77 protein-coding genes, 2 tRNA genes, 1 other RNA gene and 1 pseudogene are annotated in these 81178 nt (G+C 75.5%); 25 read left to right on the forward strand and 56 right to left on the reverse strand.

Features of this window, described 5'->3' with window-relative positions:
• The 4 genes from ACPCUX_RS13840 to ACPCUX_RS13855 form a co-directional block, all read right to left on the reverse strand.
• The coding region (locus tag ACPCUX_RS13840; RefSeq protein WP_423388993.1) for an SCO3242 family prenyltransferase at positions 1-597 on the reverse strand (597 nt) is incomplete at its 3' end.
• Entirely contained in the window at positions 594-1841 is a 1248-nt protein-coding gene (locus ACPCUX_RS13845; RefSeq protein ID WP_137280712.1) for an inositol-3-phosphate synthase, read from the reverse strand. The genes ACPCUX_RS13840 and ACPCUX_RS13845, both read right to left, overlap by 4 nt.
• A 279-nt stretch (positions 1842-2120) precedes the next feature.
• On the reverse strand, positions 2121-3593 hold the full coding sequence (locus ACPCUX_RS13850; RefSeq protein WP_423388994.1) for a hypothetical protein: 1473 nt from the start codon (positions 3591-3593) through the stop codon (positions 2121-2123).
• Positions 3594-3663: 70 nt separating this feature from the next.
• Positions 3664-4227, reverse strand: coding sequence for an RNA polymerase sigma factor (locus ACPCUX_RS13855; RefSeq protein WP_423388995.1), 564 nt, complete (start codon positions 4225-4227; stop codon positions 3664-3666).
• A 138-nt stretch (positions 4228-4365) separates the two neighbouring features.
• Between ACPCUX_RS13855 and ACPCUX_RS13860 the strand changes: the two genes are divergently transcribed.
• A complete protein-coding gene (locus ACPCUX_RS13860; RefSeq protein WP_137280714.1) occupies positions 4366-6192 on the forward strand; it encodes a DUF4012 domain-containing protein in 1827 nt (608 codons plus the stop codon).
• A gap of 207 nt (positions 6193-6399) precedes the next feature.
• The gene (locus tag ACPCUX_RS13865; protein WP_423388996.1) at positions 6400-7080 is read left to right on the forward strand and encodes a peptidase; all 681 of its coding nucleotides are present in this window, start codon (positions 6400-6402) and stop codon (positions 7078-7080) included.
• Between the two features lie 88 nt (positions 7081-7168).
• Here ACPCUX_RS13865 and ACPCUX_RS13870 read toward each other — a convergent pair whose 3' ends face one another.
• From ACPCUX_RS13870 to ACPCUX_RS13880, 3 genes are all read right to left on the reverse strand, one after another.
• The gene (locus tag ACPCUX_RS13870) at positions 7169-7780 is read right to left on the reverse strand and encodes a hypothetical protein (protein ID WP_423388997.1); all 612 of its coding nucleotides are present in this window, start codon (positions 7778-7780) and stop codon (positions 7169-7171) included.
• A gap of 256 nt (positions 7781-8036) precedes the next feature.
• A complete protein-coding gene (locus ACPCUX_RS13875; RefSeq protein ID WP_423388998.1) occupies positions 8037-9956 on the reverse strand; it encodes a glycosyl hydrolase family 18 protein in 1920 nt (639 codons plus the stop codon).
• Between the two features lie 213 nt (positions 9957-10169).
• Positions 10170-13220, reverse strand: a complete 3051-nt coding sequence (locus ACPCUX_RS13880) for a LuxR C-terminal-related transcriptional regulator (protein WP_171468361.1) — start codon at positions 13218-13220, stop codon at positions 10170-10172.
• Positions 13221-13724: 504 nt separating this feature from the next.
• Between ACPCUX_RS13880 and ACPCUX_RS13885 the strand changes: the two genes are divergently transcribed.
• Complete coding sequence (locus ACPCUX_RS13885; protein WP_423388999.1) at positions 13725-13955, forward strand: hypothetical protein; 231 nt, start codon at positions 13725-13727, stop codon at positions 13953-13955.
• The gene (locus ACPCUX_RS13890) at positions 13955-14980 is read left to right on the forward strand and encodes a CorA family divalent cation transporter (protein ID WP_423389000.1); all 1026 of its coding nucleotides are present in this window, start codon (positions 13955-13957) and stop codon (positions 14978-14980) included. The genes ACPCUX_RS13885 and ACPCUX_RS13890 overlap by 1 nt, the downstream gene beginning before the upstream one ends.
• 52 nt (positions 14981-15032) lie before the next feature.
• On the opposite strand, the gene ACPCUX_RS13895 is transcribed toward ACPCUX_RS13890, so the two are convergent.
• From ACPCUX_RS13895 to ACPCUX_RS13935, 9 genes are all read right to left on the reverse strand, one after another.
• Positions 15033-16673, reverse strand: coding sequence for a glycosyl hydrolase family 18 protein (locus ACPCUX_RS13895; protein WP_423389001.1), 1641 nt, complete (start codon positions 16671-16673; stop codon positions 15033-15035).
• Positions 16674-16895: 222 nt separating this feature from the next.
• Entirely contained in the window at positions 16896-17336 is a 441-nt protein-coding gene (gene dtd, locus ACPCUX_RS13900) for a D-aminoacyl-tRNA deacylase (protein ID WP_076404536.1), read from the reverse strand.
• A complete protein-coding gene (locus ACPCUX_RS13905; protein WP_423389002.1) occupies positions 17333-18415 on the reverse strand; it encodes an asparaginase in 1083 nt (360 codons plus the stop codon). The genes dtd and ACPCUX_RS13905 overlap by 4 nt, the downstream gene beginning before the upstream one ends.
• A gap of 8 nt (positions 18416-18423) precedes the next feature.
• Positions 18424-18762 (reverse strand): DUF2516 family protein, encoded by a 339-nt coding sequence (locus ACPCUX_RS13910; RefSeq protein WP_308200541.1) that lies wholly within the window; start codon positions 18760-18762, stop codon positions 18424-18426.
• 10 nt (positions 18763-18772) lie between these two features.
• Positions 18773-19210, reverse strand: a complete 438-nt coding sequence (locus tag ACPCUX_RS13915) for a type II toxin-antitoxin system VapC family toxin (RefSeq protein WP_043660314.1) — start codon at positions 19208-19210, stop codon at positions 18773-18775.
• Between the two features lie 10 nt (positions 19211-19220).
• Positions 19221-19553, reverse strand: coding sequence for a type II toxin-antitoxin system prevent-host-death family antitoxin (locus ACPCUX_RS13920; protein ID WP_396050433.1), 333 nt, complete (start codon positions 19551-19553; stop codon positions 19221-19223).
• Between the two features lie 64 nt (positions 19554-19617).
• Positions 19618-20760 (reverse strand): FUSC family protein, encoded by a 1143-nt coding sequence (locus ACPCUX_RS13925; protein WP_043654729.1) that lies wholly within the window; start codon positions 20758-20760, stop codon positions 19618-19620.
• On the reverse strand, positions 20757-21899 hold the full coding sequence (locus tag ACPCUX_RS13930; RefSeq protein ID WP_043654726.1) for a YgfZ/GcvT domain-containing protein: 1143 nt from the start codon (positions 21897-21899) through the stop codon (positions 20757-20759). The genes ACPCUX_RS13925 and ACPCUX_RS13930 overlap by 4 nt, the downstream gene beginning before the upstream one ends.
• Positions 21900-21963: 64 nt before the next feature.
• A complete protein-coding gene (locus ACPCUX_RS13935) occupies positions 21964-22560 on the reverse strand; it encodes an FABP family protein (RefSeq protein ID WP_043654723.1) in 597 nt (198 codons plus the stop codon).
• A 254-nt stretch (positions 22561-22814) separates the two neighbouring features.
• On the opposite strand from ACPCUX_RS13935, the gene ACPCUX_RS13940 reads away from it, so the two are divergent.
• A complete protein-coding gene (locus tag ACPCUX_RS13940; RefSeq protein WP_076404670.1) occupies positions 22815-23210 on the forward strand; it encodes a DsrE family protein in 396 nt (131 codons plus the stop codon).
• 51 nt (positions 23211-23261) lie between these two features.
• Here ACPCUX_RS13940 and ACPCUX_RS13945 read toward each other — a convergent pair whose 3' ends face one another.
• Genes ACPCUX_RS13945 through ACPCUX_RS13955 form a run of 3 tightly spaced genes read right to left on the reverse strand, consistent with a single transcriptional unit; the run spans position 23262 to position 24997 of the window.
• Entirely contained in the window at positions 23262-23741 is a 480-nt protein-coding gene (locus tag ACPCUX_RS13945; RefSeq protein ID WP_423389003.1) for a DUF4395 domain-containing protein, read from the reverse strand.
• A gap of 36 nt (positions 23742-23777) precedes the next feature.
• Positions 23778-24266: a thioredoxin family protein gene (locus ACPCUX_RS13950; RefSeq protein ID WP_076404530.1), complete on the reverse strand. Its 489-nt coding sequence runs from the start codon at positions 24264-24266 to the stop codon at positions 23778-23780.
• Positions 24263-24997 (reverse strand): hypothetical protein, encoded by a 735-nt coding sequence (locus ACPCUX_RS13955; protein ID WP_396050427.1) that lies wholly within the window; start codon positions 24995-24997, stop codon positions 24263-24265. The genes ACPCUX_RS13950 and ACPCUX_RS13955 overlap by 4 nt, the downstream gene beginning before the upstream one ends.
• 358 nt (positions 24998-25355) lie before the next feature.
• Here ACPCUX_RS13955 and ACPCUX_RS13960 point away from each other — a divergent pair, with 358 nt between their 5' ends.
• Together ACPCUX_RS13960 and ACPCUX_RS13965 are read left to right on the forward strand one after the other, a co-directional pair.
• On the forward strand, positions 25356-26138 hold the full coding sequence (locus tag ACPCUX_RS13960) for a winged helix-turn-helix transcriptional regulator (RefSeq protein ID WP_051028149.1): 783 nt from the start codon (positions 25356-25358) through the stop codon (positions 26136-26138).
• Positions 26135-27079 carry an alpha/beta fold hydrolase gene (locus ACPCUX_RS13965; RefSeq protein ID WP_043654714.1) on the forward strand — a complete coding sequence of 315 codons (945 nt, stop codon included), beginning with the start codon at positions 26135-26137 and terminating at the stop codon, positions 27077-27079. The genes ACPCUX_RS13960 and ACPCUX_RS13965 overlap by 4 nt, the downstream gene beginning before the upstream one ends.
• Positions 27080-27112: 33 nt before the next feature.
• On the opposite strand, the gene nth is transcribed toward ACPCUX_RS13965, so the two are convergent.
• Positions 27113-27838: an endonuclease III gene (gene nth / locus ACPCUX_RS13970; RefSeq protein ID WP_043654712.1), complete on the reverse strand. Its 726-nt coding sequence runs from the start codon at positions 27836-27838 to the stop codon at positions 27113-27115.
• 98 nt (positions 27839-27936) lie between these two features.
• Here nth and ACPCUX_RS13975 point away from each other — a divergent pair, with 98 nt between their 5' ends.
• A complete protein-coding gene (locus ACPCUX_RS13975; protein WP_021481784.1) occupies positions 27937-28614 on the forward strand; it encodes a Crp/Fnr family transcriptional regulator in 678 nt (225 codons plus the stop codon).
• 96 nt (positions 28615-28710) lie between these two features.
• On the opposite strand, the gene ACPCUX_RS13980 is transcribed toward ACPCUX_RS13975, so the two are convergent.
• On the reverse strand, positions 28711-29199 hold the full coding sequence (locus tag ACPCUX_RS13980; protein ID WP_021481785.1) for a RidA family protein: 489 nt from the start codon (positions 29197-29199) through the stop codon (positions 28711-28713).
• Positions 29199-29363, reverse strand: coding sequence for a hypothetical protein (locus ACPCUX_RS13985; protein WP_021481786.1), 165 nt, complete (start codon positions 29361-29363; stop codon positions 29199-29201). The genes ACPCUX_RS13980 and ACPCUX_RS13985 overlap by 1 nt, the downstream gene beginning before the upstream one ends.
• A 138-nt stretch (positions 29364-29501) precedes the next feature.
• On the opposite strand from ACPCUX_RS13985, the gene ACPCUX_RS13990 reads away from it, so the two are divergent.
• From ACPCUX_RS13990 to ACPCUX_RS14005, 4 genes are all read left to right on the forward strand, one after another.
• Positions 29502-31838 carry a transglycosylase domain-containing protein gene (locus tag ACPCUX_RS13990; RefSeq protein WP_081600004.1) on the forward strand — a complete coding sequence of 779 codons (2337 nt, stop codon included), beginning with the start codon at positions 29502-29504 and terminating at the stop codon, positions 31836-31838.
• Positions 31802-32782, forward strand: a complete 981-nt coding sequence (locus tag ACPCUX_RS13995) for a metallophosphoesterase (protein ID WP_391512659.1) — start codon at positions 31802-31804, stop codon at positions 32780-32782. Before ACPCUX_RS13990 ends, ACPCUX_RS13995 begins: the two co-directional genes overlap by 37 nt.
• A 228-nt stretch (positions 32783-33010) precedes the next feature.
• Positions 33011-33087, forward strand: a tRNA-Pro gene (locus ACPCUX_RS14000).
• A gap of 132 nt (positions 33088-33219) precedes the next feature.
• Complete coding sequence (locus ACPCUX_RS14005; protein WP_423389004.1) at positions 33220-34455, forward strand: NAD(P)/FAD-dependent oxidoreductase; 1236 nt, start codon at positions 33220-33222, stop codon at positions 34453-34455.
• Between the two features lie 119 nt (positions 34456-34574).
• On the opposite strand, the gene ACPCUX_RS14010 is transcribed toward ACPCUX_RS14005, so the two are convergent.
• The 4 genes and pseudogenes from ACPCUX_RS14010 to ACPCUX_RS14025 form a co-directional block, all read right to left on the reverse strand.
• Complete coding sequence (locus ACPCUX_RS14010) at positions 34575-35708, reverse strand: bifunctional 2-methylcitrate synthase/citrate synthase (RefSeq protein WP_423389005.1); 1134 nt, start codon at positions 35706-35708, stop codon at positions 34575-34577.
• A gap of 79 nt (positions 35709-35787) precedes the next feature.
• Complete coding sequence (gene prpB / locus ACPCUX_RS14015; protein WP_021481996.1) at positions 35788-36705, reverse strand: methylisocitrate lyase; 918 nt, start codon at positions 36703-36705, stop codon at positions 35788-35790.
• Between the two features lie 98 nt (positions 36706-36803).
• A pseudogene (locus tag ACPCUX_RS14020) lies at positions 36804-38318 on the reverse strand (MmgE/PrpD family protein); the annotation flags it as partial.
• A 29-nt stretch (positions 38319-38347) separates the two neighbouring features.
• Entirely contained in the window at positions 38348-39076 is a 729-nt protein-coding gene (locus tag ACPCUX_RS14025; RefSeq protein WP_168945279.1) for a GntR family transcriptional regulator, read from the reverse strand.
• Between the two features lie 92 nt (positions 39077-39168).
• Between ACPCUX_RS14025 and ACPCUX_RS14030 the strand changes: the two genes are divergently transcribed.
• Both ACPCUX_RS14030 and sigJ read left to right on the forward strand, forming a co-directional pair.
• Positions 39169-39939 (forward strand): SDR family oxidoreductase, encoded by a 771-nt coding sequence (locus tag ACPCUX_RS14030; RefSeq protein ID WP_144721931.1) that lies wholly within the window; start codon positions 39169-39171, stop codon positions 39937-39939.
• The gene (gene sigJ, locus ACPCUX_RS14035) at positions 39936-40871 is read left to right on the forward strand and encodes an RNA polymerase sigma factor SigJ (protein WP_423389006.1); all 936 of its coding nucleotides are present in this window, start codon (positions 39936-39938) and stop codon (positions 40869-40871) included. The genes ACPCUX_RS14030 and sigJ overlap by 4 nt, the downstream gene beginning before the upstream one ends.
• Before the next feature lie 19 nt (positions 40872-40890).
• Here sigJ and ACPCUX_RS14040 read toward each other — a convergent pair whose 3' ends face one another.
• Positions 40891-41631: a DUF2625 family protein gene (locus ACPCUX_RS14040; RefSeq protein ID WP_423389007.1), complete on the reverse strand. Its 741-nt coding sequence runs from the start codon at positions 41629-41631 to the stop codon at positions 40891-40893.
• A 214-nt stretch (positions 41632-41845) separates the two neighbouring features.
• Between ACPCUX_RS14040 and ACPCUX_RS14045 the strand changes: the two genes are divergently transcribed.
• Positions 41846-43330: a DUF4232 domain-containing protein gene (locus tag ACPCUX_RS14045; protein ID WP_423389008.1), complete on the forward strand. Its 1485-nt coding sequence runs from the start codon at positions 41846-41848 to the stop codon at positions 43328-43330.
• 58 nt (positions 43331-43388) lie between these two features.
• Here the strand turns inward: ACPCUX_RS14045 and ACPCUX_RS14050 are convergent, their stop codons facing one another.
• From ACPCUX_RS14050 to ACPCUX_RS14075, 6 genes are all read right to left on the reverse strand, one after another.
• Positions 43389-45374, reverse strand: a complete 1986-nt coding sequence (locus ACPCUX_RS14050; RefSeq protein WP_034653263.1) for a LamG-like jellyroll fold domain-containing protein — start codon at positions 45372-45374, stop codon at positions 43389-43391.
• 183 nt (positions 45375-45557) lie between these two features.
• Positions 45558-47555, reverse strand: coding sequence for a cytochrome c biogenesis protein DipZ (locus tag ACPCUX_RS14055; RefSeq protein ID WP_423389009.1), 1998 nt, complete (start codon positions 47553-47555; stop codon positions 45558-45560).
• 157 nt (positions 47556-47712) lie between these two features.
• A complete protein-coding gene (locus ACPCUX_RS14060) occupies positions 47713-48414 on the reverse strand; it encodes a fasciclin domain-containing protein (RefSeq protein ID WP_137280738.1) in 702 nt (233 codons plus the stop codon).
• A gap of 134 nt (positions 48415-48548) precedes the next feature.
• The gene (locus ACPCUX_RS14065) at positions 48549-49316 is read right to left on the reverse strand and encodes an anti-sigma factor (RefSeq protein ID WP_043654403.1); all 768 of its coding nucleotides are present in this window, start codon (positions 49314-49316) and stop codon (positions 48549-48551) included.
• Entirely contained in the window at positions 49309-49881 is a 573-nt protein-coding gene (gene sigK / locus ACPCUX_RS14070) for an ECF RNA polymerase sigma factor SigK (protein WP_085951324.1), read from the reverse strand. The genes ACPCUX_RS14065 and sigK overlap by 8 nt, the downstream gene beginning before the upstream one ends.
• 163 nt (positions 49882-50044) lie before the next feature.
• A complete protein-coding gene (locus ACPCUX_RS14075; RefSeq protein WP_423389021.1) occupies positions 50045-51127 on the reverse strand; it encodes a 3-deoxy-7-phosphoheptulonate synthase in 1083 nt (360 codons plus the stop codon).
• A 384-nt stretch (positions 51128-51511) separates the two neighbouring features.
• Here ACPCUX_RS14075 and ACPCUX_RS14080 point away from each other — a divergent pair, with 384 nt between their 5' ends.
• A complete protein-coding gene (locus tag ACPCUX_RS14080) occupies positions 51512-52009 on the forward strand; it encodes an NUDIX hydrolase (protein ID WP_423389010.1) in 498 nt (165 codons plus the stop codon).
• Here ACPCUX_RS14080 and ACPCUX_RS14085 read toward each other — a convergent pair.
• Together ACPCUX_RS14085 and ACPCUX_RS14090 are read right to left on the reverse strand one after the other, a co-directional pair.
• On the reverse strand, positions 51983-53548 hold the full coding sequence (locus tag ACPCUX_RS14085) for a PP2C family protein-serine/threonine phosphatase (RefSeq protein WP_051028125.1): 1566 nt from the start codon (positions 53546-53548) through the stop codon (positions 51983-51985). The genes ACPCUX_RS14080 and ACPCUX_RS14085 overlap by 27 nt on opposite strands.
• On the reverse strand, positions 53548-54360 hold the full coding sequence (locus tag ACPCUX_RS14090) for an alpha/beta fold hydrolase (protein ID WP_423389011.1): 813 nt from the start codon (positions 54358-54360) through the stop codon (positions 53548-53550). Before ACPCUX_RS14090 ends, ACPCUX_RS14085 begins: the two co-directional genes overlap by 1 nt.
• Positions 54361-54440: 80 nt before the next feature.
• Here ACPCUX_RS14090 and ACPCUX_RS14095 point away from each other — a divergent pair, with 80 nt between their 5' ends.
• Complete coding sequence (locus tag ACPCUX_RS14095) at positions 54441-54899, forward strand: RrF2 family transcriptional regulator (RefSeq protein ID WP_034652034.1); 459 nt, start codon at positions 54441-54443, stop codon at positions 54897-54899.
• Positions 54900-55019: 120 nt separating this feature from the next.
• Positions 55020-55949, forward strand: a complete 930-nt coding sequence (locus ACPCUX_RS14100) for a sulfite exporter TauE/SafE family protein (protein WP_144721943.1) — start codon at positions 55020-55022, stop codon at positions 55947-55949.
• Positions 55950-56036: 87 nt separating this feature from the next.
• Here ACPCUX_RS14100 and ACPCUX_RS14105 read toward each other — a convergent pair whose 3' ends face one another.
• The 6 genes from ACPCUX_RS14105 to ACPCUX_RS14130 all read right to left on the reverse strand — a co-directional run bounded on the left by ACPCUX_RS14105 (position 56037) and on the right by ACPCUX_RS14130 (position 61061).
• Positions 56037-56771 (reverse strand): glutamine amidotransferase, encoded by a 735-nt coding sequence (locus ACPCUX_RS14105; protein ID WP_354807310.1) that lies wholly within the window; start codon positions 56769-56771, stop codon positions 56037-56039.
• A 117-nt stretch (positions 56772-56888) separates the two neighbouring features.
• Complete coding sequence (locus tag ACPCUX_RS14110; RefSeq protein WP_423389012.1) at positions 56889-57698, reverse strand: ABC transporter permease; 810 nt, start codon at positions 57696-57698, stop codon at positions 56889-56891.
• Positions 57695-58777, reverse strand: a complete 1083-nt coding sequence (locus ACPCUX_RS14115; RefSeq protein WP_423389013.1) for an ABC transporter ATP-binding protein — start codon at positions 58775-58777, stop codon at positions 57695-57697. The genes ACPCUX_RS14110 and ACPCUX_RS14115 overlap by 4 nt, the downstream gene beginning before the upstream one ends.
• Positions 58778-58864: 87 nt before the next feature.
• Positions 58865-59656 carry a hypothetical protein gene (locus ACPCUX_RS14120; RefSeq protein WP_396050390.1) on the reverse strand — a complete coding sequence of 264 codons (792 nt, stop codon included), beginning with the start codon at positions 59654-59656 and terminating at the stop codon, positions 58865-58867.
• Entirely contained in the window at positions 59653-60636 is a 984-nt protein-coding gene (locus ACPCUX_RS14125) for an ATP-binding cassette domain-containing protein (protein ID WP_423389014.1), read from the reverse strand. The genes ACPCUX_RS14120 and ACPCUX_RS14125 overlap by 4 nt, the downstream gene beginning before the upstream one ends.
• Positions 60637-60641: 5 nt before the next feature.
• Positions 60642-61061 carry a GntR family transcriptional regulator gene (locus tag ACPCUX_RS14130; protein WP_031316974.1) on the reverse strand — a complete coding sequence of 140 codons (420 nt, stop codon included), beginning with the start codon at positions 61059-61061 and terminating at the stop codon, positions 60642-60644.
• Positions 61062-61251: 190 nt separating this feature from the next.
• Between ACPCUX_RS14130 and ACPCUX_RS14135 the strand changes: the two genes are divergently transcribed.
• Both ACPCUX_RS14135 and ACPCUX_RS14140 read left to right on the forward strand, forming a co-directional pair.
• On the forward strand, positions 61252-61944 hold the full coding sequence (locus tag ACPCUX_RS14135; RefSeq protein WP_423389015.1) for a hypothetical protein: 693 nt from the start codon (positions 61252-61254) through the stop codon (positions 61942-61944).
• A 125-nt stretch (positions 61945-62069) separates the two neighbouring features.
• Positions 62070-62477: a VOC family protein gene (locus tag ACPCUX_RS14140; protein ID WP_423389016.1), complete on the forward strand. Its 408-nt coding sequence runs from the start codon at positions 62070-62072 to the stop codon at positions 62475-62477.
• A 99-nt stretch (positions 62478-62576) separates the two neighbouring features.
• On the opposite strand, the gene ACPCUX_RS14145 is transcribed toward ACPCUX_RS14140, so the two are convergent.
• The 8 genes from ACPCUX_RS14145 to ACPCUX_RS14180 all read right to left on the reverse strand — a co-directional run bounded on the left by ACPCUX_RS14145 (position 62577) and on the right by ACPCUX_RS14180 (position 70142).
• Positions 62577-63695 (reverse strand): aspartate-semialdehyde dehydrogenase, encoded by a 1119-nt coding sequence (locus ACPCUX_RS14145; protein WP_144721959.1) that lies wholly within the window; start codon positions 63693-63695, stop codon positions 62577-62579.
• Positions 63696-63718: 23 nt separating this feature from the next.
• On the reverse strand, positions 63719-65056 hold the full coding sequence (locus tag ACPCUX_RS14150) for an aspartate kinase (protein WP_031316267.1): 1338 nt from the start codon (positions 65054-65056) through the stop codon (positions 63719-63721).
• 138 nt (positions 65057-65194) lie between these two features.
• On the reverse strand, positions 65195-65989 hold the full coding sequence (locus ACPCUX_RS14155; RefSeq protein ID WP_034652057.1) for a formate/nitrite transporter family protein: 795 nt from the start codon (positions 65987-65989) through the stop codon (positions 65195-65197).
• A 167-nt stretch (positions 65990-66156) separates the two neighbouring features.
• Positions 66157-66921, reverse strand: coding sequence for an ABC transporter permease (locus ACPCUX_RS14160; protein ID WP_423389017.1), 765 nt, complete (start codon positions 66919-66921; stop codon positions 66157-66159).
• Positions 66918-67754: an ABC transporter ATP-binding protein gene (locus tag ACPCUX_RS14165; RefSeq protein ID WP_085387298.1), complete on the reverse strand. Its 837-nt coding sequence runs from the start codon at positions 67752-67754 to the stop codon at positions 66918-66920. The genes ACPCUX_RS14160 and ACPCUX_RS14165 overlap by 4 nt, the downstream gene beginning before the upstream one ends.
• A 31-nt stretch (positions 67755-67785) precedes the next feature.
• Positions 67786-68628: a DUF4097 family beta strand repeat-containing protein gene (locus ACPCUX_RS14170; protein WP_043654371.1), complete on the reverse strand. Its 843-nt coding sequence runs from the start codon at positions 68626-68628 to the stop codon at positions 67786-67788.
• 73 nt (positions 68629-68701) lie between these two features.
• Positions 68702-69232: a histidine kinase gene (locus tag ACPCUX_RS14175; protein WP_085387297.1), complete on the reverse strand. Its 531-nt coding sequence runs from the start codon at positions 69230-69232 to the stop codon at positions 68702-68704.
• A 94-nt stretch (positions 69233-69326) separates the two neighbouring features.
• The gene (locus ACPCUX_RS14180; RefSeq protein WP_171468384.1) at positions 69327-70142 is read right to left on the reverse strand and encodes a TSUP family transporter; all 816 of its coding nucleotides are present in this window, start codon (positions 70140-70142) and stop codon (positions 69327-69329) included.
• Positions 70143-70256: 114 nt separating this feature from the next.
• Between ACPCUX_RS14180 and ACPCUX_RS14185 the strand changes: the two genes are divergently transcribed.
• Together ACPCUX_RS14185 and ACPCUX_RS14190 are read left to right on the forward strand one after the other, a co-directional pair.
• Positions 70257-70622, forward strand: a complete 366-nt coding sequence (locus tag ACPCUX_RS14185) for an ArsR/SmtB family transcription factor (RefSeq protein ID WP_043659923.1) — start codon at positions 70257-70259, stop codon at positions 70620-70622.
• On the forward strand, positions 70619-71173 hold the full coding sequence (locus ACPCUX_RS14190) for an SRPBCC family protein (RefSeq protein WP_423389018.1): 555 nt from the start codon (positions 70619-70621) through the stop codon (positions 71171-71173). Before ACPCUX_RS14185 ends, ACPCUX_RS14190 begins: the two co-directional genes overlap by 4 nt.
• Before the next feature lie 33 nt (positions 71174-71206).
• Here ACPCUX_RS14190 and ACPCUX_RS14195 read toward each other — a convergent pair whose 3' ends face one another.
• The 7 genes from ACPCUX_RS14195 to ffs all read right to left on the reverse strand — a co-directional run bounded on the left by ACPCUX_RS14195 (position 71207) and on the right by ffs (position 79294).
• Positions 71207-71776 (reverse strand): DUF5063 domain-containing protein, encoded by a 570-nt coding sequence (locus ACPCUX_RS14195; protein WP_043659926.1) that lies wholly within the window; start codon positions 71774-71776, stop codon positions 71207-71209.
• Positions 71777-71791: 15 nt separating this feature from the next.
• The gene (recR, locus tag ACPCUX_RS14200; protein WP_021483478.1) at positions 71792-72391 is read right to left on the reverse strand and encodes a recombination mediator RecR; all 600 of its coding nucleotides are present in this window, start codon (positions 72389-72391) and stop codon (positions 71792-71794) included.
• A gap of 117 nt (positions 72392-72508) precedes the next feature.
• A complete protein-coding gene (locus ACPCUX_RS14205) occupies positions 72509-75706 on the reverse strand; it encodes a DNA polymerase III subunit gamma and tau (RefSeq protein ID WP_423389019.1) in 3198 nt (1065 codons plus the stop codon).
• A gap of 78 nt (positions 75707-75784) precedes the next feature.
• Entirely contained in the window at positions 75785-76447 is a 663-nt protein-coding gene (locus ACPCUX_RS14210; protein ID WP_021483094.1) for a methionine ABC transporter permease, read from the reverse strand.
• A complete protein-coding gene (locus ACPCUX_RS14215; RefSeq protein WP_167405764.1) occupies positions 76447-77652 on the reverse strand; it encodes a methionine ABC transporter ATP-binding protein in 1206 nt (401 codons plus the stop codon). Before ACPCUX_RS14215 ends, ACPCUX_RS14210 begins: the two co-directional genes overlap by 1 nt.
• A 169-nt stretch (positions 77653-77821) precedes the next feature.
• Positions 77822-78724 carry a MetQ/NlpA family ABC transporter substrate-binding protein gene (locus ACPCUX_RS14220; protein ID WP_043652304.1) on the reverse strand — a complete coding sequence of 301 codons (903 nt, stop codon included), beginning with the start codon at positions 78722-78724 and terminating at the stop codon, positions 77822-77824.
• A gap of 473 nt (positions 78725-79197) precedes the next feature.
• Positions 79198-79294: signal recognition particle sRNA small type (ffs, locus tag ACPCUX_RS14225), an RNA gene on the reverse strand.
• Positions 79295-79460: 166 nt separating this feature from the next.
• Here ffs and ACPCUX_RS14230 point away from each other — a divergent pair.
• From ACPCUX_RS14230 to ACPCUX_RS14240, 3 genes are all read left to right on the forward strand, one after another.
• A tRNA-Ser gene (locus ACPCUX_RS14230) sits at positions 79461-79546 on the forward strand.
• A 291-nt stretch (positions 79547-79837) separates the two neighbouring features.
• On the forward strand, positions 79838-80539 hold the full coding sequence (locus tag ACPCUX_RS14235; RefSeq protein WP_076404487.1) for a TetR/AcrR family transcriptional regulator: 702 nt from the start codon (positions 79838-79840) through the stop codon (positions 80537-80539).
• A partial coding sequence (locus ACPCUX_RS14240) for an ABC transporter ATP-binding protein (RefSeq protein ID WP_423389020.1) occupies positions 80536-81178 on the forward strand: 643 nt, incomplete at its 3' end. The genes ACPCUX_RS14235 and ACPCUX_RS14240, both read left to right, overlap by 4 nt.

The raw sequence follows: 81178 nt of genomic DNA on the forward strand, positions 1-81178 counted from the left end.
GTTCCAGTCCAGCAGCCGGAGGTCGCCCACCGGGTAGTCGGCGACGGCGGACGACGTCGTGCCGTGCACCTCGCCGCGCGACAGGTACGTGACGCCCGCGGTGTGCACGGCCATCCCGGCCGCGGCCGGCAGGGCGGCGCGCAGGTGCCCGACGCCGGCCCCGAGCAGCACGTCGAGCCCGCGGCACGCGGCCATGACGAGCGGACCGGCCGCGCGCTCCTTGGCGACCGTGTCGTACGTCCACACGCTCGCGGCGAGCGGGACGGCGACGGCGAGCGCGCGCGCTCCCCCGCCCGCGGCGGCGAGACCGACGCCCGCGGCCGTGAGACCGACGGCGACCTGGAGGGCCCGGCGCTCCGTCACACGGCCCGACGGGATCGGCCGCTCGGGCCGCTCGACCGCGTCGAGGTGCCGGTCCGCGTAGTCGTTGAGCGCCATGCCGCCCGCGTACAGGCACGCCGAGGCGAGGGGCAGGAGCGCGCGGCGCGGCGTGAGCGCGTGCCCGGCCGCCGCCGCGCCCGCGAGCGTGTCACCGACCACCGAGAGGACCGCGGGGGCGCGGACGAGGTCCAGGTGGTCGTGGAGGGAGCCCGTCACGACCGGTCGGCCGCGGCGGTCGCGTCGCCGCCCACCCGGGCGGTCGCCTCGCGGACCCAGTCGGACAGCGCGACGGTCTGCGCGGCGAAGTCGTGCACGCCGCTGCCCCAGGGGTCCTTGAAGAAGAACCCGAGCTCCGGGACAGGGCCCGCGTACCCGGCCGCGTCCGCGAGCGCGAGCAGGCGCGCCAGGTCGAGCACGAGCGGCGCGGCGAGCATCGAGTCGTACGCCGACCACGTGGTCTGCAGCGTGAGCCGCGAGCCGAGGAAGCCCTCGACGTGCACGTGGTCCCACGCGACCTTGATGTCCCCGAGGTCGGGCACGTTGTCGATGTGCAGAGGCGTGACGTCGCTGCCCGTGAGGTCCTGGAGCCCGCGCGACTTGGACACGAGCTTGCTCTGCACCGCCTGCGGGTCGGCGAGCGTGGCGCCGTCCCCGCCGCCGAGCAGGTTGGCCCCCGCCCACGACAGGACGCGCAGCCCGCGGGCCCCGAACGCCGGGGCGAGGATCGTGCGCAGCCACGTCTGGCCGGTCTTGCCGTCCTGGCCCGCGACGGGCACTCCGCGCTCCTCGGCGAGCTCGAGCAGCACCGGCAGGTGCATGCTCGCCGACGGCGTGAACTCGGCGAACGGGGCGCCCGCGAGCAGCGCGGCGTACGCGGTGACCGAGCTCGGCGGCAGCACCGCGCGCTCCGGGTCCGCGAGCGCCGCGCGCAGCAGGTCGCGGTCGGCGAGCTCGGGCGCGGGCTCGGGCAGCGGCTCGGTCGACACGAGGTCGACGACGACGACGCGCGCGAGGCCGTGGCGCTCGCGGAAGTCCACGATGTCCGCCGCGAGGCGCTCCGCGGCGGCCTGCTGGGACTCGCGCGCGGCGCCCTCGGCGGGGTGGGCCGAGTAGCCGGGACGCACCTCGGCGTCGGCCCGCTCGAGCGCGGCGTGCGCGGCGGTGAGCAGGCGCGGCGCGATCATGCCGGCCTCGACGAGCAGCTCGGCGCGCTTGACCATCGACACGTCGGAGATGTCGTGGCCGCCCACGACGAGGTCGCCGAACGCGGGCAGCGGGGCGGAGGCGAAGGGCTCGCCCGCGGTGACGCACCCGGTCGGCTCCGCGCGCCCGTCGGCGATCACCGCGAGGCCGAGGGCGGCGGTGGTGGCGACCGAGCCGCGGGCGCCGACGAGCCACAGCCCGGTGCGCGCGTCCGGGGCGGGGCGGTCCGACGATCCGTCAGGGGCGAAGTGGTGCATCGTTGCTCCCGTTCCGACGGCGGACGCCGCGGCGCCGCCGATCACGACGACGATGGCCTCCCTGCCACCGTCGGACCGCACACCCCGGGAGAGGGTCGCTCTGCTCGCTCTCCGACCCGGTGGCGCTCGGTCTGCTGCGACCCTAACCACACTTTTGTCGGTGGTCAATCAAAAGCGTGGCCACTTTCGCGACCTCGGATGCTTGCAACGTGCAAAAGCGCGCAGGCGAAGCCGACCTGGCGGTCGGTATCACGATACCGACCGCCGGGTCGTGCTCGGTCACCCGACCGAGGGCGTGAAGTCGAGCTGGTCGTCCACCACGGCCACGACCGACCAGACGTTCCCGTCCGCGTCGGACAGCTCGTACGCGGGCAGCAGGACGGCCGCGCCGTCCGGCTGGTACTGCACCGCCAGGCCCAGGCGCGCGTCCGTGATCGTCACGTCCGTGACGGGCCAGGCGAACCGCGCCCCCTCCCCCACGGTGGGCGGGACCGTCGGGACCTCGGGCTCCGGCGCGGCCTCCGGGACGGCCAGCACGTCCTCGCGGGCCCACGCGATCATCCCGCCCCCGCCGAACCGCGGGTCGCCGAGCCGCTCGACCGCCTCGGCCGGGCTGACGACGTCGTACGCGCCGATCGCGACGCGCGGCGCGAGGCTCCCGTAGAGCGACGCGAGCCCCGCACCCGAGTACGTCGCGCTCCACTGCGTCCCGGTGCGCTGCCCGTCGACCACCTCGGCCGCCGTCACCGTCGTCGCGCGCGGGGCGCCCTGGTCCACGGGCTGCTCCTCCGCGACGATCTCGTAGCCGTCGGGATCGAGGCCGAGGGACCCCAGCACCTCGCGCAGCCGGTCGCCGGCCTCGGCGCCGCTCGGCGGGGCGCCGTGGTCGGCCTCCTCGCACGTGCCCGGCTCGGCCGACGGACCGGCCCCGTCGCCCTCCTCGGCGGGCACCGGCGTCACGACGACGCAGCCCCACGGGTCCTTGGCCGGGTCGTTGAAGCTCACGCTCGCGAGACCGTCCGGCTGGAGCGAGACCGTCGGTCCCGTCCAGTCGGCCGGGCCGACCGCGTACGACCCATACTCCTCGCGCACCTCGCCCGTGACCCCGAGGACGTCGGCGACGCGGCGCGCCGTCTCCTGCGAGAACACGCCCGCCGCGTCGTAGGCCCACGCGTCCGCGCGCGCACCGTCCGACGACAGCCCCTCGGCGTGGAAGACGGTGCGCCCGCCCCAGCCGCCGGGGTAGGCCATGTCCGTGGTCGCGCGGGAGCTGGTGGAGCTCTCCTCGGTGGCCGTAGCCCCCGCGAGCGCGTCCGCCAACGCGGGCGCGTCCGCGCTGCCGAGGCGGATCGGGGCGAGCGCCGTGCTCTCCGCGGCGGAGTCGCCCGCCGTGGTCCCCCACTCGCCGGCGCCGAGCGCGTAGCCGCCCGTCCCGATGACGAGCGCGCCCACCACGGCCGCCGCCACCTGGAGCGGCGCCCGACGGCGCAGCCGGCGCGCGCGGCGCTCGGCGAGCTCGTCGACGAGCGCGGCCGTCGGGCCGTCCGCCCCGGCGAGGCCGGCCGCGGCCGGGAGCTCCGCGAGAGCGGCGCCCGGGCCGGTCGCCGCGGGGCGGGCGAACGCCTCGGGGACGCGGTCGCGCACCGCGGCCTCCAGGGCCGTGGCGTCCGGGGTCGCGTCCGCGGCCGGGTCGGCGGCGCGCAGGCGCTCCAGGTCCGCGTCGTCGGGCTGCTCGGGGGTTCGGGTGGTCATGTCGCCCTCCAGGTACCGCAGGGGCCGTACCGCGCAGGTGCGGCCGGTCGGGTCTACCCGTGATGTGTGCTCAGGCGCCGGTCTCTTGCGCGAGCGCCGACTGCTCCGCCCACGCCGTGCGCAGGCGCGCGCGGGCCCGGGACAGCGCGGCGTCCGCGCCCCCGCGCGACGTGCCGAGGACGGCGGCCAGGTCCGCCCCGCCGAGCCCCTCCCACGCGTGCAGGAGCAGGATGCGCCGGTCGCGGTCGGACAGCGTGGAGAGCGCGCGGCGCACCTCGTCGTCCTGCACGACGACGTGCTCGACGTCGGCCCCGTCGTCCGGGCGCTCGGGCACCTCGGCCACGGGCAGGGCCCGCGCCTTGCGGCGGTGGTTGGCGAGGAGGAACCCCGCCGTGCGGTACAGCCAGGGCAGCTCGGCGCCGTCGGGCACGTCGTCGCGACGCCGCCACGCGGTCGCGAGGACCTCGGCCGTCAGGTCGTCGGCGTCCGGCACGACGCCCCCGACGGCGCTCGGCAGGCGCCGGCGGAAGTAGCGGTACAGCGGTGTCGCGTGCGCGGCGAAGAGCGCGGCGAACCAGGCCTCGTCGTGGACGGCGGCCTCGGTGGTCTCGTCACTGCCCTCGTCGGTCGTCACGGCGGCTCCTCGTCGGCGGGGCGGGCTGTCAACCGCTCTGTGTCCCGGGGCGCGCGTTCCTTGCACGCCCCGCGGTTCACCCGAACCTCACCCGCGACGGCCCCGATCCTGCCATCCCCGGCCCCTACGCTGAGAGGCATGACGACGACGGAGCGGGACGCCCCGCCGCGCCACCCCCGCCGTCGGCGGAGCCGGGCGGCCTGGCTGGGCTGGGGTCTCATCCTGCTCGCGGTCGCGCTCGTCGTGTGCGCCGGGCTCCTCGCCCGGGACGCGCTCGCCGCGCGCGACGCCCTGACGCGCGCGCTGGACGAGGTCCCCGCCGCCGAGGAGGCGCTCCGGGACGGCGACGTCGCGGCCGCCGACGCCGCGCTCGATCGGGTCCAGCCCCTCACCGCGTCCGCACGGGCGCACACCGACGGACCTCTGTGGTCCCTGGCCGCGCACCTGCCGGTCTACGGGCAGGACGTGCGGGCCTTCTCCGTGGCCGCCGCGACGGCCGACGACCTCGCCGCCGTCGTGCTGCCGTCCCTCACGCAGACCCTCGGCAGCGTCGAGGGCGACGGGCTCGCGCTCACGGGCGACGGCGTCGACCTCGCACCGCTCGTCGCGGCCGCCCCGACGGTCGCGCGCGCCGCCGACGCGTTCGACGCGATCGACGCGCGCCTCGCGACCGTCGACCGCGACGCGCTGCACGCGGAGGTCGCCGACCCGTACGCCGCGCTCGTCGCGCGCACCGACGACCTGCGCACGGTGGTCCGCACCGCCGACCGGCTCACGGCGCTCGCGCCCGCGATGCTCGGCGCCGACGGCCCGCGCCGCTACCTCGTCCTCGCGCTGAACAACGCCGAGCTGCGCGCCGGCGGCGGGATCCCCGGCGCGCTCGCGGTGATCTCGGCGGACCAGGGCAGGGTGACGCTGGAGCGGCAGGCCTCGACGGTCGGCTTCCCGTCCTTCGACGAGCCGGTGCTGCCCCTCGACCCCGGGGTCGAGGAGCTCTTCACGGACCGCGTGGGCCGCTACCTCCAGGACACCCCGCTGACGCCGGACTTCCCCACGACCGCCGCGCTCGCGTCGACGATGTGGGAGCGCGCGCAGGGCGAGCAGGTCGACGGCGTGGTCGCGACCGACCCCGTCGCGCTCTCCTACCTGCTCGAGGCCACGGGCCCGGTGACCGTCCCGGTCGACGGCGGCGCGGTCGACCTCGACGCGGGCAACGTCGTGCAGACCCTCCTCTCCGACGCGTACGCCGAGCTCGAGCCCGGCGAGCAGACGGACACGTTCTTCGCGGCGGTCGCGGCCCAGGTCCTGGAGGAGTTCCTCGCGGGCGGGGCCGACCCGGCCGTCGCGCGGGACGCGCTCGTGCGCGGCGCGGACGAGCACCGCGTGCTGCTGTGGTCGGCGCGCGAGGCGGAGCAGGAGCGTCTCGCGGGCACGGTCGTGGCGGGCGACATCGACACCGCCGACCAGGCTGCCGGCTCCGTCGGCGTGTTCCTCAACGACGGCACCGGCGGCAAGATGGGCGTCTACCTCGGCAGCGACGTGCGCCTCGCGGGCAGCACGTGCACGGCCGCGGGCCGCGTGGACACGTTCGAGGTCGACCTCGCGTCGTCCGCCCCGGCCGACGCCGCGACGAGCCTGCCCTGGTACGTCACCGGCGGCGGCACGGCGGGCGTCGAGCCGGGCGTCACGCGCACGTTCGTCGTGCTCTACCCGCCGCGCGACGGGCAGGTCTCGGGCCTGCGCCGCGACGACGCCCCGCTCCCGGCGCAGCCCGGCGACGTCGCGGGCCGCGGCGCGCTCTCCGCGATGGTCGACCTCGCGCCCGGCCAGTCGACGACCCTGTCGTTCACGACGACGACGCCGCGGGACGCGGGGACCGCCGCCGCGACCTCGCTCGACGTGTGGAGCACGCCCACGACCACCCAGCCGGGCCTGCGCACGGTGGACGTCGCGCCCTGCGGCTGAGCCGCGGCGGGTCGCGTCACGGCGCGGTCACGATCCGGCGCACCGCCCTTTTTTCACCCTGGACAAGCGTCCAACTCGGGCGCCCGCCTCGCTAGCCTGGCAGGACGGAAACACCTCGCGCGCGTGTGGCACCTGCACGTATCAGGGACCTCGGGGCACGGCTCCCTCTCCACGAACAGCCTTTCCCGCCCACGGACAGGAATCACCATGAAGACGTCGGGAGGACGCCGCGCCGGGAGCCGCGCGCTGGCCGTCACCGCTACAGCCGCGACGGCGGTGCTGCTCACCGCACCGGTCGCGGGAGCCGCCGAGGACGACACGTACGTGCCGGAGCCGACGATCGAGCTCACCACCCTGTCCCCCGTCTGCGACGGGGACGTCCCGTACCTCGAGTACGCCATCGCCGTCACCGGCACGGACAACGACACCGCGACCATCACGTGGCTCAACCCGGGCGGCGCGGACGTCGTCCAGTCGGGCCTCCCCCTGCAGGGCCGCGTACTGTGGCCCGGCGCCGTCGTCGGGGCGGACGGCCGCGGCGCCGACTGGCCCGGCTGGAGCCTCGTCGACGGGCAGTGGGTCGAGGGCGACGAGTTCGACTGGGTGCGCCCCAGCGTCCAGGTGCTCTTCCAGGTCAACCCCGAGACGGTCGTCAGCGTGGACTACCCGCCGTCGTCGCCGAACTGCGCGACGAACCCGCCGGGACAGGGGAACCCCACGACGACCACGACGGCGTCCCAGGTCTCGCACACCGTCGCGACCGGCTCGTCGTCCTCGTCGCTCGCGACGACGGGCGCGACCGTGGGCCTGTACGCCGCCGTCGCCGCGGGGCTCGCCGCCGTGGGCGCCGCGGTCGTGCTGCTGACGCGCCGCACGCGCAAGGGCTGACCCGGCCGCCGGCACGGCCGGGTGCACGACGACGGCCTCGCACCCTCCCGGGTGCGAGGCCGTCGTGGTCGGTGCGGGCCGGGGTCCGTCAGGCGGACGCCCAGCCTCCCGCGGCGAGGCGCGACTCGAGCCCCTCGAACGCCCAGCGGTCGACGACGAGCACCGCACCGCCGGGGGCGTCGGGCACGTACCACTGGAGCTGCTCGACGGTCCGCACCTCGGCCCCGGCGGCGTCGACGCACGAGAGCGTCCAGCGCGCGAGCGTCGCGGGCGTGCCGGCGACCTCGACGTCCGACTCGGCGGGGTCGCCGACCGCGCGGGCCGCGAGCGCGTCCGTCCCGGGGCACGTGGCGCCGTCGGGCAGGAGCGCCGTCGCGGGGTCGACGCCGTCGAGCGCCGCACCGGTCAGCACCTCGAAGCTCGGGCACGCGGCGTCCTCGGGGCACCCGCCCGCCCGGACCTGCGTGACGCCGTCGGCCGGCTGGAGCACCGACCAGTAGTCGGCGCCGGGGAGCTGGAGGGGGCCGACGGGCACCTTGCCCGCGTCGGCGTGGTCGCCGTGCGAGCCGTGGTCCTCGGCCTGGGCGGGACCCGACCCGCCGTCGACGGCCGCCCCGGCGTCGTCGGAGCCGCTCGTGCAGCCCGCGAGGAGCGCGGCGCCGAGCACGGCCGTCAGGGCCACGGGCAGGGCGGAGGCCACGGAGGGCGGGAGGGGACGGGAGGTGCGGGGTCGGGTCGTTCGGTGACGCACGGGCACGCTGACCGCCTTTCACGGTCGGAGGAGCCCCGCAACCCACTGGGGAGGGCTGCGGAGGTCCTCGTCGGCCCCTTCACGCTAACGAGCGCGAGGGCTGGTCGAGATGCGGGAGAACCACACGATGGCGGCCCGCGGGTACGGGATTCCCCGTACCCGCGGGCCGCCCCGATGGTCCCCCGTCAGGAGGGGCGGCAGGGCGTCAGCACGCGCCGAGGGTCTGCCACGGGCCGTACTGCTCCGCACCCGGGACGTTGTTCTGCGTCCACCACTTCGCGCGGTACGACTGGCCCTGGTAGGAGACCGTCGCACCCCCGGTGTAGGCCACCGTCGCGGACCATGCCGGCGCGGTGCACGTGCCCGGCGTCGTGGGCGGCGTGGTCGGGGGGTTCGTGGGCGGCGTCGTCGGCGGGGTCGTCGGGGTGGTCCCGCCGCACGCGCCCGTCGCCTCCCAGGGGCCGCCCGCGCTCGGCCGGTCGCCCTGGGTCCACCACTTCGCGCGGTAGTTCTTGCCCTCGAAGGACGCCGTCGCCCCGCCCGTGTAGACCGTCGCGGCCGACCACGCGGCCACGCAGGCCGTCGGGTCCGTCGGCGGGGTGGTCGGGGGGTTCGTCGGCGGGTTCGTCGGCGGGTTCGTCGGCGGGTTGGTGGGCGGGTTCGTCGGACCGCTCGCGCCGTCGACGGGACCGGCCGGCAGCGTGCGGACCTTGTCCGTGAAGCCGCCGAGCAGCGTGCCGTCGTGGTTGCCGGACAGGTCCCACCACATGGCGCCTCCCAGGTTCAGCCGGTCGATGTACTCGGCCTTGGCCGCCACCGACCGGGCGTTGTCGTAGCTCCACCACTGGTCGCCGTCGTACCGCCAGGCGGAGACGGTCGTCGGGTCGTAGTAGTCCTGGCCCCGCGTGCGGAGCTTGTCGTAGTCCTCGTTGCCCGCCTCCCACGTGCCGGGGGCCGCCCCGTTCGCGGCCGACCACGGCTGCGACGACGTGACGCCCTTCCAGCCGCGGCCGTACATGGCGAGGCCGAGGCCGAGCTGGCTCGGGGCGATGCCGGCGCGGAGGTACTCCTGGACGGCCTTGTCCGCGCTGAACTGGCGGCTCGCCGCCCGCGGGTCGGCCGGGTCGTCGTACAGGTTGCCCTGGTGACCGGCCAGCGCCGGGTCCCAGGCGCCGTGGAGGTCGTAGCCCTGCACGTTGCCGTAGTCGAGCGACTGGAAGATGCGCGGGTCGTTCCATCCGCCGGCCGCGATGTCGGCCGGGTTGGCGGGCAGGAACGCCGAGAGCAGGTAGTGCTTGCCGGTCTGCGCGCCGTACGCGTCGAGCTGCTTGCGGAACTCGGCGAGCAGGAGCCGGAAGTTCTCGCGGTCGTTCACGGGATCGACGGAGTTGCCGACCTCGCCGTTGTTGGAGCCCGGCCACTCCCAGTCGATGTCGATGCCGTCGAACACGCCGGCGGCCGCACCCGGCCCGCCGCGGCCGTCGATCACGGGCAGGTTGCCCTTGATGTAGAGGTCGATGCACGACGACACGAGCTTCTCGCGGGACGCCTGCGTCGCGGCCGCGCGGGAGAAGTTCTTCGACCAGGTCCAGCCGCCGATCGAGATGAGGGCGCGCAGCTGCGGGTTCTTCGCCTTGAGCTGCTTGAGCTGGTTGAACGAGCCCGCGAGCGGCTGGTCCCACGCGTCGGCGACGCCGCCGACGGAGTTCGCGGCCGTGTAGCCCATGCCGAAGTCGGCCCACGCGTCGCCCGCGCCGTCGGAGCCGTTGGGCCCGGTGCCCTGCGCCTTGTTCGCGATGAAGCACGTGAGGTTCTGGTGGTGGATGTTGCCGAACGAGTAGTTGATGTGGGTGAGGTCCGCGGCGGCGCCGGAGTCCTGCACCGTCTTCAGCGGGAAGGCGCGGCCGTACACGCCCCACTGGGTGAAGTAGCCGACGTTGCGGTAGCCGTTGACGTCGCTGTCGCCGGGGTTGCCGACCGCCGCCGTGGCGGTCGGCGCCGCCTGCGCCGGCGCGACGCCCGCGAGGAGGCCGCCGACGAGGGCGGCCGCCGTCGCGAGCGCCGCGAGGCGCGCGCCGCGCCGCCGGGCCGGGCGCGGTGGTCGGGTGGAGAGGGACACGTCCATGGGTCCTGCCTCGTGCTCGTGCGGGGGGCTGCGGCGGCTCCGTGCTCCGGGGCCGCCCTGCCCTCAGGTCACCCCGAACGTAGCCACGCCGGACCCCGCGCGTGATCCGCGCTTCCCGCAGTGTTCCCGGCTCCTCCACGCGGTCGGCGTAGGGGAAGACCCGTAGGACAAAAGCGGACAGATAATGACGAGAGCCCCCGAAACGATGCGGTCTCAGCGGCCCACGCGGTGCGCCAGGACCGTGAGCTCGACGCGCGAGCGCACCCCGAGCTTGCGGAACACGCGCCCGAGGTGGACCTCCACGGTGCGGACCGACAGGTAGAGCTGGTCCGCCGCCTCCCGGTTCGAGGCTCCCTGGACCACGAGGAGCGCGACGTCGAGCTCGCGCTCCGTGAGCTCGTCCGCCCACCGTCCCCGCAGCTCGGCGAGCGCCTCGTCCGTCACGTCGCTCTCGCGCACCGCGAGCCGGCACGCGTCCGGCGGGGCGGGACGCAGCGCGGCCTGCGCCTCGACGCCGGCGCGCGCGACCCCGAGGGCGGCGTGCATGCTCCCGGCCCGCGGGGCCGCGGGCCACGTGCCGCCCGGGACGACGGCCCCGCCGCCGAGGACGCCGGGCACCCCCGGCACGGCCGCGGTCAGGTCCTCGGGCACCGGGCCCCCGAGGAGGCGGACCACCTCGGCGTGCTCGTCGAGCGCGATCGTCGTCCAGGCGTCCGCGCCCGCGTCGTCGAACAGCTCGATCGCGGACAGGAACAGGCCGTGGGCGCGCTGCAGCTCGCCCGCACGCACGAGGGCGCGCGCGGCGCACAGGTCCGTCCGCGCGTGCTCGTAGGGCGACGCCGTCGTGCGGTTCACGCGCGTGGCCCGCTCGAGCGGCGCGGTGAGGTCCTCGGGCGCGGCGAGCGAGACGTCGGCGCGCACGAGCGTCGCCGACCGCAGCGACGGCGGGAGCTCCTTGGCGTCGACCCGGCGCCGCGCGAGCGCGCGCTGCGCCGCGTCATGGCGCCCGGCGACGACCCAGGCCTCGACGTCGTCCAGCCCGGGCAGCGGCAGCATGCGTGCGCTGTCGGGACGCTCGCGCTCCGCGGCGAGCTCGAGCAGCGTCGCGGCCTGGGTCACGTGGTGGGCGAACGCGGCGCCCATGGCGCGGTCCACGAGCAGGCCGAGGCGCACGGGCCGCGACGTCGGGCTCGCGCACGTCTCCTCGAGCGCCGTCGCGACGGGCCCGACGACGCCCCGGGTCATCATGTCGAGGCGGCGCGCGGCGGCCACGCCCATCCCCGCGAACGGCAGGCCGAGCGGCAGGCGGAACGCGGCCTCCGCGAGCTCGTCCGCGGCGCGCGTGAGGGTGCCGCGCCACAGGTGCACGAGCGCCTGCGCGAGCCGGACGTGCGCCTCGGCGAGCGGCGTGAGGGCGGCGTCCGGGCCGTCGAACCACCGGCCGCCGTCGCGCACCGGGGCCAGGGAGGCGACGACGCTCGCGAGCGTCTGCGCGGCGTCGTCCAGCCGGTCGTCGGCGGCGAGCCCGAGCGCCCGGCTCACCTGGAGCGCGGCCTCGTGGTCCGGGCCCAGGTCGACGTCGGGCACGACGCCGCGCTCCCCCACCCCGAACACCGCGGCCCAGGAGCGGGCGAGCGCGAGACGGGCCGGGGTCGCGTCGTCCTCGCACCACGACGCGAGGAACGTCGCGGTGTCGAGGAGCTGGGAGGTGCTCACGCCGTCGCCCCGCTCGGCGTGCAGCCGCGCCGCCGTGAGCACGCCCGTCACGACCCCGGCGACGGCGTCCGGGGGGAGTCCGTCCGGCCGGCCCCCGCGCAGGTAGGGCGACAGGACGTCGTCGGGCACCTGGCCCTCGGCGAGCGTGAGCGCCGCGACGAGCGGGCCGAGCGTGCACGCGCGCAGCGCGTCGTCCCCGCTCCGCGAGGCCTTGCGCAGCCAGTCGGCGGCGTCCTGCACGTGGCCCGAGCGCAGGGCCGCGACGCCGGCGATCGCGAACGCCTCGGCGCGGTGCTCGGCGCCCGCCTGGCTCGCCGCCTCGCGCGCGACCTCGTGCGCCCACACGACGTCGCCGCGGTCGAGGTGGCGGCGCGCGATGCGCAGGAGACCCGGGACGAGCGCCGGGTCGCCCACGAGGGTCGCGAGCGCCGAGTGCCACACCGCGACGTCCTCCTCCCCCGCCCGCCGGTGCGCCTCGGCGAGCGCGACGTGCGCCGCCGTGCGCTCGGCGAGGCGCGCGTCGGCGTGGACGAGCGAGCGCATGCGCGGGTCGACGAACGCGAAGCGGCCCCCCGCGAGGACGAGGTGCTCCGCGAGCGGGCCGTCGAGGACCTGCTCCATCGCGAGCCCCGTCGCGGACAGCACGAGCTCGGTGCGGTCGACGACGGCGACCGCCGCGACGAGCAGCGCCTGGCGCTCCGCCTCGCTGAGCGCGGCGAGCCGGTCGGCGAAGAGGGACCGGACGGCGGGGACGGCGGGCAGCGGGTCGGGCAGGATCGACCCGCCCGAGAGCTGCTCGGGGGTGAGGAGCGCCGCCGTCTGCGTGATGGCCGCGGGGTTGCCGCCGAGGAGGTGCGCGAGCCGCGCCGCGACGTGCGGGGCGACGGCGAGCCGCCGCTCGACGAGCAGGAGGTGGAGCGCGTCGGCCGGCGCGAGCGGCGGGACGGCGCGCAGCTCGAACGGGCCGGCGGACGGGTCGAGCGCGCCCGCAGGCGCCGTCCCCAGCAGGACGACGGGCGCGTGCCGCTGCGCCACGAGGCTCGCGAGCACCGACCGGCTCAGCTCGTCCTGGAGGTGCAGGTCGTCGGCGACGAGCACGACGGTCGCGCCGTCGAACGTCGCGACGAGGAGCTCGGCGAGCGCGACCGCCGCCACCTCGGGCAGATAGCCGAAGCCCGGGTCGACCGGCTCGAGGACCCGCGTGAGCCGCTCGGGCACCACGCCGCCCGCGAGCTGCGACACCTGCGACACGACGGAGACGACGGCCGACCCGGGAGCGGGGACGCCCGCGGGCGGGCGACAGCGGAGCGTGACGGTCGGCTGCGCGAACTCGTGCGTCGCGACGGCCTCGCACACGAGCTCGAGCGTCGCGCTCGCGCCCATGCCGTGCTCGGCGGTCCACACGAGACCGCCCTTGCCCTCGCTCACGGCGGCGAGCGCGCGGTCGACCTCCTGCGCGCGGGACGAGAGCCGCTCGAGCCGTCGCGCGAACCGCGAGTCCGCGCGACGGACCGGCTCGGGAACCATGTAGTCCTGCTGTTCTGACATGTCGGGACCCTCCGTCCGGGGGCTTCGTCGCCCGTCGACCGGATGAAATGTTAACAACCCTCCGTAAACAAGGGATCACCTCATCGTTTCCCGCTCGTCACACGGCCGCCACCTGGGCCGACGCCCGCACCTCGACGGTTGCTGCCCGCTGCCCGGAGGACTAGCCTGGCCTCGATCCCCGTCGCGGCCACGACCCTCGTGCGCCCCGACCCGGGTGCGGCGCCCGCGGCGCCGCCGCCACGAGAGCGAGGTGAGCCCCATGCCTGACGGCAGCAGTCATAGATCCGTGCACTGCGCGCTCACCCCCCGTGGCTCGCGACCCGACGCCTGAGCCCGGCCGACGCAGGTCCCTGCGTCCCCGGCCGTCGTCCGTCCCGCGCGGGGAGGTCGCCAGTGCGCTCCGCGCGCGCCGCGTGCGCGCCGCCGGACCTCCCCCGCCGACGCTCCCGCGCCGCCCGTACGTGGCCGCGCCCGTGCGTCCGCCCGCCGGAAAGGACGACCACCATGACCCAGCGTTCCCCTGCCACGGGACCCGCCACCACGCCCGTCGCCACCCCTGCCGCGACCCCGGTGCGGACGCGCCCCGCCCGGACGCCCCTGCGTGCCCCGCGCGAGGAGCGGCGCCGCACGCGCCGGCCGAACCTCGAACGGCAGTCGATCTCCTTCACCGTGGGGCTCTACCTGTTCATCTGCGCCGCGCTCCTCACCGCGCACTTCACGGCCGGCGGTGCGTGATGACGACGATGCTGCCCGAGACCCCGGGCCTCGCCCCCGGGACGGAGACCCGCCTGCCCGCCCCGGCGCGCGGCGGGCTCGACCTGCACGCCCGCGCGCACGGCGACGGCTCGCCCCGGTTCGACCCGCGCGTCCTGCGCTCGCGCTGGGTGCAGGTCGCGGTGGGCGACCCGGAGTCCGCGGCCCGCGCGGCCGAGCACGGCGTCGACTTCGCGGCCGCCGGAGGGCGCGTCTGGGAGACGGACGCGCACGTCTACCTGCCGGTGACGGCGACCCGGCGCGACGGCGACCGGGTGGTGGACGAGCGCATCGTGCTCGCCCTGTCCGCCGACGTCGTCGTGACGGCCCAGCCGCAGCGGCACTACGCCGTCTTCGACAAGGCGATCGCCCGCATGCGCCGCACGCCGTGGCTCATCGGCTCGTCGTACGGCGTCGCGTACGCGCTGCTCTACGCGCTCAACGAGGCGGCCGACCGCGTCGTGTCCTACGCGAGCGACCTGCTCGAGGACATGTCCGACGAGATCGACGAGGCCACGCGCGGCGTCGACTCGCGCGGCCGGGAGATCGGGGTGAGCGACATGCAGGACACGATCACGCGCATGAACCGCGCCGAGGAGATCGTGTCGCGCGCCCAGGAGTCCCAGCTCTCGCTCGCGCGCGCCGCGCGGCACCTGCGCAGCGAGATCGCGGACTCGGACCCGGTGCTCGCGGGGCTCGTCGAGACGCTCGTCGCGGACGTCGACGGCGTGAAGCAGCACGCCGGGTTCGAGCACGACAAGGTGCGCTACCTGCAGCAGGCGATCATGACGTCGCTCGACGTCAAGCAGGCGCAGATCGTCAAGGTCTTCACCATCATCACCGCGGTGTTCCTGCCCCCGACGCTCATCGCGTCGTTCTACGGCATGAACTTCACGCACATGCCCGAGCTCGACCGGCCGTACGGGTTCACGCTCACGGTCCTGGTGACGCTCGTCGCCGCGGTCATCCCGCTGGCGTACATCAAGCGCCGCGGCTGGCTGCGCTGAGCGACGGACGGTGCGGTGCGCGGCCGAGGCCGCGCACCGCACCGTCAGGTCGTCAGGCGCAGGTGCCGACGACGCGCCAGGCCGGGTACCACTTCTCCGTGCCCGGGACGTTCGTGCGGACCCACCACGCGGCGCGGTAGTTCACGCCCTCGTGCGAGACGACGCGCCCCCCGACGTACGAGGTGCTGCGGTCCCAGCCCGGGAAGCACGAGCCGGGCGCGGTCGGGTCGACCGGACCGGCCGGGGCCGCGCGGTAGACGTCGGCCGCCGTGCCGACGAGCTCGTCCTCGTAGTCGCCCGCGAGGTCCCAGAACATCGAGCCGCCGAGGCCCTTCTCCGTGATCCACGACGCCTTGTACGCGACGGCGCGCGGCGTGTCGACGCTCCACCACTGGTCGCCGTCGTAGCGCCACGAGGCCCCGCTGACCTCGTCGAAGTACTCGGTCCCGTGGTCGCGCAGCTCGAAGTACTGCTTGTTCCCGGCCTCGTAGGTGCCGGGGGCGACGCCCGCGGCGGGCTGCCAGGCGCCGTCCGAGTCGCCGGCCTCGACGCCGGACCAGCCACGGCCGAACGCCGGGATGCCGAGCGTGAGCTGGGCGGGGTCGACGCCGCGCGACAGGTAGAGGTCGATGCCGTCCTCGAGCGAGATCGTGCCGGGCTGCGAGGTGTCGTGCAGGTTCGCCTGGTGCCCGGCGAGGTTCGGCGACCAGCCGCCGTGCAGGTCGTAGCCCTGCATGTTGCCGTAGTCGAGGTAGTCGAAGATCGCAGGGGCGTCCCAGCCGGCGTTCACCACGGTGGGGCTCACCGGGATGTAGGCGGAGAGCAGGTAGTCCTTGCCCTGCGCGGCGCCGCGCTCGTCGAGCTGCTTGCGGAACTCGGCGAGCAGGGCGGTGAAGTTCGCCTTGTCGTTGACCGGGTCGACGTGGTTCTCGGGGTGCTGCGACCAGTCGGGGGCCCCGGGCCACTCCCAGTCGACGTCGATGCCGTCGAACAGGCCCGCGGCCGCGCCGGGGCCGCCGCGGCCGTCGATCACGGGCAGGTTGCCGTCGATGTAGAGGTCGATGCACGACGCGACGAACTTCTCGCGGCTCTCGGGCGTCGCCGCGGCCTTCGAGAAGAACTTGGACCAGGTCCAGCCGCCGAGCGACATGAGGACCTTGGTGTCGGGGTGCTCCTCCTTGAGCTTGCGGAGCTGGTTGAAGTTCCCCGCGAGCGCCTGGCCCGGCGCGTCCGCGACGCCGTCCACCGAGTCCTCGGCGGAGACGGCCCGCACGAAGTCGGCCTGCGCGTCGCCGGCCCCGTCGTTGCCGCCCGGCTCGGGCGTGCCCGGGGCGTCCGCGAGGAAGCACGTGAGGTCGGTCGGGTGGATGTTGCCGAACGCGTAGTTCACGTGGGTGATCTGCTCGGCCTGGCCCGACTCGACAAAGTCGCGCACGGTGTAGCCGTAGTTCTCCGGGGCCCAGGACATGAAGTAGCCGACGTTGCGGTACCCGTTGAGGGCGGCGTCGCCGTTCGGGGAGTCGGGCGTCGGGATGGTGGCCGCCGTCGTGGCGGTCAGGTGGGCGGTCGGCGCGGCGGCGGCGGTCGTCGCGGCGGCGACGGCCCCGCTCGCGGCGAGCGCGAGGGCGGTGAGGCCGGCGGCCGCGCGCGTGGCGCGGGCGCGGCGCGGGGCGGACGGGCGAGGACGGTGCATCGAGAGGACCTCTCGTCGACGAGGTCGGTCGCCGACCCGCGCGGACGCGCGGCGGTGCGGCCTCCTGCGGGGCCTGAGCGACCGGCTGACGTGAGCGACCGTAGCCGTGGGCGGGGCCCGCGGGACTACGTGCTTCCCACACTCTTCGCGTCACGCGCGCCGCGCGGGGTACGCGGTCCTCCGTACGCAGGCCCCGTACGGGACAGCCCGTACGACGCCGCGTCAGGCCTCGAGGATCAGCGTGACCGGGCCGTCGTTGACGAGGTCGACCGCCATGTGCGCGCCGAACCGCCCGGTCGCCACCTCGACCCCGCGGGCGCGCAGCGCCTCGACGACCGCGTCGACGAGCGGCTCCGCGACAGGACCGGGCGCCGCGCCGTTCCACGACGGCCGACGGCCCTTGCGCGTGTCCGCGTAGAGCGTGAACTGGGAGACGACGAGCACGGGCGCGCCGTCGTCGAGCACGGACCGCTCCCCCGCGAGGATCCTCAGCTCGGCGATCTTGCGCGCGATCGTCTCCACCTGCGCGTCGCCGTCGTCGTGCGTGACGCCGACGAGCGCGAGCAGGCCCGGTCGGTCGATCGCGCCGACGACCTCCGCCGTCCCGTCGTCGGCCACGACGCTCACGCTCGCGCGAGTCACGCGCTGCACGACGGCCCTCACGGCCGTCCCCTGTCGTCGCGCCGCGCTGCGTCGGACGAGAGGTCCTGCGAGGCGTCGTACGCCGCGTCCGTCCCGGGCTCGTCGAGCACCGCGCGCACGGCGCCCACCGGCTGCCCGGCGCCGAGCACGGGCACGTCGCCGAGCGCGTCGAGCGCCGGCCCGTCCGCGCCCGCGACGTCGAGCGCGCCGAGACGGCGCAGCGCCGCGGCGAGCACCGCCGGGCGGGGCCGGGACGCGCCGTCGAGCACCTTGAGGGCGAGGGCACGGCCGTCGGGCAGCCCGGCCCCGTACACCCCGTCGGCCCCGTCCTTGGCGACCAGGCCCGGGACGGCGCGCATCGCGAGGGTCGCGTCGCGTCCCGTGCCGCCCACCATCTCGGGGAACGCCGCCATGGCGCGCGCGACCTCCGCCTCGGGGGAACCCGGGTCGTGCTGCGGGGCCGCGGCGAGATGCCCGAACGCGCGCGCGAGCCCGCGCACCGTCGTCGAGAAGAGCGGCGCGCCGCAGCCGTCGACCGTCACGTGCTCGACGGCGACGCCCGTCGCCTCCGCGACGGTCTCGCGCACCGCCACCTGCAGCGGGTGGTCGTGCTCCAGGTACGTGCGCGGGTCCCAGCCCGCGACGACGCACGTCGCGAGCATCGCCGCGTGCTTGCCGGAGCAGTTCTGGGTGATCGACGACGGGCCGTTCCCCGCCTCCTGCCACGCGAGCGCGGCCGGCGGGTGCAGCGGGAGGTCCGGGGTGTTGCGCAGCGCCGACTCGTCGAGCCCGGCGCCCGCGAGGATCTCGCGCACCCCCGCGAGGTGCTCGGGCTCGCCGTTGTGGCTCGCGGCGGCGAGGGCCAGGAGGCGCGGCGGCAGGCGCAGTCCGTGCCGCAGCATCGCGACGGCCTGGAACGGCTTGACGCTCGAGCGCGGCCAGACGACCGTGCCGGCGTCGCCACGCTCGAGGAGCGTGCCGCCGTCGGGCTCCAGCAGCACGAGGTGCCCCGTGTGGACGGACTCCACGAGGTCGCCGCGCACGACCTCGGCCAGCGGGACGGCGGCGCGCGCGACCCCGGTGCGGACGTCGTCGGTCACCGCGGCGCTCACCAGCCGCCGGGCCGGCCGGACGACCCGTTGCCGCGCCCGTTCCCGTAGGGCTGGAGGCGGGGACGCACGTCGACGAGGTACACGATCGCCGCGACGACCGCGATGATCCCGATGAAGCCGAGGTTGATCCCGCCGCCGAGCGGGATGGAGAGGAAGCCGAGCGCCGCGGCGACCCCGAGGATCGCGAGCCAGATCGGCTTGCTCAGCTTGCCCTCGGCCGTGAACGCGCTCGCGGGCCGCCGGATCGCGTCGACGAGCGCGAAGAGCTGCGTCCCGAACACGACCAGCGACAGGAGGAGGTAGACGATCCACTGCAGCGACCCGAAGATTCCCACGGGCACGAGCCTACGGTCTGGCGAGCGGCCACGGCACCACGCGCAGCCCGGCGGCACGCGCCGCGGTCACGACGTGCGGGTCCCACGCGGCCACGACCGTGTCGTCGTGCGCGACGGCGAGCGCGCTCGCCACGTGCACCGCGTCGTTGCTGCGCAGCGACCCGGCGGCGACGAGCCGCGACGCGCGGTCGGTGACGGCGCCGGACACCTCGACCACGTGCAGCGCGGGTCGCAGCGTGTCCCAGGTGCCGAGCGCGCGGGCGTGCGCCGGGCCGTCGATGACCCCGCCGCGGGCCCCCGCGGCGAGCGCGGCGCGGACCTCGACGTCGGCGAGGCGGCTCGTGACGACGACGTCCGCACGGTTCCACAGGCGGCTCGCGAGCGCGGAGCCGGCCTCGGGGACGCACAGCTTCACGAGCGCGCTCGCGTCGAAGTAGACGAGGGCCACCGCGGGCCCCTCAGCGCCGGATCCGGCGCACGAGCGCCGCCACCCCGCCGCCGCGGGCGGCCCGGGCGCCGTCGGACGGGCGCGGGCCGTCGGGACCCGCCGGACGTGCCCCGTCCGTCGCCGCGGCGAGCACCGGCGCGGGCACCGCGTGCACGGGGCGCTCCCCCGCCGGGGGGACCAGGACGCCGTCGCGCACGAGCTCGGTGACGAGGTCCGCCGTCGCGACGCCGGTCAGCCGGGCGACGGGGACGCCGCGCTCGGTGATGACGACCTCCTCACCGTCCCTGGCCCGCTCGATCCACGACTTGAGCTCGGCGCGCAGCGCGCTGACAGGGACCTCCATGCCCCGACCGTACCGGCCCGCGGTACCGCTGTGCAGGGGTCTGTCGTCCCGGGTGCGAACGCTCTCAGAGCTCGGGGAGCGCGTCGCGCGCCTGCTCGGGCGTCGCGCCCGCCGCCTCCAGGGCGTCGACGATCGGCGACCGCACGAGCATCACGAGCGACTGCACCTGCCAGTCGCCGTCGCCGAGCGCGTGGGGGTCGGCGCTGCGGGCCACCTCGAGGAGGACCTCGCGCGCGACCGCCGGGTCGCGCCCCGCGCCGACGGCCTCGGCGAGCACGTGCACCCCGGCGCCGAACCGGGCGACGAGGTCCGCCACGGCGTCGAGCTCGTGGTGGTCCGGGCCGCTCGCGACCGGCCGCGCACGCCGCGCCAGGACGCGCACGCTGCGCATCGCGCGGTCGACGAGCACCGCCTGCCGCTCGAGCCCGCCCAGCTCGTCCCGGTGCCGCAGCCCGGCGGCGCTCACGCGCGCGAGCTCGCGCGCGGACGTCGCGGACGACTGCCACTCCTCGAGCGCGCCCTCGGACGCCCGGCCCTTGACCAGCGCCGCGTCGAGGTCCCCCGGGTCGCGCCCGCGCAGACCGCGCGCGAGCACGTCGAGCACGCCCGCGAGCTCCGACGTCGCCTCCGCCCCGAGGAGACGGGGGCGTCGCCGCGGGTCGCCCGGGGTGAGCGCCGCGACGGCGAGCGCGACGGCGCCGCCCACGAGCGCGTCCGTCCACCGCCCGAGCGGGCCGCCCGCCTGCGCGGCCGGGAGCCCGACGATGACGATGGCCTGCACGCCCGCCTGCGTCGTGAGCATCGCGCCCCGGTCGATGAAGCGTGCGGCGAGGGCCGAGACCGCGAGGACGACGGCGACCTGCCACCAGCCCGACCCGATCGCGTGGACCACGAGGTCCCCGAGGCCGACGCCGATCGCGACGCCCACCGCGAGCTCGAGCACGCGGCGGAGCTGACGGTCCTGGCTGAAGCCGAGGCAGATCCACGCGGAGACCGGCGCGAAGAAGGGGGCCGTGTGCCCGAGCCCGTACCGGGCGATGCCGAACGCGAGGCCGGCAGCCGCCGACGCCTGGAGGACGGGCCACAGCGCCACGCGCACGCGCGACGCGCCCTGCCGGACCCGGGCCCGCAGGAGGAGCCGGCGCCACGCCGTCCGGGCGACGTCGACCGCCCCCGGGGACTGCCCGCGCGCCGGCCCCGACGTCACAGCATGCTCGTGGGTGCGCCCTCGCCGCGCGGCGTGACGCCGCGCCCGACGGGACCGCGCGCGGCCGGACGGTCGACGGAGACGCCCTCGCCGGGCACCACGACCTCCTGCGCCGCGGAGATCGCGCCGCCGTCGCAGTCGACGAGGAGCTCGGCGTCGACCGGCGCGCTCCGCTTGAGGACCGCGAGCGCGATCGGCCCGAGCTCGTGGTGGCGCGCGACCGACGTGACGGACCCGACGGCGCGGCCGTCGAGCGTGACCTCGGCCCCCGGGGCGGGCAGCAGGTGGCCCGAGCCGTCGAGGTGCAGCATGACGACGCGCCGCGGCGGACGCCCGAGGTTGTGCACGCGCGCGATGGTCTCCTGCCCGCGGTAGCAGCCCTTGTGCAGGTGGACGGCGGTGCGCAGCCAGTCGGTCTCGTGCGGGATCGACCGGTGGTCGACCTCCGTCGCGAGGCGTGGGCGCCAGGCCTCGACGCGCGCGGCCTCGCTCGCCCACGTGCCCACGAGGCGCCACCCGGCGGCCTCGCGCGCCGCGACGGCGTCGGCCAGCTCCGCGCGCGGGACGAGCACGAGCCGCCACGGGCGCTCGCGGCCCGGGTGCTCGTCCTCGGGCGGGCCGTACCGCGTGCCGCCCGCGAGGACGCGCGGCCACGGGTCGCGCCAGGTCACGGGCTCGTCCTCGGCGCCCTCGGCGTCGACCGGCTCGCCGAGCGCGGCCCACTCGTCCGTGGCGTCGGCGATCTCGACGCGGAGCATGAACTTCATGCGGTCCAGCCACGCGGCGAGGTCGGCCGCGTGCGCGCGCTCGGTGACGAGCCAGGTCGTGGTGCCGTCGTCGACGACGGACGCCGCGTGCTCGACGTGGCCCTGCGGTGAGAGCACGAGCAGCTCGGTCGAGGTGCGCGGCGCGAGGTCCGTGAGGTCCTGGGACGTGATGGAGTGCAGCCAGCTCAGCCGGTCCGGGCCCGTGACCGTGACGACGCCCAGGTGCGACTGGTCGACGACGGCGCCGCCCGTGCGCAGCGCGCGCTGCTCCCCGGTGGGGTCGCCGTAGTGCCAGGCGACGCCCTCGTCGGGGCCCGTCGCGGGCACGGCGCCGTGGCGCGACAGGAGCGGGCTGGTGTAACCGGTGGTCACGGGTGGTCCTCCTTCGTCGACGCGTCCGGGCCGGGCGGGCCCTCGGGCCGCCCGGTGGCCTGCGTCAGGCCGACGGGCGCCGGGTCAGCTTCGCGGACGCGTACGACTGCAACGGCTGACCGAAGGCCGCCAATTCCCACACCCACAGGAGCTGGCCCTCGACGAACCCGTAGAGCCGCTTCGAGGCCGTGACCTCGGACGCGGTGGACGTGCGCGCGATGAGGTCGCTCGCCAGGTCCACGCGGCCGTTGCCGACGGCGCCCAGGTACACCGACACGCGACCCGCCGGGTCGGCGACGAGGACCTCGAGGGGGTGGCGGTCGTCCTCCAGACCCTCGGGCCGGTCGGTCGACACGCGCCAGTAGCCGGTCTCCGTGGACCAGACGGGCGACGCGGCGGCCGCGGCGTCGAGGGTGGCCTCGTCACGCTCCGGCCACTCGCCCTCCGCGGGCACCGTCTCGGGGACCGCGGCGTCGAGGACGCGCAGCGTCGACTCGTAGCGCAGGTAGGGGCCGCCGTCGTGGTCGAACACGACGTCGTGGACGAACGGCGTCTCCTCGATGCCCGGGTACTTGACGACGCCCTCGCCGCGCCAGCTCCCGACGAGCCAGGCGAGCGGGTACACCTCGGGAGCGAGGCCTTCGGGGAACTCGAACGGCATCAGCGACCACCTCTCGGAGTCGGGCGGCGCGCGGCGCCCGCGCGGGGACGGGCCCCGCGCGGCGACGTCAGCGCTGGCCCTTGAAGAGCTTGTAGACGACGTACCCGGCGAACCACGTGATGGTCACCGTCGCCGCGAGGAGCAGGCCGAGGAAGATCAGCTCGAGAGTGTGCGGGCTCATGCGGGCGATCCTACCGGCCGGACGGCACCGGCACGCCGTGGCCGTGGTCACCCGCGGGGCTACGCTCGGCCGCGTGACCGACTCCACGCTCCCCGCCGCCGCCCCCCGCTCCCGCTCGCTCGTCGTCAAGACGACCTCCGGGCTCGACCGGCCCGAGGCCGCGAACCAGGCCTTCACCGTCGCCGCCGCCGCGGTCGCGGCGGGCGTCGAGGTGAGCGTGTGGCTCACGGGCGAGGCGGCGTGGTTCGGTGTGCCGGGCCGCGCGGCGGAGCTCGAGCTCGAGCACGCGGCGCCGCTGCCCGACCTGCTCGACGCGGTCCTCGCCGCGGGCACGCTGACCGTCTGCACGCAGTGCGCGGCGCGTCGCGGGATCACGGCCGACGACGTCCTGCCCGGCGTGCGCATCGCGGGGGCGGCGGTGTTCGTCGAGGAGGCGCTGCGCGAGGGCGCCCAGGCGCTCGTCTACTGAGCGAGCCGCGCCCGCGGGCGCTCGCCTGCGGGGCGGCCGCGCGCCGGGCCGTCAGCGGGCCGGCGCGACCCGGCGCAGCAGCAGGTACAGCTCGCACCCGAGGCACAGGCCGAACGCGGCGTTGAGGACGGCGGCCACGAGCGCGAGCGCCGCCGCGCCCGGCACGGCGCCCGCGACGCCGAGCAGCCCGAGCACGACCCCGGCGCCGGTGATCACCAGGCCCACCGCCTGCGCGAACCGCGGCGGCCTCGGGTCCTCGCGCTCCGTCGTCGGGCCGATGCGCGGGAGCAGGACCAGCCGGTAGACGGCCGCCTGCCACGTGCCCTGCGCGCCGCGGACGGTGCCGAGCAGGAAGCCCGCCGCGACGACGGCGAGCAGCACGAGCGCCGCGGGCGACGTCCAGAGCAGGATCACCACGGCGAGCAGGACGGCCGTCATGCCCGCCCCCGCGCGCGGCCCGCGCGGGTCGATGCCGGCGGGCGCGCCGCCCGGCTCGGTGACGGTGGCCTCCGGGCCTGCCTGGTCGCTCACTCGGGTCTCCTCCGGTCGGGCCGTCGGAGACGGCGGTCAGCTGCCTGGCACGCTCGCGGGCCGCGCGCCCGGGTCCGCGACGGCGAGCGCCGCGAGCGCCTGGGCGCGGTTCATGCCCCCGCTCGCGCGGGCGACCTCGCGGCCCTCCGCGTCGAGCACGAGGACGGTCGGCGTGCGCAGTATGCCGAATGCTCGCACCAGGTCGAGGTGGTCGTCGACGTCCATCTCACGATGCGTCACGTCCGGGTGCGCGGCGCTCACGTCGCGCAGGACCCGGGCGGTGGCGCGGCACGGCGCGCAGAGCTCGGCGGAGAACTGGACGAACGTGCGGCGCTCCGCGAGCGCGACGCCGTGCGCCGCCCAGTCCACGGGCGCGGGCCCGGCGACGGCGGCCGCGGGCGACGCGGGCCCTCTCTCCCGCGCGGCCCGCACGACGCCCTGGCGGCGCTGCCACCACACGCCGAGCGCGGCCGTCGCGACGAGGGTCACGACGAGCAGCACGACGGCGAGCGGCGAGGGGGTCACCCGACGATCACCCGGCCGACGACGAAGATCAGGGTCCCGCCGACGGCGACGGGCAGCGCCGTCGCGGAGAACGCGCCCAGCCGGCCGCGCAGCTCGGGGAGCTGGTCGAAGAGCGCGTGCAGGGACGCGACGAGCAGGCCCGCGACGACCCCCGCCCAGACGCCGCCCAGCAGCTCGAGGTCGGGCATGACGTAGCCGACGGCGCCGCCCGCGAGCACCGCGAGGCCGAGCGTCAGCGCGGCGTTGAGCCAGCCGCCGAGCGGCAGCGCGGACACCGCGGACGCCACGGCGAGCGCGACCGCCGTCGTGACGACGAGGGACTCGCCCGCGTCGGTGCGGCCCGCGGCGATCCAGCCCGCGCTCGACGTCGCCACGACGATCCCGCTCACCGTGCCGATGAGCGACTCGACCAGGCGCGGACGGCCGTCGCGCCGCAGGAGCTCGGCGACGAACGCGAGGACGACGGAGAGCGCGAGCACGACGGGCAGGTGGCGCAGCGCGGGCTCCCCGAGCGTCGCGGCGGTCGCGGCCACGGCGCCGAGCCCGGCGATCGCGATGACGACCCGGGTCCCGCCGTGGACGGGGATGTCGAGCAGCCGCGGCCAGCCGATCGCGACGCCCAGCGCCAGCGCGCCCGACGCGATCGTGAGCGGCAGCGGGCCGAAGAACGCGGCGACGGCCACGACCGCCGCCAGGCATGCCGTCACGACGGCACGGGTCGAGAGGTCCACGCGGTCAGCGCCCCGTTCGGGGGTCGCGGGAGGGCGTCGGGTCGTGCAGCACGCCTCAGAGTGTCGCAGAGACTCGCCACGGGCCGCTCACCGGCTCCCTCGCGGCGGCCGGGCGGCGGTCTCGCGGGCGGGCCGCGGCGTCGCCGCCGGGCAGCGCTGTCACCGGCCGGCGAGGGCGGACGCGCGCGATGTGAGACACGCACCGTGCGGGCGGCCGGCACGCGATACGGTAACCGTCCACGGACCGCGGACGTGGCCGACGACGTGGCGTGCCCCGTAGAGGTCCGTCCCGCCCGGTCGCCACGCGTCGACGCCCGGGGGCGCCGCCCGCGCCCCGCGACCCGGAAGGAGGTGCCGGATGGCCGACCTGCTCATCCTCACCCCCGCCACTGGCGGTTCCGTCGAGGTGCTGCCCGCGCTCGGCCTGCTCTCGCACCGCATCCGGGTCCTGCCCATGGAGCCGTCGGCGCTCGTCGACGCACCGGACTCGGACGTCGTGCTGCTGGACGCGCGTCGCGACCTCGTCGCCGCCCGCACCACGTGCCGGCTCCTGCACGCCACGGGCCTGACGGTCCCGCTCGTGCTCGTGCTCACCGAGGGCGGGCTCACCGTGGTGACCGCCGAGTGGGGTGCCGACGACCTCCTCCTGGAGGGCGCAGGACCGGCCGAGGTCGAGGCCCGGCTCCGGCTCGTCATCGAGCGCTCCGCGCGGGGACCGGCCGAGGACGGCCCACAGGAGATCGCGGCGGGCGAGCTCGCGATCGACGCGAGCGGCTACACCGCCCGGCTGCGCGGCCGCCCGATCGACCTCACGTACAAGGAGTTCGAGCTCCTTAAGTACCTCGTCCAGCACCCGGGCCGCGTGTTCACGCGCGCGCAGCTCCTCCAGGAGGTCTGGGGCTACGACTACTACGGGGGCACGCGCACCGTCGACGTCCACGTGCGCCGTCTGCGCGCCAAGCTCGGGCCGGAGCACGAGCAGCTCATCGGCACGGTGCGCAACGTCGGCTACCGGTTCGACCCGCCGAAGGACCGCCGTCCCGCGGCGGCCGCGGAGGCGTCCGGAGCGGACGCCGCCGGTGCCGACTCCGGGTCGTCGGCCGACAGCGGGTCCGGGACGCCGGTAGGTTCGTCCGGGTGACGCCCGACCCCTCCGACTTCACGTCCGCCCTCCTCGACGGCCCCTGGCGCCACGAGTTCGTGCCGGCCAACGGGGCCCGCTTCCACGTGGCGCTCGCCGGTCCCGAGGACCGTGGCGTGCGGGACCCCGGCCCGCCGCTCGTCGTGCTGCTCCACTCGTTCCCCCAGTTCTGGTGGGCGTGGCGGCACCAGCTCGAGCCGCTGGCCGCCGCGGGCTACCGCGTCGCCGCGATGGACGTGCGGGGCGTCGGGGCGTCCGACAAGCCGCCGATCGGCTACGACGCCCCGACGCGCACGCGCGACATCGCCGGCGTGATCCGCTCGCTCGGGTCGGGGCGCGCGGTCGTCGTGGGCCACGGCACCGGCGGCAGCCTCGCCTGGGCGATGGCCGCGCTCCAGCCCGCCGTGACGGCCGGGGTCGCCGCGTTCTCCGCCCCGCACCCCGCACGCCTGCACACGTCGGCCCGGCGGCTGCTCACGCCCGCGGCGCAGCGCCAGCTCGCGTTCTACCAGGTGCCCACGCTGCCCGAGCGCGCGCTCGTCCGCGGCGACCTCGTGGCCGACGTGCTCGCGACGGGCGCCGCGCAGCCCTTCGCGCCCGACGTCGTCGACACGTACCGCACCGTCATGCGCATCCCGTTCGCGGCGCACACCGCGATGGAGTCGCTGCGCTGGGCCGTGCGCTCCACCCCCCGGCCCGACGGGCGCCGCTTCCTCGCCGCGCTCCGCCACCCCGTCGAGGTCCCCGCCCTCCAGGTGCACGCGGCGCGCGACGGGCTGCTGCGCCGCGACCTCGCGGACGCCGACGGCGCCGCGCTCGCCCGGGACTTCCGGTTCGAGGTCGTGGACGACGCCGGGCACTTCCTCCCCGAGGAGGCCCCGGGCACCGTGACGGACCTGCTCCTGGACTGGCTCCCCACGACGCAGCGGCCCGCGGGCTGACCGCGCCCTCGCCCGGCCGTCCGCGCGAGACCCTCAGCTCGTCTTGACGAGCGCGGCCGCCTTGACCGGGTCGACCTCGCCGACGCCGAACGACGGGCACCACCGCGCGATCGTGCACGCGCCGCACGCCGGCTTGCGCGCGAAGCACACCCGCCGGCCGTGGAAGATCAGCCGGTGGGAGAGCATCGTCCACTCCGACTTCTCGATGAGCCCGCCGACGACCTGCTCGACCTTGACCGGGTCCTCCTCCGTGGTCCACCCCAGGCGGCGCACGAGGCGGCCGAAGTGCGTGTCCACGGTGAGCCCCGGCACGCCGAACGCGTTCCCGAGCACGACGTTCGCCGTCTTGCGCCCCACGCCGGGCAGGGTGACGAGGTCCTCCAGGCGGGCGGGCACCTCGCCGTCGAACCGCTCGACGAGCGCCTGGCCGATCCCGATGACCGACTGCGCCTTGGCCCGGAAGAAGCCCGTGGGCCGCAGGATCTCCTCGAGCTCGGCGCGGTCCGCCGCCGCGTACGCCGCGGCGTCCGGGTAGCGCGCGAAGAGCGCGGGCGTCGTGAGGTTCACGCGCTTGTCCGTCGTCTGGGCCGAGAGGACCGTCGCGACGAGCAGCTCGAGCGGCGTGGTGAAGTCGAGCTCGCAGTGCGCGTCCGGGTAGGTGACCGCGAGCTCACGGTTGGTGCGGCGCGCGCGCCGCACGAGCGCGAGGTGCGACTCGGGCTTCGGGGCCCGCGCGCGGGCCTGCTCGGTGGTGGTCACGAAACCCACCGTAGCCGCCGCCCCTGACACCCGAGTTGCAGCGGTAGGGCAGACTTGTCCTGGAACATTTCCGAGGACGAGACGATAGGACACCCCGCGTGGACGACGACGTTGTGCTCTCCGCCCCCCTGTTCGCGACGATGGACGCGGACGAGACGCGCACCCTCTTCGAGTCGATGCAGCAGATCGAACTCTCGCGCGGAGACGTGCTGTTCCGCGAGGGCGAGCCGGGCGACCGCCTCTACGTGATCGCGAGCGGCAAGATCAAGCTGGGGCGCCGCTCCAACGACGGCCGCGAGAACCTCCTGTCGATCCTCGGCCCCGGCGAGATGTTCGGCGAGCTCTCGCTCTTCGACCCGGGCCCCCGCACCGCCACCGCGAGCTCCGTCGCCGACTCCGTGATCTACGAGCTCGGCCACGACCAGCTCGTCGAGTGGATCGAGAAGCACCCGAGCGTCGCCAAGCACCTGCTCAACGCCCTCGCGCGCCGCCTGCGCCGCACGAACGAGACGCTGGCCGACCTCGTGTTCTCCGACGTGCCGGGCCGTGTCGCCAAGGCGCTCCTCGACCTGTCGACCCGCTTCGGCGAGGAGACGGACGAGGGCATCCGCGTCGCGCACGACCTCACGCAGGAGGAGCTCGCGCAGCTCGTCGGCGCGTCGCGCGAGACCGTGAACAAGGCGCTCGCCGACTTCGCGACGCGCGGCTGGGTCCGCCGCGAGGGCCGGGCCGTCGTCCTGCTCGACATGGACCGCCTGGAGCGCCGCGCGCGCTGACCGGCCACGCCGGCCGAGATGCCGACGAGAACGGGGTCGGCGACCGGATCCTCACGGACCCGGTCGCCGACCCCGTTCTCGTGCGGGCGTCGCGGGCTAGTCCGCCAGCTCGACGACGAGCTCGACCTCGACCGGGGCGTCGAGCGGCAGGACCGCGACGCCGACGGCGCTGCGCGCGTGCACCCCGGCCTCGCCGAAGATCTCGCCGAGGACGGTGCTCGCACCGTTCACGACGCCGGGCTGGCCCGTGAACGACGGGTCGCTCGCCACGAACCCGACCACCTTGACGACCCGGACGACGTCGTCGAGGTTCCCGACGACGTCGTGCACGGCCGCGAGCGCGTTGAGCGCGCACACGCGCGCGAGGTCCGCGGCGTCGGCGGGCGCGACGAGGCCCTCGCCGTCACCCACCTTGCCGGTCGCGAGCAGCGCGCCGTCGACGAACGGGAGCTGGCCCGAGGTGTGGACGTACCGGCCGGAGCGCACCGCGGGGACGTAGGCGGCGACCGGCGCCGCCACCCGCGGGAGGGTGATCCCGAGCTCCGCGAGGCGCGCGGCGACCGTCCCGGCGGGGACGCCCGTCACTACTTCTCCCCGGTGGGGCGCTTGAGGTAGGCGACGAGGCCGTTGCCGTCCGGGCCGGTCACGACCTGGACGAGCTCCCAGCCGTCGGAGCCCCACTGGTCGAGGACGGCCTTCGTGTTGTGGATGATGAGGGGGATGGTCGCGTACTCCCACGTGGTTGCCATGGGGCGAGCGTAGTCGGACGGCGCGGGCCGCGGCGCGGCCGGACGGGCGCGCCGTCCCGGGATGCTTACACAACCCGCACACCCGGGAGAGGCGGCTTTCCGGGCCTCTCCCGGGGTTGCTCCCGTAGGGTTGGCACCATGGCTTCCCCTGTGCGTCCTCGCGGCCGGCAGATCAACGCGTACCAGCTCGTCGCCCTCTTCCTGGCGTTCGTGCTGGTCTCCGGCGTCGGCGGCGTGCTCGCGGCCGGGCTCCTCGTGCCGCTCGCCGCCGGGGCGAACACCGCGACGGACACCGCCGTCGAGGTGTTCGACGAGCTGCCGGCCGACCTCGAGCCGGGCCCGCTGTCCGAGCAGTCGCGCATCTACGCGAACGACGGCACGACGCGGCTCGCGACGTTCTACACGGAGAACCGCATCGTCGTCCCGCTGGACCAGGTCTCCGAGCCCATGAAGAACGCGGTCATCGCGATCGAGGACAAGCGCTTCTGGGAGCACGGCGGGGTCGACGTCGAGGGCATCCCGCGCGCGTTCGTCAACAACCTCACGGGCGGCTCGACGCAGGGCGCCTCGACCCTGACGCAGCAGTACGTGAAGAACGTCCTCATCGAGCAGGCCGTGCGCGACGGCGACGTCATGGCGCAGCACGAGGCCAAGGCCGACACGCTCGGGCGCAAGGCGCGCGAGGCGAAGCTCGCCATCTCGCTCGAGAAGAGGATGGGCAAGGAGGAGATCCTCCAGGGCTACCTCAACATCGCGCAGTTCGGGCGCTCCGTGTACGGCGTCGAGACGGCGGCGCGGCACTACTTCGGCGTCTCGGCCAAGGACCTGAACTACCTCCAGGCGGCCACGATCGCCGGGATCACCAAGGCGCCGTCCACGTACGACCCGACGGCCGACCCGGAGAAGGCCCAGAACCGCCGCAACGTCGTCCTCAACACGATGTACCAGCAGGGGTACATCACCAAGGAGGAGTACGACGCCGGGCTGGCCACCCCCATCGCGGACACGCTCGCCATCCAGCCGCTCGAGGCGGGCTGCCAGGCGTCCGGCGGCTCCGCGTTCTTCTGCGACTACGTCACGAAGATCATCATGTCGGACCCGGTGTTCGGCGAGACGAAGGCCGAGCGCGAGGCGCTGCTGTACCGCGGCGGGCTCGACATCTACACGACGCTCGACCCGAACATGCAGGCGGCCGCGGAGCAGCACGCGGCGGCCGCCGTCCCGGCGGACGACCCGAGCCAGATCGAGGACGCGATCGTGTCGATCGAGCCGGGGACCGGCAAGATCCTCGCGATGGCGCAGAACCGCGCGTTCGACAACACGCAGGACCCTGCCCCCAACACGACGGCCGTGAACTACAGCACCGACGAGGCGCACGGCGGCTCCCGCGGGTTCTCGCCGGGCTCGACCTGGAAGCCGTTCGTCCTCGCCGAGTGGCTCAAGGAGGGGCACTCGCTCTACGACACGGTCAACGCGAACAAGCGCACCTGGATCGGCAGCCGGGACTTCCGCGCGAGCTGCAAGCGTCTCGGCAACGACCCGTGGACGCCCGCGAACTCCGACGGCCCGGGCAGCGGCTCGATGACAGTGCTCAAGGCGACGTACAACTCGGTCAACACGGCCTACACGACCATCGCCTCCCAGCTCGACCTCTGCGGCGTCGCGAACACCGCGAAGGCGGCCGGTTTCACGCCGTCGTCGAAGGACAACACCGACATCGAGATCGTGCCCTCGATGATCCTCGGCACCCAGAACTCGTCGCCGATGCACATGGCCGCCGCGTACGCGACGTTCGCCGCGGGCGGCACGTACTGCCAGCCGATCGCGATCACCAAGGTGGTCGCGGGCGACGGCGAGGAGCTGCCCGTCCCGTCGGCGAACTGCCAGCCCGGGGCCATCGACCCCGCGGTCGCCAACACGGTCACGTACGCCCTGGAGCAGGTCCTCACCCAGGGCTCCGGCCGCGGCAACGCGCTCGCCGACGGCCGACCGGCCGCCGGCAAGACCGGCACCGCGAACCTCAACAAGCACACGTGGTTCATCGGCTACACGCCGCAGGTCGCCACGGCCGTGTGGATCGGCAACGCCGAGAACGACGTCGAGATGAACGGCCGCTTCACCATCAACGGGAAGACGCGCCCGTACTGGTACGGCTCGAGCCTCGCCGCCCCGACCTGGCGCGACTACATGAACCAGATCCTCGCCGGTCAGCCCGCGCCCGGGTTCCCCGAGCCGGACTGGGGCCGCGTCAACGCCCCGAAGCCCCCGCCGCGCACCCCCTCGACGCCCGAGGGCGGCCAGGACGGCGGCGACCAGGGCGGTCAGCAGCCCGGGGGCGACCAGCCCGACGACGACCAGCCGGACAACGAGGCCGACGGCGGCCGCGGCGACCGCGGCGACCGCAGCAACGGCGCGGGCCGCGAGAGCGACCTCGGCGCGTGGCTGGAGAGCCTCGGCGGCGGGGGGAACGGCTGAGCGCCGACGGGGCGCGCCGGGCCCTGCGCGGGCTCGGGGCGCTGGCCGCCGTCGGTGTGGCGGGCGTCGCGTACGCGCACGTGGAGACGAAGCTCTTCACGCTCCGCGAGGCGACCGTCCCGGTCCTGCCGCCCGGCTCGCGCGCCCTGCGGGTGCTGCACGTCTCCGACCTGCACCTCGTGCCGACCCAGCGGCGCAAGATCGAGTGGGTGCGCTCGCTCGCCGAGCTCGAGCCCGACCTCGTCGTCGACACCGGGGACAACCTCGCGCACGTCGACGCGCTCGAGCCGCTGCTCGACGCCCTCGCCCCGCTCCTGGCGGTGCCCGGCGCGTTCGTCCTGGGCTCGAACGACTACTTCGCCCCCGTCCCGAAGAACCCGGCGCGCTACCTCCTGCCCGACGCCCGGCTGCCGTTCGCGTCGCAGGCCCGCCTCCTGCCCGCAGCCGAGATGGCCGGTGCGATGCGCGACGCCGGGTGGGTCGACCTGACGAACCGTCGTGACGCCCTCGACGTCGGCGGCGTCCGCCTCGACCTCGTGGGCGTCGACGACCCGCACCTCGACCGCGACGTCTTCCCCGCGCCCGCGTCGCAGGCTCCGGCCGCCCCGCCGGAGGGCGGCGTGCTCCGGCTCGGTGTCACGCACGCGCCCTACCGGCGGGTCCTGGACCAGATGCACGACGACGGCGCGGAGCTCGTCCTCGCGGGCCACACCCACGGCGGGCAGCTCTGCGTGCCCGGGTTCGGCGCGCTCGTGACGAACTGCGACATCGACCGCAAGCGGGCCAAGGGCTTGCACGGCTGGCCGGGCCCCCGCCCCGACGCCGCGGGCGGTCAGGACTCGACGTGGCTGCACGTCTCCGCCGGCGCGGGCACGTCGCCCTACGCGCCGGTCCGGTTCGCGTGCCGCCCCGAGGCCACGCTGCTCACCCTGACGTCGCGCTGACGGCTCCCCCTTCCCAACCGCTCCGCCGAGCACGGGGTCAGCGACCGCGATCCCGAGTTTCCGGTCGCCGACCCCGTGCTCGACGGGCGCGGGCTGGGGGGGTCGAGGGGGGTGTCGTCGGGGTGGCAGGGATCGGGTTTCGTGGCACGGCACTTCGTCGGCTATTCTGGGCAGGCTTCCTGCGGGGAAGACGAGGTCTCCTCGTCGACCGTCACGTAGGCCAGCAACCGGGGTGTGGCGCAGCTTGGTAGCGCGCTTCGTTCGGGACGAAGAGGTCGCAGGTTCAAATCCTGTCACCCCGACCAGCCGAGAGGCCCGGGATCCGCGAGGATCCCGGGCCTCTCGTCGTTCTCGCGCCCGCCGCTCCCCCGGCGGTGCGACCCGGTTCGCGCGAGACTGAGGCCGTCCCGCTGTCCCGAACCACCGCGGAGGTCGCCATGAGCGCTGGATGTCACGTCGTCGTCGGAGGTGGGCTCGCCGCGGCGAAGGCCGTCGAGACGCTGCGCGCGGAGGGCTACGACGGCGGGATCATCGTCGTCGCGCGCGAGCCGCACCGCCCGTACGAGCGGCCGCCGCTGTCCAAGGACTACCTGCGCGGCGAGGCCGAGCGCGACGCGGTGTTCCCGCTCGCGACCGACTGGTACGCCGAGCACGACGTCGAGCTCCTCACCGGGACCCAGGCGACCGCGCTCGACCTCGCCGGACGGAGCGTGACGCTCGACGACGGCCGCGCGCTGTCGTACGAGAAGCTGCTGCTCGCGACGGGCTCGGACCCGCGCCGGATCCCCCTGCCCGGCGGCGACCTGGCCGGGGTGCACGAGCTGCGGACGCTCGACGACAGCGACGCCCTGGCCGCGGCGCTGCGCGCGGCCCGGGGAGACGGGGTCGGGCGGCTGGCGGTCGTCGGCGACGGCTGGATCGGGCTGGAGGTCGCGGCGTCCGCCCGCACGCTCGGCCTCGACGTCACGGTGGTGGGGCTCGGCACCCACCCGCTCGAGCGCGTGCTGGGGCCCGAGATGGGTGAGCTGTACGGGCAGGTCCACGCCGACCACGGGGTGCACCTCCACCGCCGCGCGCAGGTCACGGGCATCTCCGGCGACGGTCGTCGGGCCACGGGGGTGGACCTCGCCGACGGCACCCACGTCGACGCGGACCTCGTGCTCGTCGCCGTGGGTGCGGTCCCGAACGTCGGGCTCGCGCGGGACGCCGGGCTCGCCCTCGACTCCGCGACGGGCGGCGTCGTCGCGTCCGCGACGCTCCAGACCACCGACCCGGACGTCTTCGTCGCGGGTGACATCGCCAGCGTGCCGTCGGCGCGCTACGGGCGGTCGCTGCGCGTCGAGCACTGGGCGACCGCCCTCCACCAGGGCCCGCACGCCGCGCGCGCAATGCTGGGCGCGATCGACCCCTACCCCGAGCTGCCGTACTTCTTCTCCGACCAGTACGACGTCGGCATGGAGTACCTCGGCTTCGTCGCCGGCCCGGACGCCTACGACGAGGTCGTGGTCTCCGGCTCCGTCCCGGACCGCGAGCTCGTCGCGTTCTGGCTCCAGGACGGCCGCGTCGAGGCCGGCATGGCCGTCAACGTCTGGGACCGCATGGAGGACGTCAAGACGCTGATCCACCGCGACGGCCCGCCCGACCGCGCCGAGCTGGAGTCGTTCGTCGGCTGACGCCCTCCGTCGGCCGACCAGGCGATCCCGGCGGTCCGAGCAGGTGGTCCTGGTTCGTCCGGGGGACGGGACGCGCCAGGACCACCTTTTCGACGCAGGGCCGGGAGTAAGGGGCAGGGTCAGGGGAGGTCGCGCTGCTCAGGGCCGACGTACTGGCTGAGCGGGCGGATGAGGGCGTTGGCGGCGCGTTGCTCCATGACGTGCGCGCTCCAGCCCACCACGCGCGACGCGACGAACAGCGGCGTGAACATCGGGGTGTCGAAGCCCATGAGGTGGTACGCCGGGCCGGCCGGGTAGTCGAGGTTCGGCAGGATGTTCTTCCGCTCGGTCATCGCGGTCTCGAGCGCGGTGTAGAGCTCGAGGAGGTCCGGGCGGCCGTAGTGCTCGACGAGGTCGTCGAGCGTCGCGCGCATGGTGGGGACGCGCGAGTCGCCGTGCTTGTAGACGCGGTGCCCGAAGCCCATGATCTTGCGCTTGTGGGCGAGCGCGTCGTCGAGCCACGCGGCGGCGCGGTCGGCGGTGCCGATCTCGGCGAACGTCGCCATGACGGCCTCGTTCGCGCCGCCGTGGAGCGGGCCCTTGAGCGCGCCGACGGCGCCCGTCACGGCGGAGTGCAGGTCGGACAGCGTGGACGTGATGACGCGCGCCGTGAACGTGGACGCGTTGAACGAGTGCTCGGCGTACAGCACCATCGACACCTCGAACGCGCGCACGACGGCGGGATCGGGCTCCTCGCCGAACGTCATCCACAGGAAGTTCTCGGCGTAGGAGAGGTCGTCGCGCGGCTCGACGAGCTGGAGGCCGCGGCGACGACGCTGGTCGAGCGCGACCGCGGCGGGCAGCACGGCCCACAGGCGGACCGCCTTGGCCTGCTCGGCCTCGGGCGAGGAGTCCTCGGCGTCGGGGTCGTGCGCGCCGAGCTGGGAGATCGCGGTGCGGACGACGTCCATGGGGTGGCACGTCGTCGGGAGCTCGAGGATCGCGTTGCGCACGTGGCCGGGCAGCGCGCGGTGCGCCCGCTCGACGGCGGTCTGCTCGGCGAGCTGCTCCGGCGTGGGCAGCTCGCCGTGCCACAGGAGGTACGCGACCTCCTCGAAGCTGCGGCGGGCGGCGAGGTCCTGCACCGGGTAGCCGCGGTACAGGAGCGAGTTCGTCTCGGGGTTGACCTTCGAGATCGCGGTGACGTCGACGACGACGCCCGCGAGGCCCTTGCGGATCTCGGGCGCGTCGGTGGTCGGTGCGGTGGTGGTCATGCGGTCACTCCTTCGTGCAGCACGGGTCGCGGGGAGATGCCGGTGCCGCGGCAGACGGGCGCGCGGCACCGGACGGTCGTCAGGGCCGGTAGGTGAAGATGCCCTCGTCGAAGGTGTTGTAGGCGGCGTAGTCGAGCAGCTCGTAGAGGCGTGCGCGCGTCTGCATGCCCTCGACCTGCCCCGCCTGGGTGCCGGTCGCGGCGATCTCGTCGAGCGCGCGCTCGGCGGCGCCCATCGCGACCCGCAGGAGCGTGACGGGGTAGATGATCAGCCGCACGCCGGCGTCGCCGAGCTGGCGCCGGGTGAAGAGCTCGGACTTGCCGAACTCGGTCATGTTGGCGAGCACGGGCACGTCCACGGCCGACGCGACGGCCTCGAACTCCGACAGGTCCTTCATCGCCTCGGGGAAGATCGCGTCGGCGCCCGCGTCGACGAGCGCCTTGGCGCGGTCGATCGCGGCGCGCAGCCCGGCGTCGCCGGGGACCGTGCCGCGGACGTCGGTGCGCGCCATGATCAGGAAGCCGGGGTCGCGGCGCGCGTCGGCGGCCGCCCGCACGCGCTTCGCCGCCTCGTCGAGCCCGACGACCTCCTTGCCGTCGAGGTGGCCGCACCGCTTGGGGTTGACCTGGTCCTCGACGTGCGCACCCGCGACGCCCGCGTCCTCGAGCGCCTGGACGGTGCGCGCGACGTTCATCGGCTCGCCGAAGCCGGTGTCGGCGTCGACGAGCGCGGGCAGGTCCGTGACGCGCGCGATCTGCTGCGAGCGCCCCGCGACCTCGGTGAGGGTCGTGAGGCCGATGTCGGGCAGGCCGAGGTCGGCCGACAGCACGGCCCCCGACACGTACACGCCCTCGAAGCCCTTGTCCTGGATCAGGCGTGCGGACAGCGGGTTGAACGCGCCCGGGAGCCGCAGCGGCTCCCCCGTGGTCGCCGCGGCGTCGAGCGCCGCGCGGAACGCGCGCCGCTTGTCCGACGGCGTCACCTGGCTGTACAGCATCAGCGCGCCTCTCCCTCGGTGGTCTCGTCGGCCTCGTGCATGGTGAACCCGTCGCCCTCGACCTCGGGGTGCGCGGGGGCGTCGTCGCGCCCCAGCTCGAACAGGCCGGTCGGGGTGGGGACGGAGTCGAGCAGACCGGGCCGCCCGACGATCGTCAGCTCGCGCACCTCCGCGGGCGTGAGCTCCGGGAGCCGCTGCGCGAGGTCGAGGAAGCGCTCGATCTCGGCGTCCTCGAGGACGCCCGCGGCGAGCGTGCGGAACTTGTGCACGTACTGCTCGCGCCCGAACGGCCGCGCGCCGAGCGGGTGCGCGTCGGCGACGGCGATCTCGCGGACGAGGCGGCCGCCGTCGGCCAGCTCGATCTCGACGCGCCCGCCGAACGCCTTCTCCGCCGGGTCGGTCGAGTGGTAGCGGCGCGTCCACTCGGGGTCCTCGGCCGTCGTGACCTTGGCCCACAGCGCGACGGTGTCGGGGCGGCCCGCGCGCTTGGGCGTGTAGGAGTCGACGTGGTGCCAGCCGCCGTCCTGCAGCGCGACCGCGAAGATGTAGGGGATCGAGTGGTCGAGCGTCTCGCGCGACGCCGTCGGGTCGTACTTCTGCGGGTCGTTCGCGCCGGAGCCGATGACGTAGTGGGTGTGGTGGCTCGTGTGGATGACGATCGACGTGACGTTCTCGGGGTCGGCGAGCCACGGGTGCTCGTCGTGCAGCGCGCGGGCGAGGTCGATGAGCGCCTGCGACTGGTACTCCGCGGAGTGCTCCTTGGTGTACGTGTCGAGGATCCCCGTCTTCGGCTCGCCGGGGGCCGGGAGCACGACGTCGTACGCCGCGTCCGGGCCGTCGAGCAGCCACGCGACGACGCCGTCCTCGCCCTCGTAGATCGGCTCGGGCGACGTCTGGCCACGCATCGCGCGGTCGACCGCCTCGACCGCGACCTTGCCCGCGAACGCCGGGGCGTGCGCCTTCCACGTGGAGATCTGGCCCTTGCGCGACTGGCGGGTGGCCGTCGTCGTGTGCAGGGCCTGACCGATCGCCTGGAACACCGTCTCGGTGTCGAGGCCGAGCAGCGTCCCGATGCCTGCGGCGGCCGACGGCCCGAGGTGCGCGACGTGGTCGATCTTGTGCCGGTGCAGGCTGATCGCGCGCACGAGGTCGACCTGGATCTCGTAGCCGGTCGCGATCGCCCGGACGACGGCGGCTCCGTCGGACCCGGCGTGCTGCGCGACGGCGAGAATCGGCGGGATGTTGTCGCCCGGGTGGGAGTACTCGGCGGCGAGGAACGTGTCGTGGAAGTCGAGCTCGCGCACCGCGACGCCGTTCGCCCAGGCCGCCCACTCGGGGCTCGTGCGGGTCTCGAGGTCGCAGCCGAACACCGTCGACCCCGGGGTGTAGGGGTGCGCGAGCGCCTGGCCGCGCGCCGCGACCGCGGGGCCGCGCGTGAGGCTGGCCGCGGCGACCGCGGCGTTGTCGATGACCCGGTTGACGACCATGTCGACGACCTCGGGCGTGACCTCGACGGGGTCGGTCGCGAGCTCGGCGAGCTTCCACGCGAGCTGGTCCGTGCGGTCGAGCGGCTCAGCGCTGGGGTAGACGCGCAGGTGGTGGGTGTACGGCATCGGTGTCTCCGTCGTGCGGTGGGCGGTGGTCAGGGGAGGTCGTCGGTCGCCGACCCCGCGCCGCGCAGCGACTGCTCGGCGAGGGCGGCGCTGCGCTCGATGTGGGCGCGCATCGCCGCCTCGGCGGCGGCGGCGTCGCGGCTCGCGATGGCGTCGGCGACGGCGCGGTGCTCGTCGACGTGGTCGGTGGTGCCCACGCGGCGGCGAGCCGCGAGCGCGCGGTACCGGTCGACGTGGCCGCGGATCTGGCGCAGGAGCGCCGAGCCCCAGCGGTTGTCGGCGAGCGCCTCGATCTCGCCGTGGAACTGGGCGCCGATGCGCAGCACCTCGTCCTCGTGGTCGCGGACCGCGTCCATGAGCGTCACGAGGCGCGCGAGCCGCGCGACGTCGTCGGGCGTGGCGCGCTCGCACGCGTCCCGGGCGAGGAGGCCTTCGAGGCGGGCGCGCACGTCGTAGACGCGCCGCGCGTCGGCGAGATCGAGCGGCGCGACGCGCACTCCCCCGGTGGGCAGCTCGACGACGAGCGCCTCGGCCTGGAGCAGCCGCAGCGCCTCGCGCACCGGGGTCCGCGAGACGCCGAGCTCGGCGGAGAGCACGGGCTCGGTGAGCCGCGCGTCGGGCGCGAGGGAACCGTCGATGATGCGGCCGCGCAGCAGGTCGTAGACCGCGCGGGCCCCGGACTGGCGGCGCGCGAGGCCCGCGTCGCCGGGCGCCGCGGACGGCCCGACGGCGGTGCGCAGCTCGGGCGTCGTCGTCACCCGGCCATCGTGCCACACGTCCTGCGCACTTGTATACAACTCTCGACGGGGCAGAGATGTCACATCGGCGGGCGCCGCGTCGTCGTCCGGGCATGAGGATCGCTGTGGTGGGTGGGACGGGGACCGTCGGTCGGCACGTCGTGGCGCGGCTGGCCGCGCGCGGCCACGAGGTGCGGGCGCTGAGCAGGCACGCGCGGGAGCACCCCGTCGACCTCACGACGGGCGCAGGTCTCGCGGCGGCGCTCGACGGCGTCGACGTCGTGGTCGACGCGAGCAACACCGCGACGTCGCTGCGGCACGTGCGCGCGGCGGTCGTCGACGGGACGCGGCGCCTGCTCGCCGCCGAGCGCGACGCGGAGGTGCGGCACCACGTGCTCGTGTCGGTGGTCGGGTGCCACGATGTGCCGATGACCTACTACGCCGCCAAGGTCGCGCAGGAGCGCGAGGTCGCGGACGGGGGCGTGCCGTGGACGGTCGTCGCCGCGACCCAGTTCCACGAGCTCGTCGCCGGGACGCTCGGGGCCGCGGCGCGCCGGGGCGTCGTGCCGCTGCTGCGCGCGCCGGTCCAGCCGGTCGCTGCCGCCGAGGTCGGCGCCGCCGTCGCCGACGCCGCCGTGCGCGACCCGCTCGGCGGCACCACGACCGTCGCGGGTCCCGAGGTGGTCGACCTGCGGGACGCGGCGCGCGCCTGGCGCGACGTCACCGGCTCGCGCGCCGTCCCCGTCCGGGTGCCGCTCCCCGGCGCGCTCGGCCGCGCGCTGCGCGCCGGCGGCCTCACCGACGCACAGCCCGACGTGCGCGGCACCACGACGTTCCGCGACTGGCTCGCCGCGCAGCACGCCGAGCGGGCGGCGGCCCGGTGACCGGCCCGGCCGCCGACCACCTCGCGCGCGCGTTCGAGGCCGAGCGCCCCCGCCTCCTGCGGCTCGCGTACACGACGACCGGCTCCTGGTCCGACGCCGAGGACTGCGTCCAGGACGCGTGGCTGCGGCTGCGCACCCAGGACGCGGGCTCGATCCGCAACCTCGCGGCCTGGCTGACGACGACGGTCGGGCGGCTCGCGCTCGACGTGCTCGGGAGCGCGCGGGCGCGCCGCGAGCGCTACGTCGGGACGTGGCTGCCGGAGCCGGTCGTGACGACCCCGGGCGCCGCGTCGCCGGTCGCCGCGGGCGCCGTCGACGCGACGGACCCGGCCGACCGCGTGACGCTCGACGAGGAGGTGAGCATGGCCCTCCTCGTCGTGCTCGAGCGCCTCTCCCCCGCGCAGCGCGTCGCGTTCGTGCTCCACGACGTGTTCGGGCTGCCGTTCGACGAGGTGGGCGACGTCGTCGGGCGCTCGCCCGCCGCCGTCCGCCAGCTCGCGGCGCGAGCCCGCAAGGACGTGGAGGCGGGGCGGCCGCGCGGGACCGCGACGCGCGCCGAGCAGGCGCGCGTCGTCGAGGCGTTCGTCGCGGCCTGCTCCGACGCCGACCTGCCGGCCCTGCTCGCGGTGCTCGACCCCGACGTGGTGCTGCGGGCCGACGGCGGCGGCAAGGTCCGGGCGCTGCGGCACACCGTGCGCGGGGCGGGGACGGCAGGTCCCGTGCTGCTCAGCTACCTGCGCCGGCCGCCCGAGGCCGTGCGCGCGGTCGACGTCAACGGCGCGCCCGGGCTGCTCCTGCGCGACGGGACCGGGGTGCTCACGGTGATCGCGTTCACGGTCGTCGGGGGGCGGGTCGCGGCGCTCGACTTCGTGCGCAACCCCGACAAGCTGAGGACGGTGCGCGCCGACCTCCTCGACGCGGACCCGGCGTGACCCAGGGCGTGACCGGGGCTCAGGCGCGGTAGCCGTCGGTGGGCCAGGCGCCGTAGCCGTCGAGGTGCTCGTCGGCGTCGCGCACGTAGTCGTCGACCGGGGCCATGCGCTCCGCCATCTCGAAGTGCCAGTCCACGAGCTCGCCGAGCGGCACCGGGGTGCGCGACGACCGCGCGACGTCGCGCCCCTCCTCCGACCACAGGGGCGGGTAGACGCTCAGGCCCTCGTCGAGGCGCACGGAGCCGATCTCGTCGTACCAGCCGGGCCAGCGCACGGGCGCATAGAACTCGGCGGTCCCCCCGCTCACGGACCACTCGAGGAACGCCGCCTGGCCGAACCCGAGGTCGAGCCAGGAGAGCGATCCGGGCGCGAAGTAGTGGACGTTGCCGAGCGGGCCAGGGAGCCCGCCGCCGTTGATCGCGAACGTGCCGCCGAGCACGTCGTACGCGACGACGAGGACGGACGGCGCGACGCTGTCCTCGCCCGGCTCGCCGAGGCCGTTGACGGTCGCGAGGTCCGGCAGCCCGGCCCCGCCCCCGCCGATGATCCGGAGCCAGCCGCCGTCGACGAGGACCCCGCCGGTGTGCAGGGCGAGCGCGCCCAGGGTCGAGCGGACGGTGACCTGGAGCCGGTAGAGGACCTCGAGCGACCAGGCGGGCGCGGGCACGACCTCGACGCCGCCGCGACCCAGCATGCGCGAGAGCGTCGGCCACGCCGGGTCGTCGACCGCAGCGAGCTCCGCAGCCGTCCGCACTGTCATGGCCGGATCATGCCAGATGTTGCCCGTCAGCAGGAGTCCTGGTAAAAGCGCGGGGTCCCTGCGCGCCCGGCTCGTCCGGCGATGCGCCGAAAAGACCGGTTCCCCCTCGCGTCGGCCCGGGTAGGTCCTGGCACGGTGAAGACGACGGGCGGACCCTGGGGAGGACGTCGGCGCGCCACCCCGCGCGGTGGCGGCGACCGGTACGGTCACGGCCGTGGACGACGACGGCACACCCTCCCCCGAGCCCGCCACCGACCCCGGCGCCGGGACGGCCCCGCCACGGGCCCGACGGCGCGGCCCCCTCGTCGCGGTGGCCGCCGCGGGCGTGGGCGGCGTCCTCGCGGTGGTGGCCGCCGTCGTCGGGCCGGCGGCGCTGCGCACCGCGGCCGAGCAGCCCGCCCCGGCCACCTCGTCGGTCGGCCCGACGACCCCCGCTCCCGCTGCGACGCCCGCGCCGACCTCCCCCGAGAGCGACCACGAGGCCGTCGCGGCGCGGCTGCGGGCGCTGCCCGGCGTCGCGGCCGTGGAGGCCCTGGGGACCGCGGGCGAGTCCGCGCGCGTCACGCTGGTCAGCCCGCTGCCGACACCCGAGGAGGCGCAGCGCACCGCCGACGACGCGAGCGCGATCGTCGCCGCCGTGCCCGGCGGTGGTGCCTGGTCGCTGCGCGTCGAGGGCACGGGCGCGGGCGGCGGGACGTTCGCCGTCGCGCACGGCCCGGGCGCGGACACGGACCGCGGCGTCGACCCGGCCACCGAGGAGCCCCGCCCCGAGCGCCTCGGGGCCGACGCCGTCGCCGACGCCGTGCGCCTCGTCGCGCACGACCCCGTGCGGCGCGTGTTCCTCTCCCCGGGGTCCGCGTCGGTCGACGTCGGCACGGCCGACGACCTCGTCGGCGTCGCCGCGCTCGTCCGTGCCGAGGGCCGGGGGCTGACGAGCCTCGGTGTCGCCGGCGGCGCCGTCGGCACCTACGACGACGGCGGGCAGTCCGTCCCCGACGACGCGCTGCTCACCCTGCTCGGAGAGGTCGCCGCGGAACCCGGCGTGACGCAGGTCGCGCACGAGACCGCGCGGGACACGTTCCCGCCGAGACCCCTGCTCACCGTCATCACCTCGGGCGACGCCGCCGTGGTCGCGCGGACCCTCGAAGGCGCCGCCTATGCCGGCCCGACCCTCGCGTACCAGGTCCACGGCTCGACCGACGGCGGCGCGTCCGCGACGCGCTCCGGGTTCGTCGCGGGAGCCGCCGCACCGACGACCGGGACGCGCCCCGCGGGCGCGTGCGCCCCCGGCGACCTCACGCTCGGAGCCCTCGGGTTCGACGCCGCGGCGGGGCGCCGGTTCCTCACCGTCACGGCCCGCAACGACGGCACCGCGGAGTGCGTCCTCGCGGGCGCGCCCGCGGTCCGCTTCGTCGCCGACGACGGCTCGGAGACGGACGTGCTCCTCGAGCCGGACGACGACGGCCTCGCCCCGATCACCCTCGCGCCGGGCGCCACCGCCTGGGCCGCGCTCTCGTGGCGCGGCGGGTCGACGGCGGACGACCCGCCGCTCGTCACGACGCTGCTCGTGGCCCCGCACCCGGGAGACCCCGAGTCGGTCGTCGGGCTCGCGGGGATCCCCGGCGTCGGGGACGGCCTCGACCTGCTCGGCGGCGGGACCGCGACGGTCGGGTCGTGGACGCCCGCGCGGGCGGGGTGACGAGAACGCACGCGGGCTGCGGGGTCCGTCGGCGGACTGCCGACGGACCCCGGGAGCGTCAGCTCAGGCACTCCCGAGCCATCTGGCTCCCCGACTGCACGCCGTCGACGACCGACAGCCGGTCGACCGCGCCCCGCCAGTGGTCCGTCCACGTGCCGTCGCGCTGCGCCCGACCCACCTGGAGCGCACCGCTCGACGGCCAGGCCGGGCTCGTGGTCGTGACGGTCCCCGCGAGCGTCGTCTCGCCCGCGCCCGGGTCGTCCACCGAGCCGATCTCGCAGACGTAGAGGCGCAGCTCACCCGCGGCGGCGTCCCGCACGCCCGTCAGCCGCACCCACGCCCCGGGCTTCACGTCGACGCCCGAGAGCGCGACGGTCGACGCCGAGCCGTCGGCGTCGCCGTCCGCCGTCCAGAACGCCCAGCACGTGCCGGACGCCGTCCCGCACGCGGCGTCGTGCCGCACGCCCAGGGAGAACGCGCTCGCCCGGTCACCCGCCTGGCTCACCGCGGCTCGCGTCGCCCCGGTCGCGTCGGCCCGCACGGTCGCCCCGACGGAGAAGGCCCCGCCCGTCGGCGCCACGGGAGTCCCGGACCAGGCGGCGGACGCGTCGTCGGCGATCACGAGCGCACCGTCCGACGGGTCCATGCCGAAGTCCGCGAGGTAACCGCGACCCCACATGCCGTCGTGGGCGAGCGTGAGCGAGCGGCTGCCCGAGGCGTCTCGCGCCTCCGGCCCCGCGCCCTCGGAGAACGCCCAGCGCACCGGCGCCGCGCTCGTCACGGAGAACCGGTAGAGGCGCACCGGGCCCGTCGCCCCGGCGGCGTCGACCGCCTGCGCGGAGATCCGGTGGCTCCCGCTCGACGTCGGCGTGAACTCGACCCGCTCGCCCGGCTCCGCCGAACGGTCGAGCGCGTCCGAGTCGAACGAGTAGCGGATCGCCACGACCCCCGGCTCGTCGGTGGACAGCGCGAACGCGCCGCGCACGCCGACACCGCCGGCCGTCGCACCCTCCCGGTAGACCGCGGGCTCACCCTCGACGGGCGTGATCACGGGCTCCCGCTCGGGCCGTACGAGGTCGGCGACGAACTCGCAGCTGCTCGCCTCGCTCCAGGCCCCGCCGTCCGCCGTGGCCGCTCGTGCCTCCCACGAGTACACCCCGTCGTGCTGCAGCAGACCCGATGGCACCACCACCGATGCGACCGTCCCCGGGGACTGCGGCGGCGTCTCCGCCGTCCACAGCTCGGCGCCCGTCGCGACGTCCTGCAGGGCGAACCGAGCGAGGAACGCCCCGGACCCCTCGCCGGAGAGCTCCGCCCGGAGCGTCGGCGTGCTCGACCGCACGGCCGGGCGGCCCTCGCCCGTCACGCACACGCTCTCCGGGTCCGCGGTCCCGAGCGCGGTCGCGGTCGCCCCTGCGGCAGGCGCGAGCTCGAGCTCGAGCGCCGTCCCCGCACCGAGCACCGCCAGCCCGGACCGTGCACCGGAGAGGCCGAGCGCGACGGGGCCGCCGGACGCGACCGCCTCCGCGACGGGTGCGGTGACGTCCCAGGACACGGCGCCCCAGCGGTCGCAGCGCCCCGCCGAGGCGGCCGAGGCGACGGCGGCGCCCCACGTCGAGGCGTGGTTCGCCCACGTGCTCGACCGGACCACCGCGCCCACCCCGTGCGCCGTGACCGGCGCGGTACGGCACTGCGCACCCTGCACGCCCGACGTCCGGAGCGTCGCCCCGGTGACGGTCGCGCCCGCGGGCACCGCCGAGCCGATCGCGTCCGTGAAGTCCCACGCGACGCGGGTCTCGCCCAGGACCGCGCACAGGAGACCGGAGTCGCACCCGCCGACGGCCTGCCCGCCCGTGAACCCGTACCCGGACGCCGACCGCGGCAGCGCCGACCGCAGCACCGTCCGCGCGGCGCCGTCCCCCGCGAGGACGACGCGCGCGCCGTCCTCGCCGACCACACCGGCCGGCAGCGGTCCTGCGCTCGCCGCGGCGGCGCCCGCCGTCAGGCCGGAGAGGGCCAGCACGGCGCTCAGCAGCGCGCCCACGGTCCTCCGCGTCGTTCGTCCCACGTCTCCCCCGATCACCCGCTCGCCGTCGTCGGCGAGGTGCTTGCCGCATGCTCCGGTCGTCCTCGACCAGGTCGTCCCACGGCAGATGCCGGAAATGTACACCCGCCCTGCGACACCGCGGCGCGCGGCGCCGGCGTCCGGTCGCGGACCGGCCCGCGATCACCCGAACGTCGCGGTGAACACCTGGACGCCGGGCGGGACGTCGAGCTCGACGATCCCCTCCGTCGGGCCGTCCCCCTCCAGGACGGGGTAGAGCGTCGGGCTGCCGGACACGTCGATCTCGCGGGTCGTGGTCCGCCCGTCCGTCGTGACACGGGCCATGACGGTGCCCTCGCCGCCGAGCACCGTGAACACGTCGGTCGAGCGGTACGCGAGACGCACGCGCGCGTCGTCGGACACGGCGGTCGCGCCCTGGAAGTCGACGTCCCACGTGCCGCCGAGCGAGAACGTGTCCTGCCGCTGGTCGTCGGCGAGCGTGAAGTCCTGCTGCCCCGCGGCGTAGCGCGGCTCGCCGGCGTAGTTCACGACGCGCTTGATGGAGAAGTAGGTCTCGGGCGTCGTCTCGTCCTGCGGGGTGGTGTCGCCGACGGCGGTGGGCTCGGGCAGCTCCACGCCCGGGTTCGCGTCCTCGAGGAGCTCGCGCACCAGGCGCTCGGTGTCCTCGTACCCGCCCTCCCCGAAGCGGATGTGGCGCACGGTCCCGTCGGCGTCGACGAGGTACTGCGCGGGCCAGTAGCGGTTCCGGTAGGCCGTCCAGGTCGCGTACGCGTTGTCCTGGGCCACGGGGTAGGTGACGCCGAGGTCCTGCGCGCCCGCGACGACGTTGCGCGTCTCGCGCTCGAACGCGAACTCGGGCGTGTGCACCCCGACGACCTCGAACCCCGCGCCGACGTCGCGGTACCGGTCGTACCAGGCGTTGACGTGCGGGATCGCGCGCTGGCAGTTGATGCAGGAGTAGGTCCAGAAGTCCACGAGCACGACCTTGCCGCGCAGCCCCTCGAGCGTCAGCGCCTCGCCGCCCGGGGTGTTGAGCCACGTGTCGATGCCGCGCAGCTCCGGGGCGGTGCCGCAGTCCTCCAGCACGGGCGCGCCGTTCGAGCAGTTCGACAGCTCGCGGTTCTCGTCGGTGACGAGCCCGCCGAGGTCGAGCGCCTCGCGCACGGCGTCGTTCTCGTCGACCCGCTGCTGGAGCGCACCCGTGTAGTCGGGCAGGGCGCGCTGGAGCGCGGCGGGGAGGTTCAGCGCGAGCGCGCCCGCGAGCGCGATCATCACGACGCCGCCCGTGACGCGGATGCCGCGCGTGTGCCGCTGGAACCCGCGGACCCGCTCCGCGACGCGACGTCCCGCGAGCGCGAAGACCAGGAGCGGGATCGCCGCACCGACCGCGAAGGACACCGTGAGAGCGACGGTGCCCGGGCCGATGTTCCCCGTCGCCCCGGCCACGGTGATCGCTGCGAGGACCGGCCCGGCGCACGGCACGTACAGCACGCCGAGGCCGAGGCCGAGCACGAACGCCCCGCGGTCCTGGCGGGCGGCGCCGCGTCGTGCCCCGAGCGCCGCGATCCGCCGGAACGGCCGCTCCAGGACCTCCTCGACGCGCGGCACGATCATCCCCACGCCGATCGCGACGAGGAGGACGATGCCCGCCCAGCGCAGCAGGTCCTGCGGGAGCCCGAGCGCGGTCAGCAGGAGGGAGCCGAGGAGCGTGAAGACGCTGAAGCTGAGGACCAGGCCCGCGATGACGAGGTAGGGGCGCCACGAGCGGCGCGTGGTCCGCCGCGTCGCGCGGCGACCGGGGCCACCGTCGGCCGGGGCGGCGGGCTCCGCCGCGTCCCCCGTCGACAGGTCGAGGGCGAGCGTCCCGCCGCGCGTCGGCCGCGCCAGGACCTCGCGCGCCCCGGCGGCTTGCTGCGCGCCGCCCCGGCCGCGCTGCCCCGCGGCCGGGCGACCGCCGACGCGGACCGCGTCCGGGACGCCCGCGAACAGCCCCGGGGAAACACCGCCCGTCCCGGCCTCCGCGGTGCCCGACGGCGCCTCCCCCGTGCGCGCGCCCTGCACACCGCCCGCGAAGAAGATGACGGGCAGCATGGGCAGGATGCACGGCGAGATCCCCGTGATGAGTCCGCCGAGCAGGCCGATGACGATGAGCGTCTCCATGCCCGGGGTTCGGACCGGCGGCCCTCGCGGATGGGTCCGCCACGCGCCGAGCGCACGTCGCCGGGCGCACGACGACGGCCCCGACCGTCCGGTCGGGGCCGTCGGGACCCGCTCTCGCGGGCCCACCGCGCGCCCGCTTCTGGACGCGCCGGGAGGGTCACATGGTCGGCATGAGCACCGAGTCGACAAGGTACACGGTCGCGTTCTGCGTCATCACGCCACCGCACACGACGGCCGCGTCGTTGACCATGAGCTCGTCGCCCGAGCCGGTCACCTCGACCGTGCCGCCCTCGACGGTCTCGTGCTCGCCGACGACCTGGTCGGGCGTGAGCTGGCCGGGCACCACGTGGTACGTGAGGATCTTCGTCAGCGTGTCGGAGTCCGTCTTCAGCGACTCGAGCGTCGCGGCGTCGATCTTCGCGAACGCGTCGTCGACGGGGGCGAACACGGTGAACTCGCCGCCGTTGAGCGTGTCGACGAGGTCGACGTCCGGGTTGAGCTCGCCCGAGACGGCCGCGGTGAGCGTCGTGAGCAGCGGGTTGTTCGACGCCGCCACGGCGACGGGGTCGGTCGACATGCCCGTGATCGACCCGGCGCCGTCGGGCACCTGCTCCGCGTACGCCGCGCAGCCGGGGCCCACGAGGTTCGCGGCGGGGTCGGCCGCCATGTCGTCCGAGCCCTCGGTCGAGTCGTCGGTCATGTCGTCGGACGTGGAGTCGTCCGTCATGGTGTCGGACTGGGAGTCGGTCGTCGTCGAGTCGGACCCCGTGTCCGAGTCCGAGCTGCACGCGGACAGGCCGAGCACGGCGAGCGTGGCGATGCCGGCGACGGCGTACGACGTGCGGGTGCGAACGTTCATCGGTCTCTCCTCGGGTCGTCGCCCCGCCGGTGCGGGGCGTCATGCCGAGGGTTCGGAGCGCTGGCCCGGGTGGATGGGTCGGGATCGGCACGAGTTTTTCCCGCGCGCGTCCCGACCCCTCCGGGCCGCGGCGCTCAGCCGACGAGCGCGACCACCGGGTCCGTCGTGGGCTGCTCCGAGCCGCCCGCCGGCTCGACCGTCACCGCCATGCCGACGCCCGGCTCGCCCTGGACGAGCCGGGACGTGCTGCCGTCCTGGACGTCGAGGACGCCCGCCGAGACGACGGCGCCGTCGGGCTCGACCACCCAGAGCTGGTAGTCCCGGTCGTCGCCCGTGTCGGGCAGGTCGGACGCGCGGAAGTACATGTCGTCGCCCGCCGCGAGGACGGACGCCTGCCCGCCGCCCGCCACGTCGCCGTGCAGGATCGTCGCGTCGGGGTCGGCGAGCATGCGCTCGATCGCGTCCGCCCGCGCCTCCAGGCGGGACTGCTCCTGCGTCGCGCGGACCGCGACCGTCGTCGGGACGGCCACCGCGACCACCGCGGCCACCGCCGCCGCGAGCCCGGTCCAGCGCCGACGGCGGGCGCGGCGCGCGGCCGCGAGGTCGACGACGACGCCCCCCGTCCTCTCCCCGGCGGGCGGGAGCGTGGCCTCGGACGCGGCCACCCGGGCCAGGACGGTGTCGCGCAGCGCGGGCGGCGGGGCGCTCTCGACGGTGAACGCCGCCACGACGTCGCGGTACTCGTCGAGCTCGCGCCGCGCGTCGGGGTCGGCCGCGAGCAGGCGCTCGACGGCGCGCCGCTCGACGTCGTCCACCGCGTCGAGCGCGTAGGCGGGGAGCAGGTCGCGGACGTCCGGACGGTCGTGCGCGCCGTCGCCGCGGGGCGTGGTCGGGTCAGCCACGACGCACCCCCAGGCAGTCGCGGAGCCGCAGGAGCCCGTCCCGGATGCGGGACTTCACGGTCGGCAGCGCGGCGTCGAGCCGCTCCGCGACCTCCCGGTAGGTGAGCCCGCCGTAGTACGCCTGCACGACCGCCTCCCGCTGCGTCGCCGTGAGCGAGTCCAGGCACCGCCGCACGGCCGCGCCCTCGAGACGTCGCTCGACGTCCTCCACCACCACGTCCCGCGGTGCCGCGGCCGTCGAGGCGTCCACGTCGCGCTGGTCGCGGTCGCGGCGCGCCTGCTCGGCCCGCACGCGGTCCACCGCGCGCCGCCGGGCGAGCGTGGCGACCCAGGTTCGCGCCGAGCCGCGGGTCGCGTCGTAGCGCGCCGCCGTCTGCCACACCTCCACCATCACCTCCTGCACGACCTCCGCCGCGTGGTCCGGGTCCCGCAGGACCCCCAGGCACGTGCCGTACGCGACCGGCGCGAGCGCGTCGTAGACGGGCGCGAACGCGGCGGGGTCGCCGCCGGCGCACGCCGCGAGGGCGGCGTCGACCGCCGGGTTCGTCGTCACGGGAGGTGGCACCCGGTCAGTGTGCAGCACGGGCGCCTCCCGCACGCGCTGCGGCGCGTCGACCACGGCTCTCGGCACCCGACCTCCCGTCGCCAGCGCCGTCCCGGTCCGTCCGGGACACCCTGGGTTCGGCGCCGACGCGCGGACGGATGGGTCCTCGTCCCGCGGGCACCGCTCAGAGCGCGCGCCGGGCGCGGACCGCCGCCGCGAGCTCCTGCAGGAGGTCGGCCGTCGTGTCCCAGTCGATGCACGCGTCCGTGACGGACTGCCCGTAGACGAGGCCGCTCGACGCGGGCTTCTGCGCACCCGCCACGAGGAAGCTCTCCATCATGAGGCCCGTGATGCCCTGCTCGCCCTCGGCCAGCCGCGCGGAGACCTCGCGCACGACCTCCGCCTGGCGCACGTGGCTCTTGCCGGAGTTTCCGTGCGACGCGTCGACGACGAGCCCGTGCTCCGTGACCCCGCCGCGGCCCGAGGTGCGCGCGACCGCGAGCGCCGCCGCGACGTCGTCGGCCCCGTAGTTGGGGCCCGAGCGCCCGCCGCGCAGGATGACGTGGCAGTCGGGGTTGCCCGCGGTCTCCACGGCGGCGGCCCGGCCGAGCGAGTCCATGCCGAAGAACGTGTGCTCGCTCGCCGCGGTGATGCAGCCGTCGACCGCGATCTGCACGTCGCCGTCGGTCGCGTTCTTGAACCCGACGGGCATGGACAGGCCCGAGGCGAGCTGGCGGTGCACCTGCGACTCGGCGTTGCGCGCGCCGATCGCGCCCCACGACACGGCGTCGGCGATGTACTGCGGGCTCGTCGGCTCGAGGAACTCGCACGCGGCCGGGACGCCGGCGTCGAGGACGCCGAGCAGCACCTCGCGCGCGAGGCGCAGGCCGTGGTGCACGTCGTGCGACCCGTCGAGGTGCGGGTCGTTGATGAGGCCCTTCCAGCCCACGGTCGTGCGCGGCTTCTCGAAGTAGACGCGCATGACGACCATGAGGTCGTCCGCGAGCTCGTGCGCGACGGCGGCCAGGCGCCCCGCGTACTCGAGCGCGGCCTCGGGGTCGTGCACCGAGCAGGGGCCGACGATGACGAGGAGGCGGTCGTCGTCACCCGCGAGGACGTCACGGACCTCGCGGCGCGACGTCGTCACGAGGTCGCTGCGCGTCGCGCCGAGGGGCAGGTCGGCGAGCATGGCGCGCGGCGCGGGGAGGGCGTCGAGCGCGCGGACCCGCAGGTCGCTCGTGCGGGCCTGGAGCTCGGGGCTGTCCACGGGGTCGACGGTACTCGTCGCACCGTCGGTCGTCGCGGTCTCGGGCGAGGTGGTCGTGCTGGTCACGGGGGGCTCCTGGTCTGTGCGGCGGGGTCTGGGAACGCCGTGAGTCAGGATGCCCAGCGGCGCTCCACCGGCCTGCTGCCGCCCGTGGTCCCGGAGCGGCCCGTCTCACGACGAAGGGCCCGGACGCGGTCCGCGTCCAAGGCCCTGTGCTGGCTCCGGGTGGTGATCTGTGGTCAGGCTGACGCCCGCACGGCCCCACCGGGAGCCTGCGTAAAGCGCCAATACCACTGAGAAGTCACGAGCCGACCGTAGCACAGCGGCTCCGAGGGGCGGACGGCCCGTCTCACGGGCCGGTCGGGCAGCGCCTACGCTCGGGGCATGCCGATCCCCGACTTCGTCGCCGCCCTCCGCTCCCGTGTCGGGACCGACCTGCTGTGGATGCCGGGGGTGTCGGGCGTCGTCGTGGACGACGCCGGCCGCGTGCTGCTCGGGCAGCGCGCCGACTCCGGCCAGTGGGCCGTGATCAGCGGGATCCTCGAGCCGGGCGAGGACCCGGCGGTCGGGCTCGCGCGCGAGGTGCTGGAGGAGACGGGCGTCGAGGTCGTGGTGGACGCGCTCGTCGCGGTGACGGTCACGGAGCCGATGGAGTACCCGAACGGCGACCGGTCGCAGTACCTCGACCTGGCGTTCCTGTGCCGCCCGGTGTCGCCGGCGGCCGCCGCGGCGGCGCACGTCGCGGACGACGAGTCCCTCGCCGTCGCGTGGTTCGCCCCGGACGCCCTGCCCGACGACGTCGCGCGCTCGTCGACCGAGCGCCTCGGCCACGCCCTCGCGCGGCTCGCCGACCCCTCAGCCGCCCCGTTCTTCGTCCGCTGACGCGGCGGCCGGAGCGTCGGGCACCGCCCGTCCGTCCTCGGCGGGACCGAGCCAGCGCACCGCGAGCAGGCACGCGTCGTCGTCCTCGGGCGCGCGCGAGACGACGGCCTCCAGCAGCCGGTCGTCGCGCAGGCCGACGTCGAGGGCGCGCGTGACGACGTCCGCGAGCTCGTCGAGCGCCAGCGCGAGCGGCCGGTCGCGGCGCTCGACAACGCCGTCCGTGAAGAGCAGCAGGAGGTCGCCCGGGGCCAGCCGCACGGCCTTGGCGACGCGCGGCGTCGTGCCCCGCACGCCCAGCGGCGTCGACCGCGCCTCCCACAGGTACGCCGCGGAGCCGCCGGCCCGCACGAGCAGGGGCGGCAGGTGGCCCGCGCACGTGTAGCGCAGCACCCCGGCGCGCAGGTCGAGCTCCCCGTAGACGAGGCTCGCCATGAAGCCCGTGCCCGTCCGGTCGACGAAGCGGTCGACGCGCTCGACCACCTCCTCGGGCGGCAGCCCCGTGTCGGACGCCGCCCGGACGGCGGTGCGCAGCTGCCCCATCGACGTCGCCGCCTTGAGCCCGCGGCCGACGACGTCCCCCACGCTGAGCGCGACGACGTCGGGCGCGACCCGGAAGGTGTCGTACCAGTCGCCGCCGACCTGGAGGTCGTGGACGCCCGGGCGGTAGCACGCCGAGACCTCGACCTGCGGGTCGGCGACGATCCCGTCCGAGAGCATCGCGCCCTGGAGCTCGCTCGCGACCGAGACGCTCTGCTCGTGGACCCGCGCGCGCGAGAGCGCGAGCGCCGCGAGCTGGCCCGCGGCGGCGGCGGTGCCCAGGTCGACGGGGTCGGAACCCGCGGCGCGACGTGGTTCGAGCGCGAGCACGCCGAGCAGCGCGCCCGCGGTGCGCAGCGGCACGACGACCGTCCCGTCGTCCCGCACCGTCGCCTCGGTGAGCTCGTCGATCGACGGCGCCAGGACGCCGACGGCGCCGCCCCACCGCCGCAGCGGGCCGCGCTCCTGCGCCGTCCACAGCGCGGCGTCGCCCGCGCCCAGCATCGTGACGGCCGCGCGGAGCAGGACCCACGCGACGCCGTCGAGACCGGCGACGCTCGCGAGGTCGGCCGCGACGCCGTGCAGCAGCCGCACCCGGCGCTCCGCCTCCTCCGCCGCGCGGCGCGCCTCGACGAGCTCGTGCTCGAACCGCGACCGCTCGCGCGCGCCCAGCATCGCGACCTCGATCAGCCGCTCGCCGCGCGCCTCGCGCTCGATCGCCGTGAGCAGCACGGGCTCGCGGCCCCCGGGCGTGCGGAGCTCGACCGCGACCTCGTCGACGCGGCCCTCGATGTGCAGGCGCGGGCCGACGTGCGTCTCCCAGAAGATGCGCCCACCGACCGTGAGCAGGTCCGCCAGCCGGCGGCCCGCGACCGCCTCGACGTCCGGGACCTCGATCGTCCGGAGGAACTCGTCGTTGGCGTCGAGGACGCGCGCCTCGGCGTCGAGGAGGAGCAGCGCGACGGGGGCGAGCGCCCAGCGCTCGGCCCGGGACATCGCCATCAGGCGGCGCCCAGCCAGTCGCGCATCGCGCGCACGAGCAGCGCGGGGTGCGAGAGGTTCGGGCAGTGCCCCACCGAGTCGATGACGACGAGGTCGCTGCCGGGCAGGTGCTCGTGCACGTAGCGCCCGACCTCGGGCGGCGCGATGACGTCCTCCCGGCTCTGCACCACGAGGCTCCGGGTGCGCACGCGCGCCAGGTCGGCCCGGTTGTCGCCGAGGAACGTCGCGCGCGCGAACTGCCGGGCGACCGCCGGGTCGTTGCGCCGGAACACCGCGGCGAGCTCGTCGCCGAGCGCCGGGCGGTCCGGGTTCCCGGCGATCACGGGCGCCATGACCTGCGTCCAGCCGAGGTAGTTCGCGTCCATCGTCTCCAGGAGCTCGTCGATCTCCTCGGCGGTGAACCCGCCGCGGTAGCCGTCGTCGTCGACGTACCGCGGGCTCGGGCCCACGAGCACCAGCCGGTCGAACAGGTCCGGGCGGTCGGCCGCCGCGAGCAGCGCGATCACGGCGCTCACCGAGTGGCCCACGAGCACCACGGGCCCGCGCCCCTCCCCCGGCCCGACGGCCTCGACGATCTCCACCACGTCCGCGGCGTAGCCCGCGAGGTCGGCGTGCCGGACGGCGTCGTGCGCGGTGGGGTGCGACGCCCCGCACCCCGAGTGGTCGAACAGCACGACCCGGTGGTCCGTCGCGAACGCGGGCGCGACGAAGCGCCACATCGACTGGTCGCAGCCGAATCCGTGCGCGAAGACCATCGTCGGGCCGTCCTGCGCCCCCATGACCCGCACGTTGTTGCGCTCGTGCACGTCCACGCGTCACAGCGTAGGGGGGAAGGGGTCGCGAGGGGCAGCGGCGCCCCGGGGGTGAGACCCGCGCACGGCACAATGTCCTCATGCGTGTCTCGGCGAAGGCGGACTATGCGGTGCGGGCGTGCGCCGAGCTCGCGGCGTCGCCGCACGGCGACCCGGTGAGGGCGGAAGACCTCGCGACGGGTCAGGGCCTCCCAGTGAGCTTCCTCGAACGGATCCTCGGCGACCTGCGCCGGGCCGGGATCGTCGCGAGCGTCCGCGGGCGCTCCGGCGGCCACCGCCTCGCGCGCCCGGCGTCCGAGGTGACGCTCGCCGACGTCTTCCGCGCGGTGGACGGCCCGCTCGTCACGGTCCGCGACGAGCGCCCCCCGAGCCTGGAGTACGACGGCTCCGCGGCGGGCCTGCTCGAGGTGTGGATCGCCCTGCGCGCGAGCGTCCGCGACGTGCTGGACCGCGTGACGATCGACGACGTCGTGCGCCGCGACCTGCCCGACGACGTGCACGCGCTCGCGGCCCGCGCCGACGCGTGGGAGAACCCCTGACGGGAGGCTCCCGTTAACACTGGCCCACGATGCGGGCGGCGCTTCACATAGTGGACCCACCCGGTCAACCTTGTCAGGACGCGTCGGGATCCTCCCGACGGCCCGAGCAAGGAGGCCCCGGTGCGGACCCTCGTCCTGCTGGCCCTCGTGGGCCTCGGTGCCCAGCTCGTCGACGGCAGCCTCGGCATGGCGTACGGCGTGACGTCCACGACGCTCCTCCTCGCGATCGGGACGAACCCCGCGGCGGCGTCGGCGACGATCCACCTCGCGGAGATCGGGACGACGCTCGCGTCCGGCGCGGCGCACTGGCGGTTCGGCAACGTCGACTGGAAGGTCGTGCTGCGCATCGGCGTGCCGGGCGCGCTCGGGGCGTTCGCGGGCGCGACGTTCCTCGCGAACCTGTCGACCGAGGTCGCCGCCCCCGTCATGTCGCTGCTGCTCCTCGCGCTCGGCGTCTACGTGCTCTCGCGCTTCACGTTCGCCGGGCTGCCGACGGGTCGTCTGGGGCTGCCGCTGCGCAAGCGGTTCCTCGCGCCGCTCGGTCTCGTGGCGGGCTTCGTCGACGCCACGGGCGGCGGCGGCTGGGGCCCGGTGGGCACGCCCGCCCTGCTCGCGTCGGGCCGGATCGAGCCCCGCAAGGTCATCGGGTCCGTCGACACGAGCGAGTTCCTCGTCGCGGTCGCCGCGTCGCTCGGGTTCCTCCTGTCGCTCGGCTCGCAGGGGATCGACCTGACGTGGGTCGTGGCGCTCCTCCTCGGCGGGCTCGTCGCCGCGCCGATCGCGGCCTGGCTCGTCCGGATGCTCCCGCCCCGGATCCTCGGCTCGGCCGTGGGCGGCGTCATCGTGCTCACCAACGTCCGCACGCTGCTGCGCTCCGACTGGGTCGACGCGAGCGGCGCGGTCCAGGGCGTCGTGCTGGCGCTCGTCGCGGTCGTCTGGGCGGCCGCCGTCGTCTGGTCGGTGCGGGCGCACCGCCGCGCCGTAGCGGCGGAGGCAGCGGCCGACCCGACACCCGCCGACGCCCCCCACCCGGCCCCCGCCACCCGCTGACCCGCTCCGCCGAGCAGGTGGTCGTGGTCCGTCCTGGCGGCAGGACGGACCACGACGACCTGCTCGACCTCCGGGACCGGCTCGGTCTCAGTCGGTTGCGTAGCGGCGGACGAAGGTTGCGAGGATGCGGTGGGGCTCCCGGACGTCGCCGCGCCGGACGGCCGCCTCGACGTCGCCCGCAGCCTCGGGCGGGAAGTAGCCGTAGTCCCGGTAGACGCCGATGCGCGTGAGGATGCCCTCCAGGTCGAGCTCCGGGTGGAACTGCGTCGCGTAGAGGTTCTCCTTGACGCGGAACATCTGCACCGGGCACGCGTCCGACGTGGCGAGCAGCACCGCGTGCGGCGGCAGCTCCCGCACCGCCTCCTTGTGGCCCACGTACGCCTCGAACGCGTCGGGCAGGCCCGCGAGCAGCGGGTCGGCCCGGCCCTCCGGGGTGAGCCGGATCGTCACGGGCGAGATGGGCTCGGCGTACGTGTCGTCCAGCACCGCGCCCTCGTGCAGGCCAAGGGTCCCGACGCCGTAGCACGCCCCGAGGAAGGGGACGTCGCGCTCGACGATCTCGTCCAGGAGCGGCGCGAGCTCGCGCTCGACCCGGCGCTGCGTCGCCGACTTCTCCGCCTCGGGCCGCGACGAGTCGAACGGGCTGCCGCCGACGATCACCCCCGAGTACGCGTCGAGGTCGATCGCCGGCAGCGGGCCCGCCTCCATCCGCACGCGGTGCAGCTCGTGCGGCGCGAGGCCGGAGTGACGCAGCACCGCCGCGTGCTCGCCGTCCGCGGCCGGGTCCTCCGCCCGGGACGCCAGCAGCAGGAAGGGCTTCATGCCGGTCAGGCTAGGGGCGCTCCGGCGGCCACGCCCGCGGGGCCGGGCCGCCACCCGGACGAGGCCGAGCGGTGGCGCGGACGGGGCCGAGGGCCCGGCTCCGCGGTCGGTCCCGCCTCAGCTCCAGCGGAAGAGCCGGATGCCGAGCGGCAGGAGCACGGCCGTCCACACGAGCATGACGACCACCTGCACCGTGGGGAAGCCCTCCTCGAACCACCCCGCCGTCATCGCCTGCGACGCGGCACCGAGCGGCGTGAACCTCCCGACCTGCGCGACGGCCTCCGGCATCATCGGCCCCGGCGTCCACAGCCCGGAGAGGAACAGGAGCGGGAAGTAGATCAGCGTCCCGATCGCGGACGCCGTGCTCGCCTTGGGCGCACGCGCCGCGACGAGGGTGCCGAGCGCGTACATCGACGCGACGCCGAGGACGAACGCCAGCACGACCGTCGCCGCGTTCTGCGGCGCCGGCAGGCCGAACACGAGCTGCCCGACGACGAGCGCGACTACGGACGCGACCACGACGGCCACGAGGTTGATGACGAGGTGCGCGACGACGATCCCCTGCGGGCGCATGGGCGTCGTCGACAGGCGCCGCAGCAGGCCCTTCTCGCGGAACGTGGCGAAGTAGACCGGCATGGTCGTCAGGGCCGGGGTCGCGATCGCGGCGGCGAGCACCACGGGCGCGTAGAGCGCGACGGGCGTGAGCCCGCCCCACGGCGGGGGCGCGTCCTCGATCGGCACGCGCATCCCGGGGATGGCGAACCCGACCCCGACGAGCAGGACGGTCGGGAACACGAGCGCGAAGAACACCGTCCCCGGGTCGCGCAGCCAGAGCCGCGCCTCCGTGGCGAGCAGGACGCCGAACCCGCGCCAGCCGCTGCTGCGGCGGACGGGCGCGGCGGACGGGGTCAGGGTCGTGGCGGTCATCGGGACTCCCCTCGGGTCGGCCGGGCGTCGGTCGCGTCCGAGGCGTCGGTCGCGTCCGGGTCGTAGGTGCGGCCGGTCACGGCCACGAAGACGTCCTCGAGCGTCCGGGAGACGGTCCGGACGTCGTCGGGCACGACCTCCTGCTCGGCGAGCGCGAGCACGACGGCGGGCAGCACCCGCCGGGAGCCCGTGACCTCGATCTCGCGCCCGCCGCTCGGCGACGCCTCGACGCGCTCGACGTCCGCGAGCCCCGCGATCGTGTGCAGCGCGAGGTCGTGGTCCGCGGGCGGCACGCGCAGGCGCACGGTGCGCGACGTGTCGACGGAGTCCACGAGCTCCGCGGGCGTGCCCTGCGCGACGACCCGGCCGCGGTCGATGATGACGAGCCGGTCGCACAGGCGCTCCGCCTCGTCCATGAAGTGCGTGACGAGCAGGATCGTCACGCCGCGGTCGCGCACGCGCTCGACGAGCTCCCACGTCGCGCGGCGGGCCGCCGGGTCCAGCCCGGTGGTGAGCTCGTCGAGGATCGCGACGCGCGGGTTCCCCACGAGCGCGAGCGCGATCGACAGGCGCTGCTTCTGCCCGCCCGAGAGCTTGGCGAACGCGACGCGCCGGTGCGCGGCGAGGTCGAGCAGGTCGAGGAGCTCCTCCACGTCGCCGGGCGACGCGTAGAACGAGGCGAAGAGCCGCATCGCCTCCTCGACCGTGATCTTCTCGTTGAGCGCGGCCTCCTGGAGCTGGACGCCGACGACGTCGCGCACCGCGGCGGGGTCGGCCTGCGGGTCGACGCCGAGCACGCGGACCGTGCCGCCGTCGGCCTGGCGCAGCCCGACGAGGCACTCGACGGTCGTCGTCTTGCCGGCCCCGTTGGGCCCGAGGATGCCGAAGATCTCGCCCGGCCGGACGGTGAGGCTCACGTCCTCGACCGCGACGGTGCGCGAGCCGGAACCCTGCGGTCCCGGGTACGTCTTGCGCAGGTTCCGGATCTCGACGACCGGGGCGGGCCCGGCCGTGCGGTCGGCGGGCGGGGCGGGCGACGTCGCCGTCGTGCCGCCCGGGGGCGGTGCTGCGGTGCTCATGGTGACCTCCAGGAGGGTGTGCGGCACCCACGGACGGCGCCGTGCGCCGCCCGGACGGGTGGGAGTGCGGTGGGAGGGTGCCGCCGGTCAGGCGCTCGCGGTGCCCGCGAACTCGACCGGACGGATCGCGACGCCCCGCAGGACGACGCGCAGGAGCAGTGCGGCGAGCACGACCCCGACGAGCCCGCCGAGCACGGCGAGCCAGACGGGGGTGCCGTCGAGACCGACGACGCGCGAGAGCGCGTGGCCGAAGAACCCGGAGCGGAGGAACACCTCGCTCACCACGACGGTCGCGAGCGACGCGACGACGAGCAGCACGCCGCGCAGGAACCCGAAGCCGTAGAAGCCCGCGGCGACGACCATGCCCGCGAGGTAGTAGACGACGCAGAACGTGCCCTCGACGAGGATCATGAGCCCGACCTCGGACCCGTCCGCGTAGAGCTGCGTGAGGTCCTGCTCCGTCGGCCAGCCGGCCCGGCGGAACAGCGCCCACTCCGCCCACCGCACGAGCGCGGTCGCGATCCCGAACGTGAGCCCGGAGACGGCGGCGCCGATCCACAGCCCGTGCGTGTACGACCGCCGCGTGCCGCCGGCGGCGACGTGCAGCGCGATCGACATCAGCGGCAGGAGGATGCCCATGACGAAGAGGAAGAACTTCGCCGAGCCCGCGACGCCGCCCACGCCCTCGATGCTCACGTCGTCGTTGCGCAGCATGATCCACAGGACGAGGGCCCCGATGGCGAGCGCGATGAGCCAGAACCACACGCCGACGTACCAGGTGCCGCCGATGAAGTACCAGGCGACGGCGCGGACGCCGCGCCGGTGGGCGGCCTTCTCGAGCGCGCGGCGCTCCGCGGCGCGCGGGGTCGTGGCGGTCATCGTGCCTCCTGCGTGCGGGTGCGGGCGCGCGCGCCGTCCTCGGTGCGGTCGGTGCGCGTGAGGTGGACGAACAGGTCCTGGACGGGCACCGACCCGACCTCGAGCCCGGCCGCGGCGGCCGCGGCCCGCTCGTCGGGGGCGAACGTGCCGAAGAGGGTGACCTGGGCCGTGCTCCCCAGCCGCTGCCGGGCGAGCACCTCCCGGCCCGCGGTGTGGCGCTCGACGACGTCCGCCGGCCCGGTGAGGCTGACGCCGCGCGCGCGGACGTCGTCGGCGTTCTCGGCGAGGAGGACCCGCCCGCGGCCGATGATCACGACGTCCTCGAAGAGCCGCTCGACCTCGGCGATCAGGTGGCTCGAGAGCAGGATCGTGCGCGGGTGCTCGGCGTAGTCCGCGACGAGCGCGTCGTAGAACGCGTAGCGGCTCGGGGCGTCCATGCCGAGGTAGACCTCGTCGAAGATCGTCAGGGGCGCGCGGGCGGCGAGCCCGACGACCGCGCCGAGCGCCGAGCGCTTGCCGCGCGAGAGCTCGTTGGGCTTCTTGCGGACGTCCACCTCGAACGTGTCGAGGAGGCGCCCGGCGAGGTCGGCGTCCCAGTGCGGGCGCACGTCGGCGTAGTACTCGAGCGTGTCGCGCGCCTTGTCGGACTCCCCCACGTCGCCGCTCTCGCGCACGAGCTGGGTGTGCATCGTCGCCCAGACGTTCTCGAACGGGTCCTCGAGCTCGCCGTCCGGGCCGACGCGGACCGTGCCCGACGTCGGGCGCCGGAACGCGGCCAGCAGGGCGGCGAGCGTCGTCTTGCCGGCGCCGTTGCGGCCCAGGAGGCCGGTGATGACGCCGGGCCGGATCGTCAGGGTCGCACCGTCGAGCGCGGGGTCGTCGCCGCGGGAGTACCGCACGACGACGTCGCGCACCTCGGCGCCGAAGGGCGCGGTCGCGACGGGATGGTCGGTGGGGTGGCTGGTGGGCCGGGCGGTCACGGGTCTCACCTCGGGGTGGGGTCGGTGTCGGGGCCGGTACGGGGTGCGTCGCCGGTCCCGGGACCGGCGGGCCGCGGGCGGCCGAGGACGTGCTCGACGATCTCGGCGGCCGGGATGTCCAGGAGGTCCGCCTGCGCCAGCGCGGGGTCGAGGACCTCGTCGAAGAACCGCGCGCGGTGCTCGGCGAGCAGCCGCTCGCGCGCGCCGGGTGCGACGAACATGCCGAGCCCGCGCCGCTTGTAGAGGACGCCCTCGTCGACGAGGCCGGCGAACGCCTTGGCCGCCGTCGCCGGGTTGATCCGGAACGTCGTCGCGAACTGCGTCGTGGACATGACCTGCTCCTCCTCCGCGAGCTCCCCCGCGAGCACCTGCGCACGGATCATCTGCGCGATCTGGAGGTAGATGGGTTCAGGTCCGTCGAACATGGGGCCCATCCTCTCCCGCCTCGCGCGTTCTGTGGTTCATTACTTGAGTAATGAACCACAGATGGCCTGCTCGGCGCAACCCCTCGTCCGGACGCGCGGCGACCGGCGCCGGGCGGAACGATGGGGACGTCGGTACCGAGGCCGGTCCCGGTCGGCCGGGTCCGACGGGCTGCGAGGCGGAGGAGGCGGGGTGGGCGGAGCGTGCGAGCTCGCGGGCGGGACGCCCTGGGCCGAGCCGCTGAGCACGTGGACGAGCCTCGCGTTCGTCGTGGCCGGCGCGGCCGTCGTGCTGGCGGCGCGTCGGCCCGGACCCGGGCCCCGCCCCGCCCCGGGCGTGGCCGACGCCGTGGGTGCGGCGTCGCGCCTGCGCGTGGCCTTCGGGGTGCTGGTCGCCCTCATCGGGGTGGGCTCCGTGGTGCAGCACGGGCCGTCGCCGTCGTGGAACCCCGTCGTGCACGACCCGCCGCTGCTCGGGACGCTCGCGCTCGTCGCCGCCGACGCCGTCGCGGACCTCACCGGGCGCCGCCTGCGGACGTGGTGGTGGCTCGCGCCGACCCTGCTCGGGGTCGTGCTCGCGGCGGTCTCGGTGCCGGCGTCCACCGCCGCCCAGGTGGTCGCGGCGTGCGTCGCCGTGGCTGCGAGCGCCGCGCGCGCGTGGCGACGGCCCGCCGTCCGACGCCGCACGGTCGCCGCGCTCGTGCTGGTCGCCGTCGGCGGCACGGTGGGAACCCTGACCCGCCCGGGCTGGCCGCTGTGCGACGCCGACGGCGCGCTCGGCGTCACGCTCCAGGGGCACGCCGTCTGGCACGTGCTCGCCGCCACGGCGCTGTGGGTGCTCGCACCGACGCTCGGGACCCGCCCCGCGCCCGCACGCTCCCCCTGACCCGCTCCCTTCACCCGCCCCGGGCGGTACCGACGGCGGGCCGGCGGTGGGACGCTGGGAGGATCCGGCGTCCGCGGCGGGCCCCGCCCTCCGGCCGCCGGCGGTCCCGAAGGAGTGAGGCAACGATGGTCACCATCAGGCGCGGGTTCTCCAGCTTCTCGGCGGACGACCTCGACGCGGCGCGCGCGTTCTACGGGGACACCCTCGGGCTCCCCGTCACGGCACTCGACGGCGGGAACGGTCTGGTGCTCCACCTCGGCGGCGGCTCGGACGTGTTCGTCTACCCGAAGGAGGACCATCGGCCGGCCGCCTTCACGGTCGTGCACCTCACCGTCGACGACGTGGACCAGGTCGTCGACGAGCTCACCGCGAAGGGCGTGACGTTCGAGCGCTACGAGGGGTTCGACCAGGACGAGAAGGGGATCGCGCGCGGCTTCATGGAGGGCGGCGACGGCGCCTGGTTCACCGACCCGGCCGGCAACATCGTGGGCCTCGCGGACGGGGACGACATGGCCCGGCTCGTCGAGGGCTGAGCGCGGCCCGCTGACACCCCCGGCTCGCGAGGTAGAGCCCTGGTCACGACCAGGGCTCTACCTCGGCGGACCAGGGCTCTACCTCGCGGGACCGGGGCTCTACCTCGCGAGGGCGGGGGCGAACGCGGCGCGGACGCCGTCCAGGTCCTGCGCGACGAGCTCGGCGAGCTGCACCGCGTTGAGCGCGGCGCCCTTGCGGAGGTTGTCGTTCGAGATGAACAGCACGAGGCCGCGTCCGCCGGGGACGGACTGGTCGGTGCGGACGCGACCGACGAACGACGGGTCCTTGCCGGCCGCCTCCAGCGGGTTCGGGACGTCCGCGAGCGCGACGCCGGGAGCAGCAGCGAGGATCTCGCGTGCTCGGTCGGGCGTGATCGGGGCGCCGAACTCGGCGTGGATCGCGAGCGAGTGCCCGGTGAACACGGGGACGCGCACGCACGTGCCCGCGACGGCGAGCTCGGGCAGCCCGAGGATCTTGCGGGACTCGTTGCGGAGCTTCTTCTCCTCGTCCGTCTCCTCCTGCCCGTCGTCGACGATCGACCCGGCGAGCGGGACGACGTTGAACGCGACGTTGCGCGGGAAGACGCCGGGCTCGGGGAAGGCGACCGCGCCGCCGTCGTGCACGAGCCCGACGAGCCCGGCACCCGTGCCCTCGGCCGCCGCGCCCGCGACGGCCTGGGCGCGCAGCTCCTCCGCGCCGGCGAGCCCGGCCCCGGAGACGGCCTGGTACGTCGCGACGACCAGGCGCTCCAGCCCGGCCTCGTCCGCGAGCGGCTTGAGGACGGGCATCGCGGCCATCGTCGTGCAGTTGGGGTTGGCGATGATGCCCTTGCGCGCCTCGCGCAGCGCGCCCGGGTTCACCTCCGAGACGACGAGCGGGACGTCGGGGTCCATGCGCCACGCGGAGGAGTTGTCGATGACGACGGCGCCCGCGGCGGCGAACCGCTCGGCCTGCGCCTTCGACGTCGCGCCGCCCGCGGAGAAGAGCGCGACGTCGATCCCGCGCAGGTCCTCGGTCGAGGTCGCGGCGACGTCCTCGACGACGACGTCGGTCCCGCGCCACGGGAGCGTCGACCCGGCGGAGCGCGCCGACGCGAAGTAGCGGACGCTCGCGACGGGCAGGTCGCGCTCCTCGAGGAGGCGGCGCATGACCGCGCCGACCTGGCCGGTCGCGCCGACGACGGCGAGGTGCAGACCGGGGGTGCTCTGGGTGCTCATGGTGGGTCCTCTCCTGCGTCGGGTCAGCGGCCGGTGCCGGCGTAGACGACGGCCTCGCCGTCGGCGGCGTCGAGCTCGAAGGCGGTGTGCACGGCGCGCACCGCGTCGTCGAGCGAGTCCTCGCGCGTGACGACGGAGATGCGGATCTCCGAGGTGGAGATCATCTCGATGTTGATGCCCGCGTCGCGCAGCGCGCCGAACAGCTTCGCGGAGACGCCGGGGTGCGACTTCATGCCCGCGCCGACGAGCGAGAGCTTGCCGATCTGGTCGTCGAACTGGAGCGAGTCGAACCCGATCTCGGCCTGCAGCGCCGAGAGGGCGGACATCGCGGCCGGGCCGTCGCCCTCGGGGAGGGAGAACGAGATGTCGGTGAGGCCCGTGCGGGCCGCCGACACGTTCTGCACGATCATGTCGATGTTCACGCCCGAGCCCGCGACGACCTCGAAGATCCGCGCGGCCGTGCCCGGGACGTCGGGCACGCCGACGACGGTGATCTTGGCCTCGCTGCGGTCGTGCGCGACGCCGGAGATGATCGGATCTTCCATGACGGTCTCCTCGGGAAGGTCTGCGGTGCTGCCGGCGGTGCCGGCCGGGGAGCCGGCGCTCGCGCCGGGGCGCGCGGTGTACGCGTCCGCGCTGACGAACGTGCCGTCCTTGCCGCTGAAGGACGAGCGCACGTGGATGGGGACGCCGTACCGGCGGCCGTACTCGACGCAGCGCAGCGCGAGGACCTTCGCGCCGCTCGCCGCCATCTCGAGCATCTCCTCGTACGTGATGCGGTCGATCTTGCGCGCGGACGGCACGATGCGCGGGTCGGCCGTGAACACGCCGTCCACGTCGGTGTAGATCTCGCACACGTCGGCGTCGAGACCTGCCGCGAGCGCGACGGCGGTCGTGTCCGACCCGCCGCGCCCGAGCGTCGTCACGTCGTTCGTCGACTGCGTCACGCCCTGGAACCCCGCGACGATCGCGACCTGGCCGCGGTCGAGGGTCTCGCGCACGCGCGTCGGGACGACGTCGACGATGCGCGCCTTGCCGTGCACCGCGTCGGTGATGAGACCGGCCTGCTGCCCGGTGAACGACTTCGCCTTCACGCCGAGGCTCGTGATCGCCATCGCGAGCAGCGACATCGAGATGCGCTCGCCCGCGGTGAGGAGGATGTCCATCTCGCGCTGCGGAGGGAGGGGGCTGACCTGCTGGGCGAGGTCGATGAGCTCGTCGGTCGTGTCGCCCATCGCCGAGACCACGACGACGACGTCGTTCCCGGCCCGCTTCGCCTCGGCGATGCGCTTGGCCACCCGCTTGATGCTCTCGGCGTCCGAGACGGACGAACCGCCGTACTTCTGCACGACAAGTGCCACGTGCTGCTCCATCTGTCGCCGGCCTCCGTCTCTCTCAACGGCCCGCCGGGTGCTTGTGGGTCGGTCGATGATAGGCACGCGTCCCACGCCCCGGCCAAGCCCGTCCCGCCCTGCGGACCGTGACGACCGACGCCGGGGTCACACCTCCGGCAGCACGCGCGCCCGCGGACCGGCCACGACGACGTACGCCAACCCGACGACGACGGCCCCGCCGACGAGGTTGCCGAGGCCCACCCAGGTGAGGTTGCGGCCGAAGTCGGCCCACGTCGTCGGGCCGAGGTCACCGAAGAGCCCGAGGGAGAACGTCGTCATGTTGGCGACGACGTGCTCGAACCCGGACGCGATGAACGCGAGGATCCCCCAGAACAGGATGACCGCCTTGCCCGCCTCCGAGCGCAGGCGCCCGCAGGCCCAGATCGCGGCGCACACGAGGACGTTGCACAGCACGCCGCGGAAGAACAGCTCTCCCCCGGTCTCGTGCGCCTTGGCCCGCAGCATCGAGGCGACCATCTCGCCCGCGGCCGCGTTCGAGCGCAGCACCCCCGCCTGCGTGACGGCCCAGGCGAAGAGCATCGACCCGGCCAGGTTGCCGACGAGGCACAGGCCCAGCGTGGCGACGGCGTCGCGCACCCGGACGGCGCGCGTGGCGACGCCCTGGGTGAGGACCATCATCGCGGACGTGGCGAGCTCGGCCCCGGCGAAGACGACGAGGGTGAGGGCAGCGGCGAACACGCCGCCGGCGACGAGCCGCTCGCCCGGCGCCCCGGCGGCGAGGAACGGGCCCGCCGTCGCGACCATGAGCACGACGCCGACGCCGATGTACGCGCCCGCGAGCATCGCCGCGACGAGGTAGCGCCCGGGGCGTCTGGCGAGGAGCACCTTCTCCCGGGCCGCCTCCGACTGGGTGGTCACCGCCTGGGCGAGGGTCTGCACGCCCTCGATCCTCGCGGCCCGAGCGGGCTCCCGGACAGGGCCGGTGGTCGCGACGGCGCGGGACCGAAGGTCCGCCCACCGGCTCCGGGCCGCACGGTGCGGGAACGCCCGAGGGGCCGCGCGCGGTCTCCCGCTCGCGACCCTCGGGCGTCGGTCCCCGGCGGTCGTCAGCCGACGCGGCGCCGGTAGATCGCCGTCGCCCACGCATAGGCAAGGACGAGGATGCCCACGAGCCACGCGAGCGCTACCCAGATGTCGCTCCCGACGGGCTGGCCGGCGAAGAGCGACCGTAGGGTGTCGACGATCGCGGTGACGGGCTGGTTCTCGGCGAACCACGCGACCGGGCCCGGCATGGTGTCCGTGGGGACGAACGCGGAGCTGATGAACGGCAGGAAGATCAACGGGTAGCTGAAGGCCGACGCGCCGTCGACCGTCTTGGCCGAGAGCCCGGCGACCACCGCGAGCCATGTCAGGGCGAGCGTGAAGAGGACGAGGATGCCCAGCACCGCGAGCCACGCGCCCACCGACGCCCCGGTGCGGAACCCCATGAGGAGCGCCACGCCGACGACGATCGTCACGGAGACGAGGTTCGCCACGAGCGACGTGAGCACGTGCGCCCACAGGACGCTGGACCGGGCGACGGGCATGGACCGGAAGCGCTCGACGATGCCGCCCTGCAGGTCGAGGAACAGGCGGTAGGACGTGTACGCGACGCCCGACGCGACGGTGATGAGCAGGATGCCGGGCAGCAGGTAGTCGACGTACGACCCGCCGCTGCCGGTGTCGATCGCGCCGCCGAGCACGTAGACGAACAGGAGCATGAGCGCGATCGGGGTCACGGCGGTCGTGATGATCGTGTCGGGGCTGCGCAGGACGTGGCGCAGCGAGCGGCCCGTGAGGGCTCGGGTGTCGGCCAGGGCGTGGGTGGTCATCGGGCTTCCTCTCCTGCCGGGCGGGCGCCGTCGACGCTCGTCCGGTCCGCGGTGGGGGCGCTGTCGCCGGCGTCGCCGACGAGCGCGAGGAACACGTCCTCGAGGGAGGGCTGCTTCTCGACGTACTCGACGGTCGCCGGGGGCAGCAGGGCCTTGAGCTCGGCCAGGGTGCCGTTCTGGATGATCGTCCCCCGGTGCAGGATCGCGATCCGGTCGGCGAGCTGCTCGGCCTCGTCGAGGTACTGCGTGGTGAGCAGCACGGTCGTGCCACCCCGGGCCAGCTCGCGCACCGTGGCCCAGACCTCGTTGCGGGCCTGCGGGTCGAGGCCCGTCGTCGGCTCGTCGAGGAAGATGACGGACGGGTCGCCGACGAGGCTCATGGCGATGTCCAGCCGGCGCCGCATCCCGCCCGAGTAGGTCCCGGCGCGGCGGGCCCCGGCGTCGGTGAGGGCGAACCGGGCGAGCAGGTCGTCCGCGACGCGGCCCGGGTCGGCCAGGTGCCGCAGGCGGGCGACGAGGACGAGGTTCTCCCGCCCGGTGAGCACCTCGTCGACCGCGGCGAACTGCCCCGTCAGCGAGATGGACTCGCGCACCTGCCCGGGCTGGGCGACGACGTCGTGCCCGTCGACGGCCGCGGTCCCCGCGTCCGGCGCGAGCAGGGTGGACAGGATCCGCACGAGCGTCGTCTTGCCCGCACCGTTGGACCCGAGCAGCGCGACGATGCTCCCGCGCGCCACCTCGAGGTCGACACCGCGCAGCACGCGCAGGTCGCCGTACGACTTCTCGATGCCTCGTACCCGGACGGCCGGGGCGAGGGTCTGGTCAGCAGACATCTGCGGATCTCCGATCCTGAGGTTGGTGGGTTCAGGGCCGGCGGACGACGACGTCGCCGAACCCGGTGCTGGCGTGGATCTCCGCGGTGGCCTCGTCCTCGACGGGGCCCTCCGTGGGCGTGAGGTGGTTGCGCACGCTGCCGTGCTCGGAGCTCGCGTCGAGGAACGCGGCGGTGCCCTCGGGCACGCCCACCTCGATCGAGCCGTACGACGTCGCGAGGGTGACGCTCCCGGAGTCCAGGCGCTCGACCCGGATGCCGGCGTGCGCGGACTTGGCCGTGAGCGTGCCGCTCACGCGCGCCACCGCGATGTCGCCGTGCGCGCCGTGCACGGCGAGCGAGCCGGTGACGGCGCCGACCGTCGTCGTGCCGTTGGTCGCCTTGATGGTGCCCTCGCCACGGACCTCCTCGACGCGGACCGACCCGGCGCTGACGCGGGCGTCCAGCGAGCCCCGCACGCGGCGCGCCGCCACGGAGCCCGCCGAGGCCTTGACGTCGAGCCGGTCGACGTCCTCGACGCGGGCGTCCCCGGCGGAGAGCGCCATCTCGACGGTGCCGAGCCTGCCCTCGGCGTAGAGCGAGCCCGCCTTGCCGCGCACGTCGGAGCCCGCGGGCAGCTCGACGGTGATGTCGGCGGTGCCGGACGCGAACGGCAGCACGTACTGCTTCCACGACCCGGGGTAGGAGATCGTCAGGGCGCTGCCGTCGCCGTCGACGCGGACCGCCTCGGCGGCGCGGACGCTGCCGGACTTCGCGGGGTCGGTCGGCAGGACCGTGACGACGACGTCGTCGCGGTCCCCGGCGACCACGTGCAGCTGGGCGAACGGCACGTCGACGACGACGGGCAGGGGCTGAGGGGCAGGAAAAGTGGGCATGACGAAGCTCCAGGAGTGGTGTCGTGGTGGTGTCAGGTGCGGTCGGAGGAGGCGGGGGCGGGGACCGTGGGGGTCAGCGCACCCAGCCGGTGACGCGGGCGGAGCCGCGTTGCTGCGGGCGGGCCTGCGCGGCGGGGCGCCCGGTGGACTGCTCGAGCGCCGCGGCGACCGCGCGCACGAGCCACGTGTTGACGGAGACGCCGTCGCGCGCGGCGGCGGTCTCGGCCTGCGTCTTGAGGTGGTCGGGCAGGCGCAGGGTCGTGCGGGTCGTGGCCCCCGCCTCGACGTCGGCCGCCGCGGGGCCGGCCGGCGCGGTCGGGGCGCTCGCCGGGACGAGCGCCTCGGGCGGGGCGGGCGCGACGGCGGGGACGGCGACCACGAACTCGGGGGCACCGCCGCGCAGCCGCACGTCCACCGACCCGGGGGCGAGCTCCGCGGAGATCTCCCCCGCCGCGGCGGAGAGCGCGTCGAGGAGGACGAGGCGCACGGCCGCGTCCAGCGGAGCCGTCAGGCGCTCGGCGAGCCGACGGCCGTCGTCACCGGCGGCGTCCGCGGCAGCGGCGAGGCGGTCCTGGAGGTCGTCGACGTACGGGGTGAGGTCCATGACGCCATCATGGCACCACTCGTGGTGTCACCGCAACCCCTTGATGACAATACGTTGACACCACGGATGACACCGGCCGCGATGCGCCGAGATCTCAGGCCGTGAGGTCGTGGACGACGTCGTACCCGAGCTTGACGATGAGCGCGCCGACGACGACCACGAACACCACGCGCACGAACGCGCTGCCCTTGGCGACCGCCATCCGGGCGCCCACGTACGCCCCGAGCAGGTTGGCCGCGCCCATGACGAGGCCCAGCCCCCACAGCACCGCGCCGTACGGCACGAAGAAGATCAGCGCGCCGGCGTTCGTGGCGAAGTTCGCGATCTTCGCGAGCGCCGACGCCGGCAGGAACGCGTACCCGAGGATGCTCACGAGCGCGATGACGAAGAACGTCCCCGTGCCCGGGCCGAGCAGGCCGTCGTAGGTGCCGATGACGAGGCCGATCCCGGCCGCGGCCCAGCGGTGGCCGTTGCCCTCCCAGCGCAGGTTCGTCGTGTGCCCGAGCTTCGGCTTCGCGATCGTGTAGGCCGCGACGCCGACGAGCACCACGAGGATGATCGGCTTGAACAGGTCGGCCGGGATGCGCGACGCGAGCGCCGCTCCCCCGACGGCGCCCACGAGCGCCGCGAGCGCCATGGGCCCCGCGGTGCGCAGGTCCGGCCCGACGCGCCGGTAGTACGTCGCGGCGCTCACCGACGTCCCCATGATGCTCGCGAGCTTGTTCGTCGCGAGCGCCTGGACGGGGCTGATGCCCGGGACCAGGAGGAGCGCCGGGAGCTGGACGAGCCCGCCCCCGCCCACGACGGCGTCGATCCACCCCGCCGTGAGCGCGGCGAGGACGAGCAGGAGGACGGTCACGCCGTCGATCTCGAGCCCGCCGGAGACCGGGAGGGAGAGGGCGGGAAGCACCCCCCAGTGGTACCACGCCCACGGGGCGCGCCCGGGCCGGGTCCACGTCCGGTTCGCGGCACGGAGGACGCCACGACCCTTCCCTATGCGTAACCGTGCGGTTACGCTTGACGGATGGACGTATTCGAGGCCGTCGCCGACGACGTGCGCCGCGACCTGCTCCGCGCGCTGCGGGCGGGGTCGCTCAGCGCGGGCGACCTCGCGCGCGTGCGCGACGACGTCTCCCGCCCGGCCGTGAGCCGCCACCTGCGCGTGCTGCGCGAGGCGGGGCTCGTGGAGGCCGTCGTCGCGGGACGCCGTCGCGTCTACTCGCTGCGGCCCGCCGCGCTCGACCCCCTCGCCGCGTTCGTCGCGGCGCTCACCAGACCCGCCCCGCCCGTCCCGGCGCGGGCGCTCGACGGCCTCGACCTCGAGGTCCGCCGCACGACCCGAGAACGTCGTGCCGAGCGCGGCACGACCCGGCACGAGGAGAGCGCATGAGCGACCCGACGACCCCATCGGCAGCGCCCGTCCCGCCAGCACCCGGTCTGCCGACACCCGGCGGGACGGTGGAGCGCGGCCCCGCGGGCGACGAGCTCGTCGTCACGCGGACGTTCCGCGCGCCGGCCGACGACGTGTGGGCGAGCCTCACGGAGCCCGGCCGGCTCGCGCGGTGGATCGGCTACTGGGAGGGCGACCCCGCGACCGGCCGCGTCGAGTTCTTCATGACGGCCGAGAGCGACGACCCCGATCCCGAGGAGTACCGCATCACCCGGTGCGAGCCGCCGCACCGCTTCGCCGGGGTGACGTCCTCGGGCGACCAGACGTGGCACCTGTCCTTCGAGCTCACCGAGCAGGACGGCGTCACGACGCTGACCTTCCGCCAGCTCCTCGGCCCCGGCGACGACGCGCGGAACGTGGGGCCCGGGTGGGAGTACTACCTCGACCGGCTCGTCGCCGTGCGCGAGGGGCGCGACGCCGCCACCGTGCCGTGGGAGCCGTACCTCGCCGGGCTGGCGGACCACTACGGCCGGGCGGCCGACGCCGGCTGACCGCGGGACGCCCGCGGCGCCGGGACCGACGGCTCAGGACTGGAGGGCGTCGTACTCCGCCTCGGTCGCGACGTCGTCCTCGACGTCGAGACGCAGGTGCGCGAGCGCGAGCTGCAGGACGCGCAGCGCGCTCGCGGCGCGCTCCCCCCACAGGGAGACGTAGGAGAACTGCCACCACCACAGGCCCTCGAGCTCGCGGCCGCCGTCGTAGTGCTGCAGGCCCTTCGCGAGGCACTCGGCCACGCACGCCAGGTCGCCCGAGAGCGACGCCGCGCCGACCTCGGCGCCGACGAGCGGGTCGGTGATCTCGGCGTAGTCGTCGAACCCGTCGAAGAGCCGCGCGAGCGCCGTCCGCAGCGGGTCGACGTCCGTGTCGCGGCCGGCGTCGGGCTCGAAGCGCTCGACCGGCACGACGTCGCCCACGGCCCCCAGGCGGGCGCCCGCGGCGAGCGCGTCGGACAGCGCGAGGAGCAGGAGCGGCAGCACGGCGCCGGGGGCCGCGCCGGACGCGACCTGCGTCGTCGTGGTGAGGTAGGCGCGGGCCTGCTCCGCCATGCCCTCGGCGATCTCCCGCAGGTCGGGGTCGTTGTGGATCTCCCCCATGCTCGTCACCTCCCGTCAGCCGCCGACGAGGCGGCGGCCCTCGAACGCCCGGCCGAGCGTCACCTCGTCCGCGTACTCCAAGTCTCCACCGACCGGGAGCCCCGACGCGAGGCGGGTCACGCGCAGGCCCATGGGGCCGAGCATGCGCGCGAGGTAGGTCGCGGTGGCCTCGCCCTCGACGTTCGGGTCGGTCGCGAGGATCACCTCGGTCACCTGACCGTCCGCGAGCCGGCTCATGAGCTCCGCGATCCGCAGGTCGCCCGGCCCGACGTTCTCGATCGGGTTGATGGCGCCGCCGAGCACGTGGTACCGGCCGCGGAACTCGCGCGTGCGCTCGATCGCGACGACGTCCTTGGGCTCCTCGACGACGCAGATCACCTCGGGCGAGCGGCGCGGGTCCGCACAGATGCGGCACTGCTCCGACTCCGCGACGTTGCCGCACGTCTCGCAGAAGCGGACGCGCGCCTTCACCTCGGTGAGCGCGTCGGCGAGCCGGCGCACGTCCACCGCGTCGGCGGCGAGCAGGTGGAACGCGATGCGCTGCGCGCTCTTGGGCCCGACGCCGGGGAGTCGGCCGAGCTCGTCGATCAGGTCCTGGACAGCGCCTTCGTACACGCCCCCAGCCTACGGGGCGCGGCCCACACGGCGGACCGGGCCCGCCGCCGTCGCGGCCGCCGATCGTCGCCGGGTCGAGGACCTCCCCCGGCCACCAGGCTCCTGTCTCGGGGAGCGTCAGCCCTGGTCGTGGATCTCCTCGATGATCTTGCCGTCGAGCAGGCTCACCACGAGCGCGGTCCCGACGAGGCCCGTCGAGACGATGTCGGGGTCGTCCGCGGACGGGAGGTCGTCCATCGGGTCGGCCGAGGACGGTTCGCCCCGTCGCACGGGCTCCTCGGCGGGCCGCGGGACGCGGGCCGCCGCGATCGCCGCGCGCGCGGCGGAGACGCCCCGCAACGGTGCGGCCGACGTGGCTGCGGACGCCGGTGCGGCGGGGGCCGCCGGGCGGGCGGGCGCCCCCTGCGGCGAGGCCGCGGGCGACGCGGCGGGCGGCCGTCCCGGCGCCGTCGGCGCGGGGGCGGCGGACGGCGCGGTGCGGGCGGGGGCCTGCGTGGAGGTCGGGGTGGTCGGCGGGGCCGGTTCGAGCACGGGCTCCGGCTCGGGGCCGTCGTCGAGGTCGGCGGGCGGCTCCGCGGGCAGCCCCGCGAGCCACGCCTCGTCCGCGCTGTCCGCGCGCGGTGCGGGCGCCGGCGCGGACGCCGGGACCGACGCCCCCGCGAGCCAGGCCTCGTCGGCGGCGTCGACAACGGTCGAGCCGGCCGACGGCGCGGCGGGTGCGGCCTCGGTGCTCGGTCGCTCCTGGAGCGCGACGGCGGCGCGCGGGGTCTCGTGCGCCGCCGCGGCCTCGTCCGCCGGGCGGGAGGCGCTCGCGGAGCGGGCGGCGCCGGGCGCGCCCGGCGCCGCGACGGTCGCGACCGGCACTCCTGCCTGCGCGCCGCCCGAGCCGTGGAGGGCGGCAGCCCCGGCGCCCGCCGAGGCGGACCCCGCGGGGCCGGACGCGGCGGGAGCCGCTGCCGTCGGGGCGCTCGCCGCCGGGCCGGACGACGTGGCGACGGGCGACGCAGCGCCCGACGGCGCGGGGCCGGCGGACGGCACGGGCGACACCGGTGCAGGGCCGGACGACGGTGCCGAGCCGCCGCCCGCCTGGCCACCCTCGTCGAGGCGCGGCTCGACGCGGACCTGGAGCCCGAGCGTCTGGTAGACGACGTCCTGGACCGCGCTCGTGTGCCGGGACGACGAGAACGTCCGGGCCAGCCCGGGCGACGGGAAGGCGAGGTAGAGCACGTCGGCGCCGAGCTCCGCGACCTGCGCGTTGGCGCTCACCAGCGACCACGTCACGGGGCTCGCACGCAGGTTCTCGAGGACCTCCGGCCAGCGCCGCCGCAGCTCCTCCGTCGTCAGGGCAGGGCTCGCGCCACCCGCCGCCAGAGCAGACGACGCAGCCGCCTCCTGCCGGGGAGCCGCCTCGCGCGGCGTCGACGGCCGCGGGGTCTCCTCGTGCGGCGCCTCCTCGCGGGACGTCTCGTGGCGCGAGGCCTCGTGGTGCGGTGCCTCGGGGTGCGGTGCCTCGGGGGCGCGGGAGGGAGCGTCCGCCGAGGCAGCAGAGGCAGCGGTCGCGCGGGCGCGGTCGTCCGAGGCCTCGGACTCCGCGACGGACGTCGTGCCGGGCACGGCGCCCGACGCCGCGTCGGGCGCGGTACGGGGCGGGGCGCTCGCCGCACCGGACGCGGGACCGGTCCGCTCGGGGGCGGACGCCTCGGCAGGCGCGGTCTCCTCGCGCGGCGCGGACGAGTGCGTGGGAGCGGACGACCCGACGGCCGACCCGGCGCTGTCGACCGCCGACGACCCCGCACCGTCGGCCGCGCGCGACGCGGCACTGGGTGATGCGGAATCGGGCGACGCGGCGGCGGGCGATGCGACGGCAGGCGACGCGGAGGCGTCGCCTGACGGCCGGTCCTGCTCCGGCGCGGCGGGAGCCGCGACGCGCCCGACCGGCGTCGGGTCCTGCGCGGCAGGCGCGGCTGCGGGTGCCGCGGCGGGCTGACCCGGTCGCGCGGGCCGGAGCGCCGCGCGGACGGCAGCGGCACCGGTGAGGCCCGAGGAGGGCGCGCCGGCCGGAGCAGCAGCCGGGGCCGTCGCGGTGGCCGTGGCGCCGTCGCCCGGGGCGGGCGTCCCCGCGGCCGGGGGGACCACGACGTTGCCCAGGCCCCCACGCTCGAGCCGGTCGAGGCGCGCCGCGAACCCGGCCGCGCCGTCGTCCGCTCCGGGCAGGAGCAGGCGGGCCATGAGGAGCTCGAGGTGCAGGCGGGGCGACGTCGCGCCCGTCATCTCGGTGAGCGCGGCGTTGACGAGGTCGGCGGCCCGGGACAGCTCGGCCACCCCGAGGTGCTGCGCCTGCGTGCGCATGCGCTCGAGCTGGTCGGCGGGCTGGTCGCGCAGGACGGCCTGCGCCTCGTCGCCCGACACCGCGATGACGATGAGGTCGCGCAGGCGCTCCAGCACGTCCTCGACGAAGCGCCGCGGCTCGTGCCCCGTCGCGATGACGTGGTCCACGACCCGGAAGATGCTCGCGCCGTCGCGCGCGGCGAGCGCGTCCACGACGTCGTCGAGCAGGGTCGCGTGCGTGAAGCCGAGGAGCGCGACCGCGCGCTCGTACTCGACGGCGCCGTCCTCGGCACCCGCGATGAGCTGGTCCATGACGGACAGCGAGTCACGGACCGAGCCGCCGCCCGCGCGCGTGACGAGCGGGACCACGCCGCTGCCGATCGACACGCCCTCGGCCGCGCACAGCTCCTCGAGGTAGGGGCCGAGCACGTCCGGCGGGACGAGGCGGAAGGGGTAGTGGTGCGTGCGCGAGCGGATGGTGCCGATGACCTTGTCCGGCTCCGTCGTCGCGAAGACGAACTTCACGTGCTCCGGCGGCTCCTCGACGAGCTTGAGCAGCGCGTTGAAGCCCTGCGGCGTCACCATGTGCGCCTCGTCGAGGATGAAGATCTTGTACCGGTCGCGCGCGGGGGCGAACGCGGCGCGCTCGCGCAGCTCGCGCGCGTCGTCCACGCCGTTGTGCGACGCCGCGTCGATCTCGACCACGTCGAGGCTGCCGGGGCCGCCGCGCGCCAGCTCGACGCACGACGGGCACTGCCCGCACGGCGTGTCCAGCGGGCTCTCGGGGGTGTTCCGCTCGCAGTTGAGCGTGCGCGCGAGGATGCGCGCGCTCGTCGTCTTGCCGCACCCTCGGGGCCCGGAGAAGAGATAGGCGTGATTCACCCGACCGCTGCGCAACGCCTGCATGAGCGGTGCGGTCACGTGGTCCTGACCGATCACCTCGGCGAAGGTTTCGGGCCGGTAGCGGCGGTACAGGGCGGTGCTCACCCCGGTCACTCTAGACGTCGCGACCCACACGCACGAGGTCGCTCCGCCGTCGGTCCCGCCGGTCCCGGCCCGGCCGCGTCAGCGGTGCAGCGCCTTGCGCGCGAGCCAGTTGCCCAGCAGCTGCGCGACCTGCACGATCGCGATGATGACGAGCACCGTCACGACCACGACGCCCCAGTTGTAGCGCTGGTAGCCGTAGACGATCGCGAAGTTCCCCAGCCCGCCGCCGCCGATGATCCCGGCGATCGCCGACATGTCGAGCACCGCGATGAAGAGGAACGTGTAGCCGAGGATGAGCGGCGCGAGCGCCTCGGGCACGAGCACCGTCGTGATGATGCGCCACGACGACGCGCCCATGGCGCGCGCCGCCTCGATCACGCCCGGGTCGATGCCCACGAGGTTCTGCTCGACGATGCGGCTCGTGCCGAACGCCGTCATCACCGACAGCGGGAAGATGAACGCTTCCGTGCCGAGCGTCGTCCCGACCACCTGGAGCGTCACCGGCCCGAGCAGCGTGACGAAGATGATGAACGGGATCGGCCGCACGATGTTGACGAGCACGTTGAGCACGCCGAACACCCAGCGGTTGGCGAGCAGGTTGCCGCGCCGCGTCACGTAGAGCGCGATGCCGAGCGCGAGGCCCGCGACGCCGCCCGTGAGCAGGGCGACGGACACCATCTGGAGCGTCTGGCCGAACGACTCGACGAGGATCGGCCACAGCTGGGACCAGTCGCGGTTCATCAGCGGCCTCCGAGGTTGCCGTGGCGGAAGAGGGTGTCGCGGGCGAGACCGTACGGGTCGCCCGGGTCGTCGTCGGGGTCGGGGGCGTCCTCGTCGGCCGGAGCCGCGGCGAGGCGCGCGACGCGCGGGTCGTCGAGCGGGTGCTCCGCCGTCCCGAGGTCGACGACGTCGGCGCGCTCGCCCAGCGCGAGGAGGAACGGTGCGATGCGGTCCTCGGGCGCGTCGAGCTCGACCGTGAGCGACCCGAACGGCCGCTCGCCCACCTCGGAGATGCCGCCGTAGACGACGGACCCGTCGACGTCGTGCTCGCGCAGCAGGCGGAACAGGTCCGTCCCGGTGCTCGCGCCCTCGCGGACGCCGACCGTCACGAGGCGGCCCGGGTGGCGCTCGCGCAGGCGGGCGAGCGTCTCGCGCGACGGCCGGTCGTGCAGGGCGGTGCCGACGAACCGCTGCGCGGCGTCGGCGCGGGGCGCGGAGAAGACGTCGTACACGTCGCCCGTCTCGACGACCCGCCCGTGCTCCATCACGGCGACGCGGTGGCACGTCGAGCGCACGACCTCCATCTCGTGCGTGATGACGACGATGGTGATGCCGAGCTCGGCGTTGACGCGCCGCAGGAGCGCGAGGACCTCGCGCGTCGTCTCGGGGTCGAGCGCGGAGGTCGCCTCGTCGGCGAGGAGGATCGTGGGCTGCGCCGCGAGCGCGCGGGCGATCCCGACGCGCTGCTTCTGCCCGCCCGAGAGCTGGCGCGGGTACGCCTTCGCCTTGTCGGCGAGCCCGACGAACGCGAGGAGCTCGGCGACGCGCGCCGCGCGCTTCTCGCGCGACCAGCCCGCCACCTTGAGCGGGTAGGCCACGTTCCCCGCGACGGTGCGGGACGACAGCAGGTTGAACTGCTGGAACACCATCCCGATGCGCGAGCGCACCTCGCGCACGCGGCGCTCGGACAGGCCCGTGATGACCTGCCCGTCGACGACGACCTCGCCGCTCGTCACCGTCTCCAGCGCGTTGACGAGCCGCACGAGCGTCGACTTCCCGGCGCCGGAGTAGCCGATGACGCCGAAGATCTCGCCGCGGCGGATGGACAGCGAGACGTCGTCGACCGCGTGCACGGCACCGTCGCCCTCGCCGAAGGTCTTGCTCACGTGGCGCAGCTCGATCGCGGGCTGCTCGTCACCACCCGGGTCGCGGGGGACGTCGGTCACGTCGGAATCCTCTCGTCGGAGGCCGGGCCGCAGGGCCGGCCGCCTGGCGCGGTCGGGCGCCCGCCGTCGGGCGAGCCGTCCGCCTGCCATCGTCTCTCCCCGGCACGACGGCGCGCGAGGGCGGGCGCGTCGTGCGCGCCCGCCCTCCCGTCGCCCGGGACGCGCCGGGTCAGCCGCGGATGTCGTCCTCGATGCCCGCGAGGATCTCCTGGAGCTCCGCCGGGGAGTTCTCCTTGATGACGGCCGTGCCGCCCGACGCCTTCTTCTCGGCCTCGACGACCTCCGGCGAGTGCGAGAGCTCGGCGAGCTTGAGCAGCGTCTCGTCGTCCTTGTCCTCGGCGCGCGCGACCCACACGTTGATGTAGGGCTTGGCGGCGTCGGAGTCGGGGTCGTCCTGGAAGAGGGCCTCGTCGGGCGAGAGGCCCGCGTCCTCGACGAAGTCGTTGTTGATGATCGACGCGTCGACCGACTGGAGCTGGATCGGCGTCTGCGCGGCGTCGACGGGCGTGACGGTCACCTTCGAGCTGGGCAGCACGTCGGCCTCGGTGGAGATGGAGCTCCCGCCGTCCTTGAGCTCGACGAGGCCGGCCTCCTGCAGCACGAGGAGCGCGCGGGCGAGGTTCGTCGGGTCGTTGGGCACGGCGACCTGGCCGCCGTCGGGGATCTGCTCGAGCGACGTGTGCTTCGTCGAGTACAGGCCTAGCGGGTAGACGGCGGTCGCGCCGATGGGCTGCAGGTCGTCGTTCGCGTCCACGTTGTAGCCCGCGAGGAACTGCAGGTGCTGGAACTGGTTCACGTCGAGCTCGCCCTGGGACAGCGCGGGGTTCGCCTGCGTGTAGTCCTGGAGGTCGACGAGCTCGACGTCGATGCCCTCGGCCTCGGCCTGCTCCTGGAAGACGGCCCACTTGTCGTCGGACGCGCCGACGACGCCGACGCGGATCGGGCCCTCGTCGCCGCTCTCGCCGGAGGCGCCGCCCGAGGAGTCGCCGCCACCGCACGCGGTGAGGGTCAGGGCGGCCGTCGCGGCGATCGCGGTCCAGGTCAGGCGCTTGCGGGTGGTGGAGAACGACATGGGGGTTCCTTCCGATGACGGCGGCGCGGTCACGGGTGGCGACCGGCACGGCCGGGGGTGCAGGGGGTCCCTGCGAGGCGGTGGGGTTCGGGGTGCTTCCGGCGGGCCATCAGCCACGCGGCGAGCGGGGGCCGGTCGTCGTCGAGGACGACGCGGCGGGTGCGGCGCAGGTCTCCCTGCGGGTCACGACGGCGTCAGCAGCCGCACATTCGCCCGGTGCGCACGCGGCGACAGCACGACGAGCCGGCGCAGGCTGCTGCGCGCGGGGTCGTGGTCACGACGTGCTGACGGGTCATGCCGACATCATGGGCACGACGACGGCCCGCACGCCAATCTCCGACCGCGAAAGTCCACGATGTGGACCGGAAAGTGATCGCATGCCGGGAACGGAAGCGTCTCGACCGGGTTAAAAGGGGCGAATGCCGCAGGGTGGAGGCGACTCGGCCCGACGGCGGAGCGGGCGGTCCGGGGACACAAAGGACCCCTCGCACACCCACCAGAGCTCACCTACCCTTGCTGCCTTCCGGCCCTGGGGGAGTTCGGCGAGATGATGCCGCACGAGGGGTCTGCACCCAGCCTAGCCCAGGTCGGCGCCGCGCTCGAAACCCGCTCCACCGCGCGCCCCGCCGCGCGCCTGATCGCAGGCTCCCCCGAGGCGATTCGGTCGGGGCGCCGCCGTCCGGTATCCTCGTTGCGCTGCTGTCGGTGCACATCTGTGCGTCGCTGACCGTCGCCAGGAGGATTCGCCTAGTGGCCTATGGCGCACGCTTGGAAAGCGTGTTGGGTTAACAGCCCTCGGGGGTTCGAATCCCCCATCCTCCGCAGACCGAAGGGCCCGCCGCACTCGCGGCGGGCCCTTCGTCGTCGTCGTACGAGCGCACACCGAAAAGGCCCGTCGCACAGGTGCGACGGGCCTCTCGACGTCCCGACGGTCCGACGCGCCGGGACGTGGCGCCGGCGGTGCCGCCGACGGCTCCCCCCAGCCTACGGGTGTCCGGCCCGGAACGGCAGGGGTGGAGAGCCCCGGAGTCCCGGATCTTCGCCACATCCACCCACCCTGGGAGCACCCTGGACCCCTGGACAGGCGTTGAACGCGTGTTTAGTCTATTGAACATGCGTTCAGAGCAGCCTCCGAGGACCGGTCGGGCCACGCCCGCGCCGTCGGGCACCGACGACCTCACGACCCGTGCCCGCATCCGGGACGCCGCGATCTCGCGGTTCGCGCGCGACGGGTTCGGCGCGCCGCTGCGCACCGTCGCGGCGGACGCGGGCGTGAGCGCGGCGCTCGTCGTGCACCACTTCGGCTCCAAGGACGGGCTGCGCCGGGCCTGCGACGCGTACGTGTTCGACGCCGTCCGCGCCGCGAAGACCGACGCGATCTCGCCGCAGGACCCGGCGGCCGGGCCCATGGCGCTGTTCACGCAGCTCGCCGGGATCGAGGACTACGCGCCCGTGTTCGAGTACACGCTGCGCAGCCTCCAGGCGGGCGGCGACCTCGCACGGTCGTTCGTCGAGCACCTCACGCAGGTCACGCTCGAGTACATGGAGGACGGCGTCGCCGCCGGGGTGATCCGCCCGAGCCGCGACGAGCCCGCCCGCGCGCGGTACCTCGTCTCGCTCTCCCTCGGCTCGCTCCTCGTCGACGGCGCGCTGCGCGAGCGGACCGAGCCGCGCGACCCCGAGACCGACCTCCGCGAGTACGTCGAGCGCGTGATGCTGCCCGCGCTCGAGGTCTTCACCGAGGGGCTCTTCGTCGAGCCGACGCTGCTCGACGCGTACGTCCGGCACACCACCCACCAGGAGGAGACGCGATGACGAGCACGACCCCCGCCGTCGAGGTGCACGACCTGCGCAAGGCGTTCGGCCACGTGCAGGCGCTCGACGGCCTCGACCTGACCGTCCGCACGGGCGAGGTCGCCGGGTTCCTCGGGCCCAACGGCGCCGGCAAGTCGACCACGATCCGGGTGCTGCTCGGGCTGCTGCGCGCCGACTCGGGGACCACCCGGCTGCTCGGCGGGGACCCGTGGCGCGACGCCGTCGACCTGCACCGCCGCCTCGCGTACGTGCCGGGCGACGTGAGCCTGTGGCCGAACCTCACCGGCGGCGAGGCGATCGACCTGCTCACCCGGCTGCGCGGGCGCGTCGACCCGCGCCGCAAGGCGCTCCTGCTCGAACGGTTCGAGCTCGACCCGTCGAAGAAGGCGCGCACCTACTCCAAGGGGAACCGGCAGAAGGTCGCGCTCGTCGCGGCGTTCGCGTCCGACGTCGAGCTGCTCGTGCTCGACGAGCCGACGTCGGGCCTCGACCCCCTCATGGAGTCGGTGTTCACGCAGTGCGTGCGCGAGGTCACGGCGGAGGGCCGGTCGGTGCTGCTCTCGAGCCACATCCTCGCGGAGGTCGAGAAGCTGTGCGACACCGTGACGATCATCCGGGCCGGCCGCACCGTCCAGTCCG

Origin of the sequence: Cellulosimicrobium sp. AB352 (genome assembly GCF_049538415.1) — a bacterium.
Taxonomy (GTDB): domain Bacteria; phylum Actinomycetota; class Actinomycetes; order Actinomycetales; family Cellulomonadaceae; genus Cellulosimicrobium; species Cellulosimicrobium funkei.

What these genes read in the sequence shown, in the direction of transcription:
- ACPCUX_RS13845 (WP_137280712.1), bottom strand. Translation starts at nt 1,841, where the DNA reads ATGCACCACTTCGCCCCTGACGGATCGTCGGACCGCCCCGCCCCGGAC.
- ACPCUX_RS13850 (WP_423388994.1), bottom strand. Translation starts at nt 3,593, where the DNA reads ATGACCACCCGAACCCCCGAGCAGCCCGACGACGCGGACCTGGAGCGC.
- ACPCUX_RS13860 (WP_137280714.1), top strand. Translation starts at nt 4,366, where the DNA reads ATGACGACGACGGAGCGGGACGCCCCGCCGCGCCACCCCCGCCGTCGG.
- ACPCUX_RS13865 (WP_423388996.1), top strand. Translation starts at nt 6,400, where the DNA reads ATGAAGACGTCGGGAGGACGCCGCGCCGGGAGCCGCGCGCTGGCCGTC.
- ACPCUX_RS13875 (WP_423388998.1), bottom strand. Translation starts at nt 9,956, where the DNA reads ATGGACGTGTCCCTCTCCACCCGACCACCGCGCCCGGCCCGGCGGCGC.
- ACPCUX_RS13880 (WP_171468361.1), bottom strand. Translation starts at nt 13,220, where the DNA reads ATGTCAGAACAGCAGGACTACATGGTTCCCGAGCCGGTCCGTCGCGCG.
- ACPCUX_RS13885 (WP_423388999.1), top strand. Translation starts at nt 13,725, where the DNA reads ATGACCCAGCGTTCCCCTGCCACGGGACCCGCCACCACGCCCGTCGCC.
- ACPCUX_RS13890 (WP_423389000.1), top strand. Translation starts at nt 13,955, where the DNA reads ATGACGACGATGCTGCCCGAGACCCCGGGCCTCGCCCCCGGGACGGAG.
- ACPCUX_RS13895 (WP_423389001.1), bottom strand. Translation starts at nt 16,673, where the DNA reads ATGCACCGTCCTCGCCCGTCCGCCCCGCGCCGCGCCCGCGCCACGCGC.
- ACPCUX_RS13920 (WP_396050433.1), bottom strand. Translation starts at nt 19,553, where the DNA reads ATGGAGGTCCCTGTCAGCGCGCTGCGCGCCGAGCTCAAGTCGTGGATC.
- ACPCUX_RS13935 (WP_043654723.1), bottom strand. Translation starts at nt 22,560, where the DNA reads ATGCCGTTCGAGTTCCCCGAAGGCCTCGCTCCCGAGGTGTACCCGCTC.
- ACPCUX_RS13960 (WP_051028149.1), top strand. Translation starts at nt 25,356, where the DNA reads ATGGCCGACCTGCTCATCCTCACCCCCGCCACTGGCGGTTCCGTCGAG.
- ACPCUX_RS13985 (WP_021481786.1), bottom strand. Translation starts at nt 29,363, where the DNA reads ATGGCAACCACGTGGGAGTACGCGACCATCCCCCTCATCATCCACAAC.
- ACPCUX_RS13990 (WP_081600004.1), top strand. Translation starts at nt 29,502, where the DNA reads ATGGCTTCCCCTGTGCGTCCTCGCGGCCGGCAGATCAACGCGTACCAG.
- ACPCUX_RS14005 (WP_423389004.1), top strand. Translation starts at nt 33,220, where the DNA reads ATGAGCGCTGGATGTCACGTCGTCGTCGGAGGTGGGCTCGCCGCGGCG.
- ACPCUX_RS14010 (WP_423389005.1), bottom strand. Translation starts at nt 35,708, where the DNA reads ATGACCACCACCGCACCGACCACCGACGCGCCCGAGATCCGCAAGGGC.
- prpB (WP_021481996.1), bottom strand. Translation starts at nt 36,705, where the DNA reads ATGCTGTACAGCCAGGTGACGCCGTCGGACAAGCGGCGCGCGTTCCGC.
- ACPCUX_RS14030 (WP_144721931.1), top strand. Translation starts at nt 39,169, where the DNA reads ATGAGGATCGCTGTGGTGGGTGGGACGGGGACCGTCGGTCGGCACGTC.
- ACPCUX_RS14040 (WP_423389007.1), bottom strand. Translation starts at nt 41,631, where the DNA reads ATGACAGTGCGGACGGCTGCGGAGCTCGCTGCGGTCGACGACCCGGCG.
- ACPCUX_RS14055 (WP_423389009.1), bottom strand. Translation starts at nt 47,555, where the DNA reads ATGGAGACGCTCATCGTCATCGGCCTGCTCGGCGGACTCATCACGGGG.
- ACPCUX_RS14060 (WP_137280738.1), bottom strand. Translation starts at nt 48,414, where the DNA reads ATGAACGTTCGCACCCGCACGTCGTACGCCGTCGCCGGCATCGCCACG.
- ACPCUX_RS14080 (WP_423389010.1), top strand. Translation starts at nt 51,512, where the DNA reads ATGCCGATCCCCGACTTCGTCGCCGCCCTCCGCTCCCGTGTCGGGACC.
- ACPCUX_RS14085 (WP_051028125.1), bottom strand. Translation starts at nt 53,548, where the DNA reads ATGGCGATGTCCCGGGCCGAGCGCTGGGCGCTCGCCCCCGTCGCGCTG.
- ACPCUX_RS14095 (WP_034652034.1), top strand. Translation starts at nt 54,441, where the DNA reads ATGCGTGTCTCGGCGAAGGCGGACTATGCGGTGCGGGCGTGCGCCGAG.
- ACPCUX_RS14105 (WP_354807310.1), bottom strand. Translation starts at nt 56,771, where the DNA reads ATGAAGCCCTTCCTGCTGCTGGCGTCCCGGGCGGAGGACCCGGCCGCG.
- ACPCUX_RS14110 (WP_423389012.1), bottom strand. Translation starts at nt 57,698, where the DNA reads ATGACCGCCACGACCCTGACCCCGTCCGCCGCGCCCGTCCGCCGCAGC.
- ACPCUX_RS14115 (WP_423389013.1), bottom strand. Translation starts at nt 58,777, where the DNA reads ATGAGCACCGCAGCACCGCCCCCGGGCGGCACGACGGCGACGTCGCCC.
- ACPCUX_RS14120 (WP_396050390.1), bottom strand. Translation starts at nt 59,656, where the DNA reads ATGACCGCCACGACCCCGCGCGCCGCGGAGCGCCGCGCGCTCGAGAAG.
- ACPCUX_RS14130 (WP_031316974.1), bottom strand. Translation starts at nt 61,061, where the DNA reads ATGTTCGACGGACCTGAACCCATCTACCTCCAGATCGCGCAGATGATC.
- ACPCUX_RS14140 (WP_423389016.1), top strand. Translation starts at nt 62,070, where the DNA reads ATGGTCACCATCAGGCGCGGGTTCTCCAGCTTCTCGGCGGACGACCTC.
- ACPCUX_RS14145 (WP_144721959.1), bottom strand. Translation starts at nt 63,695, where the DNA reads ATGAGCACCCAGAGCACCCCCGGTCTGCACCTCGCCGTCGTCGGCGCG.
- ACPCUX_RS14160 (WP_423389017.1), bottom strand. Translation starts at nt 66,921, where the DNA reads ATGACCACCCACGCCCTGGCCGACACCCGAGCCCTCACGGGCCGCTCG.
- ACPCUX_RS14165 (WP_085387298.1), bottom strand. Translation starts at nt 67,754, where the DNA reads ATGTCTGCTGACCAGACCCTCGCCCCGGCCGTCCGGGTACGAGGCATC.
- ACPCUX_RS14170 (WP_043654371.1), bottom strand. Translation starts at nt 68,628, where the DNA reads ATGCCCACTTTTCCTGCCCCTCAGCCCCTGCCCGTCGTCGTCGACGTG.
- ACPCUX_RS14175 (WP_085387297.1), bottom strand. Translation starts at nt 69,232, where the DNA reads ATGGACCTCACCCCGTACGTCGACGACCTCCAGGACCGCCTCGCCGCT.
- ACPCUX_RS14185 (WP_043659923.1), top strand. Translation starts at nt 70,257, where the DNA reads ATGGACGTATTCGAGGCCGTCGCCGACGACGTGCGCCGCGACCTGCTC.
- ACPCUX_RS14190 (WP_423389018.1), top strand. Translation starts at nt 70,619, where the DNA reads ATGAGCGACCCGACGACCCCATCGGCAGCGCCCGTCCCGCCAGCACCC.
- ACPCUX_RS14195 (WP_043659926.1), bottom strand. Translation starts at nt 71,776, where the DNA reads ATGGGGGAGATCCACAACGACCCCGACCTGCGGGAGATCGCCGAGGGC.
- ACPCUX_RS14210 (WP_021483094.1), bottom strand. Translation starts at nt 76,447, where the DNA reads ATGAACCGCGACTGGTCCCAGCTGTGGCCGATCCTCGTCGAGTCGTTC.
- ACPCUX_RS14220 (WP_043652304.1), bottom strand. Translation starts at nt 78,724, where the DNA reads ATGTCGTTCTCCACCACCCGCAAGCGCCTGACCTGGACCGCGATCGCC.
- ACPCUX_RS14235 (WP_076404487.1), top strand. Translation starts at nt 79,838, where the DNA reads ATGCGTTCAGAGCAGCCTCCGAGGACCGGTCGGGCCACGCCCGCGCCG.